This window comes from Streptomyces sp. NPDC048600, assembly GCF_055587025.1.
This window is the reverse complement of sequence record NZ_JBVJGZ010000008.1, coordinates 3,949-119,291: the sequence shown is the minus strand read 5'-3', so window position 1 is coordinate 119,291 and position 115,343 is coordinate 3,949. Positions and strand designations below refer to the sequence as shown.

The window sequence follows — 115,343 nt, the reverse complement described above, 5'->3', positions numbered from 1 at the left end:
AACGCGATGGTCTTCTCGACCGGGTAGTACTCGGAGCCGAGCAGCTCGCTGATGATGTAGCTGTTGCGGTACGCGCCCATGCCCAGGTCCGGGGACGTGATGCTGTGGGTGTGCACGCCGGCGTTCTGGAGGAAGATGCCGCGGCCGGTGATGTCGATGGAGTAGTTGCGGGCCACGTCGTAGCGGCCGTGGCCGTCCAGACGGATGCGGTCCTCGACCGGCTCCAGGAAGGCCGGGGCCCTGTAGTGGTAGCCGGTGGCCAGGATCAGGCCCTCGGTGTCGATCTCGTAGTCCTTGCCCTGCTCGTCCTGGCGCAGGCCCAGCTTGTAGGTGCCGTCCTCGTGACGGGCGCTGTGCAGGGTGGAGTTGGTGAGCAGCCGGGTGGGCACCGGGCGGTCGCCGCTCTCGACGTTCTTCTGGTAGAGCAGGTCGAAGATCGAGTCGATGAGGTCGCCGTTGATGCCCTTGAACAGGCCCTTCTGCTGCTTCTCCAGCCGGTAGCGGGTGTCCTCGGGCAGCGCGCTGAAGTAGTCGATGTAGTCCGGGGACGTCATCTCCAGGGTCAGCTTGGTGTACTCCAGCGGGAAGAACCGCGGGGAGCGGGTGACCCAGTTGAGCTGGTAGCCGTGGACGTCGATCTCGGACAGCAGCTCGTAGTAGATCTCCGCGGCGCTCTGGCCGCTGCCGACGATCGTGATCGACTTCTTGTCCGCCAGCTCCGCCTTGCGGTGCATGTACTGCGCGTTGTGGAAGAAGTCGCCGCCGAGGTCCTGGCAGGCCTCGGGGACGAAGGGGACGGTGCCGGTGCCGAGGACGAGCCTGCGGCCGCGGTAGACCTCGCCGTCCCGCGTCCGGACGGCGTACAGCTCCTCGCTCTCGTCGTACGTCACCTCGGTGACGGTCGTGCCGAAGCGGACGCTGCTCAGCTTCCCGGCCGCCCAGCGGCAGTAGTCGTCGTACTCGACGCGCAGCGGGTAGAAGTTCTCGCGGATGTAGAACGAGTACAGCCGGCCCTTCTCCTTCAGGTAGTTCAGGAAGGAGTACGGCGAGGTCGGGTCGGCCAGCGTGACCAGGTCCGACATGAACGGCGTCTGGAGGTGGGCGCCGTCCAGGAACATGCCGGCGTGCCACTCGAAGTCCGGCTTGGACTCCAGGAAGACGCCGTCCAGTTCGGCGATCGGCTCGGTCAGACAGGCCAGGCCGAGGTTGAAGGGGCCGAGCCCGACACCCACGAAGTCGTAGGTCTTGTTCGTGGATTCAGCAAGCGCGGTCAAGGGACTCTCCCAGGTACTGCTCGGCGTGGCCGGCGATCAGGTCGAGGACGGCGGCGATGTCGGACGCCTTCGTCTCGGGATTCAGCAGGGTGAACTTCAGGTAGTGGCGGCCGCCGACCTTGGTGCCCGCGACGATGGCCTCGCCGGAGGCGAACAGGGCCTTGCGGGCGTAGAGGTTGGCGCGGTCGATCTCGGCCGGGTCGGTGACGGCCGCCGGGATGTAGCGGAAGACCAGGGTGGACAGCGAGGGCTCGGTCACCACGTCGTAGCGCGGGTCGGCGGCGAGCAGCCGCCAGCCCTCCTCGGCCAGGTCGCAGACCTCGTCGAAGAGCTGTCCGATGCCGTCGGCGCCCATGACGCGCAGGGTCACCCACAGCTTGAGCGCGTCGAAGCGGCGCGTGGTCTGGAGGGACTTGTCGACCTGGTTGGGGATGCGCTCGGCCACCGCGCGGCGCGGGTTGAGGTAGTCGGCGTGGTACGTGGCGTGGGTCAGGGTGGCGGCGTCGCGGACCAGCAGCGCGGAGGAACTCACCGGCTGGAAGAAGGACTTGTGGTAGTCCACGGTGACGGAGTCGGCGCGCTCGATGCCGTCGAGGAGCTCGCGGCGCCTGAGCGAGGTGAGCAGACCGCAGCCGTAGGCGGCGTCGACGTGCATCCAGGTGCCGTACTGGGCGCACAGCTCGGCGATCTCGGGGAGCGGGTCGATGGAGCCGAAATCGGTCGTGCCGGCGGTGGCGACGACGGCCATGGGGACCAGTCCGGCCTCCCGGCAGCGCTCCAGCTCGCGGGCGAGGGCGACGGTCTGCAGGCGCTTGTCGTGGTCGACGGGGACGGAGACGACCGCGTCCGGGCCGAGACCGAGCAGTTTGGCGGACTTCTTGACGCTGAAGTGGCTGACCTCGGAGGCGAAGATCCGCAGTTTCGCCAGGTCGTTGCCCTTGGCCTCCTCGCGGGCCAGCAGCAGCGCCTGGAGGTTGGACTGGGAGCCGCCGGAGGTGAACACGCCGTCGGCGGCGGGGCCGAGGCCGATGCGCTCGGCGGTCCAGTCGATCAGCTTGCGCTCGATCAGGGTGCCGCCGGCCGACTGGTCCCAGGTGTCCAGGGAGGAGTTGACGGCGGAGAGGATGGCCTCGCCCAGCACCGCGGGGATGACCACCGGGCAGTTGAGGTGGGCGAGGTAGCGGGGGTGGTGGAAGTAGATCGCGTCACGGAGGTAGACGTCCTCCAGCTCGTCCAGGACGGCCGTGGTGTCGTGCAGCGGCCGGTCCAGGTCGATCCCCTCGATCCGGGGGGCGAGGGCGTCCACCGTCACACCGGTGAACGGGCGGTCGGTGGTGGCGAGTTTGGCCGCCACCCGCTCGACTCCGTCGGTCACGGAGCGGCGGTAGAGCTCCGCGGTCGTGTCATTGAGCAGGTGCGAGCGCATGCGGGGGGCCTCCGGGTGGGGATGGACCGTGAGGAAATCCGTGGGGACGTACAAGAAGAGGGGCGGAGCCCCGGCTTCGAACTTAGGTTAGCCTAACCTAACTTCAAGTCGGAATACTCCGCCCCTCAAGTGACTGCGATCACTCCGCTTCGGGCCGTGACTGCCCTGCGGAACAAGGCAGTTCACTCACCCTGTTCACGCAGCTGTTCCTCCGTCAGGCCGCGCCGCCAGTAGCCCACGAAGGTGACCCGGCGGCGGTCGACGCCCCGCTCGCCCACGAAGTGGCGGCGCAGTTCCTTCATGGAGCCCGACTCGCCCGCGAGCCACACGTAAGGCCGCTCGGCGGGCGGGAGTTCGGCCGCCGCGATGGGACCGAGGGCCATGGGGGCGGGGGCACCTCCCATGCCGTCAAGGCTGTGGGGGACCTCGGTGTGATGGGTGTCCCGCACCAGCCAGGTCACCTCGGCGTCGGCCTTGGTCTCGACGTCCTGGATGTTCCCGGCGTCCTCGACCTCCAGCCAGGCCCTGACCGGCATCCCGGCGGGCAGGCTCTCCAGACAGGCGAGCAGCGCGGGCAGCGCCGTCTCGTCGCCCCACATCAGCACCAGGTCGGTGTCCTCGGCGGGGCGGAACCGGATCGCGCGGTTGTCGGCGACGGCCGGGCCGATCAGCTGGACCTTGTCGCCCCGCTTCGCGTCGGCCGCCCAGCGGGAGGCGGGCCCGGCCGGGACGGCCGCCCCCGGCTCCACGCCGTGCAGCACGAAGTCGATGTCGATCTCGTCCGGCGCCCGCCGCAGCGCGCGCAGCGTGTACGACCGCATCACCGCCCGCGTCTCGTCGGGCTGCTCCCGCCAGGCCTGGTACCAGTTCTCCCCCTCCTCCACCGGCACCCCGGGCTCGGTGCACCCGGGCGCCGGAACGAAGAGGGACAGCGACTGGTCGAGCCCGTCGGACTCGAAGTGCGCGAGATCCTCCCCACCGAAGGTGACCCGGACGAGAGAGGGCCCGAGCGAAGCGGTCCGCACGACCTCGAGGGAGAAGAAGCGGAACGCGAGGGCGTCGGCAGTCACTAGAACTCCAGTACCGATCAATCAGGGGGCGGGGATACCTCTAGGGGCGCGGGGCTGTATCCGATTGCGGCTACCGCCGCGGGGCGCGACCAGCCCGATCCGGCCCGCAGTCACCCCACAACCCCAATGGGCACTCAGGTCAGGCGACCTTCTTCGCCGTCTCCAGCGCAGCGGCCAGGTTCTCGACCAGAGCGACACACTTGTCGTACGACAGAATCGGCTCCGGCGACCGCGGAATGACCTGCCCCGCCTTCACCGCCGGCAGCTTCTTCCACGTGCCCTCGGTGATGTCGGCCGGCTGGATCGTCGCGGAGCGGTCGTCCATGATGATGATGTCCGCGCCGTACTTGTCGACGTTCTCCCAGCTGAGGCCCTCGTACCAGCCGCCGCCCTCGGCCTTCGCCTTCTCCGACGGCTCGATGAAGTTCACGCCGAGCGCCTTGAAGTACTCCAGGTCCAGGGAGAGGTTGGAACCGGAGACGTAGAACAGGTCCTGGCTCGCGGAGCCCGCCATCACCTTGATGTTCGGCTTGGCCTTGGCGGCGGCGCGCAGCCGCGCGGAGGCCTCCTCGAAGCGCTTCTTGGCGTCGGTGACCTTCGCGGAGGTGACGTCGCCGCCGAGGGACTTGGCGAGCTCCAGCATCCGGGAGAGGGAGACGTCGAGCTTGCGGTCGTAGGCGGAGATGGCGACGCTCGGGGCGAGCTTGGCGATCTTGTCCTTGGACTCCTCGGGGACGTACCAGAGGGTGCCCGTGGCATCGAAGGTGGTGGTGAGCAGGACGTCGGGGGCGAGCGCCGCGTACTGCTCGACGTTGAACTGGCCCCAGACGTTGCCGAGGACCTTCACCTTGGTGATGTCCATGTCGCCGGCCTGGACGTCCGGCTTGCCGTCCTGCGTCTTGGTCGGGCCGAAGACGCCCTTGACGGAGACGCCGTAGTCGTGGAGGGCGGCGGCGACACCGGTGAAGGCGACGATGTTCGCCGGGACCTTGTCCAGCTTCACGGTCGTGCCGCGGTCGTCCTGGAAGCTCCAGGGACCCGAGGACTTCGCCGCCGACTTGCTGTCCGAGCCACGGCTTTTCTTCTTGTCGTCGCCGCAGGCCGTGAGGACGGCACCGAGGCCGAGGGCGCCACCGGCGGCGAGAATGCCGCGGCGGGAGACGAGGGTGGCACGGGCATTGGACATGGCTGTGGCTGCTTTCGAACAGGGCGGAAGGCCCGCCGGACAAGTCGAAAGGTAGGTTAGCCTAACCTCAGATCTTGTCCAGAGGGCGGGTCGGGTACGACTCCGTCCCGCCGCCCTCCCGGGGCCTTCCCGCACTGTCCTCGCGGGCCGGGGCGGATCAGCCCACCAGGCCCAACTCCCTTGCGATCAGCATCCGCTGGACCTCGCTGGTGCCCTCGCCGATCTCCAGGATCTTGGAGTCGCGCCACATGCGGGCGACCGGATACTCGTTCATGAAGCCGTAGCCGCCGTGGACCTGGGTGGCCTCACGGGCGTTGTCCACCGCGATGGTGGAGGAGTACAGCTTCGCCAGCGCGGCCTCCTTCTTGAACGGGGCGCCGGACACCAGCCGGACGGCCGCGTCGCGCCAGGCGAGCCGGGCCGTGTGGGCCTTCATCTCCATGTCGGCGATCTTGAACTGGATCGCCTGGTTCGCCCCGATCGGACGGCCGAACGCGTGGCGCTCCTTGGCGTACTTGACCGACTCGTCCACACAGCCCTGCGCCAGACCCGTCGCCAGCGCGGCGATGGCGATGCGGCCCTCGTCCAGGATGCGCAGGAACTGGGCGTAGCCGCGGCCCTCCTCGCCGACCAGGTTCGCCGCGGGCACGCGCACGTCCTGGAAGGAGAGTTCACGGGTGTCCGAGGCGTTCCAGCCGACCTTGGAGTACGGGGCCGCGACCGTGAAGCCGGGCGTGCCCGAGGGGACGATGATCGCCGAGATCAGCGGCTTGCCGTCCGGCTTGCGGCCGGTGACCGCGGTGACCGTGACCAGGCCGGTGATGTCGGTGCCGGAGTTGGTGATGAAGCACTTGGTGCCGTTGATCACCCATTCGTTCGTCTCGGCGTCCAGCCGGGCCGTCGTCCGGGTCGCCCCGGCGTCGGAGCCGCCGTCCGGCTCGGTCAGCCCGAACGCGCCCAGCATCTCGCCCGAGCACAGCCGGGGCAGCCACTCGCGCTTCTGCTCCTCGGTGCCGAACAGATGGATCGGCATGGCGCCCAGCGAGACACCTGCCTCCAGGGTGATGGCGACCGAGGAGTCGACGCGGGCCAGTTCCTCCAGGGCGATGCCGAGGGCGAGGTAGTCGCCGCCCATGCCGCCGTACTCCTCCGGGAACGGCAGCCCGAACAGGCCCATACGGCCCATCTCGCGGACGATCTCGTAGGGGAACTCGTGCCGCTCGTAGAAGTCGCCGATCTTGGGGGCGACCACGTCGTGGGCGAACTCCTCGACCGTGCGGCGCAGTTCTTCCAGTTCGGGGGAGAGTCGGTAGTCCATGTCGTTCACTGCTCCTGGTGGGAGAGGGCTCTGACGGTGCGGGACGGGCTGGGTCGGCCCAGTTGTCCGGCCATCCACTCGCTCGTGGCGACGAGGCGGCCGAGGTCGACGCCGGTGTCGATGCCGAGGCCCCGCAGCATCCACACCAGGTCCTCGGTGGCGAGGTTCCCGGTGGCAGACTTGGCGTAGGGGCAGCCGCCCAGGCCACCGGCGGAGGCGTCGACCGTGGTGACGCCGTGTTCCAGGGCGGCAAAGGTGTTGGCCAGGGCCTGGCCGTAGGTGTCGTGGAAGTGGACGCCGATCACATCGGTGGGCACGCCGTTCTCGTTGAGTGCGGCGAGCAGCGCGCGCACATGACCCGGTGTGCCGACGCCGATGGTGTCGCCGAGGCTCAGCTCGTCGCAGCCCATGTCCAGCAGCGCCTTGCAGACGTGCACGACCTGGTGGACCGGGACCGCGCCCTCCCAGGGGTCGCCGAAGCACATGGAGACATAGCCGCGCACATGGGCCTGTTCGTCCTTGGCGCGGCTCACGACCGGCTCGAAGACGGCCAGCGACTCCTCCAGCGTGCGGTTGAGGTTGGCCTTGGCGAAGGTCTCGGTGGCGCTGGCGAACACCGCGAGCCGCCGGGCGCCGAGCGCCAGCGCGCGGTCCAGGCCCCGGCTGTTGGGCACCAGGACCGGCAACTGGACCCCTTCGAGATCGCTCACCAGCGGGTACAGCCGCTCGGCGTCGGCCAGTTGGGGCACCCAGTCGGGGTGCACGAAACTGGTGGCCTCGATCGTGGTCAGGCCCGCGTCCGCCAGGCGGCGGACGAACTCGGCCTTGACCTCGGTCGGGACGGTCGCCTTCTCGTTCTGCAGTCCGTCGCGCGCGCCGACCTCGTGGATGCGCACCCGGGCGGGCAGGCCCGCGGCCGGGACGGGCATGGGCAGTTCCCGGGCGGTCACTGTTCCGTCTCCTCGTGGGGCGCGATGACCGCGAGCACCTGGTCCATGGCGACCGTCGTGCCGGGCGTGACGTCCAGCTCGGTGACCGTGCCGGCGTGCGGGGCGGAGATGACGTGCTCCATCTTCATCGCCTCCACGACCAGCAGGCTCTGGCCGGCGATCACCTCGTCGCCGACGGCGACCTTCACCACCGTGACCGTGCCGGGCATGGGCGCGGTCAGCGAGTCGGAGCCCCCGTGGGCGGCCCGGTTCAGCGCGGCCTCGACCGGGTCGTGGTCGCGCACCTGCCAGGCGTCGCCGTCGCGGCCGATCCAGTCCCCGGCGCGGTGGAAGGTGTGCCGCACGCCGTCCAGGGTCACCGAGACCCGGTCGGCGGTGACGGTGTGACTGCCGCGCAGCTCATGAGTGACGGGTTCGAGTCCCGGTACGCGCAGCGGGAACCCCTGCTTCCTCGGCTCGCCCCCGAGCCGCCAGCCGCTCGGCACCGAGAACGGGTCGGTCCAGCCCTCGCCGGAGGGCCTGAGCCGCTCCAGGCGTACGGCGGCGGCCGCCTCGTAGACCTCCTCCGGGACGGTGTCGGGCACGAGCCCGTCGACCTCGCGCTCGACCAGCCCCGTGTCCAGCTCGCCCGCCACCACGTCCGGGTGGGCCAGCAGCCGGCGCAGGAACCCGGCGTTCGTCTGCACGCCCAGGGTGACGGTCTCGGCGAGGGCCGCGCGCAGCTTGCGCAGGGCGGTGGCCCGGTCGGGGCCGTACGCGATGACCTTGGACAGCATCGGGTCGTAGAGGCTGCCGACCTCGGTGCCCTCGCTGAGCCCGGAGTCGGTGCGCACGCCGTCGCCCTGCGGCTCGTCGAGCCGGAGCACGTGCCCGCCGGAGGGGAGGAAGCCGCGCGCGGGGTCCTCGGCGCAGATCCGGGCCTCGATCGCGTGCCCGGTCAGGGAGATGTCCTCCTGCGCGAAGCCGAGCGGCTCACCGGCCGCCACCCGCAGCTGCCACTCCACCAGGTCCAGGCCGGTGATCAGCTCGGTGACCGGGTGCTCCACCTGGAGGCGGGTGTTCATCTCCATGAAGTAGTACGCCGAGGGGTCGCCGCCGGGGACGATGAACTCCACCGTGCCCGCGCCCCGGTAGCCGCAGGAGCGGGCCGCCTGCACGGCCGCCTCGCCCATCGCGGCGCGCGTGGCCTCGTCCAGGAGGACCGAGGGCGCCTCCTCGATGATCTTCTGGTGGCGGCGCTGGAGGGAGCACTCGCGCTCGCCCAGGTGCACGACGTTGCCGTGGCCGTCCGCGAGGACCTGGATCTCGATGTGCCGGGGGCGGTCGATCCAGCGCTCCACCAGCAGCGTGTCGTCGCCGAAGGAGGCACGGGCCTCGCGGCGGGCGGCCGCGATCTCCTCCTCCAGCACGCCCAGGTCGCGCACCAGGCGCATGCCCTTGCCGCCGCCGCCCGCGCTGGGCTTGAGCAGCACGGGGGCGCCCAGCTCCCGCGCGGCCTCGGCCAGTTCGGGGTCGCGGCCGCCGGGGACCACGGGCACCCCGGCCGCCTTCACGGTCTCCTTGGCGCGGATCTTGTCGCCCATCAGGGAGATGGCGTCCGCGGGCGGGCCGATGAACACCAGCCCCGCCTCGGCGCAGGCCCGAGCGAACCCGGCGTTCTCCGCGAGGAAGCCGTAGCCCGGGTGGACGGCCTGCGCGCCGGTGCGGGCGGCGGCCTCGAGCAGCCGCTCGACGGAGAGATAGCTCTCGGCGGCGGGCGCCGGACCGATCCGTACGGCGGTGTCGGCCTCCCGGACGTGCCGCGCGTCGGCGTCGGCGTCGGAGAAGACCGCCACCGAGCGCACGCCGAGCCTGCGCAGCGTACGGATGACCCGGACGGCGATCTCGCCGCGGTTGGCCACGAGCACGGTGTCGAACATCGTCGTCAAGCCCTTCACATCCGGAAGACGCCGAACTGGGGGTCTCCCAGCGGGGCGTTCGCACAGGCGGTCAGTGCCAGGCCCAGCACCTGCCGGGTCTCCATCGGGTCGATGACCCCGTCGTCCCACAGCCGGGCGGTCGCGTAGTAGGCGTTGCCCTGGCGCTCGTACTGCTCGCGCACCGGAGCCTTGAAGGACTCCTCCTGCTCGGCGGGCCAGTTCTCGCCGCGGGCCTCGATCTGGTCCCGCTTGACGGTGGCGAGCACCGAGGCGGCCTGCTCGCCGCCCATCACGGAGATCTTGGCGTTGGGCCACATCCACAGGAAGCGGGGCGAGTAGGCGCGGCCGCACATGGAGTAGTTCCCGGCGCCGTAGGAGCCGCCGACGACGACGGTCAGCTTGGGCACCCGGGCGCAGGCCACGGCCGTCACCATCTTGGCGCCGTGCTTGGCGATGCCGCCCGCCTCGTAGTCCCGGCCCACCATGAAGCCGGAGATGTTCTGGAGGAACAGCAGCGGGATGCCGCGCTGGTCGCACAGCTCGATGAAGTGCGCGCCCTTCTGGGCGGACTCCGCGAACAGGATGCCGTTGTTGCCGATGATCCCGACCGGGTGGCCGTGGATCCGGGCGAAGCCGGTGACCAGGGTCTGCCCGAACTCGGCCTTGAACTCGGCGAAGCGCGAGCCGTCGGTGATCCGGGCGATGATCTCGCGCACGTCGTAGGGGGTGCGGGAGTCGACGGGCACCGCGCCGTACAGCCCGGCCGGGTCCACCTTGGGCTCGGCGGACGGGCGCACCTGCCAGGGCAGGGCCCCGCGCGCGGGCAGCGTGCCGACGATGTCGCGCACGATCCGCAGCGCGTGCGCGTCGTCCTCCGCGAGATGGTCGGTGACACCCGAGACGCGCGAGTGCACCTCGCCGCCGCCCAGCTCCTCGGCCGTGACGACCTCGCCGGTGGCGGCCTTCACCAGCGGGGGACCGCCGAGGAAGATCGTGCCCTGGTTGCGCACGATGACGGCCTCGTCGCTCATGGCCGGGACGTACGCCCCGCCGGCCGTGCACGAGCCGAGGACGGCGGCGATCTGCGGGATACCGGCGCCGGACATCCGGGCCTGGTTGTAGAAGATCCGCCCGAAGTGCTCCCGGTCCGGGAACACCTCGTCCTGCATGGGCAGGAAGGCGCCGCCGGAGTCGACCAGGTAGACGCACGGCAGGCGGTTCTCCAGGGCCACCTCCTGGGCGCGCAGATGCTTCTTCACGGTCATCGGGTAGTAGGTGCCGCCCTTGACCGTGGCGTCGTTGGCGACGACCACGCACTCGCGTCCCGAGACCCGGCCGATGCCGGCGATCACGCCGGCCGCGGGGGCCTGGCCCTCGTACATCCCGTCGGCCGCGAGGGGAGCCAGTTCCAGGAACGGCGAACCGGCGTCGAGCAGGGTGTCCACCCGGTCGCGCGGCAGCAGTTTGCCGCGCGCGGTGTGCCGAGCGCGTGCCTTCTCGCCGCCGCCGAGGCGGGCGGCGGTCAGTTTGCCGCGCAGTTCCCCGACGAGCGCCCGGTGGGCCTCCTCGTTGGCCCGAAAGGCCTCCGACGCGGGGTCGGCCGCGCTGTGAAGCTCCGGTGCCTCATCCATCCTTGCGGATCCCCTCACCTTGTTAATGAGCGTTAACGCATTTCCAACAGGTTAACGACCGCTAACCTCCCTGTCTAGAATTGCTCGCATGGCCACCAGAACCGACGCCCCCACCCGCCGCGAGCAGATCCTCAAGGAGGCCGCCCGGCTGTTCGCCGAACGCGGCTTCCACGGTGTCGGCGTGGACGAGATAGGTGCCGCGGTCGGCATCAGCGGCCCCGGCCTCTACCGCCACTTCCCGGGCAAGGACGCGATGCTTGCGGAGCTGCTGGTGGGGATCAGCGGCCGGCTGCTGACCGGCGCCAAGCTCCGGGTGGCCGAGGCCGACGGCATGCCGGGGCCGGAACTGCTGGACTCGCTCATCGAGGGCCATATCGACTTCGCCCTCGACGACCGGCCTCTCATCACCCTGCACGACCGCGAGCTGGACCGCCTGCGCGACAGCGACCGCAAGCTGGTGCGCCAGCTCCAGCGGCAGTACGTCGAGCTGTGGGTCGAGGTGGTCCGGACCTGCTACCCGGGCCTCGCCGAGCCCACCGCCCGCTCCGCCGTCCACTCGGTCTTCGGCCTGCTGAACTCCACCCCTCACCTCGGCCGTCCGGGCTCCCTCCCCGGCCGGGGCGCGACGGCGGAGCTGCTGCACCGGATGGCGCGGGGGGCGTTCGCGGCGTCCGCGGGAGGGCCCGCCGAAGGGCCGGCGTGACGAGCATTACGGGGTGGCATCCCTGGACGCCTCTCCCTACCGGCCGGTACGGTGTCTGAGCAAGCGCTTAGCCATGAAGGTGCCGCGACCATCGTGCGCGGACCCCGACGGCTGGCAACCAGGTAGGCGAGAGCGGCGCCGGTCCAGGCGCAGAGGAGGGCGGCGGCGTGCGTCGTACGGTGTTCAACGAGGACCACGAGGCGTTCCGGGAGACCCTGCGGGCCTTCATCGAGGCCGAGGTCGTCCCGGTCTACGACGAGTGGTTCGCCGCCGGCCAGGCGCCGCGCGACTTCTACTACAAGCTCGCCGAGCTCGGCGTCTTCGGCATCCGCGTCGACGAGGAGTACGGCGGCGCCGGCATCGACTCGTACAAGTTCGAGGCCGTCCTGTACGAGGAGACCGCCCGCGCGGGCGTCAACTTCGGCGGCTCCGGCGTGCACGTGCTGCTCGGCCTGCCCTACATCAAGCTGCTCGCCAACGACGAGCAGAAGAAGCGCTTCCTGCCGAAGTTCGTCTCCGGCGAGGAGATGTGGGCCATCGCGATGACCGAGCCGGGCACCGGCTCCGACCTCGCGGGCATGAAGACCACCGCCAAGCTCTCCGAGGACGGCACGCACTACGTCCTCAACGGCGCCAAGACCTTCATCACCGGTGGCGTCCACGCCGACCGCATGATCGTCTGCGCCCGCACCTCCGCGCCCACCAAGGAGGACCGCCGCCACGGCATCTCCCTCTTCGTGGTGGACACCAAGGCCGAGGGCTACTCCGTCGGCCGCAAGCTCGACAAGCTGGGCCTGAAGACCTCCGACACCGCCGAGCTGGCCTTCGTCGACGTCAAGGTCCCGGTCGAGGACCTCCTCGGCGAGGAGAACAAGGGCTTCTACTACCTCGGCCACAACCTCGCCTCCGAGCGCTGGGGCATCGCCTTCGGCGCCTACGCGCAGGCCAAGGCCGCGGTCCGGTTCGCCAAGCAGTACGTCCAGGAGCGCGTCGTCTTCGGCCAGCCGGTCGCCGCCTTCCAGAACACCAAGTTCGAGCTCGCCGCCTGCCAGGCCGAGGTGGACGCGGCCGAGGCCGTCGCCGACCGCGCGACGGAGGCCCTCGACGCGGGTGAGCTGACCCCCGCCGAGGCCGCCTCCGCGAAGCTGTTCTGCACCGAGGTCGCCCATCGCGTGATCGACCGCTGCCTCCAGCTGCACGGCGGCTACGGGTTCATGAACGAGTACCCGATCGCCCGCCTGTACGCGGACAACCGCGTCAACCGCATCTACGGCGGCACCAGCGAGATCATGAAGACGATCATCGCCAAGGACATGGGCCTGTAAGGCCCCGGCAATCACTGGCGTATACAACTGACTTCATGAGCCAGGCACTCCAGGATCTCCTCGATCTGCTCGACCTCGAGCAGATCGAGGAGAACATCTTCCGCGGCCAGTCCCGGTCCGCCGTCGTCCCCAGGGTCTTCGGCGGCCAGGTCGCGGCCCAGGCGCTGGTCGCCGCCGGGCGCACCGTCCCGGCCGACCGGCCGCCCCACTCGCTCCACGCGTACTTCCTGCGCATGGGCGACCCGGGCGCGCCCATCGTCTACAACGTCGAGCGCATCCGCGACGGCCGTTCCTTCACCACCCGCCGGGTGGTCGCGGTCCAGCACGGCAGGCCGATCTTCTCGCTCTCCGCGTCCTTCCAGGAGCACGAGGAGGGCATGGACCACCAGGCGCCCATGCCGCCCGCGCCCGACGCCGAGGCACTGCCCACCTCGCAGGAACGCTTCCGCGGCTACGACCACCTCGACCCCCGGGTCGTCGAGCACTTCCTCGCCGCGCGCGAGGCCATCGACCTGCGTTACGTCGAGGAGCCGCCCTACGGGCAGTACGGGGAGCCGCGCGAGCCGCACTCCCAGGTGTGGTTCCGCGCCAACGGCAAGCTCGACGGGCCCGTCGACAGCCCGCTGCTGCACATCGTCCTCGCCACGTACGTCTCCGACATGACCCTGCTCGACTCGGTCCTGCTCGCGCACGGCCGCGGCGGCTGGGCGGTCGGCGACGTGGTCGGGGCCTCCCTGGACCACGCCATGTGGTTCCACCGGCCCTTCCGCGCCGACGAGTGGCTGCTGTACGACCAGGAGTCGCCCTCGGCGTCGGGCGGCCGCGGCCTCGGCCAGGCCCGCATCTACACCCAGGACGGCCGGCTCGCGGTGTCGGTGATCCAGGAGGGCGTCGTCCGGGTACCTCGGTGAGACTGGGGCCATGGCAGAAGCAGCGGACGCAGGCCCAGGTCCAGACGCGCGACCCGGCGGCGGCGAGTCCACCTTCACGGTGATCGTCGCCGCCGTCGCCAATCTCGGCATCGCCCTCGCCAAAGCCGTGGCCGGTGTGATCAGCGGTTCCAGCGCGATGCTCTCCGAGGCCGCGCACTCGGTCGCCGACACCGTCACCGAGGTCCTGCTGCTGACCGCGCTCAAGCGCAGCGAGAAGCCGGCCGACGACGACCACCCCCTCGGCCACGGCCCCGAGCGCTACATCTGGGCCCTGCTCGCCGCCGTCGCCACCTTCGTCGGCGGTGCCGTCTTCTCCCTCTACGACGGCATCCACACCCTCGTCGAGGGCGAGGAACCCGGCGATCCGCTCATCTCCTACATCGTGCTCGCCGTCGCGGCCGTCCTGGAGGGCTACTCCCTGCGCACCGGCCTGCGACAGGCCGGCGGCGAGGCGGCCCGGCTGGGCACCCCGTTCCGCCGCTATCTGCGCTGGACCCCCGACACGGCGGTGAAGGCCGTGGTCATGGAGGACTCGGCCGCGCTCGTCGGCCTGGCCCTCGCCGCAGGCGGCCTGCTCGGCGCCCAGCTCACCGGCTCGGGCGTCTGGGACGGCACCGCCTCGCTGCTCATCGGCCTGCTCCTGCTGTACGTCGCCTGGGTGCTCGGCCGCTCCAACGCCGAGCTGCTCATCGGCCGGCCGCTCCCACCCGCCCTGCGGGACCGGGTCCGGGCCGAACTGCTGCGCTCCGGGCACATCGAGGCCGTCCTCGAACTGACCACGCTGGTGCAGGGCCCCGACGAGGCGCTCGTCGCGGCCAAGGTCGACTTCCGCGACGTCTCCACGGCCGCCGAGGTCGAACTGGCCTGCGAGGCGGCCGAGCGGCGGCTGCGCGCGGCGGTTCCGGCGATCCGGCGGGTGTATCTGGACCCGACGCCGGGGCCCGCGCCCACGAGGGAACCCGGGCCGGGCCCGGCTGAGCCGGGCCGCCGGTCCGGAGTCGGGGGAGCGCCACCCGACTCTGCCCGGCCGGGGCTCAGTCCAGGCCCGCCGCCGCCAGCAGATACGCCGTCATCGGGTCGTAGTAGCGCGGACTGACCACGTGGTCGTCGAGCGGCACCGTCACCTGGACGGTGCCCTCGGACTCGGCGAGGAAGAGGGCCGGGTCGTTGCAGTCGGCGTAGCCGACGGAGTCGACGCCGTGCCGGCCGGCGTAGCCCGCCCAGCCGTGGTCGGCGACCACCAGGTCGGGCAGCGGACGGCCCTCGCGCTCCAGGGCGGTCAGGATGGCGCGCATGGGTTCGCCGGAGTGGGTGTGCCACAGGGTGGCGCCGTGCTCCAGGACGGCGACGTCCGCGAACTGCATGACGTAGCCCTCGTCGGTCTGGAGCCCGTCGGGGATGACGACGATCTCGCAGCCCGCCGCGCGCAGGGCGGCGGCGGTCGCGCGGTGGACGTCGAGCAGACCGCCCGGGTGACCGGTGGCGAACAGCACGCGCTGGCGGTCCTCGGCCGCCTTGCGCAGCCGCGCCGCCAGCCGGTCCAGGGCGTCGACGGTCAGCTCCGGGTCGATGGTGTCCTGGCCGTAGCGGTACTCGGGGTCGTCGTTGACGCCGCAGCGCTCCGCCATCACCGCGAGCACGTCCTGCTCGTCGGTCCAGCGGTCGCCCAGCTCCAGGCCGAGCCAGAAGTTGCGGACGCCGTTGGCGAGCTGGCGGTAGTGGGAGAGGTTGTTCTCGCGCGGGGTGGCGACATCGCCCGCGATACGGGTTCTGACGAGGTGTTCGACGAGCTCGTCGCGGCTGGGAGTCCCGGGTATCGGCATGGTCCCCATTGTGAGGCAGACCTCCCCGCCGGTCCCGGCCGTCCCGCACGCTGGGACATGCGTCACTTCGCTCTGTGACACCCCTGTCACATCAGTGCTCCTGCCGCAGCGCGAACCACAGCTCCATCCGTACGTCGGGGTCGTCCAGGTCCGTGCCGAGCAGGGCCGCGCACCGCCCGACGCGCTGGCGCACGGTGTTGCGGTGCACGGACAGGGCGACGGCCGTGCGGTCCCAACTGCCGTGCAGGGACAGCCAGGTGCGCAGTGTCTCCACCAGGGCCGGACTGTCCGCGAGCGGGGCGAGCAGCGTGGCCGCCCAGTTCTCGGCGTCCGCCCGGGGCACCAGACCGGCCAGCCCGCCGCGGGTGCCGTGCCGGACCAGGGCCTCCCGGGTGGCGCGGGCCCGGGCCAGCGCGCGGGCGGCCTGGGTGTCGGCGGCAGGCCACTCGGCCGGCTCGACGGCGGCGCTCACCCCGAGCGCCCACCCCGGCTGCGGTCCGGGCTCGCGCCCGGCGGGCAGCAGCACCCGGACGATCTCCTCGCCCAGGTCGACCAGCGGGGAGCCCAGCGCCGCCCCGAGCGCGGACGCGGCCACCGGGTCGACCGCGCCGGAGCCCTCCGGGCGGGCGTGCGCCACCCGCCACGGCCCGGTGCCGAGCAGCCCCGCGACCTCGCCCGGCGTGGCGCCCAGCAGCAGCCGGACGAGGGCGGAGGAGCGGGCCGCGCCCGTGCCGCTCTGCTGCTCGCCGGTCAGCAGCGTGAGCAGCACGGCGGCGACCGAGGCGATGGTGTGGTCCCCGGGGTCGCGCCGGGGCGCCGCCACGGCCAGCACGAACCCGGGCTCGGCGCCGAGCACGTACGCGGTCAGGTGCGCCCCGGCGACGGTGTCGCTGGCGCTCGCGGAGGAGCGCGCGAGGAGCGTCCCGGCCAGCTCCGCCAGGGCCGCGTCCGTGCCGGGCCCCGGCGCCCGCCCGGCCGAGGCGATCTCCGTGCCCTCCGGGCCGAGGAGCACCACTCGCCCCGCCACCCGCCGGGCGAGCTGCCGCAGCACCGACGGCACCGGGTCGGGGCGGGCCGCGGCGGCCGCCAGGGACTGCTGGGCCTCGGTGACCCGGCGCAGCTCGGCCGTGCGGGCCCGCGCCATCAGCTGCCACACGGCCCGCGCGATCCCGGAGAACGTGGTCCGCGGCGGCACCTCCAGCAGCGGCAGCCCGTACCGGTCGCAGGCCGCGACCAGGGCCCGCGGCACGGTGTCGTGCACGGGCACCAGCCCGAAGCCGAGGGCCGCGCCGCCCGCGGCGACGATCCGGGACACATACGCGTCGAAGTAGTCCCCGGGGTCCGCGGCGGCCGGCACGTGCACGCCCGCCGTCAGCAGCAGCTCCCCGCCCAGCAGATACGGGTAGGGGTCGGACATCTCCGAGGTGTGCGCCCCGTGGATGACGGCACCCGGCTCCGAGGGCCCGGCGATCTGGCGCAGTCCCAGGTCCTCACGGGCCAGCAGGGCGGTGAGGGGCACGGGTGGCGTGGGCGGGACGGCCGGCTCCGGCATGGTGTGCGTTTCCTCCATTCCGTACGGCTCGAATGGATGAAACGTACTCTTCGCAGCCGCCGCCCTGCCACCTACTGTCGATCGCGCGCGGGCGGCCGCCGCCACGGTGGGACCGGGTCGGCGGGCCCCGTAGAGTCGTATGAAAGCAGTACATGCGCGAGGAAGCGTATGAAGCGCAGAAAAGCGTATGAAGCGCAGGAAAGAAGGCATCTGACCATGAGCAGCAACGCGACGCCCCGCGGCCCCGTCGACTCCTCGCGCATCCCGCGGTACGCCGGTCCCGCGACCTTCGCGCGGCTGCCCCGGCTGGACGAGGTCGGCACCGCCGACGTCGCCGTGGTGGGCGTGCCGTTCGACTCCGGCGTCTCGTACCGGCCCGGCGCCCGCTTCGGCGGCAACGCCATCCGCGAGGCCTCCCGGCTGCTGCGCCCCTACAACCCGGCGCAGGACGCCTCCCCCTTCGCCCTCGCCCAGGTCGCGGACGGCGGCGACATCGCCGTGAACCCGTTCAACATCCACGAGGCCGTGGAGACCATCGAGGCCGCCGCCGACGACCTGCTCGGCACCGGTGCCCGCCTGATGACCCTCGGCGGCGACCACACCATCGCGCTGCCTCTGCTGCGTTCGATGGCGAAGAAGCACGGCCCGGTCGCCCTGCTCCACTTCGACGCCCACCTGGACACCTGGGACACCTACTTCGGCGCCGAGTACACCCACGGCACGCCGTTCCGCCGCGCGGTGGAGGAGGGCATCCTCGACACCGAGGCGCTCTCCCACGTCGGCACCCGCGGCCCGCTGTACGGCAAGCAGGACCTCACGGACGACGAGAAGATGGGCTTCGGCATCGTCACCTCCGCCGACATCTACCGCCGCGGCGCCGACGAGGTTGCCGACCAGCTGCGCCAGCGCATCGGCGACCGCCCGCTGTACATCTCCATCGACATCGACTGCCTCGACCCGGCCCACGCGCCCGGTACCGGCACGCCGGAGGCCGGCGGTATGACCTCCCGCGAGCTTCTGGAGATCCTGCGCGGTCTGGCATCGTGCAACCTGGTCTCCGCGGACGTCGTCGAGGTGGCCCCCGCGTACGACCACGCGGAGATCACGTCGGTGGCGGCCTCGCACACGGCCTACGAACTGACCACCATCATGTCCCGCCAGATTGCCGAGGCTCGCTCGAAGTGACTCACGACCACGACCTGGTTCTCCGCCCGACGGCCGCCCAGACCGAGGCCGCGCTGAACCCGCCGCCCGGCCGGTGCGGCGGAGACCTGGTCGTGGAGACGCTGGCCGGACTCGGTGCCACCACCGTGTTCGGCCTGCCCGGGCAGCACGCGCTGGGGATGTTCGACGCGCTGCGCCGCTCGTCCCTGCGCTATGTGGGCCTGAGGATCGAGAACAACGCGGGCTTCGCGGCCGACGCGTACGGCAGGGTCACCGGCGAGGCGTCGCCCCTGCTGCTGTCGACCGGTCCCGGCGCGCTGACGTCCCTGGCCGCCCTCCAGGAGGCGGCGACGGCCTCGGCCCCGGTCCTCGCGATCAGCAGCCAGATCCCGATTGCGGGCCTCGGCGGCGGCCGCCATGGCTACCTCCACGAACTCCCCGACCAGGCCGCCTCGTTCCGGGGCGTGGTCAAGTCGGTCCACACGGTCCGCACCCAGTCGCAGATCCCCTCCGCGATCGAGGCCGCCTGGAAGTCGGCGCTGACCGCCCCGCACGGCCCGGTCTGGGTGGAGATCCCGCAGGACGTCCTGCTGGCCCCCACCTCGGTCCCGGTCGTCACGGGCGGCGACGCCTTCCCCGAGGAACTCCCCCCGCGCCCCGAACTCACGGCCCTCGCCGCCCACTTGCTCTCCACCGCCGAGCGTCCCGCGGTCATCGCGGGCGGCGGAGTGGTACGTGCGGACGCCTCGGGCAAGCTGAGGAAACTGGCGGAGACCCTCCAGGCGCCGGTCGTCACCACGCCCGGCGGCAAGGGCGCCTTCCCCTGGACCCACCCGCTGTCCCTCCAGTCCTGGATCGAGGACCGCCACACCACGGACTTCCTGGAGGACGCGGACGTCCTGCTCGTGGTCGGCTCGGGTCTCGGCGAACTCTCCTCGAACTACCACACGTTCAAGCCCCGCGGCCGCGTCGTCCAGATCGAGGCCGACCTCGGCAAGCTGGAGTCCAACCACCCGGCGCTCGGCATCCACGCGGACGCGCGCCTCGCGCTCCAGGCCCTGCTGGAGACCGTGTCGCGCCGGGAGGACCCCACGGCCCCCGAGCGGGTCCGCACGGTCCTGACGAAGGTCCGCGACCGCATCGCCGCCCAGGAACTCACCCTGGAGCAGGAGGTGCTGGCGTCCGTACGCCGCGCCCTCCCCGCCGACTCCCCGTCCTTCTGGGACATGACGATCCTGGCCTATTGGGCCTGGTCCGCCTTCGACGCCAAGGGCCCCAACCTGATGCACTCCGCCCAGGGCGCGGGCGGCCTCGGCTACGGCTTCCCCGCCGCCCTCGGCGCGGCGGTCGCCGACCCCACCCGCCCGGTCCTCGCCGTCTCCGGCGACGGCGGCGCCCTGTACTCGATCGCCGAGCTGGCGACCGCGAAGCAGCACGACCTGCCGGTGACCTGGCTGATCGTCGACGACGGGGGCTACGGCATCCTGCGCGAGTACATGACGGACTCCTTCGGCGAGACGACGGGCACGGAACTGTCCCGTCCGGACTATGTGGCCCTGGCGGACTCCTTCGGCGTACCGGGCGTGCGCACCACCCCCGAGACCCTGGAGGCCGACCTGTCGAAGGCCCTGGCCGCGCCGGGCCCGTCGGTGGTCGTACTCCCTGCCGTGCTGCGGATGTTCGCGCCTACGCATCTGGGCTGAGGCGGTCGGGCCGGGCATCGGCCGTCAGGGTCCTGCGTCCGCGGCAGGCCTTGTCTGGCAGCTCGCCGACAGGTGAGGTGGTCACCATGACCACCTCGTATCCCGCCGCGCTGTTCCTGCTGCCCGGCATCCTCGTCGCCGCCGTGACTGCCTTCGGTCTTCTCGGGTACGTCTTCCCGGCGGTCGGCAAGGGCGGCCCGGGGGCAGTGGCACGCGGCGGCGCCGCGCTCTTCGGAGCTCTCGCCGCGCTGGCCTACGCCTGGGGCCTCGTCTCGCTCTTCCTCGACGAGAGCGGCACCGCCCAGGCCTGCCTGGACGCGAACCCGTCGCTGTACGGGCAGGTGAACGAGTACCGCGTGTCCTATCTGCCACCCGCCCTCGACTGCCGTATGTCGTCGGGTGGTTCATACGCGGCGGCAGTCCCCGGCTTCGTCACGCCCTTGATGACGGGCTGCGCGGTCATCGCGGTGACGCTCGTGCTGATCGCCGTCACCGAGCACCGCAGCACTGCTACGCGCCCGAGCTGAACGCGCTGTCCTTCACGGCCGCGACGAAGCTCGCCCAGTCGGCGGGGGAGAAGACCAGCGCCGGGCCGTGGGGGTGCTTGGAGTCGCGGACGGGGATGCCGGAGTGGTAGCCGTCCAGGACTTCGAGGCAGCTGCCGGCGTCGGAGTTGCTGTATGACGACTTGCGCCAGCCGTCCAGTATCGCGGCGTTCGGGATGATTCGGTCAGTCATGGTGCCCGTAGTCTTTCGCAGCGTCCCGGAGCATGGCTAGCGATTCCTGCAGCGGAAGTGCGTCGCTGAGTGCGAGGTCGTAGCGAAACTGCAGTTCACGCACTACGGACGGGGAGTCGTGCAGTCTCCCCATCCGATCGCCCTCGCTGTACGCCAAGGGCGGCTGGTCCACGAACCACATGAGCGCGAGCATGTTCTGCATGAGTGGGTGATGGCCCGAACGGAACGGCAGCACGTGCGCCCGGATGCGCCGAGACTCGGCGAGACGGACGACATGCATGATCTGCTCCGCCATGACGTCTTCAGCGACCACAGGGCGTCGCAGCAGCGTCTCGTCCAGCAGCGCCCACACCACGGGGGACGTCGGGTTTTCGAGGATCTTCGAGCGCTCGATGCGTGTGACAACGCGTCTGTCACATTCCTCCACGCTCACCGGAGGGAACGCCGCGCCGAGAACCGCACGCGCGTATCGTTCCGTCTGGAGAATGCCCGGGAAGTACGCCAGGGCGAACTCGCGGATGGTCACCGCCTGTTGTTCGAGTTCTCGCACCGCCTCGAAGTAATCGGCGGTCGCCGCATCGTCCTGAGGCAGAAAGCTGCTCAACACATCCCCCGTGTTCAGCGCCCCATCCAGCCGCCGCGCGTCCTCGCGGGACGGCACCCGGCGGCCCGCCTCGATGTGCGCGATGTGCGAACGCGTCATGACCGCCATGTCGGCGAGCTGCTGCTGCGTCAGCCCCGCCGTCTCGCGCTGCTGCCTGAGCCAGTCACCGTATGTGTTGGTCATGGCCAACTCCCTTGTGACAAATGCCTGGTCACATCCGACCCCCTGGCGAGGCTAACCCGGCACCTCTCACTCTGTGAGTGGATCGCTACACAAAGCGAAGACCCCCGCGACCGTCCGACCGGTCCGGGGGCATGGTCATCAACTTTCCCTAGGGGTCGACGACATGGGTCACCGTATCGCCGTTCTGTTCCGTCCGTGGCTCGAGCGGACGCGCCGCCGCCGGGTCGCCGGGCCGACCGTCCACCACACCGGCTTCCGGCCCCCGGAGCCGGTGCGGGCCGTGCCGGGCATCGGGATGGGCTCGTGCGGCTGGCCCCGTGCCGAGGTGACCAGGTGAGCGACGCGCGACTGCTGCCCTGGGCCGGGGTGGAGGGAAAGCCCTGCTATCTGGTCACCGACGGGGGCGGCTATCTCTCCCGGATGGCCGACACCATCGAGTCCGTGCAGCTCGGGATGGCCGGTGATCTGCTCGGGCACGCCGCCGACCTGCTGGCCGATCGCCGGGCGACCCCCGACCAGCTCCGCTACATGCTCGCCCGCATGCACGAGGCGCTGACGGACGTGCGGCGGGTCGCGGAGAGCCGGGGCGCCCGCCTGCCCGAGCCTGCCCGCGGTCGTCATGACGAGCTCGACCTCGACCTCGGTCCTGACCATCAGGACGACGCCGACGTCGGCATCGAGGCGCCACCGCCCTGACGCCCGGGGCCTCGCGGCCTCAGTCGCCGAAATCCCCGCCCCCCGTGTCCACGTCCCCGAACTCCGGCCCCCCGGAGGCGCCCGGCGGGCCAGGGCTGTCGCCGGCCACCCGTCGGCCGGCCCGGTGGGACAGGGCGACCCCCGCCATCAGGCCCGGCACGCAGGCCATCATCAGGGCGAATCCCGAAGCCATGTCGGCGACGACCGGAGTGCTGTCGACGTCGCCCGTGATGTAGGTCAGGATCGGCAGGGCGGGGATGTACCAGAAGATCCAGGTGCCGCACACCAGCATGAGGGTCGCACCCTCGTGGGTCTCGGAGATCTCCTTGACGTCGCCGCGGGTGGCCCCGCGGCCCGGCCACGCGACCGGGAACAGGGCCAACGCCTGGCAGGCCAGGCACGCCGCCTGGAGGACGGCGTACCCGGCGAGCGTCACGGGACGGGACCAGAAATAGACGAGTCCGAGTACGGCGCACAGCAGCAGGGCCATGTCGCCGATGACCACCAACCCGCGCCGGGACGTGAAGAGTTCGGCGAGCGCTTCACCGAGATCCAGCCAGTCCTCGAGCCAGAACTCCACTCTCTGCCTGAACCGCGAATCCCCGCTCATGAGCTGCCCCCGTCCAGCCGTCGTCGCGGCCATCCTGCCCGCGACGGGGGCGGCTCAAGTGCGTACCGGGCCTACCGGATCGCGCCCGGCCGACGGCTCAGCGCACGTCGACGTAGTCCCCGGCCGACCTCGCCGTGGAGGTCGCGGAGTCGCCGCCGAAGTACCAGCGCCAGTAGCCGTCGGCCTTGGCCTTGACCGTGGTCTTCAGGGCGCCGCCGGTGCCGCTGGTCACCGTCCTGACGGTGGTGTACGCGGTGGTGCCCGCCTTGCGGAACTGGAGCTTGACCGAACGGCCCGCGTAGGTCGCGTACTTGTGGGACTTCCAGTCGGCGCGGGTCAGCTTGCCGGTCACGGTGAGGTTGGTGTTCAGGGCCACCGGCTCCGGCCCGGCGTTGGCCGTCAGCTTGGCGAGGCGCCGGACCTTGAAGTTGGCGGCCCGGTCCGTGCTGAACCAGTCGCCGTCGTCGGCCGTGACGTAGGCATGGACGAACCAGGCGTCGTCGGCAGGGCCGTTCCCGTAGAAGTTGCTGGTGTCCACCGTCCAGTCGCCCTTGCAGGTCGTGGTCGTGGCGTTGACGGCGGTGCAGGTCAGGCCCCGGTCCGAGGACAGGTAGAGGTAGGACGGCAGGCTCACGTTGAGCTTCATTTCCTTGATGCCGGAGTTGTCCTGGGCCGTGACGCTCACCGGGAAGGTCCTCGGCGCGGTGGGGCCGAGCGCGAGCTCGCGCCCGCCGTTGACGACCACGTCGGTGATGGTCGTGTCGCCGTAGCCGGCGGAGTGCGCGGCCGGGGCGGTGAGGGCGGTGAGGCCCGTCAGGGTCAGGGCGCCGGCCAGGACGCCGGTCGACGCGATGGTCAGGGAACGGTTGCGCATACGGGTACCCCCCAGGGTCGGTTGGCGGCCCACCGATGTCCGGTGGGCCGTCGACCTCTTCGCCGCCCGCGGTCGGCGGGCGGGGAAGAGGACGCCACCGATCCTTCCAGCGCGGATCCCGGAGGATCAGTGAACTACCGAACTGGGCAAGTCCGTTCGGGTCCTACCAGATCGCCTCGACCCACTCCGGGTGGTCGATGAACGGGTTCCGGTTGTGCTGGTACGTGTCGTAGATGACCTGGTTGCGACGCTCCTCGAAGGCGTCCGGCGGGTCCTCGTCGTTCCAGGCCTTCAGGACGGAGAGGCGGCCGTGGTACGGCGTGCCGCCCGTGTTCACCGCGTCCCTGGGCTCGAGGTTGGGCCAGCCGTCGGTGCCCTCGTAGCGGACGGCCATGTAGAGGATCATCCGGGCCACGTCGCCCTTGACCGCGTCGCGCGGCTCGAAGGAGTCGGAGTCCATCAGGCTGCCGCCGCTGTTGGTGAAGCTGCTGCCGCCGTTGTCGAAGTCCAGGTTGCCGCGCCGGGCGTTGACGGTGACGTCCTCCGGCCGGATGTGGTGCAGGTCCGTGCCGGGCCCGGCGGAGGTGCCGAAGTCGCCGTGGGACTGCGCCCACACGTGCTCACGGTTCCAGTTGCCGGTGTTGCCGCCGTTGAGCGACTTGCTGCGGGATATGCCCGAGTAGAGCAGCTTCACGTTGCTGCTGTTGTTGGGGTCCTGGTCGGTGACCTTCAGGGCCTCCCAGAGCGCCGAGTACGACAGCTTGGTCTGGCTGCTGATGATGGTGTTCAGCGACGACTTCAGGCTCGTACCGGTCTTGCCGATCGCGTTCTTGTAGTACGTCGAGTCGTACGCGGTGGTCGTCGCCGCGGCGGGGGTCGCGGTGAGGGCGGGGACGGTCAGGCCGGCCAGAAGCGCGGCGGTGGCGAGCGCCACCGGCTTCCAGCGGCGAACACGTGACGTCGGCATGTGGGGTCCGATCTACGCGAGTTGATTGAGCGGCATCCGGAGGGTGACATGGACATGCGCTCAGTTGGATGAACGCATGATGACGCATGCATGACATGGTGGGAATCTCCGGGTCGGCTTCACCGGCTTCGCACAACAGTGCGTAGGCGTAGTACAACTATTCGTTGAACCCGCGAGTCATCTGGGCATGACTCACCGCAGACGCACGAAAGCGCTTGTCGTCGCCCTGGGCGCGGGCGTACTGATACCCGTCGCCGCGGCGCCCGCCGGGGCCGCCACTCCGACGGTCAGCTGTACGTCCGCCAAGGCGGGCCTCGCCGACAAGCTGAGGAAGGACATCCAGGCGGCCGTCAACGCCCGCGGCGGCACGATCGCGGTCGGCGTGTACGACCGCAGCACCAGGACCATCTGCACCCTGCGCCCGACCATGCGCTACGACTCGGCGAGCGTCGTCAAGGCCACCGTCCTCGCCGCCCTGCTGTACGACACGCAGAAGCAGGGCCGCGGGCTCACCGAGCGCGAGATGACGCTGGCCAGGGCCATGATCACCAAGTCGGACAACGCCTCCACGACCACCCTGTGGAAGCAGCTCGGCGTCACGAAGATCAAGAGCTTCCTGACCGCCGCCGGAATGACTCACACCGTTCCGGGCGCCGACGGCTACTGGGGCCTGACGCAGATCACCGTCACCGACGAGCAGAGGCTGCTGAAGCTGCTCACCGGCACCAGCGCCACCGTCCTCAGCGACGCCCGCCGCGCCTACGCGCTGAAGCTGATGCGCGAGGTCGTCTCCTCGCAGCGCTGGGGCACCCCGTACGGCGCCCCGTCCACGGTCACCAAGGCCCTGAAGAACGGCTGGCTGCCGCGTGCCAGCTACGGCTGGCGGGTGCACAGCATCGGCGCCTTCAAGGGCAACGGGCACGACTACTTCATCAGTGTTCTCACCCACGGCAACAGCTCGATGGACTACGGCATCGGCAGCATCCAGAACATCGCCAAGGTCGTCCACCGCGACCTGCACGCGAGCTGACCCCTGGCGGCCCGCCCCGGCCGGAGCCCCCGCCTCCGGCCGCCGTCCGCGGCCCTCGCCGCCGCCGTCTGTCCGTCTGCCGCAGGGCCCGCGAGGGGCTCGCCGTCGACAGCGGGCGGCACGTGTCCGATCTTCTCCGGGATCTCGCCCATCGCAAGGGCCGGGAGGCCGATTGCTGCGGAGGGATGAAATCCGCCTTCTCGGGCGTTGGTGCCTTCCGGTAGATCAGGACGACTGGAGGGCACCGGCGTGGACGCGCAACGGGGATGGGCACGGAGACTGGCGGGATACGCCTGGCGGTATCCGAAGGACGTGATCCTGGCCCTGGCGTCCTCCCTGCTGGGCATGGCCGTGATGGCGATCGTGCCGCTGATCACCAAGGTGATCATCGACGACGTCATCGGGGACCGGACCCGGGACATGGCGCCCTGGGCCGGAGGCCTCATCGGCGCGGCCGTGATCGTCTACGCCCTCACCTACGTCCGCCGCTACTACGGCGGCCGGCTCGCGCTCGACGTCCAGCACGACCTGCGCACGGACATGTTCGAGACGATCACCCGGCTCGACGGCCGCCGCCAGGACGAGCTGTCGACCGGGCAGGTCGTCGGCCGCGCCACCAGCGACCTCCAGCTGATCCAGGGCCTGCTCTTCATGCTGCCGATGACGATCGGCAACTTCGCGCTGTTCATCGTCTCCCTGGTCGTGATGGCCTGGCTGTCCCTCCCGCTCACCCTCGTCGCGATCGCCGTCGCGCCCGCCCTGTGGTGGATCGCCCGGCGCAGCCGCGCCAAGCTGCACCCCGCCACCTGGTACGCCCAGGCCCAGGCCGCCGCCGTCGCGGGCGTGGTCGACGGCGCCGTCAGCGGCGTCCGCGTGGTCAAGGGCTTCGGCCAGGAGGACCAGGAGACCGGCAAACTGCGCGAGGTCGGGCGCAGGCTGTTCGCCGGGCGGCTGCGCACCGTCCGGCTGAACAGCCGCTACACCCCGGCCCTTCAGGCCGTCCCCGCCCTCGGCCAGGTCGCGATGCTGGCCCTCGGCGGCTGGCTGGCCGTGCGCGGCAACATCACCCTCGGCACCTTCGTCGCCTTCTCCACCTACCTCGCCGCGCTCGTCGGCCCGGTCCGCATGCTCGCGATGGTGCTCACCGTCGCCCAGCAGGCCCGCGCCGGCAGCGAGCGGGTCCTGGAGCTGATCGACACCGAGCCGTCGATCCAGGACGGCACCAAGGAGCTGCCCGCCGACGCGCCCGCGACCGTCGAGTTCGACGACGTCTCGTTCGGCTACGACGACGAGCGCCCGGTGCTCAAGGGCCTCTCCTTCGAGATCCGCCCCGGCGAGACCCTCGCCGTCGTCGGCTCCTCCGGCTCCGGCAAGTCCACCGTCTCCCTGCTCCTGCCGCGCTTCTACGACGTCACCCACGGCGCCGTCCTGATCGGCGGGCACGATGTGCGCGAGCTGACCCAGGACTCCCTGCGGGCCGCGATCGGCCTGGTCCCCGAGGACTCCTTCCTCTTCTCCGACACCGTCCGCAACAACATCGCCTACGGCCGCCCCGACGCCACCGACGAGCAGATCGAGCAGGCCGCCCGCGCCGCCCAGGCGGACCGTTTCATCGCCGAGCTGCCCGCCGGTTACGACACCAAGGTCGGCGAGCACGGCCTCACCCTCTCCGGCGGCCAGCGCCAGCGCGTCGCACTCGCCCGGGCGATCCTCACCGACCCCCGGCTGCTCGTCCTGGACGACGCCACCTCGGCCGTGGACGCCCGCGTGGAGCACGAGATCCACGAGGCGCTGCGCGAGGTCATGGAGGGCCGCACCACCCTGCTGATCGCCCACCGCCGCTCCACCCTGAACCTCGCCGACCGCATCGCCGTCCTCGACGGCGGCCGCCTCGCCGACCTCGGCACCCACGAGGAGCTCCAGGAGCGATCGGCGCTCTACCGCCGGCTGCTCACCGACCCCGACGAGCTCGGCGGAGTCTCCCCGGGCCACATCAGGCCCGTCGAGCCCGCCGAGGACACCTCCGTGCGGGACGAGCTGGACGCCGAGTTCGACGCCGAGCGCGGCATCACCCCGAGGCTGTGGGCCGGCGAGCGCGAACCCCGCGACGCCGCCCTGGCCGGCACCCCGGCCACGCCCGAGCTGCTCGCCCAGGTCGACGCGCTGCCCCCGGCCACCGACACCCCGGAGGTCGACGAGGCCCGCGCGGTGAGCGCCGAGGACCACTACGGCCTGCGCCGGCTGCTGCGCGGCTTCGGGCCGCCGCTGCTGATCAGTCTCGCCCTCGTCGCCATGGACGCGGGCCTCGGACTGCTGCTGCCGGTACTGATCCGGCACGGCATCGACAGCGGCGTCAGCGAGGCGGCGCTCGCCGCGGTGTGGGCCGCCTCCCTGCTCGGACTGGTCGCCGTGCTGGCCCAGTGGGCCGCGCAGACCGCCGAGACCCGGATGACCGGCCGTACCGGCGAGCGGGTGCTCTACGCGCTGCGGCTGAAGATCTTCGCCCAGCTCCAGCGGCTCGGGCTCGACTACTACGAGCGCGAGCTGACCGGCCGGATCATGACCCGGATGACCACCGACGTGGACGCCCTGTCGACGTTCCTCCAGACCGGCCTGGTCACCGCGTTCGTCTCGCTCGTCACCTTCTTCGGCATCATGGTCGCCCTGCTGGTGATCGACCTCGAACTCGCCCTCGTCGTCTTCGCGAGCCTGCCGCTGCTGATCGTCGCCACGTACTACTTCCGCCGCGCGAGCGTGAAGGCGTACGAGCTCGCCCGTGAGCGGGTGTCGGTGGTCAACGCCGAGCTCCAGGAGACCGTGGCCGGGCTGCGGATCGTGCAGGCCTTCCGGCGCGAGCGGGACGGCGCCCGGCACTTCGCCGAACGCAGCGACAGCTACCGCCAGGCGCGTGTGCACGGCCAGTGGCTGATCTCGGTGTACTTCCCGTTCGTGCAGCTGCTGTCCTCGGGCGCCGCGGCCGCCGTGCTGATCGCCGGGTCCGGGCGGGTCGCCGAGGCCACGCTGACCACGGGCGCGCTGGTGGCGTACCTGCTCTACATCGACCTGTTCTTCGCCCCCGTCCAGCAGCTCTCCCAGGTCTTCGACGGCTACCAGCAGGCCGCCGTCTCCCTCGGCCGCATCCAGGAGCTGCTCCAGGAGCCGACCTCCACCGGGGCCGCCGACGAGCCGCGCGAGGTGCGCTCGCTGCGGGGCGAGATCGCCTTCGAGGACGTGCACTTCGCGTACGGTTCCGCCGACGAGCCGGAGGAGGCGCTCACCGGCATCGACCTGCGCATCCCGGCCGGGCAGACGGTCGCTTTCGTCGGCGAGACCGGCGCGGGCAAGTCGACGCTGGTCAAGCTGGTCGCGCGGTTCTACGACCCGACCGGCGGCCGGGTCACCGTCGACGGCGCCGACCTGCGCGGCCTGGACCTCACGGCGTACCGGCACCGGCTCGGCGTGGTGCCTCAGGAGGCGTATCTGTTCCCCGGCACCGTGCGCGACGCCATCGCCTACGGCCGCCCCGGAGCGAGCGACGCCGAGGTGGAGGCGGCCGCCCGCGCGGTCGGCGCGCACGAGATGATCGCCACCCTGGAGGGCGGCTACCTCCACGAGGTCGCCGAGCGCGGCCGCAACCTGTCCGCCGGACAGCGGCAGCTGATCGCCCTGGCCCGCGCCGAACTGGTCGACCCGGACGTCCTGCTGCTCGACGAGGCGACCGCCGCGCTGGACCTGGCCACCGAGGCACAGGTCAACCAGGCGACCGACCGGCTCGCGGGCCGTCGTACCACCCTTGTCGTCGCGCACCGGCTGACGACCGCCGCGCGGGCCGACCGGGTCGTGGTGATGGACCACGGCCGGGTCGTCGAGGACGGCACCCACGAGGAACTGCTCGCCCTCGGCGGCCGCTACGCCGCGCTGTGGGCGACCTTCGTGGGCGAGCCGGTACCCGCGACGAGCTGATCCGAGGGCCCTGGGGCCCGGGCGCCCCCATGCCTCGGGCCCCAGTGGCCCGGGGGCCGGTGACCGCCGGCTCCCGGGCCCGTGCAACCATCCGGCACACGTCCCGCGTCCGTACATCAGTACGGTGAGGACCGTGATGCTGGAGGGGCGACAGTGGACACGAGCGCGATTCGACGGCGGTTCGCCGTCGGCATGGCCGTGCTGACCGCGTCCGGACTGCTCGCGCTCGGCGCGCCGGGCGCGGCCCAGGCGGCCTCCGCGGAGAACTGCCCCGGACGCAAGGTGCGCACGCTGTCCTTCTCCACCGGTGCCGTGCACGTCTACAAGAGCGGCGGCCTGGTGTGCGCGGTCACCCGCGCCAAGCGCCCCGGCCCGCAGCGCTGGATGACCGTCAGCGTCCAGGCGCGCGGACTGCGCGCCGCCCGTCTGGAGGGCCTGCGCTCGCGCAGCATCGGCCCGGTGGACACCTACGCCGGACAGCGCTGCGTCCGCGTCAAGGGCTCGCGGGGCGGCGCCTCGGTGAGTTCCGGATGGATTCTCTGCTGACCGGTCAAGTCCTGTCGGTATATGGCCTTTTTACGCACCTCCCTGCTCAACATCCCCTGGTGTGAACCGTGTTGCTCCGATAGCTTCCGGCGCACATATGTTTCCCAGGGAGGGTGCATGCGCAAGGCGCTCAGATGGCTGCTCGCGCTCGCTGTGTTCATAGGCACGCTGAGCACGGCCGGGACGGCCACCGCCGCCCAGCCGGAGGCCACCGGAACCGGCGACATCAAGGACCAGCTCCTGTCCATCCCGGGCATGAGCCTGATCGAGGAGAAGCCCTACACCGGCTACCGCTTCTTCGTCCTCAACTACACCCAGCCGGTCGACCACCGGAACCCGAAGGCGGGCACGTTCCAGCAGCGCATCACCGTGCTGCACAAGGACGTCAGCCGTCCGACCGTCTTCTACACCGGCGGCTACAACGTCTCCACGACGCCCAGCCGCCGCGAGCCGACCCAGATCGTGGACGGCAACCAGGTCTCCATGGAGTACCGCTACTTCACCCCGTCCCGGCCCGCCCCGGCCGACTGGAGCAAGCTGGACATCTGGCAGGCCGCCAGCGACCAGCACCGCATCTTCAAGGCGCTCAAGCCGCTCTACGACCGCAAGTGGATCTCCACCGGCGGCTCCAAGGGCGGTATGACCGCCACGTACTACGAGCGCTTCTACCCGCGTGACATGGACGGTGTCGTCGCCTACGTCGCCCCCAACGACGTGGTCAACAAGGAGGACTCCGCCTACGACCGCTTCTTCGCCTCCGTCGGCACGAAGGAGTGCCGCGACCGGCTGAACGCGGTGCAGCGCGAGGCGCTGGTGCGCCGTGAGCCGCTGGAGAAGAAGTACGAGGCGTACGCCGCCGAGAACGGCTACACCTTCAAGACCGTCGGCAGCCTGGACCGCGCCTTCGAGGCCGTCGTCCTCGACTACGTCTGGGGCTTCTGGCAGTACAGCCTGCTCTCCGACTGCGACACGATCCCGGCGGACGCGGCGGGCGCCACCGACGACGAGATCTGGAACTCCATCGACACGATCTCCGGCTTCTCCTTCTACGCCGACCAGGGCCTGGAGCCGTACACGCCGTACTACTACCAGGCGGGCACCCAGCTCGGCGCGCCGACGATCGGCTTCCCGCACATCGAGAAGCGGTACGTCCGCTACGGCTACCAGCCGCCGCGCAACTTCGTGCCGCGCGACATCCCCATGTCCTTCCAGCCCTGGGCCATGCGGGACGTCGACACCTGGGTCCGCCACAACGCGCGCCAGATGCTCTTCGTCTACGGCGAGAACGACCCCTGGGGAGCGGAGCCTTTCCGCCTCGGCAAGGGCGCCCGTGACTCCTACGTCTTCACCGCCCCCGGCGCCAACCACGGCGCCCGGGTGTCGGGCCTGACCGAGGACCAGAGGAACCTCGCCACGGCGAGCATCCTCAAGTGGGCCGGCCTCTCCGCCACCACCGTGGCCGAGGCGAAGCCGCTGGCGTCCTTCGACGCGAAGCTGGACCGGCGCACGCCGGAACGGGGACTTCGGCCGTAAGGGGCCCTGTCCTTCTGCGTACTGAGCCGACGGCGGGTCCTGCGGGACCCGCCGTTCGGTCTTCCCGGGCAGCCGTGAACGCGACGGTCACATCCGCCGCGCGCAGCCCACCGGGGACCTCCCGCCCAGCCGGACGTACAGCGCGGTCGTCGTGGGGCAGTCGGCCCGGTGCCGTACCGCCTCGGTGACCTGGAACTGCGGAGCGTCGCCGTGGCGGCCGTCGCAGCGGGTCTCGTGGACCTGGTCAGGGCCGGTGGCGTGCAGGCAGTCGCCGGGGACGGTACGGGGGCCGCCGCCGGCGCCCGGGTCGCCGGGATGGGGCGGCCGGAGGTTGCGCATACAGGCGTAGCCCCGGGCGGCGACACCCCGCTGGACGTCGATGTGCAGCACGAAGTCGGTCGTGCCGGGGCAGGGCGGGCCCTGCCGGGCGGTGCCGTCGTGACGGGCCGTGACACGGGCGGCGGCGCGCCCGCCCGCGCAGGAGACCTCGGTGAGACGCGTGGTGCCGAAGGAACTGCACTCGCCGACCGAGAGGAACCGCGCCCCGTGACCGGCGGGCCGGGGCGACGGCGCGGGTGCGGGAACGGCACCCAGGGCACCCTGACAGCCGGTCAGGACCGCCACCCCCACCAGCACGCACCACAGCCCCGCGACACGTCGTCCCCGCATGCACCCACCCCCGCCCAGCGTGGCCCGCGAGGACGGGCGCACGCCAGACGCGCAGGGCGGTCCACGCCCGGTGCGGGTGGTGCGACGGGGGCGCGAGATACGAGGCGTACGCCCTGTACACCCTGTACGCCCTAGTACGTCAGCCCGTGGCCGATCGGGTACAGGACCTGGGCGGGGTCGTCGGCGCGCTGTACCGGGACGGGCAGGGCTCCGCGGGGTGCCACCGCTCCGGCGATCACCCGTGCGGCGGCGCGCAGTTCGACGTCGGTCCAGGAGTAGGTCGCCAGATACGCGCGCACGCCCGGCAGCCGGGACACGTCGTAGGGGTTGCGGACGGCGACCGCCACCACCGGCCTCCCGGTCGCCAGCAGGCGTTCCACCAGGGTCTTCTGGGTGCTGGTCGCCGTGACGTTGTACGTGGCGACCACCACCGCGTCCGCCTCCGCGGCCGCCGCGACCGCGCTGTCGATCACCGTGGCCGAGGGCGCCGTGCCGGTGGACAGGGCCGTGGCCCTGAAGCCCAGTTCGCCGAGCGCGGCGGCGAGGACACCGGTCGGCGGGCCGGTGGTGCCGGAGGGCGAGGCCGGGTCGGCGCCGAGGACGAGGACCCTGCCGTGCGAGCCGGGGGACAGGGGCAGCAGGCCACCCTCGTTGACCAGCAGGGTCGTGGTGCGCTCGGCGATACGGTCGGCGCTCGCCAGATGGGCCTCGGTGCCGACCGTTCGGCCGACTCCGGAGGGGCTGACGTAGGGCTCGGTGAGCAGTCCGAGCCGCGCCTTGAGCCGCAGCACCCGCAGGATCGACTCGTCCAGCCGCTCCTCGGTGAGCTCACCGTCCTGGACGGCCTTCAGCACCGCGTTCCACGCCACGTCCAGCCGGGGCGGGTTGAGCAGCTGGTCCACGCCCGCCTTCAGCGCCAGCACCGGCACGCGGTCGTCGCCGTACTTCTGCCGTACCCCGGCCATGTCGAGCGCGTCGGTGACCACGACCCCGTCGTAGCCGAGCTGTTCGCGCAGGATGCCGGTGAGGATCGGGCGGGAGAGGGTGGCCGGGTCGCCGGAGTCGTCCAGGGCGGGGACCAGGATGTGCGCGGTCATGATCGAGTCGATGCCGGCCTCGATCGCGGCCCGGAAGGGCGGGGCGTCCAGCGCCTCCCACTGCTCACGGGTGTGCGTGATGGTCGGGAAGCCGTAGTGGCTGTCGACCTCGGTGTCGCCGTGCCCGGGGAAGTGCTTGGCCGTCGCCGCGACCCCCGAGTGCTGGTAGCCGGCCACCTCGGCGGCCGCCAGCCGGGACACCGCGGCCGGGTCGGCGCCGAACGACCGTACGCCGATCACCGGGTTGGCCGGGTTGACGTTCACGTCGGCGACCGGCGAGTAGTCCTGCCGGACGCCCATCGCGCGCAGCTCCCGGCCCGCGATCCGGCCGAGGGTGCGCGCGTCGGTGCGCGAGCCGCCCGCGCCGATCGCCATCGCGCCGGGGAACAGCGTGGCGGGACTGCCGATCCGGCAGACGATGCCGTGCTCCTGGTCCGTCGAGATCAGCAGCGGCAGACCGCGCGGGAGGCCGAGGGAGGCGCGCTGGAGGCCGTTGGACAGGTCCGCGATCTGGCGCGGGTCACGGGTGTTGTGCGCCCACACGAAGTAGATGACGCCGCCCAGGCGGTACTTGGCGATCACCTCGGCGGCCGTGCCGACGCCGAAGTCCCTGACGTTGGCGTCGATGTCGGCCTGGTCGGGGGCGGTGGCGGAGTGGCCGTGGACCCGGGAGACGAACAGCTGGCCGACCTTCTCCTCCAGCGTCATCCGGGCGATCAGGGCCCGCAGCCGGGCCGGGCCGAACGCCTCGTCGGCGACCGCGTCCGTGCCGACCGTGATTGCCGCGGTGATGCCCGCGCCCGCGGCGAGGACCGAACGTCTGGAGGGTTTCGCGGTGCTTCCCGTGCTGATGTCGTGCACGTGCACTCCTTCCGGAGGGCTGCGGTGGTCCGCTGAAGGAAACTTCCGAGGAGTCACCAATATCCTGGAAGTTTCTGCCGGTCAAGGGAAGCCACAACAACGGGGCGAGCCCCACCCCAACGCCTCGCCCCCGCACCGCGACCGGCCTGCAGCCGCCTGACGGCAGGTCACACGGCGACCGACCCGGAACTCCAGACACGCCGGGCAGACACCGCCCAAAGGGGGCGCGGGGCTGTATCGATGTGCGGCTCCGCCGCGCGGGCGCGACCAGCCACGACCGGCCCGCAGTCGCCCGACGGCAGGTCCCGCCCGCCCAGGGGCGCGAAACCGTGTCGATCCGCTGCCGCGCCACGCGGCCGCGACCAGGCCGGTCCACCCCGTGGACGCCCCCGCCCCCGACGAGCCCGTCGGCAGATCATGAGCCCATGCCTGTAGCCGAGATCCCCGGTTCCAAGTCCATCACCGCCCGCGCCCTCTTCCTCGCCGCCGCCGCCGACGGCGTCACCACCCTCGTACGCCCCCTTCGCTCGGACGACACCGAAGGCTTCGCCGAGGGCCTGGCGCGCCTCGGCTACCGGGTCGGCCGCACCCCGGACAGCTGGCAGATCGACGGCCGCCCCGAGGGCCCCGCCGTCCCCGAGGCCGACGTCTACTGCCGCGACGGCGCCACCACCGCCCGCTTCCTGCCGACCCTGGCCGCCGCCGGCCACGGCACCTTCCGCTTCGACGCCTCCGCCCAGATGCGCCGCCGCCCCCTGCTGCCCCTCACCCGCGCCCTGCGCGACCTCGGCGTGGACCTGCGCCACGAGGAGCACGAGGGCCACCACCCGCTCACCGTGCACGCCTCGGGCGTGGAGGGCGGCGAAGTCGTCCTGGACGCCGGCCAGTCCAGCCAGTACCTCACCGCCCTGCTGCTGCTCGGCCCCCTGACCCGCACGGGGCTGCGCATCCGCGTCACCGACCTGGTCTCCGTGCCGTACGTCGAGATCACCATGGCGATGATGCGGGCCTTCGGCGCGCGGGTGCGGCGCGAGGGCGAGGTGTTCGCGGTCGAGCCGGGCGGCTACCGCGCCACCACCTACGACGTGGAGCCCGACGCCTCCACGTCCAGCTACTTCTTCGCGGCGGCCGCCCTCACCGGCGGCGAGGTCACCGTCCCCGGCCTCGGCAAGGGCGCGCTCCAGGGCGACCTGCGGTTCGTGGAGGTGCTGGAGAGGATGGGCGCGCGGGTGTCGGTCGGCCCCGACGCGACGACCGTACGCGGCACCGGCGCACTGCGCGGCCTCACGGTCAACATGCGCGACATCTCCGACACGATGCCCACCCTCGCCGCCATCGCCCCCTTCGCCGACGGCCCGGTCCGCATCGAGGACGTCGCCAACACCCGGGTGAAGGAGTGCGACCGCCTGGAGGCCTGCGCGCGGAACCTGCGGGCGCTCGGCGCGGACGTGGCCACCGGCGAGGACTGGATCGAGATCCGCCCCGCCGAACGCCTCACCGGCACCGAGATCGCCACCTACGGCGACCACCGCATCGTCATGTCCTTCGCGGTGGCCGGCCTGCGCGTGCCGGGAATCTCGTTCGACGACCCCGGATGCGTGCGCAAGACTTTCCCCGGCTTCCACGAGGCGTTCGCGGAACTGACAAGGGGTTTGGAGCGGGAATGATCTTCACGTCGGCCGGTCCGGTCCTCGAGGGCGCTCTGGTACGTCTGGAGCCGCTGGAGCACCGTCACGCGGCCGACCTGGCCGCCGCCGCGGAGGAGAACCGCGGCGGCTACACCTACACCTGGGTGCCGAGGGCCGACGAGGTCGGCGAGTACATCGACACCCAGCTGGCCCGGGCCGCGAACGGCCTGCTGGCCCCGTACGCCCAGATCTCCCTGGACACCGGCCGGGCGGTCGGCACGACGTCCTACTGGGAGCCGCGCTCCTGGCTGGGCGACGACCGTCTGGACGCGATCGAGGTCGGCTTCACCTGGCTCGCCGCCTCGGCCCAGGGCACCGGCCTGAACACCGAGGCCAAGTTCCTGCTGTTCCGCCATGCCTTCGAGGAGTGGCGGGTCTCCCGGCTCGAGCTGAAGACGGACGCCCGCAACGCCCGCTCCCGCGCCGCCATCGAGAAGACGGGCGCCCGCTTCGAGGGCGTCCTGCGCAACTTCTCCCGCTCCTGGGTGCCGGGCGAGCGGGACCGCCTGCGCGACACCGCGGTCTTCTCGATCACGGCGGAGGAGTGGCCGAGCTGCCGGGAGCGGCTGACGGCCCGGCCGGCGGCGGGTCCGTCCGGGCGCTGACCAGTCCGGGGCGGGAGTTGATCGGGGCGGGAGTCGACCGGCCTCACCCCGTCCTGTCGTCGGGCCCCGGCCCGTCCTCCTCCACCCGTACCACCGAACCCGCCCGCAGCCCCCACCCCGCCATCGCGCCCGCCTCCGCCTCCAGGACGTGGCGGGCCCGCGGCCGGGGCAGGCCCAGCCGGCCCGGGGGCATCGTGCGTACGGCCAGGACCCGGAGCCGGCGGTCCAGATAGGCGACGTCGATGGGGATGCGCATGCCGAAGGTGTGGATGCCGCTCGCGGGGGAGAGCAGCAGCGCGCCCTCGATGCCGTCCCGGCCCAGCAGCCCCTTCGCACGGGCACGGTAGGACGCGGCCACCTCCAGCGGCAGCGTCACCGGCCGCTCCGCCTCCACCGTCAGGCGTGCCCGCCCGTCCCGCCAGCGTCGTCCCGCGGCCATCCGCCGAGCCTCCCTCGCGCCTCGTACTCGCCACGACCGTAAAGGAGTTGTCCTCGCCCCGGGCCCCGGATAGGAAGGTTCCATGACCGAACTGGGTGCCGTCTTCCGTCCTCAGCTGCCGCCCGAGCGTCTGCGCGAGGTGGCCCGGGTCGCGGAGGGGACCGGTCTGGAGCAGCTGTGGCTGTGGGAGGACTGCTTCCTGGAGGGCGGCATCTCCACGGCCGCCGCCGCGCTGGCCTGGACCGAGCGCCTGAGGGTCGGCGTCGGACTGCTGCCCGTGCCGCTGCGGAACGTGGCCGTGACCGCCATGGAGGCCGTCTCCCTGCACCGGATGTTCCCGGGCCGTGCCGTGCTCGGCGTCGGGCACGGCGTCCAGGACTGGATGGGCCAGGTGGGCGTACGGGCCGACTCCCCGCTGACCCTGCTGCGCGAGCATCTCGACGCGCTGCGGGCACTGCTGGGCGGCGAGCGGGTCACCCGCGAGGGCCGCTACGTCCGCCTCGACGACGTGGCACTCGACTGGCCTCCCCGGGAACCGGCCGAGGTGCTCTGCGGCGGCACCGGGCCCCGCACGCTGCGGCTGTCCGGCGAGGCCGCCGACGGCACGATCCTGCACGCCGGGACGTCCCCGGAGGGCGTGCGCGCGGCCCGGCGTGTCATCGACGAGGGCCGCGCGGCGGCCGGCCGAACCGGCCCGCACCGCCTCGTCGTCTACCTCGTCACCGCCACCGGCCCCGGCGCCGCCGGGCGGCTGCACGCCGAATTGACCGCCGAGCGCGTCGCCGACGTCCCCGGCCTCGGCGCCGCGGGCGACGCCGAGGCCGTCGCGGAAGCCGTAGGACGGCTCGCGGACGCGGGCGCCGACGCGGTGATCCTCCAGCCGACGGCCGAGGAGAAAGACATGGAGGGGTTCGTGCGCTTCGTCGCGGAGGGCGTACGGCCACTCGTTTCCTAGGGACGGAAGGGCGGCTCCAGGGCCTGTCGTCCCCCTCCCGTCGTCGCCCGAAGGGCCCGGCGCCTGTCGGAAAAGCGGCGGCGCGGCCCGTGTCCCGGCTGACACGATCTCCTCATGGACACCCGGTATCGCGACCGCTCGTTCGAGGACCTCGTCGCCGACGGCGCCTCGGCGCCCACCGAGGGCTGGGACTTCTCCTGGTTCGAGGGCCGCGCCACCGAGGCCCGGCCCTCCTGGGGGTACGCCGTCTCCCTCGCGCGGCGGCTCGCGGAGGCCGATGCCGCGCTGGACGCCCAGACCGGCGGCGGCGAGGTGCTCGACTTCGCCCTCGGCCGCGCCGCGCGCTCGCCCCGCCTCCGCGCGGCGACCGAGGGCTGGCCGCCGAACGTCGCCAGGGCCGCCGCGCTGCTCGCCCCGCGCGGGGTCGTGGTGGTGGACGCCGCCGAGGACGCGCCGCTGCCGTTCGCCGAGGGCACCTTCGACCTGGTCTCCAGCCGTCACCCGGTGACCCCGCGCTGGGCGGAGACCGCCCGGGTACTGGCCCCCGGCGGCACCTACTTCGCCCAGCACGTCGGCCCCGGGAGCGTCCTCGAGCTGGTCGAGTTCTTCCTCGGCCAGCTGCCCGAGGAGGTCCGCCAGGCCCGCCACCCCGACCGGGAGCGCGCCGACGCCGAGGCCGCCGGGCTGGAGATCGTCGACCTGCGCGCCGAGCGGCTGCGGGTGGAGTTCTTCGACATCGGCGCCGTCGTCCACTTCCTGCGCAAGGTCGTGTGGATGGTGCCGGGCTTCTCGCCGGAGCTCTACCGGCCGCAGCTGCGCGCGCTGGACGAACGTATCCGCGCCGAGGGCTCGTTCGTGGCCCACAGCAGCCGGCACCTGTTCGAGGCCCGCAGACCGAAGGACTGACCCGCCGCCCCCGCCCGCTCACGCGTGCGGCCCCGTCGTCACCTCGCCCCGCACCAGGTCCGCCCGCGCCTGAAGCACCTCACCCACCCGCTCGGCCTGCGCGGCCAGTTGCCGTTCCTGGCGGGCCGTGAGGGCGGTGAGCGACTCGACCGTCACCGTCGTGACCCGGCCCCGGCGCCGCTGGTGCCACACCCCGGCGACCACGCCGTCGACGAGCAGCACCGGATAGTTGCCCGCCTGGCCGCGGGCGAGGGCGCGCTCGTAGGCGGGTCCGGGGAAGAGCCGTTCACGCGGCTGGGCGGCGATGCCGTAGCCGTCGAAGTAGGGCAGGAGGCGGACGCCGCGCGGCGGGTCGTCGGGGAAGGCGGTGTCGCCCGCGGCCACCCACGCCCGGCCGCCCTCGAAGTCGACCGCCTCGATCTCCCCGGCCTCCTCTGCGGCCGTGAACAGGCTGCGCGTCCAGGAGGGCGGCGCGGCCAGCCAGCCGGCGAGGTGCCGCGAGGTCGCGGGCCCGTAGGCCAGCAGATAGCGGTGCAGCAGCGTGCGCAGGGCGTCGTCCGCCGGGACCGGCGAGAAGCGGGGCGGGCGGGTGTACGTCACCTTGCGGCCGCGGTCGGGGCCGAAGCACAGGGCGCCCGACTGCCCGGCGCGGTGGAGCACCGTGCGCCAGCGGGGCCACATGCCCTGGAAGGCGGGCATGACCAGGTCCCCGGCCCAGGGCCCGGTGCGGGCGACGACCTGCTCGCCGAGTTCGTCGGCGGTCAGGCACACCCCGTCGAGCGCGTCACCGATCGCCTCGACGACCCGCGCGGCCTGGTCCTCGTCGAGCCCGGCGGCGGGCGGGAAGGGGTTCGGCCCCATCGGCACGGCGGACAGGGCGGCGGTGAGGAGGGGGAGGTCGCGCGCGGCCAGCAGATGCACCGTGCCGCGCGGCCCGAACGTCTTGATCAGCGTGCCGTCGCGCCACAGGGCGTCCCGCACGTCCGCGCGTGTCGCTTCCGCGGTACGCAGCCCTACCGACAGCTCGGCCGCGGACAGCACCTGGGCGTGCGCCGCGGGCATCGTGGCGACGACATCGGCGAGCGCCGTACCGGGCGGCGCGGGATTGGCCAGGAACTGTCGTCCGAGCCGCCGTGCCCCCGCCGCGTCCCAGGTGATCTTCGAAAGCGTCATACGAGCGACGCTAGGCCGTGAAGAGGACAGATCCTGTCCGCCAGGACCTTCTCTTACACCTCTTCCGCCTCAGTGTTCACAGCTTTTCCACATCGTTACCGCGAACGGGTCGCAAAGGATCACCGATCTGGCGTAAGTTCAGACCAAGGTAATTCGCGTGAGCAAAGCTGCGCGGGCGGCACCGCGCAGTGGAGGGGGCTGCGCGGTGCCCTGCCTTCCTGGGCGTCAAGTGCGTGTTCATCCCCGGGTAGCCCGTCGGAGGGACCCCGCCGCACCAGGCGCCCGCACCGTGTTCCGGCCATGAACAGCCGCTGAACCGGGCGTTCCACGGCCATCGGGCCGTCGTCATCCGAATTCGGAGAGTAATTACGGCACGCCGATGCACGCAGCATCACTTACAAAGGGTTATGGTGGAAACCCCCCCTCGGGCCGGTCCGTCTCCCCCCCACGGACCGGCCCGTTTTTCTGCCCTCGCGCGGACACGCGCCCGGCGGTGCTGCCAAGGCTCGCGCGAGACCCGCGCCCGGCGGCGGCGCCGAGGCCCAGGCGGGACCCGCGCCCGGCGGTGCGACGGGGGCGTGCGGAAGCCTCCACAGAAGGCACCCACCCCACCGGCTCTAGCAATCCTCTAGCAGCGGTAGGCTGCGCCTCGCGGGGACCACATCCGCACAGGAGGGGCTGAACATCACGTGAACCTGCGCGACAAGCTGCGCGGCCTGCTCGTCAGGCTGTACGCACGCCGGGTGGAGGGCCACCTGGACCACGCTCAGGTGCCCCAGCACATCGGCGTGATCATGGACGGCAACCGCCGCTGGGCGAAGGCCGCCGGCTCCACCACCGTGCACGGCCACCGCGCGGGCGCCGAGAAGATCGAGGAATTCCTCGGCTGGTGCTCCGAGACGGATGTCAGGAACGTCACCCTCTGGCTGCTGTCGACCGACAACTTCGACCGCCCCAAGGATGAACTGGTCCCCCTTCTCGGCATCATCGAGGACGTCGTGCGCACCCTCGGCGCGGACGGCCGCTGGCGTGTGCACCACGTCGGCACGCTCGACCTGCTGCCCTCCGGGATGCAGCACACCCTCAAGGAGGCCGAGGAGGCCACCCGTCACGTCGACGGCATAACGGTCAACGTCGCCATCGGCTACGGCGGCCGCCAGGAGATCGCCGACGCGGTCCGCTCGATGCTCCTCGACGCGCAGGACAAGGGCGCCTCCCTGGAGGAGATCGCCGAGACCGTCACCGTCGACATGATCGGACGCCACCTCTACACCGGGGACCAGCCCGACCCCGACCTCGTCATCCGCACCAGTGGCGAACAGCGGCTGTCGGGTTTCATGCTCTGGCAGACGGCTCACTCGGAGTACTACTTCTGCGACGTCTTCTGGCCGGCCTTCCGCAAGGTCGACTTCCTGCGGGCCCTGCGCGACTACGCGGCGCGCCACCGGCGTTACGGCGGCTGAGAACGTCCGGTCGCACGACCGGACGACGCCGCCCCGCGCGTGAGGACCGCGCGGCCGCCGGCGCGAGGACCGCGGGGTGACGACCGCGGGTGCGGACGCACCACGCGTCACAAGGAGTTCACCGGTCCGCCGTCATATGCCCTGGCATGGCGGCGGGTGTTCGAGGGCATAAGCCAAGCAGGTCGACACCCGAACCACGGGTGTCGGTTCTCAGCGGACGGCTCGGAGCCGTCCGCCCGGGAGGCCCTTTGCACCAGCCCCACCGCGCGGTCGCCGCGCGGAAGCAGTCGCGGAGGGCCGGTTCTCGGCCCGCGGCGCACAAGGGTCGTCGACCGGTCGGGTATCGCCCGCCCTCCCGGCCCAGCTTCCACCTCGTCGCTCCCCGACCTCATCCGAGGGGGTACGTCCTTCCGTGGTGACCAGCGCAAAGCGCCACAAGTCAGACCGGCGCACCTATGTTCTCGACACCAGCGTCCTGCTGGCCGACCCGAACGCCCTGACCCGCTTCGACGAGCACGAGGTCGTGCTCCCCATCGTGGTGGTCACGGAGCTCGAGGCCAAGCGGCACCATCCCGAACTCGGCTATTTCGCCCGCCAGGCGCTGCGCCTGCTGGACGACTACCGGGTCCGGCACGGCCGTCTCGACGCCCCCATCCCGATCGGGGAACTCGGCGGCACGATCCGTGTCGAGCTCAATCACTCGGACCCCAGCGTTCTGCCGAGCGGCTACCGCCTGGGGGACAACGACTCCCGCATCCTCGCGGTCGCCCGCAATCTGCAGGCCGAGGGGTTCGACGTCACCGTGGTGTCGAAGGACCTGCCGCTGAGGATCAAGGCGTCCTCCGTCGGTCTGGTGGCCGAGGAGTACCGGGCCGAACTGGCCATCACGGAGAACTCCGGATGGACCGGAATGTCCGAACTGGTGCTCCCGGGCGAGCAGGTGGACATCCTGTTCGAGGACGGACACGTGTACGTCCCGGAGGCCGCGAACCTGCCGGTGCACACCGGCCTGACCATCCAGTCCGAGCGCGGCAAGGCGCTCGGCCGGGTGACGGCCGACGGCAACGTCCGTCTGGTGCGCGGCGACCGCGAGGTGTTCGGCATCAAGGGCCGCAGCGCCGAGCAGCGCATCGCGCTGGACCTGCTGCTCGACCCGGACGTCGGCATCATGTCGATGGGCGGCCGGGCCGGCACCGGCAAGTCGGCGCTGGCGCTGTGCGCGGGCCTGGAGGCCGTGCTGGAGCGGCGCCAGCACCAGAAGGTGATGGTCTTCCGTCCGCTCTACGCGGTCGGCGGGCAGGAACTGGGCTATCTGCCGGGCACCGAGGCCGAGAAGATGAGCCCGTGGGCGCAGGCCGTCTTCGACACGCTGTCGGCGGTCACCTCCCGGGACGTCATCGAGGAGGTCACCGCCCGGGGAATGCTGGAGGTGCTCCCGCTCACCCACATCCGCGGCCGCTCGCTGCACGACGCGTTCGTGATCGTGGACGAGGCCCAGTCGCTGGAGAGGAACGTCCTGCTGACGGTTCTGTCCCGTATCGGGGCGAATTCACGGGTGGTTCTGACCCACGATGTGGCGCAAAGGGACAATCTGCGCGTCGGGCGATATGACGGTGTCGTCGCCGTCGTGGAGAAACTGAAGGGCCATCCGCTCTTCGCGCATGTCACCCTGACCAGGTCCGAAAGGTCCCAGATCGCCGCACTCGTGACAGAGATGCTGGAAGACGGCCAAATCTGAGGTCCCAGAAGGCGTTTGGCGCCGCCCCGTAAAGGCCGAGAGCCTAGCGGGGCGGCGCCTTCGTATGTGGGCTTTCCATGAAAACGCCTGGGCCGAAAGGGATGTGAGCTTTCACACGCAACTCGGAATTGCCTTGCGTACTTCGGTTACGGCAGAGTCTCACTCCTGTCAGGCCCCGCATGCGGCACACCTGTATCTGTACCCCCAGCGGTACGGGACAACTGAAGCAGTAACGCCAACTCCATAGCGCCGCCGTATGCCGCCCGAGCACCACGCGGCGCTCCCCAGCGGGGAGTTGCCCACCGGGCCCGTGCCTCCCGTGACCCGGTTAGTGGGGAGGCCAGCGTTCAGGGGCAAGATTGCGTCCGCCAGGGTCACCGAAGCGGGCGATGCTGGAAGGAAACCGTGTGAGCCGGATCTCGGTCCGGGGATTCGCAGTGGCCTCGGCCACCGCGGTCACCGCAGTCGGAAGCGTCGTCGGCGTTGCCACGGGCAGCACCGCGCAGACAAACGACGCCGAGGCGACGGCGGCCGACGCCACGCTCCTCGCGGACATACCCGCTGGCCAACATGCCCAGGTGCAGACCGCGTCGCTGACGCAGCAGGCCGACGCCCAGGCCATCGCCGCGGATGTGACCGCGAAGAAGGACGCGGAGGAAGCGGCTCGCAAGGCCGCGGCCGACACCGCCGTCGCGAAGAAGGAGGCCGCCGTGAAGGCGGCCGAGAAGGCCAAGGAGCGCGAGGAGGCCGAGAAGGCCGCCGCGAGCCGCAGCGCCACCCGTGACGCCTCCACCTTCTCCGTCCAGAGCTCGTACAGCGTGTCGCAGATCCAGGCCATGGCCCGGCAGATGGTGCCGAGCGACCAGTGGACCTGCTTCAGCAACATCGTGGACCACGAGTCGAGCTGGAACTACCAGGCGGTCAACCCGTCCTCCGGTGCCTACGGTCTCTTCCAGGCCCTGCCCGGCTCCAAGATGATCTCCGCGGGTGCCGACTGGCAGACGAACCCCGCGACGCAGATCAAGTGGGGTCTGAGCTACATGGACGACCGCTACGGCAGCCCGTGCGGCGCCTGGTCGTTCTGGCAGGCCAACCACTGGTATTAAGCCTGCCGCCTCAACCCGCACCAGCCCCTTGCCGTCCTAACGGTGAGGGGCTGTCGGCATGTACGGTCTCTCACGACGACTCCGGGGGGAGTGGTGGGGCGAGACGGGGGAAGAAGGCGGATCATGTCGCGAGTGCCAGGGTGGCTCGGCCGGTTCGGGGCCGGACTGACCGAGATGGGGGCGCGGTTGGACGAGCGCCGGGCCGAGGTGGAGCACGAGCACGACGAGCCCGTGCCCGACCGGCCCGCCCCGGCCGTGGTCCCCGACCGCACCCCGGTCGCCCCGGCACCCCGGCCCGACCCCGCGCACGCCGTGCCCTGGGGGGTCAGGGTCGCCGCCGAGGCGGGCTGGCGGCTGCTGGTCCTGGCGGGCACCGTCTGGGTGCTCATGCGGGTCATCAGCGCCGTGCAGCTGGTCGTGCTGGCCTTCGTCGCCTCGCTGTTGATGACCGCCCTGCTCCAGCCGAGCGTGGCCTGGCTGCGCCGGCGCCGGGTGCCGCGGGGGCCCGCCACCGCGCTGACCGCGATCCTCGGCTTCGTCATCATGGGACTGATCGGGTGGTTCGTCACCTGGCAGGTCATGGAGAACATCGACGACCTCTCCGACCAGGTCCAGGACGGCATCGACGAGTTGCGCCGCTGGCTGCTGGACAGCCCGTTCCATGTCACCGACAAGCAGATCAACGAGATCGCCAAGAACCTGCGCGAGGCGATCGGCGCCAACACCGACCAGATCACCTCGGCCGGCCTGGAGGGCGTCACGGTCGTGGTCGAGGCGCTGACCGGCATCCTGCTGGCCGTCTTCTCGACCCTCTTCCTGCTCTACGACGGCCGGCGCATCTGGGAGTGGACGCTGAAGCTGGTTCCGGCGGCGGCCCGGCCGGGCGTGGCCGGGGCGGGTCCGCGGGCCTGGCGGACGCTGACGGCGTATGTGCGCGGCACGGTGATCGTCGCCCTGATCGACGCCATCTTCATCGGCCTCGGCATCTACTTCCTCGATGTGCCGATGGCCGTGCCGCTGGCGGTGTTCATCTTCCTGTTCGCCTTCATCCCGCTGGTCGGCGCGGTGGTCTCCGGCGCGCTCGCGGTGGTGGTGGCGCTGGTGACACAGGGCGTGTTCACGGCCGTGATGACGCTGGTGGTGGTGCTGGCCGTGCAGCAGATCGAGGGCCACATCCTGCAGCCGTTCATCCTGGGCCGGGCGGTGCGGGTGCACCCGCTGGCCGTGGTGCTGTCCGTGGCCGCGGGCGGCATGGTGGCCGGGATCGGGGGAGCGGTGGTGGCGGTGCCGCTGGTGGCGGTGACCAACACGGTCGTCGGATATCTGCGGGCGTACGCCCAGGAACCCGCGCTGCGTACGGCGCCCGACCCCCGGGGCGCGACCGTGATGGACGCGGCCCCCGTCGAGGCGCCCGGCACCAGGGCAGCCGAAGGCCCCGCCCACCCGCAGGGGTGAACGGGGCCCGGAGAGCGGCCGGTTTATCCGGCGAGGACCGCTTCCGCGTCGAGCGTGGCGCCCACGGCCTGGACCACCGAGGCGATCTTGAAGGCCTCCTGGACGACCTCGCGCTCCAGGCCCGCCTTGCGCAGCACCTGCTCGTGCGAGTCCAGGCACATGCCGCAGCCGTTGATGGCCGAGACGGCGAAGGACCACAGCTCGAAGTCGACCTTGTCGACGCCGGGGTTGCCGATGACGTTCATCCGCAACCCGGCGCGCAGGTTCCCGTACTCGTGGTCCGAGAGCAGGTGGCGCGTGCGGTAGAAGACGTTGTTCATCGCCATGATCGCGGCGGCGGCCTTGGCGGCCTGGTAGGCCTCGGGCGTCAGGTTCGCCTTCGCCTCAGGCTCCAGCTCGCGCAGCACGATCGCGGAGCGCGAGGCGATGGCGGTGGCCAGCACCGTGCCCCACAGCTGCTGTGCGGGCAGGTCGGAGTTGCCGATGACCGAGCCCAGGTTGAGCTTCAGGTCCTTGGCGTAGTCCGGTATGCGGGACTTGAGGGAGTCGAGGGACATGCCTCACTCACCGGCCAGCAGGGCGACCGGGTCGAGGGTGTTCTCGCCCTTGGTCCAGTTGCACGGGCAGAGCTCGTCCGTCTGGAGGGCGTCCAGGACCCGCAGGACCTCCTTGGGGTTACGGCCGACGGAGCCGGCGGTCACCATGGAGAACTGGATCTCGTTGTTCTGGTCGACGATGAAGACGGCGCGCTTGGCGAAGCCGTCCTCGCCCTCGATGCCGAGGTCGCGCATGAGCTCGTGCCGGGAGTCCGCCATCATCGGGAACGGCAGGTCGCGCAGGTCGTCGTGGTCCTTGCGCCAGGCGTGGTGGACGAACTCCGAGTCACCGGAGAAGCCGAGGACCTGGGCGTCACGGTCGGCGAACTCCTCGTTCAGCTTGCCGAAGGCGGCGATCTCGGTCGGGCACACGAAGGTGAAGTCCTTGGGCCACGCGAAGACGATCTTCCACTTGCCCTCGTAGGTCTTGTGGTTGATCGTCTCGAACTCCTGGCCCTTCTCCAGCGAGACGCAGGCGGTCAGTTCGAACTCGGGGAACTTGTCACCGACAGTGAGCACTAGCTCTCCTTGCAGCGAGGAAACGTCCCCTTTTGAGGGCTGTCTCCCATGGGTTGGACGTCGATGATGTTGGCACAGCGAGCATTGATTCAAGAAATAGCTACACTGGGATCTGTTGATCGGAGGTGGTTATCAGTGACGGTGAGTGCCGCTGGAGCCAAGAGGCGTCAGCCGAGCCTGTCCCAGCTGCGGGCCTTCGCCGCGGTGGCGGAGCATCTGCACTTCCGGGACGCGGCCGCGGCGATCGGCATGAGCCAGCCCGCCCTGTCCGGAGCGGTCTCCGCGCTCGAGGAGATCCTCGGGGTCGCCCTCGTCGAGCGTACGACGCGCAAGGTGCTGCTCACCCCCGCCGGAGAGCGCCTCGCGGTCCGGGCCAAGGCCGTCCTCGCCGAGGTCGGCGCACTCCTGGAGGAGGCCGAGGCGGTACGCGCCCCCTTCACCGGGGTGCTGCGCCTCGGGGTCATCCCCACCGTCGCGCCCTATCTGCTGCCGACGGTGCTGCGGCTGGTCCACGACCGGTATCCCGACCTCGACCTCCAGGTCCACGAGGAGCAGACCGCGAGCCTCGTCGAGGGGCTGGGCAGCGGCCGGCTCGACCTGCTGCTGCTCGCCGTGCCGCTCGGGGTGCCGGGGGTCACGGAACTTCCGCTGTTCGACGAGGACTTCGTGCTCGTCACGCCCCTCGGGCACGGGCTCGGCGGGCGGGAGGGGGTGCCGCGCGAGGCCCTCAAGGAGCTGAATCTGCTGCTCCTCGACGAGGGGCACTGTCTGCGGGACCAGGCCCTCGACATCTGCCGCGAGGCGGGGCGTGAGGACGCCGACGTCACGACCACGGCGGCCGGGCTGTCCACGCTGGTGCAGTTGGTGGCGGGCGGGCTGGGGTGCACGCTGCTGCCGCGTACGGCGGTGCGGGTCGAGACGAGCCGGAGCAACCAGTTGCTGACGGCGTCCTTCACCGAGCCCGCGCCTACGCGGCGTATCGCCTTGGCCATGCGGGCGGGGGCGGCCCGGGGTGCCGAGTACGGTGAGCTTGCAGCGGCTTTGCGGGATGCGTTGCGACCACTGCCGGTACGGGTCCTTCCGACGCCCTAGCGGGGGCACGCCGGGGTCCCCCCCGCCCTGGGGATGGGCGGTGCGCCGGCTTCCTTGCCACAACCGGCGGCGGCTGCTCGCGCAGTTCCCCGCGCCCCTGGGGGGTGGGTGGTGTGGCGAGTGTCCGGCCGCGGGCCGGTGGGGGTTGCTCGCGCGGTTCTCCGCGCCCCTGGGGGAGTGGGTGTTGCGCAGTTCCCCGCGCCCCTGGGGGTTTGGCGAAGGTCCTCGGGATCTTGAGGGGGCCGGGCTGGGGCGCCGCTTCTTGGGGGCGCGGGGAACTGCGCGACCAGGCACGACGTGCCCGCACCCGCCCACCGGCCCCAGGAAGCGGCGCGGGGGACTGCGTGAGCAGCCCCCGGTGGGACTACTCCGTGCGGAGGCCGTCCGGGCGGAGGAGGCGGAGAAGCGGAGGCAGGCTGAGAAGCGTCACCGCGGCGACAACCCCCGCCCCGATCCCCGCCATCGACAGCACACTCACCCAGTCCACCCGAACCGTCGTATCCGTCATCCGCAACAACACCGCCCCCAGCGTCAGCCCCACCAGCGAGGCCAGCGCGAGCCCGAGCGCCACGGGCAGAGCCGTCTGCCACAGCACGGACAGACTCAACGTACGCCGCCGCGTGCCGAAGGCCACCAGCGCCGACAACAGCTTGCGCCGCTCGCGCAACTGCTCCAGCTGCGAGACCAGCAGACTCACCCCGATCAGCGCGAGCACACACGCCGCCCCCACGAACAACCCCGTACGGATCGCCGCGAAGCGATTGTTCTCCTCGACGTCCACCCACGTCATCGGCGTGGTGTACGGATCGATCCGGGCAGCGGTGTTGCGCACATGCTCCCGCGCGTCGGGCACGGACTCGTCGAGCTGCAGATAGAGCTGCCCGGACAGCGCGGTGGCGACCTCACGGGGCAGCGCCGCACCGGGCGTCAGCAGCAGCCCGCCGCGCACGAATCCGGTGGGGTCCTCGATCGCACGGGCCTCCTTGATGTCCTGCGGCACACGATAGACAGCCGGGAGGGTGCCCTCCTCGTCGTCCTCGAAGTGGAGCGCCTTCCCCTTCCGGGCGAGGGCGGCCGTGTCGGAGTCGTAGTCACCGCCGCGCGCGACGAACGCGTCGCCGTCCCGGCAGGAGGGCAGCTTCGCCAGCTGGCGCAGCGACGCGCAGTCGCCGATCGTCACCGGGATGATCCGCTCGCCGCTGCCGCCCTGCTCGTCGACGTACCCCTCGGTGAAGCCGTAGACCCGCGCCACACCCTTCGTCGCCTCGAACCGCGCGCGGGTGGCCTCGACGGTGAGCCCCTCGGGCACGGCCGTCTGCATCTGCACCCGGCTCACGTCCTTGCCGGTGCTCTCGGAGTAGTCGCTCTCGACCCCCGCGAAGAGCATCTGGAGCGCGATCGCGCCGGCGACCGCCACCGCGATGCCGTTCACCATCCGGGCCGCGGTGCCGCTGCTCAACTGGAGCCGTCGCACGGCGAGCTGCCAGGACACGGCACCCGTGCCGAGCCGGGCGACGACCGCCTCGACCACCCAGGGCAGCAGCGCGGTCACCCCGATCAGCAGGAACAGCACACCGCCGGTGACGAGGTACTGGTTGAACTCGCCGTCCTCGCGGCCCTGGCCGATCATCGGGTAGAGCATCGCCAGCCCGGCCAGCGGCAGCAGCAGCCGCCACAGCAGCCGGCGCCGCGAGGGCTTGGCGGTGCGCACCACGCCGAGCGGCTCGATCACCACACCGCGCAGCGCGAACTGGGTGACCAGCACGGCCGCGGCCGGTACGGCGACGACGACCAGCAGGGCGAGCATCGGCGAGGGAGAGAGGTACTCGGGGAAGACGCTGACCCCGAACAGCTCCCACGATCCGGCCCATTGCCTGCCGAGCAGGAAGAACGCGGCGCCGAAGCCCAGTCCGAGCAGGGCCCCCGCCATCGCCTCGCCCCCGGCCGTCCGCCGGGTCATCGCGCTGTCGGAACCGACCAGCCGCAGTGCCGCGAGGCGCCGGTCGCGCCGCTCGCCGCCGAACCGCACGGCCGTGGCGATGAAGACGCCGACCGGCATCAGCAGCACCACGACGACGACCAGGATCAGCAGAAGCAGCACCGGGTCCAACCGCTCGGTGTGCTCCAGGTCGTCACCGAAGTGGTCGATGCGCGAGGCGCCGAGTTCCAGCCGCTCGGCGAGCCCCTTGCCGCCCTGGTAGTAGGCGAGTTCGGTCGGGCCGACAAGGCCTGCGTCGCCGATGGTGCCGGTGATCCGCTGCGGTATCCGTTCGCGCAGCAGCCTGCCCTCGTCGGACTCCAGCAGCCGCTTGAGGGCGGGGGAGACGACCAGTTCGTCCACGCCGGGGAACTTCTCCAGCCCCGGCGGCAGCGGCGCGCGCGGCCCCTCCGGCTCCAGCAGCCGCCCGCGGATGTCCTGGTCCCGGAAGGACGCATCGTCCCGCCACACCAGCAGGGTGTTGTCGGCCTTCTTCGGATCCTCGGTCTGCCCGAAGGCGTAGTCCGAGCGGGCGTCGCCCCGTTCCTCGCGTGCCGACAGCGCGTTCGGGACGGACGTGGTGAGCAGCAGCACCGCCACACCGAGCCCGACGCCCACGGCCGTCAGCAGGGTGCGTATCCACCCCTCCCGTCCGCCGGTGAAGGCGAACCGGACCCCCAGAGCCAGGTCCCTGGCCCACTGTCCCGCGTTCACGCGATCCGCTCCATGTCCCGCGACCTGCCGTCGCGTACGACGATCTCGCGGTCGGAGTAGGCGGCGACCCGGGCCTCGTGGGTGACCAGGACGACGGCGGCGTTGGTGGACCGGGCCGCGTCAGTGAGGAGCTCCATCACGCGCTCACCGTTGAGGGAGTCCAGCGCGCCGGTCGGCTCGTCGGCGAACAGCACGCGCGGGCCGGTGACCAGCGACCGGGCCACGGCGACGCGCTGGCCCTGGCCGCCGGAGACCTCGCCGGGCCGCTTCCCGGCCAGGTCGTCTACCTCCAGGCGCTGCATCCAGGTGAGGGCCGCGCGGTGGGCCTCCTTGCGGGACACGCCGTTCAGTCGCAGCGGCAGTGCCACGTTCTCCACGCAGGTCAGCTCGGGCACCAACTGCCCGAACTGGAAGACGAAGCCGAACTCCGAGCGGCGCAGCCGGCTGCGCTCGGCGTCGTTCATGGCCGCCATCTCGCGGCCGTCGTAGACGATCGAGCCGGAGTCGGGGGTGACGATCCCGGCGAGGCAGTGCAGCAGCGTCGACTTGCCGGACCCGGAGGGGCCCATCACGGCGACGACCTCGCCCGGGTGGATGGAGAACCCGGCGCCGTCCAGGGCGGTCGTCGGGCCGTAGGCCTTGCGCAGGTCCTGGGCGACGAGCAGAGATCCGGCGGGGGCGGTCATGCGGTCACCGCCTCGGCGAGCTTGCCGAGCCGCGCGGCGGTCAGCTCCAGCCAGCGCAGATCGGCCTCCAGATGGAACAGCGCGTGGTCGCAGATCAGCTGGTCCGCCAGGTCGCCGCCGCGCTTGCGCTCCGTCAGCCGACGCATCATCCGCAGATGCTCGGCACGCTGGGTGTCGAGGATCTCGGCGGCGTCGCGGTGGGTGAGCAGCGCGAGGACGATCTTGGTGTAGAGCGTCGACTGGAGGTAGGGCTCCGGCTTCTCGGGAGTGGCGAGCCACCGCGCCACATCCGTGACGCCGGCGTCGGTGATCGCGTACCGCTTGCGCTCGGGGCCGTCGCCGGCCTCGATGCCGTCGACCTCGACGAGGCCGTTCTTCAGCAGGCGGGACATCGTCGAGTAGACCTGGCCGTAGTGCAGCGGCCGGTCGTGACCGAACTTCTCGTCGAACGCGCGCTTGAGGTCGTAGCCGTGGCGCGGGCCGGACTCCAGGAGTCCGAGGAGTGTGTGACCGATGGACATGAAAGGCACTGTACACATCGTGTATACGCCGCATGTATACGCACTGTGCACACTCGGCGGCGCGGTGTGTCTCGGCCCTGGTGGGGGCCGTTTGTCACGGTTCTGCTACTGGGAGCCGGGCGGACGGCCGCGCCGGGGCAGCGGACCGGCGTCACCGGGCAGGCGCCCGGCCTCCGCCAGGGCCCGCCGCAGCAGGAACTCGATCTGCGCATTGGCGGACCGCAGTTCGTCGGAGGCCCAGCGGGCCAGCGCGTCGTACACGGACGGGTCCAGCCGCAGCAGCACCTGCTTGCGCTGCTGCTGCGGCCGGCGCTGCGGGGGCGAGCCCTCGGCGGCGCTCACTGGTAGAGCGTCCCGGTGTTGAGCACGGGCTGGGGCGCGCGGTCCCCGCACAGCACCACCAACAGGTTCGACACCATCGCCGCCTTCCGTTCCGGGTCCAGCTCCACGATGTCCTTCCCCCACTCCCTGAAGGGCGTGGGAGGTGCCCCCACCCCCAGCCGCGCGAGGGCCGCCTCGACCATGCCGACCGCACCGTCCACGATCTGCCGCCGCGCCGCGACGATCGCCCCGGCCTGCTGGCGCTGGAGCATCGCGGAGGCGATCTCGCGAGCGTACGCGAGGTGGGTGAAGCGCGACTCGATGATCTGCACACCGGCCGCGTCCACGCGCGCGTACAGCTCGGTCTTCAGCTTCTCGGTGATCTCCTCGGCGTCGCCGCGCAGCGACAGACCGTCCTCCTCGTGCGCGTCGTAGGGGTACTCGACGGCAATGTGCCGTACGGCCGCCTCGGTCTGCGTGGAGACGAACTCGATGTAGTCGTCCACCTCGAAGCTGGCCTGGGCGGTGTCCTCGACCCGCCAGACCACGACCGCCGCCAGCTCGATCGGGTTGCCGTAGGCGTCGTTGACCTTCAGTACGGCCGTCTCGTGGTAGCGCACCCGGGTGGAGATCTTCGTGCGGGAGGTGAGGGGGTTCACCCAGCGCAGACCGTCCTGGCGGATGGTGCCCCGGTAGCGGCCGAAGAGATGGACCACCCGGGCCTCGCCCGGCGCGACCATGTTCAGCCCGCACAGGGCGAGCAGCGCGGCGACGCCGACCAGGGACCCGGTGACCGCCAGGGCGGCCTCGGCGGCCGAGCTCGCGAGGGTCGCCCCGGCGACGATCGGGCTGGCGCCGCCGAGCAGGCCCGCCAGCCCGAGCAGCAGCGCGAGCCCGCCGCCGATGCTGTGCGCGGCGACCTCTCTCACCCGGGCCTCGGGCATGGCGGGTACGTCTGCGGGGGTGCGGACATGAGGGGTCCCCCGTTCTCGTGCGGCGCGCGGCGCTGCCTATCGTGAATCTATCTAAGTGATAACACTTTTCCCCGACACAGCAACCCTCGGGCCGTTTCGCACGTCGGTTCCCATGGGACGGGTGCTGATTGTCACGTCCGGAAAGACCCGAATCGAACGGACTTGGTCACATACATCGGTGTTAGCTTTCTGAGCTGACCTGAGCCGAGACACGTGTGTGAGACCCGAGAGCGAAGCGGAGCAGACGTACTGATGGGACGAGCGGAAGAGAGACGAGCGCGACAGCGCGGTGGCCGCCGCGCGGCGCCGGGGCGCCGCTCGTCGCGGGCGGCGGACCGCCCCAGCGGCATACGCCGGTTCTTCACCTGGAAGAAGATCCTCGGCACGTTCCTGGGCCTGTGCCTGCTCGGCATCGGCTCGTTCATCGTGCTGTACCTGGTCGTCGACGTGCCCAAGGGCAACCCGGCCGCCCAGCGCCAGAGCAACGTCTACAAGCTCAGCAACGGCACCATCCTCGCCCGCGACGGCGAGGTCAACCGCGAGATCGTGGACCTCTCGAAGGTCCCCGAGCCCGTCCAGAAGGCGTTCGTCGCCGCCGAGAACAAGTCCTTCTACCAGGACTCCGGCGTCGACCTGAAGGGCACCGCCCGCGGCGTGCTGAACACCGTGCTGGGCCGCGGCAAGCAGGGCGGCTCGACGATCACTCAGCAGTACGTCAAGAACTACTACCTGAGCCAGGAGCAGACGGTCACCCGCAAGCTCAAGGAAGTAGTGATCTCGCTCAAGGTCGACCGCCAGCTGTCCAAGGACGACATCCTCGCGGGCTACATCAACACCAGCTACTACGGCCGCGGCGCCTACGGCATCCAGGCCGCCGCCCAGGCGTACTACCGCGTCGACGCCGAGGACCTCAGCGTCGAGCAGGGCGCCTATCTCGCCGCGCTGCTCCAGGCGCCCAGCCAGTACGACTGGGCGGTCGCCTCGGACACCAGCAAGACCCTGGTGAAGAACCGCTGGAACTACGTCCTGGACAACATGGTCGAGGAGGAGTGGCTCGACTCCGGCGAGCGCGCCTCGATGGAGTTCGAGGTACCGAAGGAGCCCAAGGGCGCCCCCGGCATGGAGGGCCAGAAGGGCTACCTCGTCGCGCTCGCCAACCGGCAGCTGGAGGACCGGCTGATGGCCGAGGAGGGCATCACCCGCTCCGAGGCCGCGGCCCAGGTCGAGGGGCAGGGCTGGACCATCACCCTGAACATCGACCCCAAGAAGCAGGCGGCGCTGGAGAAGGCCGTCAAGAGCGAGCTGACCAGCAAGCTGGACCCGAAGGAACGTGACGTCGACGCCGACGTGCAGGCCGGCGCGGTCTCGGTCGACCCGAGGACCGGCAAGGTCGTCGCCCTCTACGGCGGACGGGACTACTTCAAGCACTACTTCAGCAACGCCACCCGCCGGGACTACCAGCCCGCCTCCACCTTCAAGCCGGTCATCCTGGCCGCCGCCTTCGAGGAGGGCGCCGAGACCCAGGACGGCGACCCGATCACCGCGAGCACGGTCTACGACGGCGACAGCCGCCGCCCGGTCGAGGACGGCGGCACCGAGGTCGGCTTCGCCCCGCCGAACGAGGACGAGCAGGACTACGGCGACGTCTCCGTCCAGACGGCCATGAACAAGTCCGTGAACTCGGTGTTCGCCCAGATGGGCATCGACGTCGGCATGAAGACGGTGATGGAGACCGCCGAGAAGCTCGGCATGGACACCGAGGACATGCAGGCCGTACCGGCCCAGACCCTCGGTTCCATGGGTGCGAGCCCGCTGGAGATGGCCGGCATCTACGCCACCCTCGCCAACCACGGCAAGCAGGTCACCCCGACGATCCTGAAGTCGGCGGAGAAGCAGGGCCGCACGGTCCAGATCCCCGACCCGATCGGCGAGGAGGTCATCAGCCGCGAGGCCGCCGACGGCGTCACCTCCGTCCTGACCGGCGTGGTCGACGACGGTACGGCCCGCCGCTCGGTGCGCGAGAACCCCATGCGCGACGGCCAGCAGGTCGCGGGCAAGACGGGCACCTCCGACAACAACAAGTCGGCCTGGTTCACCGGCTTCACCCCGAACCTGGTCACCTCGGTCGGCCTGTTCGGCGAGGACGACAAGCCCCCGCACAAGCAGGTCCCGATGTACGACGCCGCCGGCGAGGACCGCGTCAACGGCGGTGGCTTCCCCGCCCAGATCTGGGCCGCCTACACCTTCGGCGTCATGAGCGAGGTCACCGACTTCGACCTCGAGACGGACCAGGGCGCCGCCGTCGAGCCGACCTGGACCCCGAGCCCGTCCGCGTCCCCCTCGGAGTCCCCGTCGGCGTCCCCCACGCGGGAGCCGACCACCCAGGCCCCCACCACCCGGGCCCCCACCACCCAGCCCCCCACCCAGACCCCCACGACCCCACCCCCCACCACCGAGGAACCGACCTCGACCCCGACGACGACACCCCCGGCCGAGGAAACGACAGACCCCCCGGTAGACCCAGCAGGCCTGGACCCCCGCCAGTAGCAAGAAAGAGGCCCGGCACCAAAAAGTGCCGGGCCTCCCCCACACCTGCGACGCGACCACCCTGCTTTCAGGGGCGCAGGGCTGTATCCGTGTGCAACTCCGCCGCGCGGGCGCGACGACTCCTGCTTCTAGGGGCGCGGGGCTGTGTCTGTGTGCGGCTCCGCCGCGTGGGCGCGACGACTCCTGCTTTTTCGGGGGCGCGCGGCCGTGCCTGTCGGCGATTCCGCCGCGCAGGCGAACGCCCTGCTTTCAGGGGCGCGGGGAACTGCGCAGTCTTCAGGGGCGCGGGGAACTGCGCGACCAGCCACGACCAAGCCGCACCCGACCTCAACACCGCCACCCCACCCGACAACCCCGCCGCGCAGGCACCGTCACAGCAGGTTCAACTCGAACCACACGACCTTCCCCGCACTCAACCGCGTCGCCCCCCACCGCCGGGCAAGCCTGTTGACCAGATACAGCCCCCGACCCCCCTCATCCGTCGCCCGAGCCTGCCGCAGCCGCGGCAACTGAGGCACGTCGTCGACCACCTCGCACCGCAGCACATCGGTGCGCAGCAACCGCAGGGTCACCGGCCGGGAGGCATACCGCACCGCGTTGGTCACGACCTCGCTGACCAGCAACTCCACCGAGTCGCTCAGTTCGTCGAGCTCCCAGCGGCCCAGCGCGCTGCGCGCCAGCCGCCGCGCCCGCCCCGGCGCCGAGTCCTCCGGCTCCAGCAGCCACGACGCCACGTCACTGGGCGCGATCCCGTCGAACCGCGCCGCGAGCAGCGCGATGTCGTCGTCGCGGTCCCCGGGCCCGAGCATGTCGAGCACCTCGTCGCACAGCGCCTCCAGCGGCGGCGGATGGTCCGGCCCGGTCAGCTGCGCGGTCGCGGCCAGCCGCTCCCGCAACTGCTCTATACCGGTCCACACGTCCCGCAGCCGGGACTCCACCAGCCCGTCGGTGTACAGCAGCAGCGTCGCCCCGGCGGGCGCGTCCAGCTCGACCGCCTCGAAGTCGACCCCGCCCACACCGATCGGCGCCCCCGGCGGCACCCGCAGCACCTCGGCCCGGCCGCCCAGATGCAGCAGCACCGGCGGCGGATGCCCGGCGTTGGCGATGGTGATCCGGTGCGTGACCGGGTCGTACACGGCGTACAGACAGGTCGCCATACGGTCCGTGCCCAGCCGCTGCGCCTGCTCGTCGAGATGGTGCAACACCTCCTGCGGCGGCAGATCCAGCCCCGCGAGGGTCTGGGCGGTGGTCCGCAGCTGGCCCATGATCGCCGCGGACGTCATGGAATGCCCCATGACGTCACCGACGACCAGCGCCACCCGCGACCCCGGCAGCGGGATCGCGTCGTACCAGTCGCCGCCCACTCGCGCCGTCTCGGCCGCGGGCAGATAGCGCGACGCCAGCCGCACACCCGTAGGCCGGGGCAGATGCTCCGGCAGCATCGTGCGCTGCAACTCGTCGGCGATGTACGCCTCACGGCCGTACAGCACCGCCTTGTCGATACCGAGCGCGCTGTGCGTGGCGAGCTGCGCCGCGACCAGCAGATCGTCCGTCTCGAACGGGATCCGCTCGGGCCGGCGCAGGAACACGGCCGCCCCGATCACCCGGCGCCGGCCGCGCAGCGGAGCGAGGATCGCCCGGCGGCCGCCGGGCACGATCGACTCGGCCGCGTCACCGAGGAGCTCGGGCAGCGCGGCCCGCGCCGCGGGCGCGTCGGCGAACACCGGCCGTACCCCGCGCAGCACCTCGGCCAGCGCGCCGCCCGGCCGCACCTCGCACAACTCGGACGTGACCGTCGACAGTTCCGCCGGTTCAGGCGTCTGCGGGGCGACGAAACCGCCGTCGGTGTCCCGCTCCTCCGGGATCCGGTCGGTGCGCCGCAGCCGCAGCACGACCGGGCCGGTGGGCCGCTCGTCGCCGACCGGCAGCGGATCGCGCAGATAGACCAGGATCGCGTCCGCGAAGGTCGGCACCGTCGCCCGGCACAGCCCCATCACGATCTCGTCCAGGTCGATGCCCCGGGCGATCCGCCGGGTCGCCGCGCCCACGAAACGCAGCCGGTCCCCGTCCCGCCGCATGGGCGTGGGACGGCTGCCGGGCACGCCCTGGCCGCTGCGCCGCTCCTGCCCGCCCGGGCCGCCGCGCGCGGTGCCCTCCTGGCCGGGCTGGGCCGGGATCGCCTCCGGCGTGGGGCGGGGACGGTGCGTGTCGGTCTCCGCGACGGCCGGCTGGGAGTGCTCGGGGTCGGTGGAGCCGCCCGGGGTCACCGGGGTGCCCTGCGGAGTCTCGCCCGCCCGGGCCTGTGCCGGTAAGGCCGAACCGGGCGTCCGGGCCTGTGCCTGGGTATGCAGGAGCGCCCCGCGCGCATCCGCGGGGTCGACGCCCGCCTGCGGGCGTTCATAGGAGGTGGGGTTCTCCGTCACGCGTATGAAATCCATCCGTCCGGGGCTGCGCGCCGCGCGTGCAGTTCGTCCCGCAGAAATCTCGATACCCGGAATACGTGCCCCAGGAACGGAGTTCCCGCGAGGTCAGGGACTTCTCCTGTGTCACCGACGGACCGGCCGAGGCCCGCACGGGTGGTGTCCTCGTTCCCCTCGCTCACACTGCCGCCCCTCGGTGACATCCGGTCAGACTAGCTGTGCACTCCGGGAGTTGCCTCCATGCGCCCTTGCGGAGGACGATCCTACGTTTCGTGCCCGGGGGCGCATCAAGGGTCTCATGAGGACACGTGCGCGGGCGTACGGTCCCAGTCGTCCGGCAGAGACGGTACCGCCCAGGACGCGTTCGGGCGCCAGTCCTGCCAGCCGTCCGCGAACGGCGGTCCCCAGGCCTCGATCGCCTCCACCGCGGACCGGCCCGCGTCCCGCACCCGTCCGGCCAGGCCCGCGTCCACCAGTCCGTCCCGCTGGGCCTGCGCGAACTCGTCCTCGTCCCGCCAGTGCCAACTGCGGTCCGGGTCCACGACGATGTCCAGAAAATGGTCCTCGGAGTCCACGCCGCCCTCCCAACGGGACAGCGGTTCCTCGAGATTGACGTACCAGTTCTTGAACAGCCAGCCCGGCTCCCAGAACAGCCACACCGACCAGGGCAGGCCGGGCCGGGCCAGCTTCAGCACGCCCGTGCCGAACCAGCGGTCGCGCAGCACCGCGCGCGGCTTGGTGTAGCGCGAGGCGAGCGGCTCCAGGTGCACGGGCGTGCCGTCGGCCAGCACCGGCTTCACACACTCGGTGCCGGGCGCGAGCCACACGGCGAGCAGATCGGCGTCGTCGCGCACGACGGTGACGGGGCGCGCGATGTGGAACCCCGTGCCGCCGTTCTCCCGGTAGCGCCACAGGATCCGGCTCCCGGGCGCCCAGGGGGTCGTCGAACCGTCCGCCGTCTCGCGTCTCATCGCTCCGCCGTCTGCCATGAACAGATATTAGGTGTCACACGGGTACGACGCCCCGGCACTCGGCACGGTTCACACGTCGGTTACCTGTACGCACCACGCGTCAGGGGCGGGTCATCCGCAGCACGTCCAGCGCCTCGTCGAGCTGTTCGAGTGTGAGGTCCCCGCGCTCGACGTACCCGCCCTCCAGCACGACCGTACGGATCGTCGTGCGTTCGGCGAGCGCCCGTTTGGCGACCTTGGCCGCCTCCTCGTAGCCGATGTACTTGTTGAGCGGGGTGACCACGGAGGGCGAGGACTCGGCGTACTCCCGGGCCCGTTCGCGGTCGGCGGTGATGCCGTCGACGGTCCGGTCGGCCAGCAGTCGCGAGACGTTGGCCAGCAGCCGGATCGACTCCAGGACGTTCTTGGCGATGACCGGGAGCATCACGTTCAGCTCGAAGTTCCCGGCGGCACCGGCCGTGGCGACGGTGGTGTCGTTGCCGGTGACCTGCGCGGCGACCATCAGCACCGCCTCCGGGATCACCGGGTTGACCTTGCCGGGCATGATCGAGGAGCCGGGCTGGAGGTCGGGCAGGGCGATCTCGGCGAGGCCGGTGCGCGGCCCCGACGCCATCCACCGCAGATCGTTGGCGATCTTCGTCAGTCCCACCGCGATGGTCCGCAGCTGCCCGCTGGTCTCGACGATCGCGTCTCGCGCGCCCTGCGCCTCGAAGTGGTCGCGCGCCTCCGTCAGCGGCAGCCCCGTGGCGAGCGCGACCTCCTCGATGACGGCCGCGGAGAACCCGGGCGGGGTGTTGATCCCGGTGCCGACGGCCGTACCGCCGAGCGGCAGTTCGGCGAGCCGGGGGAGGGAGGACCGCAGCCGTTCGACGCCGTAGCGCACCTGGGCGGCGTACCCGCCGAACTCCTGGCCCAGCGTCACGGGAGTCGCGTCCATCAGATGCGTACGGCCCGACTTCACCACGTCCGCGAACTCCTCGGCCTTGCGCCCGAGCGCGGCGGCGAGATGGTCCAGCGCGGGGATCAGGTCGCGGGTGACGGCCGCGGTGGCCGCGATGTGGATCGAGGAGGGGAAGACGTCGTTGGACGACTGAGAGGCGTTGACGTGGTCGTTGGGATGCACGGGCCGGCCCAGCCGCTCGCTCGCCAGCGTGGCGACGACCTCGTTGGTGTTCATGTTGGACGACGTCCCCGAGCCCGTCTGGAAGACGTCCACCGGGAAGTGCTCGTCCCAGCGTCCCTCGGCGACCTCCGCGGCCGCCTCCTGCACCGCCCGGGCGATGTCCTGGTCGAGCACCCCCAGCCGGGCGTTGACCTTGGCCGCGGCGCCCTTGATGTGTGCGAGGGCCTCGATGTGCGCCCGCTCGATCCGCTGCCCGGACACCGGGAAGTTCTCGACCGCCCGCTGCGTCTGCGCCCGCCACTTCGCACCCGCGGGCACCCGCACCTCACCCATCGAGTCGTGCTCGACCCGATACCCCTGCTCTCCGTCGGCCACAGCCGATCACCTCCACCAGTCACAGCACCCAGGACGTGACAGGTGTTCCCCGTAAACGGATCTCCGCTCCCCACCCGACCGCTTCGGCCGACGGGCCTTTTCGGGGCCGGCCCCCTGATCGACCGTTTCGGGCGGTGGACGGGTGAAGGCCTGGGGGTCCAGGGGGCGTAGCCCCTGGCGGGGTCGAAGGGGCGGAGCCCCTGGAGACGGGACGGGAAGGGGCGGCGGGGGCGAGAAAAAGGCCCCCGCCCCCACGGACGTCAGCCCAGCCCAGGCCCCCGCACGGGAATCGACGTGAACGTCGGCGCAGGAGCCGGATCCTGGAAGAAGTCGTTCCCCTTGTCGTCGACGACGATGAACGCGGGGAAGTCCTCCACCTCGATCTTCCACACCGCCTCCATACCGAGCTCCTCGTACTCGACGACCTCGACCTTCTTGATGCAGTCCTGCGCGAGCCGCGCCGCGGGCCCCCCGATCGACCCGAGATAGAACCCCCCGTGCGCCCCGCACGCGTCGGTGACCTGCTTGCTCCGGTTCCCCTTCGCGAGCATCACCTTGGACCCCCCGGCAGCCTGGAACTGCTCCACGTAGGAGTCCATCCGCCCGGCGGTCGTGGGACCGAACGACCCCGACGCGTACCCCTCGGGCGTCTTCGCCGGACCGGCGTAGTACACCGGGTGGTCCTTGAGGTACTGCGGCATCCCCTCACCCGCGTCCAGCCGCTCCTTGATCTTCGCGTGCGCGATGTCCCGCGCCACCACGAGCGGCCCGGAGAGCGACAGCCGCGTCTTGACCGGGTACTTGGTCAGCTCCGCGAGGATGTCGTCCATCGGCTGGTTGAGGTCGATACGGACGACGTCGCCCTCCTCGAGGTGCTCGTCCGTCGTGTCCGGCAGGAACCGCGCCGGGTCCGTCTCCAGCTGCTCCAGGAACACACCCTCGGCGGTGATCTTCGCGACGGCCTGGCGGTCGGCGGAGCAGGACACCGCGATGGCGACCGGGCAGGACGCCCCGTGCCGCGGCAGGCGGATCACCCGCACGTCGTGGCAGAAGTACTTGCCGCCGAACTGCGCGCCGATGCCGATCTTCTGGGTGAGCTCGAAGACCTTCTCCTCCAGCTCCTTGTCCCGGAAGCCGTGGCCCAGCTCGGAGCCCTCGGCGGGCGCCTCGTCGAGGTAGTGCGCGGAGGCGTACTTGGCGGTCTTGAGCGCGTACTCCGCGGACGTACCGCCGACCACGATCGCCAGGTGGTACGGCGGGCAGGCGGCCGTGCCGAGCGAACGGATCTTCTCCTCCAGGAACTTCATCATGGAGGCCTCGTTCAGGACGGCCTTCGTCTCCTGGTACAGGAACGACTTGTTGGCGGAGCCGCCGCCCTTGGCCATGAAGAGGAACTTGTAGGCGCCGCCGTCGGTGGCGTACAGCTCGATCTGCGCCGGGAGGTTGGAGCCGGTGTTCTTCTCCTCCCACATGGTGAGCGGAGCCATCTGCGAGTAGCGCAGGTTCAGCCGGGTGTAGGCGTCGTAGATGCCCCGCGACAGGGCCTCCTCGTCGCCGCCCTCGGTGAGCACGTTCTGGCCGCGCTTGCCCATGACGATCGCGGTGCCGGTGTCCTGGCACATCGGGAGCACGCCCGCGGCCGCGATGTTGGCGTTCTTCAGCAGGTCCAGCGCGACGAACTTGTCGTTGGCGGACGCCTCCGGGTCGTCGATGATCCGGCGGAGCTGGGCGAGGTGGGCCGGGCGCAGATAGTGCTGGATGTCGTGGATGGCCTCCTCGGCCAGCTTGCGCAGCGCCTCGGGCTCCACCTTGAGGAACGTCCGCCCGTCGGCCTCGAAGGTGGAGACACCCTCGGACGTCACCAGCCGGTAGGGGGTGGTGTCCTCTCCCAGGGGGAGCAGATCGGTGTACGCGAACTCAGGCATCTCAGCCCATTCCTCACTCTGACGGACGGCCGCCCGCCGACGCTGGCGAGCCTCACCAGCGTAGAACCTGCCGCTGACAGTGAACCTGTGAGGTAAGGCTCAGTTGGGGATGTCGCGATCTATCGTGTTTCGGTACGCTGCTGTCGTGGACCTTCAGAAGCAGACCGCCCCCGCCGCCGAGCTGCGCGCCTCCGACGCGGACCGCGACCGGATCGCCGACATCCTGCGCGAGGCCCTGGCCGAGGGCCGGCTGACCGCCGACGAGCACGCCGAGCGCGTCGAGGGCGCCCTGGCCGCCCGTACGGTCGGCGAGCTGGAGGTCTTCATACGCGATCTGCCCGCGGCCCACGCCCCGCGCCCGTCCGCCCCGTACACCGCGCCCCACCGCCCGACGGCCGGCGCGATCCCGATCGACCCGGACGAGAACGTGGTCGCGGTGTTCGCGAGCGCCGTCCGCAAGGGCCGCTGGCGCGCGGGCCGCCGTATCCACGCGTACGCGATCTTCGGCAGTGTCGAGATCGACCTGAGCGAGGCCCTGTTCGAGTACCAGCAGGTCGTCATCAAGGCGTGGTCGGTCTTCGGCAACGTCGAGGTCCGTGTCCCGGAGAACGTCTCCCTGCGCGGCACCGGTGGTGGTGTGCTCGGCAACTTCGAGGTGGCCCCGCTGGACGCGACCGACCCCGAGGCGCCTGTGGTGTTCGTGGACGGCTGGGCCGTCCTCGGCAACGTGGAGGCGCGCCCTCGCCGGGGGAAGACCGTCGCGGACATCATCGATCGCGTCCAGCACAAGGCCGAAAAGAGTTTGCGCAGACATCTCGGTCATTGACGGTGGTGGACCAGTCGGCTCCGGCGGTTGCCAACTGCCCGCATAGGCACGCGTACAGCGGGTAGACCTTGCTGCATCGTCTCTCGCTCGCGAAGCCGTCGTCAGGAGTAGACCGTGCTGCAAACGCCGCATTCGTCCCGACAGGTAGCTGCCGTTCCGGACCAGCGGATGCCAGCGCGGGACAGGGACCAAGACGCACCCTGGCACACCGAGGCGGTGTGCCGGCGCGACGAGGCCGGCCTGTTCTTCGCCCCCTCCAAGGAGCCCACCGCCGCCCGGCTGTCGCGCGAAGAGGCCGCCAAGCGCGTCTGCGCCCGCTGCCCCGTCATGGTCGAGTGCCGCGAGCACGCCCTGCTCCAGCCCGAGCCCTACGGCGTCTGGGGCGGCCTCACGGCCGCGGAGCGCCGCGTCGTCCTCGCCCGGCGCCGCCGCCGCGACATGGAACTCAAGAAGGCCACCAGGGCAGCCGCCCGCATAGCCCAGGCCGGCTGACCCCACCCCACCCGCACAAGAAGGGGCGCCCCCTCCGCACAGGGGACGCCCCTCCCACCACCGCCTCCCAGGGGGCGCGGGGAACTGCGCAATCCACTCCACGCAGCTCCCGCAACGCCACGGCGCGGGCCAACGCCCTCCAAGGGGCGCGGGGAACTGCGCGAGCACCCCCCCACAACCCGCACCCGCCCACAACGGGCAGGCGTTTCAGGGGCGCGGGGAACTGCGCAAACCACTCCGCCCGGCTCTCACAACGCCACGGCGCGGGCCAACGCCCTCTCAAGGGGCGCGGGGAACTGCGCGAACAACCCCCACCACCCGCACCCGCCCACACCGGGCAAGAGCTACGGCGTCACAGCCGCACCGCGGTCACTTGGCCCGGTCGAAGTCGATCGCGCTATAGGCCCGCAGCTTGCTCAAACGATGCTCGGAGTCGATCCGCCGAACCGTCCCGGACTTCGACCGCATCACGATCGAGTCGGTCGTCGCGGTCTCCGACCGGTACCGCACACCCCGCAGCAACTCACCGTCGGTGATCCCCGTGGCCACGAAGAACACGTTCTCCCCGGTCACCAGATCCTCCGTGGTCAGCACCCGGTCGAGATCGTGCCCGGCGTCGATCGCCCGCTGCCGCTCCTCGTCGTCCTTGGGCCACAGCTTCCCCTGGATCGTGCCGCCCAGACACTTCACCGCACAGGCGGAGATGATGCCCTCCGGCGTGCCGCCGATGCCGAGCAGCATGTCCACGCCCGTGCCCTCGCGCAGCGCGAGGATGGAGCCGGCCACGTCACCGTCGGAGATCAGCTTGATCCGCGCACCGGTCTCCCGGATCTCGTTGATGATCCCCTCGTGGCGGGGCCGGTCGAGGATGACGACGGTCACATCCTCCGGCGCGGACCGCTTCGCCTTGGCGACCCGGCGGATGTTCACCGACACGGGCGCGTTGATGTCGACGAAGTCGGCGGCCTCGGGGCCGGTGACCAGCTTGTCCATGTAGAACACGGCGGACGGGTCGAACATCGCCCCGCGCTCGGTGGCGGCGAGGACGGCGATCGCGTTGGGCATGCCCTTGGCGGTCAGCGTGGTCCCGTCGATCGGGTCGACGGCGATGTCGACCTCGGGGCCCGTGCCGTCACCGACGCGCTCGCCGTTGAAGAGCATCGGCGCCTCGTCCTTCTCGCCCTCGCCGATGACGACCACGCCGTTCATCGACACGGTCGAGACGAGGGTGCGCATGGCGCGCACCGCGGCACCGTCGGCGCCGTTCTTGTCGCCGCGTCCCACCCAGCGGCCGGCGGCCATCGCGGCGGCCTCGGTCACCCGGACCAGCTCCAGGGCGAGGTTGCGATCGGGGGCTTCGGAGGGAACGTCCAGCTCGGACGGCAATTGATGATGCTCGGTCATCGGAGCGCACCTTTCTGATACGACGACGGCCGGATGAGGGTTCTGGACGACGACTCTATCGCCAGGACGACAAACTGAGCAGGGGGCCCCACGGATGAGCGCCAGGGCCACCTGCGAACATAGGGGGCGTGGCAGGCACCTACGGCAAGCAGAAGTCGGCCCGGGACATGATCCTTTCCCTGGGCCTCATCGTCCTCGCGGCGTTGTTCGTCTACATGTTCATCCCGAACGACGACGGCGAACCCGACATCAAGCGCGTCGACTACCGGGTGGAACTGCTGACGGCCCGCCGCGCGGCCCCGTACGGCGTGGCGGCCCCCGAGGGCCTGCCGAACGCCTGGAAGGCGACCTCCGTGCGCTTCCAGGGCACCGAGTCCGACGCCTGGCACCTGGGCTTCCAGGACCCCGACGGCGAGTACGTTGCGGTCGAGCAGTCCACCGCGCGGCCGGTCGTGTTCATCGAGGAGGCCAGCCAGGGCGCCAAGGAGACGGCGACCACCGAGCAGATCGACGGCCGTACCTGGACCCGCTACACCGGCGGCCGCTACGACGCGCTGGTCCTGCGGGGCGAGGACGGCGCCACGACGCTGGTGACCGGCACGGCCTCCTTCGACCGCCTGAAGGAGATGGCCCAGGCCCTGAAGCTGGCCTGAGCGCCCCCCACGGACGACGTGGCAAAGGCCCCCGGAACCACGCCGGGGGCCTTTCTCACGCGCCCCCACACCCTCCGGACCCGCGTACGCGTCCGCGCACCCCTCAGGGACGGGCACCCGGCGCGAGAAAGCCCAAGTGGCGACCAGCGCGAGGGCGCCCTACTCCTCGTCCCCCGCCGCATCCCCGTCCGCCGCGTCCTCCGCAGCCAGCGCCGCGTCCAGCCGCGCCCGCGCGCCCTCCAGCCAGCGCCGGCACACCTTCGCGAGTTCCTCGCCGCGCTCCCACAGCGCCAGGGACTCCTCCAGCGTCGTACCGCCCGCCTCCAGCCGGCGTACGACCTCGATCAGCTCGTCGCGCGCCTGCTCGTACCCGAGCGCCTCATCCACCTTGCCGGTCATCCGCCCACCCTAGACATCATCGCCACGTCCTCCGGGACCTCGCGCACCCGTCAGACCTCTTCGCTTCCCTCGACACGCACGGGTTCCTCGACCCGTACGGAGAACTCGCCCTCGGCCACCCGCGCGCGCAGCGCCTCACCGGCCGTGACCTCGCCCGCGGCGCGGACCGCGTGACCGTCGGCCCGCTGGAGCACGGCGTACCCGCGCTTGAGCGTCGCGGCGGGGGAGAGCGCCACCACGCGCGCGTGGGTGTGCGTCAGCTCCGAGTCGGCGCGGTCCAGCAGATGCCCGAGGCAGCGCCGGGACCGCTCGGACAGCGACGCCACCTGCGCGGTCCGCTCGTCGACCATGCGGTGCGGGTCCTCTATCGAGGGCCGGGCCAGCGCGTGGGCGAGCCCGCGCTCCTCGCGCGAGAGGTAGGCCTCCACACAGCGCCGCGCCCGGTCGCGCAGCTGCCGCACCCGCTCCAGCTCCTCGCCGACGTCCGGCACGACCTTCTTGGCCGCGTCGGTGGGCGTGGAGGCCCGCAGGTCGGCGACGTGGTCCAGCAGCGGATTGTCCGGCTCGTGGCCGATCGCGGACACCACCGGCGTACGGCACTCCGCGACCGCCCGCACGAGCTGCTCGTCGGAGAACGGCAGCAGGTCCTCCACGCTGCCGCCGCCGCGCGCGACGATGATCACGTCGACCTCGTCGAGCGCGTCGAGCTCCTTGACGGCCTGCACGACCTGCGGCACCGCGTGCACGCCCTGCACGGGGACGTTGCGCACCTCGAAGCGCACGGCGGGCCAGCGGTGCCGGGCGTTCTCCAGCACGTCCCGCTCGGCGGCCGAGGCCCGCCCGCAGACGAGGCCGATCAGCTGCGGAAGGAACGGCAGCGGCTTCTTGCGCTCCGGCGCGAACAGTCCCTCGCCCGCGAGCGCCTTCTTCAGCTGCTCCAGCCGCGCGAGCAGCTCGCCGACCCCCACGGGCCGGATCTCGGCGGCCCGCAGGGAGAGCTGCCCCCTGGGGGCGTACCACTCGGGCTTGGCCAGGACGACGACCCGGGCGCCCTCGCCGACCACGTCCGCGACCGCGTCGAACACCTGGCGGTAGCAGGTGACGCTCACCGAGATGTCGTACGACGGGTCGCGCAGGGTCATGAACACCACCCCGGCGCCGGGCCGCCGGGACAGCTGTGTGATCTGCCCCTCGACCCACACGGCGCCGAGCCGGTCGATCCATCCCCCGATGAGCCGCGAGACCTCACCGACGGGCAGCGCGGACTCGGGACTCGTGTTCACAGCCATGCCGCGAGCGTAACGGCCGCCACCGACAATCCGGTCGCGGACGAAGGGGCCTTCACCGTCGATCCGGCCGCGGGCGACCGGCGTCCCGCCGCCCGGCCGCCGCCCACACGTCCCCCGCCTGTCGCCCGCACGTCCCCCGCCCGTCCCGCGGCACCGCCCACGGGGAGGCTGATCCAGGCCGTCCGGACGCGGCCTTACGATGGGACGCATGACTGCTTCGTCTGGCCGCCGTGTCCTGCTCGCCGCCCCCCGTGGCTACTGCGCGGGTGTGGACCGCGCCGTGATCGCCGTCGAGAAAGCCCTGGAGCAGTACGGGGCTCCGGTGTACGTCCGGCACGAGATCGTCCACAACAAGTACGTCGTGCAGACCCTGGAGAAGAAGGGCGCGATCTTCGTCGAGCAGACGGAGGAGGTGCCGCCGGGCAACATCGTGATGTTCTCCGCGCACGGCGTCGCCCCCGTCGTCCACGAGGAGGCCGAGCGCGGCAGCCTCGCCACCATCGACGCCACCTGCCCGCTGGTCACCAAGGTCCACAAGGAAGCCGTCCGCTTCGCCGACGAGGACTACGACATCCTGCTGATCGGGCACGAGGGCCACGAGGAGGTCATCGGCACCTCCGGCGAGGCCCCCGACCACATCCAGCTCGTCGACGGCCCGGGCGACGTGGCCAAGGTCGAGGTCCGCGACCCGTCCAGGGTCGTCTGGCTCTCCCAGACCACGCTCTCGGTCGACGAGACGATGGAGACGGTCGACGCGCTGAAGGACAAGTTCCCGCAGCTGATCTCCCCGCCGAGCGACGACATCTGCTACGCCACGCAGAACCGCCAGCTCGCCGTGAAGCAGATGGGCGCCGAGGCCGAGCTGGTCATCGTGGTGGGCTCGCGCAACTCCTCCAACTCCAAGCGTCTGGTCGAGGTCGCCAAGCTCGCCGGCTCCCGCGACGCCTATCTCGTCGACTTCGCCCACGAGATCGACGAGGCCTGGCTGGAGGGCGTCTCCACGGTCGGTGTCACCTCGGGCGCGTCGGTGCCGGAGGTGCTCGTCGAGGAGGTCCTGGAGTGGCTCGCGGGCCGCGGTTACGCGGACGTCGAGCTGGTCAAGGCCGCCGAGGAGTCCATCACCTTCTCGCTGCCGAAGGAACTGCGCCGGGACCTGCGCGCGGAGGCGGCCGCCCTGGTCGCCCAGCGGGGCGGCAGCGGCGCGGACCCCGCCGGGGAGTGACTGTCAGTCGTCCGTCGTAACGTAGAGCCATGCAGATCTTCGGTGTGGACATCGGCGGTTCCGGCATCAAGGGTGCCCCTGTGGACCTGGGCAGGGGTGACCTCGCCCAGGAGCGCCACAAGGTGCTCACTCCTCAGCCGTCGACCCCGGACGCGGTGGCCGACGGTGTGAAGGAGGTCGTCGAGCACTACGGCTGGACGGGCCCGATCGGCGTCACGTTCCCCGGTGTCGTGACGAACGGCTCGACGATCCGCACCGCGGCCAACGTCGACAAGGCCTGGATCGACACCGACGCGCGCGCTCTGCTGGGCGAGCGCCTCGGCGGCCTCCCGGTCACCGTGGTCAACGACGCGGACGCTGCAGGTGTCGCCGAGATGCACTTCGGCGCCGGCCGCGACCGCAAGGGCACGGTCCTGCTCCTCACCTTCGGCACCGGCATCGGCAGCGCCCTGTTCATCGACGGCATCCTCGTCCCCAACTCCGAGCTGGGCCATCTCGAACTGGGCGGCCACGACGCGGAGAAGCGCGCCTCCAGCAAGGCCAAGGAGGACGGCGACCTCACCTGGGAGCACTGGGCCCGCCGTGTCTCGAAGTACCTCGCCCATGTCGAGATGCTCTTCTCCCCGGAGCTGTTCATCATCGGCGGCGGCGTCAGCCGCAAGTCGGGGAAGTTCCTCCACCTGATCGAGGGGATCAAGGCGGAGATCGTCCCGGCGCAGCTCCAGAACAACGCGGGGATCGTCGGGGCGGCGATGAGAGCGGTGGAGACGGGCGAGGCGTAGACCCGCGGGCGCCCGGGGCCCCGCACTCGGCTACGCGCCCGTGGACGGGCGGGGCCTCGCCGCGGCGCGGCGCCGGTGGACGAGGCGGAGCCGACGGGCGATCACGACGAGGCCGGCGACGAGGGTCCCGCCGTAGAGCCATCCGGCCTCGGTGGCGAGCGCGGTGAACAGGTTCATCAGCCGCCCCCCGACGCCCTCGCCGCCCGCGATCGGCAGCAGGCCGACGGTGAACGCGATCGGGACGACGACCGGACCGGTCACCAGATCCCCCCGCCGTACCCAGGCCGCCGTCAGCAGGCACACCGGCAGGAACAGCACGCCGTAGACGGTCAGGGACGAGCCGAACAGGAGCGCGTCCAGCAAGGCGAGCAGAAGCATCACGGCGGAGCAGAACAGCCCGCCGCCGAGCCCGGTCAGGCGGGGGTCGGGCAGCCGCCGCAGGCCCGCGGCGGCCCGGGCGGTGGGCCGCCGGGTGCGGGCGGGCCGGTTGCGCGGGTCCCCGGCGGAGCCGTCACGGCCGGCGGAGGCGGGGCGTGAACCGCCGCGGGAGGGGCGGGAGCCTTCGCGGAGCCGGCCCTCGCCCTGGGCCTGGCGGGGCGGACGGGCGCCGTCCTGGGCGGGGTGTGGACCGGCGGCCGCCGGGCGCCCCTGGCGCGGTGTCGACCGGGCGGCGCCGGGCCGGGCCTGGCGGTCGCCCGGATCGCCGGAACCGGCCTGGGGCGGCAGCGGGGGCTTGCCGCGGCGCGGTCCGGACCGGTCTTGGCGAGTCCTGTATTGCTCCACTGGACCAACTTAGGTCGTTTTATGTGTCGAACGGCCCTTCAGACACGCCGGGGGAACGAGCTTGGCCAAGCGTTCGACGGATCGCCGGGGGCCCGGCCGGTACCCCGTAAACTGGTGGATCGGCCAGCCTCTCCTCTGGCCCCGGCCCGAAGGCCGTATGGCCCCGAAGGCGCCCCCTGGCCCCTCTCACGTACGGGAAGACGCAACGTGTCGCTCACGATCGGAATCGTCGGTCTGCCGAATGTCGGCAAGTCGACCCTGTTCAACGCCCTGACCAAGAACGACGTGCTGGCGGCCAACTACCCGTTCGCCACGATCGAGCCGAACGTCGGCGTGGTCGGCGTCCCCGACGCCCGCCTGGCCAAGCTGGCGGAGATCTTCGGCTCGGAGCGCATCCTCCCGGCGACGGTCGACTTCGTCGACATCGCGGGCATCGTGCGCGGTGCCTCCGAGGGCGAGGGCCTGGGCAACAAGTTCCTGGCGAACATCCGCGAGTCCGACGCGATCTGCCAGGTCATCCGCGCGTTCAAGGACGAGAACGTCGTCCACGTCGACGGCAAGGTCTCGCCGAAGGACGACATCGAGACCATCAACACCGAGCTGATCCTCGCGGACCTCCAGACGATCGAGAAGGTCCTGCCCCGCCTCCAGAAGGAGTCGCGGATCAAGAAGGACGTGGCCCCGAAGGTCAAGGCCGTCGAGGAGGCCAAGGAGATCCTGGAGAAGGGCGACACCCTCTTCTCCCAGGGCATCCTCCAGGGCACCGAGCGCGCGGAGCTCCTCCACGACCTGCACCTGCTCACCACGAAGCCGTTCCTCTACGTCTTCAACGTCGACGAGGACGAGCTGACCGACGACTCCTTCAAGGACGAGCAGCGCGCCCTGGTCGCCCCCGCCGAGGCGATCTTCCTGAACGCCAAGCTGGAGGCCGACCTCGCCGAGCTGGACGAGGAGGACGCCATGGAGCTCCTGGAGTCGGTGGGCGCCGAGGAGCCGGGCCTGGCCACCCTCGCCCGCGTCGGCTTCAACACCCTGGGCCTCCAGACGTACCTCACGGCCGGTCCCAAGGAGTCCCGCGCCTGGACCATCAAGAAGGGCGCCACCGCCCCCGAGGCCGCCGGTGTCATCCACACCGACTTCCAGAAGGGCTTCATCAAGGCGGAGGTCATCTCCTTCGCCGACCTGGTCGAAACCGGCTCCGTAGCCGAGGCCCGCGCCAAGGGCAAGGCCCGCATGGAGGGCAAGGACTACGTCATGCAGGACGGGGATGTCGTGGAGTTCCGCTTCAACGTCTGACACCTCCCGCGAAAGGCCGTCCGACCCGCCCCCGAGCGGACCGGACGGCCTTCGTCGTCCACGGGGCCCGCAGCGAGCCGGACGAGTCCCGGCAGCCGCCTCCCCGACGCGCCGGGCCCGGCCGCCCCTCTGACCGAACGCTCGCCCGGCACCCGTTGTCAGTGCCCCCTGTCATCATCCCGCCATGTTCTTCGACGACTTGGTGGCCGACTCCCGGCGGGACGACGGGCTGGACGGGGTTCGGGGGGCCGCGCTGCGGCGGGGGCGGGTGCTGGTCGAGCTGGTGGCGCGGGAGCAGGCGGCGTACCGGGCGCTGCTGGTGGACTGGCACGGGCGGGCCGAGCACGAGGCGGCGCTCGCGCGGGTCAAGGGCGAGATCGGCCGGTGGCTCACGGGCGCCCTGGACGAGGACGGCCGGGCCGCGGCCGTGTGCCTGATGCTGGCGGCGAGCTACGACGCCGACGGACTCTGGGACCACGACGCCGAGATCGACGCTCTGATGAGGCGGCTGGACGGCTGGAGCGGCGAGGAGGCCGCGGTGCTGGTGCTGCGCGCCTGCGAGTACGACATGGACCACTGGTTCGCCCGAGGGCTGTCGGCCGCGCTCAGAGCCGTCGAGCGGCTGGACGAGGACGGCCTCGAGGCGGTCTCCCCCTGGCTGCGGCATGCGCAGGCGCAGCTCGCCCGGGGCCACGTCGGCGCGCGTGAACGCCGGTCGCTCACCAAGCGCCTGACCGCCCTGCTCGGAGCGGTCGGCGAGGCGGTCGTGCCCGTGGGGCTGATCCCCGCGCAGGCCTCCTGGGCCGCGCCCCTGCGGGAGCGGGCCGAGACCGCGCCGAGCGCGGAACTGGCCCGGCTCGTGCAGCACCTGGCCGCGCTCTCCGGCCCCCGGCCCACCCAGCGCTGGCGGCGCACCTGCCTGGAGGCCGTCGACGCGGCGGCCGCGCGCGAGGTCGTGGCCGGCATGCTGGAGGCGCTGGCCGAGGGCGACGCGCTGTGCAGCCGGGCGGCCGGGGCGGGAACCGCCTGGATCGGCGACGGGTACCACTACCACTATCTGGCCCACGACAAGGACACCGATCTGGCGCGCGGTGCCGTGTGGGCGGCCGCGCTCACCGAGACCCCCGCCACCGTCCGGCTGCTCGGCGCGCTCGCGCTGCGCGTCGGCGGCCCCGGCTCCGGGGTGCGGGAGGATCTCAAGCTCGCGGGCGCCGCGATCAACGCGCTCGCCGAGGTCGGGGACCCTGCCGCGCTGGAGGAACTGTGGCGGCTGGGCACCCGGATCAGGCACCGGGCCCTGCGCAAGCAGCTCGACACCGCGGTGGTCACGGCCGCAGGACGGCAGGGCGTCACCCCCGAGCAGCTGGTCGAGCGCAGCGTGCCCAGGCACGGCCTGGCCGCCGACGGCTCCCTCGAACACGACCTGGGCGGACACCGCGTACGCCTGGCGGTAGAGGACGCCGGGACGGTACGGCTCACCTTCACCCACCCCGACGGCCGGACCTCCCGCACCGCACCGGCCGCGCTCAAGGACGGCCACCCGGAGGAGCTCGCCGGCGTCAGAGCGCTGGCCAAGGCGGTGCGCTCCACGCTGTCGGGCGAACGTGCCCGGGTGGAGGCGCTGATGTCCGCGGGGCGCGAGTGGCCGTACGACGAGTGGTGCGCGCACTACCGGGACCATCCGGTCACGGGGGTGCTCGTGCGCGGGCTGATCCTGGAGTACCGCGACGCGGAGGGCGGCTGGCAGGCCCTCGCGCCGGGGGCCGTACCGCCGGGCGAGCCGGAGCGGGTGCGGCTGTGGCATCCGGTCCGGGCCTCGGTGGAGGAGATCGGCCGGTGGCGGGAGCGGATGGTCGCCGACCGTCTGCGCCAGCCGTTCAAGCAGGCCTTCCGCGAGATCTATCTGCTCACACCCGCCGAGGAACGGACCCGCGTCTATTCCAACCGGTACGCGGCGCACATGGTGCACTACCAGCGGCTGTACGCCCTGTTCAAGGAGCGCGGCTGGCAGTCCAACTACCTCGGCTCCTACGACGGCGGCTACGACGGCCGGGCGCGCGGGGAGTTCGGCGACGGCCGGTGGCGGGCGTGCTTCCACCACGAGCCCGTGCCCGGCGACAACGGCCACTATTCGCCGGACGTCGCGGCGACCGACCAGGTCCGGTTCGAGCGCCGCGCCGGGCGCCGCTGGCAGGAGGTACCGCTGTCGGAGGTCCCGCCCCTGGTGTTCAGCGAGGCCATGCGCGACGTGGACCTCTTCGTCGCGGTCACGTCCATAGCCGCCGACCCCGACTGGACCGACCGCGGTCCGCGGCGCGCGTACTGGGAGCGGGCCGGTTTCGCCGAGCTGACCGGCAGCGCCGAGTCCCGCCGCGACGCGCTGTCGCGCATCCTGCCCCGGCTGAGGATCGCCGACCGCTGCACCCTGGACGGCCGCTTCCTGGTCGTCCGCGGGGACCTGCGCACCTACCGCATCCACCTGGGCTCGGCGAACATCCTGATGGAGCCGGACGACTCGTACCTGTGCATCGTGCCCGGCGGCCGGACCGCCACGGGCAAGGTCTTCCTGCCCTTCGAGGACGACCGCCTGTCGCTGATCCTGAGCAAGGCCTTCCTGCTGGCCGCCGACAGGACGATCACCGACGAGACGATCCTGCGGCAGATCGGACGCGCGGCCTGACCGGCGTGGAGGGGCGGCCCTCCACGGTGTCGCAAAGCTGACGGAAAGTCATGTCAAAGACATGGCAGGCCTGTTACGTCCGTGCAGGGCTCTTGTGCAATTCCTGCGGACCCCGCAATCTTTCGGCTGACGCACAGGAGCGCCACGGCGGATTGACATGTCCCTGTCGTGCTCGCGGTGTCTGCGAGACGCACCACTCCCCACCAGCAGCGCACCACCGATTGAGGAGGATCCCTCAGATGGCAGCGATGCGTGTTTCAGGCGGAACCCCCAGACGGACCCCGAGGCGAAAAGTGGCCGCGATCGGCATGGCGGCCAGTGCCGCGCTCGCCGCGGGTCTCGTCTCCGCCCTGCCCGCGGGCGCGGCAACAGCCGCCCCCGAAGGCCGCATCCAGTACGAGGGCGCGGCCAACGCCGTGGCCGACAGCTACCTCGTGACCCTGAAGGCCGACCAGGCCCGCTCCACCACCGCCGCGGGTCGCGCCGTGGCGACCAAGTACGGGGCCACGATCGAGCGGACGTACAAGAAGGCGCTCAACGGCTTCGCGATCCAGGCGAGTCCGGCCGAGGCCAAGCGGCTCGCCGCCGACCCGTCCGTGGCCTCCGTGGTGCAGAACCGCACCTTCCACATCGACGGGACGCAGCCCAGCCCGCCGTCCTGGGGCCTGGACCGGATCGACCAGCGCGCCCTCCCGCTGAACAGCTCCTACACCTACCCGGACTCCGCCGGGCAGGGCGTCACCGCGTACGTCATCGACACCGGTGTCCGCATCAGCCACGGCGACTTCGGCGGCCGGGCGTTCAACGGCTACGACGCCATCGACAACGACAACGTCGCCCAGGACGGCCACGGCCACGGCACCCATGTCGCCGGTACGGTCGCGGGCAACGCCTACGGTGTCGCCAAGAAGGCCCGTGTCGTCGGCGTACGCGTCCTGAACAACTCCGGCTCGGGCACCACCGCGCAGGTCGTCGCGGGCATCGACTGGGTCGCCCAGAACGCGGTCAAGCCGGCCGTCGCCAACATGTCCCTGGGCGGCGGCGCCGACACCGCGCTCGACAACGCCGTACGCAACGCCGTCGCCTCCGGCGTCACCTTCGCCGTGGCGGCGGGCAACGAGTCGACCAACGCCTCGACCCGGTCGCCCGCACGCGTCACCGAGGCGATCACGGTGGGCGCGACCACCAGCACGGACGCCAAGGCGAGCTACTCCAACTACGGCACCGTGCTGGACCTGTTCGCGCCGGGCTCGTCGATCACCTCGGCGTGGAACACCAGCGACACCGCCACCAACACCATCTCCGGTACGTCGATGGCGACGCCGCATGTCGCCGGAGCGGCGGCGCTGTACCTCGCCGACAACCCGACGTCGACCCCGGCGCAGGTGAGCACGGCCCTGGTGAACGCCGCCACGCCCAACGTGGTGACCAGTCCCGGCACCGGTTCGCCCAACCGCCTTCTCTATGTCGGCGGCGGCACGACCACCCCGCCCGGTCCGCGCTTCGAGAACACCGGTGACTACGCGATCAACGACAACGCCACCGTCGAGTCGCCCGTCACCGTCTCCGGCGTCAGCGGCAACGCGCCGTCCGCTCTCGCGGTGCAGGTCAACATCGTCCACACCTACATCGGTGACCTCCAGGTCCAGCTGATCGCGCCCGACGGGAGCGCGTACACGCTGAAGGGCTTCGGTACGGGGGGCAGTTCGGACAACATCAACACCACGTACTCCGTGAACGCGTCCTCCGAGGTCGCCAACGGGACGTGGAAGCTCCGCGTGACGGACAACGCGAATCTCGACACCGGGCGGATCGACGCCTGGGCGCTTCAGTTCTGACCGCTGGTCCAGCCGTACCTCGTCCTCGCGGAAGCCGTATCTCCGCGAGGGCGGGGCGCGTGGGGCTGAGGGCAGGGGCGTTTCGCAGCTCGGCGTCAGCGAGGTGCCTCCCCCGGAGCGGGCACCCCCAGCGCCCACCCGTGCCGCCCTGGGGGTACCTCCCAGGCCCTTAAGGCACTGGGGGAGGCACGCATGCCCGCAGCGGCGGCGGCCCGGCGCCGCGCCAGCCACCCATGTAACGCGTCACCACCCGCACCCACTTGTCCGGTTCGTCACCCGCGTACCGTCACCGACGACGCCAGCCGTACCATGCGCCCAGCCGCACATATGTTCTGTCGTCGAACCGGGAGCACGGTACCTGTGTCCATACCCCCGCCGCCCGGCCCTCAGGGCCCGTACCCGGCACCGGGCCCCTACGGCCCGTACGGTCCGCAGCCGTACCAGCAGCCGTGGCCCCCGTACGGCGCGCAGCGGCCGTCGGTCAACGGGCTGGCGATCGCCGCACTGGTGCTGGGCATCCTCTGCTTCGTGCCGGCCCTCGGCCTGATCCTGGGCCTGGTGGCGCTGCGGCAGATCAGGCGCACGGGCCAGCGCGGCCGGGGCATGGCGGTCGCGGGCGCGATCCTGTCCTCGGTCGGCATCGCGCTGTGGGCGCTGTTCTTCGCCACGGGCACCGCCTCCGACGCCTGGGACGGCTTCAAGGAGGCCGCGAAGGACGACATGGTCCTGCGGGTGGACAAGGGCAAGTGCTTCGACACCACCACCGGCTCCCTGGAGGGCATCGCCTACGACGTCGACGAGGTCCCCTGCTCCGGCGAGCACGACGGCGAGGTCTTCGCCACCGTCACCGTCCCCGGCGGCACCTACCCCGGCGACTCCCGCGTCACCGACCTCGCCGACGACAGGTGCTACGAGCTCCAGGACGACTACGTCATGGACGCCTGGGCCCTGCCGGAGGACGTCGACGTCTACTACCTGACGCCGACCCGCGAGAGCTGGCGCGTAGGCGACCGAGAGATCACCTGCGTCCTCGGCAACACCGACCCCAAGGGCACCCTGACCGGCTCGCTGCGCACCGACGAGACCACGCTGGACCCCGACCAGCTCGCCTATCTGGAGTCGGTCGCCGCGCTGGACGAGGTCCTGCTGGAGGAGCCGGAGGAGTACCCCGACGAGGACCTCCCGGCGAACGCCGACTGGGCGCGTGACATGGAGAGCGCCCTCGGCGAGCAGGCCGCGGCCCTGCGCGAGCACGCCTGGCCGGCCGGGGCGAAGGCCCCGATGGAGGCCCTGGCCGACGAACTGGAGGCCTCGGCCGACGACTTCGGCAAGGCGGCGGCGAGCACCGACCCGGACGTCTTCTTCGACCACTACGACAACGGCTACGGCTTCGTGGACGGCAGCGCGACCGTCGACGCCCGCGAGGCGCTGGACCTGTCGACGACCCCTCCGGCGTACGACTACGACGACGGGGACGGCGGCGAGGGCGGCGGCCTCGACGTATGACCTCGAGCGGGCCTCGAGCGACGGGGCCCGCCGGGAGGTGTGAGCGCGGCTATAGCGGGGAGAAAGTGCCTGCGTAAAGCCCCTCGGGGCCACTTGTCATCACATCGAGTGATTCTCTGGCCTTTGCTTGCACGGCTCAACCCACGGTTGCCAGTCTGTTGCTGTCTGTACAACCTGATGGGAGCGGCCAGTGACATTCGGTGAGCAGCCGGCGTACCTGCGTGTCGCGGGTGATCTCCGCAAGAAGATCGTCGACGGCTCGCTGCCACCGCACACCCGGCTGCCGTCCCAGGCCAGGATCCGTGAGGAGTACGGCGTCTCGGACACGGTCGCGCTGGAGGCCCGCAAGGTGCTCATGGCGGAGGGCCTGGTGGAGGGCCGCTCCGGCTCGGGGACGTATGTGCGCGAGCGCCCCGTGCCCCGAAGAGTGGCCCGCTCCGGCTACCGCCCGGCGAGCGGGGCGACCCCGTTCCGTCAGGAGCAGGCGGACGCGGGGGCGCGCGGCACCTGGGAGTCCAGGAGCGAGCAGGCCGCGGCGAGCGGGTCCGTTGCCGAGCGGCTCGCGGTCGAGCCGGGCGACCGTGTGATGTGCACGCGGTACGTGTACCGGGAGGCGGGGGAGCCGATGATGCTCTCGACCTCCTGGGAGCCCCTGGCCGTCACGGGCCGCACGCCCGTGATGCTGCCCGAGGAGGGCCCGCTGGGCGGCATGGGCGTGGTCGAGCGCATGCGGGCCATCGACGTGATCGTGGACAACGTCACCGAGGAGGTCGGCGCCCGCCCGGGCCTCGCCGAGGAGCTGCTGGCCCTCGGCGGCGTCCCCGGCCATGTGGTCGTCGTCGTGCAGCGCACCTTCTACGCGTCGGACCGCCCGGTGGAGACCGCGGACATCGTCATCCCGGCGGACCGCTACCGGGTTTCGTACCACCTGCCGGTGAAATAGCCACGCCACCAGCGCCCAAGAGCCAGGACACCCGCACCCAGGAGCCCCTCCCGCCCCCACCCCGATCCCATCCGACCACCCCGAACCCACCCCCCGCCGGTGGTCCCCAGCACACAGATACGGAAGCCCTGCTCCCACCCGTCCCGCACACCCGGCGTACCCGACACCCCCCCGTTGTGCGCCCGGTTGAGTTTCGGCCGTCCTCGCAGGTCGCCCAGGGTGGCTGCGACATGCCGTCCCAGGCATGCGCCGCAGCGCGCGGGCGGCCCGCTCGCCGTTGTGCGCCCCGGGGCTACTGGCCGGTTGCCTACCACTCGCGTACCTCTTTGTGAAAAGGCGTATTCGCTCCGTGAAGGTAGGGCGTAGGCTCAGGCATATGCGGAGTGGGGTTTCCTCAGCGGGCGAGACGCGGCGCGGATCGCGGACGGGATGTGGAGAGGTGCGATGAACGACGGCGGCACCATCCCCCTTCCCTGGCTCGTCATACGCCAGGACGACAACGGCAATCGCTACCGCGTGGGCCGGTACGCCACCCGCGCGGAGGCGCAGAAGATCGCCGACAGTCTCGACGTCCGCGGCCACAAGCAGCTCTACCTGGTCGAACGCGTCGGCCAGAACGGCAGCGGCGTGCGCAACTGACCCGGCCGGGCGGCCCGTCCGGAGGGTGGACGCGCTCCCGTAGGCTCCGGGGCATGAAGGAACACACCGTGGTCGTCGGCGCCGCACTCGTCGACGACGGGCGGCTGCTCGCCGCGCGGCGCAGCGCACCCCCCGAGCTGGCCGGGCGCTGGGAGCTGCCGGGCGGCAAGGTCGAGCCTGGGGAGACGCCCGAGGCCGCGCTGGAACGGGAGTTGCGCGAGGAACTCGGCGTCGACACGGACGTACTGGCGCGGGTGCCGGGGGAGTGGCCGTTGCGGGAGCCGTACGTGCTTCACGTCTGGACGGCCCGGCTGCGGCCCGGCTCCGGCGAGCCCAAGCCGCTCCAGGACCATGACGAGTTGCGCTGGCTCGGCCCCGACGAGCTGTGGGACGTCGACTGGCTCGACCAGGACGTGCCGGCCGTACGACAGGTGGCCGAGGTGCTCGCGCCGTAACGGGCGGGCCCCACGTGCGGGGAAGAAGCCCACACGCGCGACAAAGCCCCATACGAGCCACCCCCGCACGAGGCCGCCCGGCCCCTGGAGCCGGGCGCACAAGCGCGCCCCGCCCCGTCAAATCGGGGCGCGTGAGGCGCGTACGCACTGCAGCCGCTGACGCGGTGTGCGCCGTTCGTGCCACAGTGCGCCGCCCTTGACGGTAGCCGTCCCCCCATATCGGGTATGTGCCCATTAACCCCATGAAATCGGACATGGGTGGCTCGTCGGCCTGGGAGTGATCGGCTTGATCGACACCGAAGGCGACTGCGTGGAGTGGACCTTCCCGGCGGACCCCGGCGCCGTGCGCACGGCTCGCGCCCGCGTCCGCGGCCAACTGCACATCTGGGACCTCGACAGCGTCAGCGACATCGCCGCCCTCCTGGTCAGTGAACTGGTGACGAACGCCCTGCGGCACGCCACGGGCCCGATCGGGGTGCGCCTGGTCCGCCCCGACGGGCCGCGCGGGACGCTCCGGGTCGAGGTCTCCGACCCGCTGCCCGAGCCGCCCCGCGAGCGCGCGGCCCGCCCCGAGGACGAGAGCGGACGCGGTCTTCAGCTGGTGGCGTCGAGCTCGCGCCGGTGGGGTACGCGCCCCGGAGGAAGCGGCAAGACGGTGTGGTTCGAACTCGCCGTACCGAGCTGAACTGCCGCGCCGGGACGGGCCTCCACAAGGGTCCTGCCCGCCGCGGGGACACGGCTCGGCGGGGGTGGCACGGGTGTACAGCCGGAGCACTCCCGTCGAGCGGCACGAACCGGCTGCCGAGAGGTCACGCCCGGTGTGGTTCGACGACGTGTCTGCTGGTTAGAAGTCTGGAAGTGTTCTCGCAGCAGGGACCGAAAATACTCGGACCATGCTGTGATCGTGAACACCGTGTTGTGCGGCCCCGTTGTACTGGATACTGCGGGCAGCCGCCGCCGGTGACCGGTGCCGGACGCGGTGAGCTGGAGGGGACGGTTCGCGTGAGCGAGATACCAGCGAAGGGCGCGGAGTCCGAGGATCCGTCGGACGGCGCGAGGCCCGGGTCCGAGGGCATCCTCGGGACAGGGGCGCCGGCCGCCGACCCCATGTGGCAGAGCAGCCCGCCCGGCTCGATGTACGACTACATCAAGGTCGCCTCCTTCTCCATCGGCCCCGACGGGCTCGTCGACCAATGGAGCCTGCGCGCCGAGCAGGTCTTCGGCATCCCGGCCGAACGGGCCGTCGGCATGGACCCGATCGCGACCTTCGTCGACCCCGACCGGCGCGAGCGCGGCCACCGCAAGATGGCCGAGATCCTGGACGGCCGGGAGTGGACCGGCGTGATCCCCTTCCGCACCACGGACACCCCGGACGGCGACGGAGGGGAGGACGCGGTCGCCGAGGTCTATGTGATGCCGACCCGGACCGAGGACGGAGCCAAGGCCGCGGTCTGCATCGTCGTCGACGTACGGGTGTTGCGCACCATCGAGACCGATCTCGCCGCGTCGCAGGCCATTTTCGGTCAATCACCCTTCGGGTTCCTGCTGATCGACAGCGAGTTCAAGGTCCGCCGGGCCAACCAGCGCTTCGCCTCCACCTTCGGCGGCACGCCCGACGACCACCGCGGCAAGGGCGTGCACGACTATCTGCCGCGCGCCGAGGCCGAGCGGGTCTCGGCGACCCTGCGGAGGGTCCTGGAGACCGGCGACTCCATCACCGACATGCATGTCACCGGCTATGTGCCCGGGTCCGAGGAACGCCGGCACTGGTCCATCAACCTCTACCGCGTGCACAGCGGCAGCGGCCGCCCGATCGGCATCGCCTGGCTCGGCACCGACATCACCGCCCGCCGCGCCGCCGCCCGCGAGGCCGCCGCCGCACGGCGCAATCTCGCCCTGCTGAACGAGGCCGGGGCGCGCATCGGCAACTCCCTCGACCTGGAGACCACCGCGCGCGAACTGCTGGACGTCGTCGTCCCCGGCTTCTGCGACCTCGCCACCGTCGACCTCTACCAGGGCCTGCTGGCCGGCGACGAGACCCCGCCCGGCCTCGCCGACGGCAGCGCCGAACTGCGCCGGGTCGCCTTCGCCAGCGCCGTCGCCGACGTCCCGCTGGCGGGCGCCACCTCGGCCGTCCCGGTGGGTGCCGTCCACCACTACCCGTTCAACTCGCCCGGCGCGGACGCCCTGCGCACCGCCCGCCCCCGGTCCGTCCCGGCCGAGGAGGGCGGCCTCGTGCAGTCCACGCTGGCCGTGCCCATGGTCGCCCACGACACCGTCGTCGGACTCGTGCAGTTCTCCCGTACGAAGGGCAGCGAGCCGTTCGGCGACCGGGACCGCGACCTCGCGGTGGAGCTCGCGGCCCGCGCGGCGGTCTGTATCGACAACGCCCGGCTCTACCGGCGCGAGCACGAGCGGGCGCTGATACTGCAGCGGTCGCTCCTCCCGCCCGGCGACCCCGTCGCCTCCGGCCTGGACATCGCCTGCCGCTATCTGCCCGGCAACGTCTCCACGGGACGCCCCAGCGAGGTCGGCGGCGACTGGTTCGACGTCATAGAGCTGCCCGGCCACCGCACGGCCCTGGTCGTCGGCGACGTGATGGGCCGCGGACTGCGCGCCGCCGTGGCGATGGGTGAACTGCGCACCGCGGTCCGCACGCTGGCCCTGCTTGACCTGGAACCGGCCGAGGTCCTCTCCCAGTTGGACGAGATCGCCCGCGGCCTCGGCGCGCCGGGCGGGGTGCAGCAGGCCACCAGGGCGGCCCGCCGCCCCCGCGAGGCCGACCTGTCCGAGGTGTACCTCGCGACCTGCGTGTACGCCGTGTACGACTCGGTGACCCGGCGCTGCACGTTCGCCAACGCCGGCCATCTGCCACCCGTGCTGGTCGAGCCCGGCGAGGCCGCGCTGATGCTGGACGTGCCGCCGGGCATGCCCCTCGGCGTCGGCGGGGAGCCCTTCGAGGAGGTCGAGGTCGAACTCCCCGAGGGCGCGCTGCTCGCGCTCTACACCGACGGCCTCGTCGAGTCCCGCGACCACCCCCTGGACGAGGGGCTCCAGGCGTTCGTCGGAGCGCTCACCGACCCCGCCCGCCCGCTGGAGGACGTCTGCGACCACGTCCTCAACACCCTCGACACCCATCACGGCGAGGACGACATCGCCCTGCTGATGGCCCGGGTGCAGGGCCTGCCCGCCGAGTCCGTCGGCGACTGGACCCTGCCGCGCGAACCCCGCAGCGTGGGCCGCGCCCGTGAGTACGCCCGCGGGCAGCTGCTGTCCTGGGACCTGGAGCCGCTGGTCGACACCACCGAGCTGCTGGTCAGCGAGCTGGTCACCAACGCGCTGCGGTACGGCGAGGGCGAGATCAGACTGCGGCTGCTGCTGGACCGCACCCTGGTCTGCGAGGTCTGGGACTCCGGCCTGGTCCAGCCCCGGCGCAGGCGGGCCCGCGACACCGACGAGGGCGGCCGCGGTCTCCAGCTCGTCGGGCTGCTCAGCGCCGCCTGGGGCTCGCGCCGCACACCCCGTGGCAAGACGGTCTGGTTCGAACTCCCGCTCCCCGACGGCGAGAACGGCCCGATGGACCCGGCGGAGGCCCTGCTCAGCCTCTTCTGAGTCACGCCGGGGGAACGTCGGGCGCCCGGCGCCCCCGGCTTTCCGGGCCACCGAAGGCCGCCGGGGTGTCCGGGAGGCCCGGCAGCAGGATGCCGCCGAGCTGCGCGCCCGCCGAGCCGCTGCCGGGGAGGTCCGCCTCACCGGCCGGATTGCCGTGCAGCAGTACGTCCTGCTCGGCCAAGTCACGTGCGCTCCGCGCCAGTTCGTCGGCCGTGAGCCATTCGGTCGGCTCCGCGCCGAGCAGCCGCCGGGCCTCCGCGAGCCGGGTGCGTGCCTCCGCGCCGACCGCGCCCCGGTGCGTCGCCACGAAGGCGTCCGCGTCCGCGACCGCGCCGCGCGCCAGCAGCAGCCCGGCCCGGGCCCGCGCCCCGTCCCGCCCGTCCTCCAGGGGCTCCACGGCCCGTACGACTCTGCGCAGCGCGTCCACCGGGTCGTACAGCTCGCTCGCCAGCTCCTCCCGGACGGCCTTCAGCACGCGGTCCAGCAGGGCGGCACCCGACCCCGGCTTCCCGGCGGGTGGCCCCGCGTCGCCGACGGCCGCGCCCTGTGCCGTCTCCGCCTCCGCGAGGGCGTCCGGCAGGAGGTCGTGCGCCTCGCCCAGCCGCGCGGCGAGCCCGTGCACGGAGTCCAGGAAGACGCCCGCCTGGGCGATCGCCGACTCCGCCGCCCGCAGATGGGCGGCGGCACGGCCTGGGGCGCCCAGATCGGCCGACTGCCGAGCCTGGTTGAGCCGGGTCGTGGCGAACACCAGCCGGTCCTTGGCCTGTTCCACGTTCCCGGTGACCGTGGCGTGGGCGGTCGGCGGGAACCGTACGGCCAGGTCGACGAGGGTGGCCTCGGCCGCCGGGGTACGGCCCGTCAGCTCGCGGAACCTGGCCTCGGCGAACGCCAGGGCGGCGTGCAGCCCCTCGCCCTCCAGGGCGCGCAGCGCGTCGAACTCCCCGGCCCGCTCGTCCAGTCGCCGCCCGGCCTCCGCGCAGCGACCGTCGATCCCCGCGAGCGCGTGCCGCCGTGCCGCCGGCTCCCCGGGTACGCCCTCGTCGTACCGCCGGCGGATTCCGAACGCGGCCGCCAGCTCGCCCTCGGCGTCCTCCACCGCCCGCGCGAACGGCTCGACCCGGTCCGGACCGGCCGGAGCCGCGCCGGGCACGGCCTCCTCCGTCGACACCTCGGGCCCGGCCTCCAGGCTGCCTCGTGCGAAGTCCAGTTCCTCCCGGCTCGTCCGCACGCAGTCGTCCGCCGTCACCAGCGACCGGGCGCTCCGCTCCTCCGCGCCGGAGGCCGGGGGAGCGGCGGTGGGCCCCGCCGCGGCCCGGCCGGGCGGGGCGGGGGCGCGCCTGCGCCTGGTCCGCCGGAGGTACGCGTACGCCGCGAGCCCGCTCGCCGCTCCGGCGGCGATCAGCGGAAGCACCAGGTCGGCCGTCGAGGTCTCCTCCTCCGGCACTTCCTGCGCCACCGCGACGGGCGCCGCCCCGACGGCCGGAACCGTCGCCTCGGTGCCCGTCGTCATCACTGGCAGCACGAGCCACACCACACCGGCGGTCGCGCCGAGCAGCGTGTGGGCCACGCGCACGGATATGTGGCCCTTCGAGCGTCTGAGCCGGCCGCGGGTCATGGTTGGCGTCACATTTCGGAGCGTATGGCCGGGATTGAGGCCCCGCTACCGGGGTGCGCCGAGCCGACGGGCGCCGGGAACACAGGGAGGGGACACCCAGGCATGGAGACAGGCACGGACCCGAAGAAGGACCCCACGGACCCCGGCCCCGCCCCTGCCGACCCCGGCCCCATCCCCGCCGACCCCCGCCCCGCCCCTGCCGACCCCGACGGCACCCCTGCCGACGGAGAACCCGGCACCGCCGACACCACGCCCGCCGCCGACCCGGACGCCACGCCCGCCCCCGCCCCCACCCGCGCCCGCCGCCTCCGCCGTATCGCCCTGGCCCTGCTGCTCGCCCTGCTCCTCCCGCCGCTCGCCGCGGCCACCGCCCTCTGGCTGAACTACACCGGCGACCTCGCCCCCGGCACCCGCACCAGGAACCGCGACGCCGTCTGGCTCGGGCACGCCTGGGTCGACGGGCGCAAGAAGGACGCGGACGTGCGGGCGCTGGCCCGGCGGCTGGCGGACACCGGCATCCGCGACCTGTATGTGCACGCAGGCCCGCTGGAGCACGACGGCACGCTCCCCGCCTCCGCCCATCCCCGCGCGCGCTGGCTGACCGCGGCCGTCCACCGGGAACTCCCCGGAGTGCGGGTGCAGGCCTGGCTGGGGGACAAGCTGGCCACCGAGGGGCCGGTCGGGCTGCGACTGGAGAGCGCCGCGACCAGGGCCGCCGTCGTACGGTCCACCCGGCAGGTCCTCGCCGCCGGTTTCGACGGGGTCCACTTCGACCTGGAACCCCTCCACTCGGGCGACCGGGACTACCTCACCCTGCTCGACGCGCTGCGCGCGGTCACCCGTGCCCGGGGGGTCCCGCTCTCGGTAGCCGCGCACCAGATCGACCCGCTGCCCGCGCTGCACTCGGTGGCGGGCACCCTCACCGGGCACCCCAAGTGGTGGTCGCAGGAGTTCTTCGGCCAGGTGGCCCGCCGCGTCGACCAGATCGCGGTGATGTCGTACGACACGGCGATGCCCCTGGAGACCCTGTACGGCGGCTATGTCGCCCAGCAGACCTCGCTCGCCCTGGAGGTCACCCCGCCCGGCACCGACCTGCTGATGGGGCTGCCGTTCTTCCACGAGAGCGACATCGGCCACCACGAGTCCGCCGAGACGGTGACCGCGGCGGTGCGCGGCACCCGGCTCGGCCTGTCCCGCACGGACCGCGACCGCGAACGCTTCGGTGTCGCCCTCTACGTCGACTTCGCCGCCGAGGAGGGCGACTGGACGGCGTACCGGGAGGACTGGGTGCGCTGACCCGGACGGGTACGCCCGGCTCCGGTATGCCGCCCTGACCCGGACGGTACGACCGGCCCCGGTGTGCCGGACGCCCGCCCCGCAGTCGCGCTAGCTCTCCTCCCGGCGTCTTCTGATCTTCGAGCCCAGCCAGACCAGCGGGTCGTACTTGCGGTCCACCGCGCGTTCCTTGAGCGGGATCAGGGCGTTGTCGGTGATGTGGATGCCCTCCGGGCAGACCTCCGTGCAGCACTTGGTGATGTTGCAGTAGCCGAGGCCGTGTTCGTCCTGGGCGGTGGCCTTGCGGTCCAGGCCCCTCTCGGCGGCCGAGTCCAGCGGGTGCATGTCCAGCTCCGCCACCCGCATCAGGAAGCGGGGGCCCGCGAAGGCCGCCTTGTTCTCCTCGTGGTCACGGACCACATGGCAGGTGTCCTGGCACAGGAAGCACTCGATGCACTTGCGGAACTCCTGCGAGCGGTCCACGTCCTCCTGCATCATGCGGTACTCGCCGGGCCCGAGTCCGTCGGGCGGCACGAAGGCCGGGATCTCGCGCGCCTTGGCGTAGTTGAAGCCGACGTCCGTGACGAGGTCGCGCAGCACCGGGAAGGTCCGCAGCGGGGTCACCGTGATCGTCTCGGCGCGGTCGAAGACCGACATCCGGGTCATGCACATCAGCCGCGGGCGGCCGTTGATCTCCGCCGAGCACGAACCGCACTTGCCCGCCTTGCAGTTCCAGCGCACCGCGAGATCGGGCGCCCGGGTCGCCTGGATGCGGTGGATGATGTCCAGCACCACCTCGCCGTCATGGACCTCGACCGTGAAGTCCGTGAGGTCCCCGCCGTCCTGGTCGCCCCGCCACACCTTGAACCGGGCCTCGTAGCCGCTCACTCGTACAGCTCCTCTTCGGCGAGGTACTTGACCAGCTCCTCCTTGTCGAACAGGGCGAGCAGGTCCGGGCGGATGGGTTCGGTGTTCTCCCGTACGAGATCGATCTGGCCGCGCTCCGGGTCCGTGGCGGCGGTTCCGCCCGTGGGGTCGGCCAGCCGGCACAGCAGGTTGACCGGGCGCCATCCGCGGTCCATCGCGGGATGGTCCTCGCGGGTGTGCCCGCCGCGCGACTCGGTGCGCTCCAGCGCGGCGCGTGCCACGCACTCGCTGACCAGCAGCATGTTCCTGAGGTCGAGGGAGAGGTGCCAGCCCGGGTTGAACTGGCGGTGCCCCTCCACCCCGGCCCGCCGCGCCCGTACCCGCAGCTGGGCCAGCTTCTCCAGGGCCTGCCTCATCTCCGCCTCGCGGCGGATGATGCCCACCAGGTCGTTCATGGCCTGCTGGAGCTCCTGGTGCAGGGTGTACGGGTTCTCCGGGGGCCCGCCCGGTTCCACGGCCTCCGCGGAGAAGGGCCGCAGCGCCTCCGCCGCGGCCGCGTCGATCTGCCCGTCGTCCACCTCGGGCCGCGCCCCCGGCAGCCCCGCCGCGTACGCGGCGGCGTGCAGGCCCGCCCGGCGCCCGAACACGAGCAGGTCGGAGAGGGAGTTGCCGCCGAGGCGGTTGGAGCCGTGCATGCCGCCGGCCACCTCACCGGCCGCGAACAGCCCCGGCACCCCGCGCGCCGCCGCCGACTCGGAGTCGACCGCCACCCCGCCCATCACGTAGTGGCAGGTGGGCCCGACCTCCATCGCCTCGGCGGTGATGTCGACGTCCGCCAGCTCCTTGAACTGGTGGTACATGGACGGCAGCCGGCGCTTGATCACCTCGGCGGGCATCCGGGTGGACACGTCCAGGAACACCCCGCCGTGCGGGGAGCCGCGGCCCTCCTTGACCTCGGAGTTGATCGCGCGGGCGACCTCGTCGCGGGGGAGCAGCTCGGGCGGACGCCGGTTGTTCTCCGGGTCCTCGTACCAGCGGTCGGCCTCCGCCTCGCTCTGCGCGTACTTCTCCTTGAACACGTCCGGGATGTAGTCGAACATGAACCGATTGCCGTCGGAGTTGCGCAGCACCCCGCCGTCGCCGCGCACCGACTCGGTGACGAGGATCCCCTTCACCGAGGGCGGCCAGACCATCCCGGTGGGGTGGAACTGCACGAACTCCATGTTGAGCAGCGGCGCCCCGGCGAGCAGGGCGAGCGCGTGTCCGTCGCCGGTGTACTCCCAGGAGTTGGAGGTCACCTTGAAGGACTTGCCGATACCGCCGGTGGAGATCACCACGGCGGGTGCCTCCAGCACGAAGAAGCGGCCGGACTCCCGCTCGTAGGCGAACACGCCCGATACCCGGCCGGAGCCGTCCTTGAGCACGCGGGTGACCGTGCACTCCTGGAACACCTTCAGCCGTGACTCGTAGTCGCCTGTCTCGCGGTGGTCCTCCTGCTGGAGTGCGACGATCTTCTGCTGGAGCGTGCGGATCAGCTCCAGTCCGGTGCGGTCGCCGACGTGCGCGAGGCGGGGGTACTCGTGCCCGCCGAAGTTGCGCTGGGAGATCCTGCCGTCCTTCGTACGGTCGAACAGCGCGCCCCAGGTCTCCAGTTCCCACACCCGGTCCGGGGCCTCCTGGGCGTGCAGTTCGGCCATCCGCCACTGGTTGAGGAACTTGCCGCCGCGCAGGGTGTCGCGGAAGTGGACCTGCCAGTTGTCGTGCTCGTTGGCGTTGGCCATCGCCGCCGCGATGCCGCCCTCGGCCATCACCGTGTGCGCCTTGCCGAACAGGGACTTGCAGATCACGGCCGTACGGGCGCCGCGTTCACGGGCCTCGATCGCGGCCCGCAGCCCGGCGCCGCCCGCACCGACCACGACGACGTCCCACTCCTGGCGGTCCACCACGGGCATCAGAAGGCACCTTTTCCTGCTAGAAGATGACCGGATCCTCGAAGACACCGGACGCGACGAGATACACGTAGAAGTCGGCGAACGCCACGCTCACCAGGGACGCCCACGCCAGCAGCATGTGATGGCCGTTGAGCCGGCCGACCCACTGCCACATGCGGTAGCGCACGGGATGCCGGGAGAAGTGCTTGAGCTTGCCGCCGACGATGTGCCGGCAGGAGTGGCAGGACACCGTGTACGCCCAGATCAGCGTGATGTTGATCAGGAAGACGACGGTGCCGAGGCCCATGTGGCCCCACTCGTACTGCTCGTTGCGGAAGGCCAGGACAGTGTCGTAGGTGAGGATCCCGGCGACGGGCAGCGCCGCGTAGAAGAAGTACCGGTGGGCGTTCTGGAGGATCAGCGGGAAGCGGGTCTCACCGGTGTACTTGCCGTGCGGCTCGGCGACCGCGCAGGCCGGCGGGGACGCCCAGAAGCCCCGGTAGTAGGCCTTGCGGTAGTAGTAGCAGGTCAGCCGGAAGCCGAGCGGGAAGACCAGGATGAGGAGGGCGGGGGACAGGCCCCACCAGCTCCCCACGATCTCCCAGTTGGGGCCGCCCTTCATCGGCACGCAGTTCTCCGCCAGGCACGGCGAGTAGAACGGCGAGACGTAGGGCGCCGCGTAGTAGTCGGCGTTCGAGAAGGCGCGCCAGGTGGAGTAGACGACGAAGGCGAGCAGTCCGACGGCCGTGGCGGCGGGCGCCAGCCACCACCGGTCGGTGCGCAGGTGCCCGGCCGCGACAGCGGCGCGCGTCGCGGACCCGACGCCGCCGCTGTACCGGGGTGGCTCCGTGTCGGTGGCCAATGCGTGACTCCCTCGGATCGGCGATGGGACTCAGGGAGCGGGTGGGTCGGTGAGGGGGGTCAGGGCGCGCGGCGGTCGCGGGCGCCCAGTCCCTCGTCGTCGATGTCGACCCACAGGCTGCCGTCGTACGGGGTGTCGGGGATCGTGAGCAGTTCCGGCTTGCGCTGAGTGCTCTGCGCGGCACCCGTCTGGGTGGCCGTCGCCTCGCGCAGCAGGGCGACGCTCTCGCGCAGATGTTCGGCGTCGGCGCGGACCCGGCGCATGTCCAGGCCGCCGCTGCCGAGCTGCTGCTCCAGGCGGCCCACGGACCGGGTCAGATCGTCCAGACAGCGCTGGACCGACGTCATTTCGTCGTGCACGGACATGACGAGACCTCTTTTCCATCGGCTGTGCGGCCTTCAGGGCCGGCCCTCGATGGCGACGTGCGTGCGCCTGCGAGTGTTGCGCGTCACACCGCCCGTGGGAAGGGATGTGCACCGATTGGCCGAGGCGCGTGGGTGCGCTTCCGGGAGTGATTGCGCCGCACGGGTGGGCTTCCCACGCGTTGCCGCCGTGTCGCCCGCGGTCCACCAGAGCTTTCCTCTTCAGTGGCTGCGGAAATTCCCATACATCTGATCAGCTCCAAATACCGCCAAAAGTGATCATAACTCCCGCGGCTTCCGGAGGTAACACGAGATGTCCCACGACGGCGTCGGCCCACGCGCAGTCATGCGCTCGGTCGCCTTCCTCTCCGCGGGCGCGCTCGCGGTGACCCTGCTGGCCGGGTGCGGTTCGTCCGACAAGGCCGGCAAGCCGCTGGCAGGAGCCGACATCGGCCTGGCCGCGCGGGCGCAGCTCGCCGACGGCGGCACCCTGCGCTGGGCGGTGGACGCCGTCCCGGAGACCCTCAACACCTTCCAGTCGGACGCCGACGCCGCCACCACCCGCATCGCGCAGGCCGTCCTGCCGTCGATGTACCGGATCGACGCCAGTGGCCGGCCACGGCGCAACGCCGACTTCCTGGAGTCCGCCAAGGTCGTCGACACCGAGCCCCGCCAGGTCGTGCTGTACAAGCTCAACCAGCAGGCGGTCTGGAGCGACGGCCGTGAGATCGGCGCCGCCGACTTCGCCGCCCAGTGGCGCGCCCTGTCCGGCAAGGACAGCGCCTACTGGACGGCCCGCAACGCCGGCTACGACCGCATCGAGCGCATCGAGCGCGGCGCCAACGACCTCGAGGTCAAGGTCACCTTCGCCCGGCCCTACACCGACTGGCGGTCGCTGTTCTCGCCGCTGTACCCGAAGGAGGTCATGGGCACCCCCGACTCCTTCAACGACGGCGCCCGGCGCAAGCTGAAGGTCAGCGCCGGACCGTTCGTCGTGAAGAAGGTCGACCGCAAGGACGACGAGGTCACCCTGACCCGCAATCCGCGCTGGTGGGGCTCGCCCGCCAAGCTCGACAAGCTGGTCCTGACGGCGGTGCCGCGCGCCGACCGCGCCACCGCGCTGGCCGCCGGGACGGTCGACGTCGCCGAGATCGACGCGGAGGCCGCCGCCCGTGTCGACGGCGCCGCCAAGGGGGCCGCGGGCCCGCTCGCCGGACCCGGTGGCGGCCGTACCGCCGCCAAGGCGCTGCGCTCCTGGGCCGTCGCCAACGGCTCCGACGAGGAGGCCGCCGAGGACGGGGTGTACGCCCGCGACAGGCTGCGCAAGGCCGTCGCCCGGCTGGAGCAGCAGCAGAAGGCGCTGCGCGGCTTCGAGGTCCGCAAGTCCCTGGAGCCCGCCTTCACCCAGCTCGCCCTCAACGGCTCCGACGGTCCGCTCGCCGACGAGCGTGTGCGCCGCGCGGTGGCCCGGGCCCTGGACCGCGAGGAGCTGGCCAGGGTCGTGCTCAAGCCGCTCGGGCTGCCCGCCGTGCCGGTCGGCAGCCATCTGGCCCTGTCCGGCCAGGCCGCCTACGCCGACAGCAGCGGGGCCATCGGCGGCCAGGACACCGAGGAGGCCCGGGCCCTGCTCGCGGACGCGGGCTGGGAGCGCGGCGGGCCGGTCGAGAAGGCCGGTGAGGGCGAGAAGGCCGCGGGCGCCAAGGGCGAGAAGGCCGAGGACGAGGAGCCGGGCAAGCAGAAGGCCGAGGCCGAGGACACCGGCGAGAAGAAGTCCGACGACACGGACACCGGGAAGAAGAAGGCCGCCGGCACGGAGTCCGCGGACGACAAGTCCGAGGCCGGCGACGACGGCACGTACATCGTCGGCGGCGAGGACAACAAGGCCTACCGCGACGCAGAGCGCGAGGACGACGAGCGTCACTACGCCGACGGCCGGCTCAAGGACAAGCAGTTCGACGGCGTTCGGCTGAAGCAGGGCGGGGCGCCGGGAGCGTACGCGCCCATGGGCACGGCCGCGCCCGCCGGGGCGAAGAACGGCCCCCTGGCCAAGGACGGCAAGGCGCTCACCCTGAAGTTCGTGGTGCCCTCGGGACCGGGCTCCCAGTCGCTACGGACGGTGGCCGAGCGCATCCGGCGGATGCTGGACCGGGTGGGCATCCGCACGGAAGTGACGAAGGTCTCCGACGAGAGCTATTTCAAGGACCACGTGGCCTCCGGGGAGTACGACCTCGCCCTGTACTCGTGGCCCGCCTCCGCCTTCCCGGCCACCGACGCGCGGCCCATCTACGCCAAGCCCGTGCCCGCGGCGGACGGCTCCCTGAACGTGGAGCAGAACTACACGCGGGTCGGCACGGACCAGGTGGACCAGCTGTTCGACCAGGCCATGACCACGCTGGACGAGCGCGAGATGCGGGGCCTGATCCGCAAGGCGGACTCCAGGATCTGGGCGGCCGCCGGATCGATCCCGCTGTACCAGCGGCCCCAGCTGGTGGCCGTCCGCAAGAGCGTGGCCAACGCGGGCGCCTTCGGGTTCCAGACGCCCGTCTACGAGGACATGGGCTATCTGAAGAAGGGGCTCGCGCCCTCCGCGAGCCCGTCCGGGGACTGAGGCCGTCCGGCCCTGCGGAGGCCGCCTCCCGCAGGGCCACGTAACATGGGGTGAGGCCGTGGCATGTCAAGCCCGGCAGGGTCCGCGTAACTCAGACGTACGCGCAGGGGCCTTCCTCACACTCCGGGAGTACGCCACACCATGGCCACGCGCCACGACATCCGCAACGTCGCCATCGTCGCCCACGTCGACCACGGCAAGACGACCATCGTCGACGGCATGCTGAAGCAGGCCGGTGCCTTCGCCGCCCACCAGCTCGACTCGGTCGACGACCGCATGATGGACTCGAACGACCTGGAGCGTGAGAAGGGCATCACGATCCTCGCCAAGAACACGGCGGTCAAGTACCACCCGAAGGACGGCGGGGACCCGATCACGATCAACATCATCGACACCCCCGGCCACGCCGACTTCGGCGGCGAGGTCGAGCGCGGTCTGTCGATGGTCGACGGTGTCGTGCTGCTCGTCGACGCCTCCGAGGGCCCGCTGCCGCAGACCCGCTTCGTGCTGCGTAAGGCGCTCCAGCAGCGTCTGCCCGTCATCCTGTGCATCAACAAGACGGACCGCCCGGACTCCCGGATCGACGAGGTCGTCAACGAGACCTACGACCTGTTCCTGGACCTGGACGCGGACGAGGAGCAGATCGAGTTCCCGATCGTCTACGCCTGCGGCCGTGACGGCATCGCCTCGCTGACCAAGCCGGAGAACGGCACGGTCCCCGCGGACTCCGACAGCCTGGAGCCGTTCTTCTCCACGATCCTGGAGCACATCCCGGCCCCGGCCTACGACGAGGCCGGCCCGCTCCAGGCGCACGTGACCAACCTGGACGCCGACAACTTCCTCGGCCGTATCGCGCTGCTCCGCGTCGAGCAGGGCGAGCTGCGCAAGGGGCAGACCGTCGCGTGGATCAAGCGTGACGGTTCGATCAGCAACGTCCGGATCACCGAGCTGATGATGACCGAGGCGCTCACCCGCAAGCCGGCCGAGATGGCCGGCCCCGGTGACATCTGCGCCGTCGCCGGTATCCCGGACATCATGATCGGTGAGACCCTCGCCGACACCGAGAACCCGGTCCCGCTGCCGCTGATCACGGTCGACGAGCCGGCCATCTCCATGGTCATCGGCACCAACACCTCCCCGCTGGTCGGCCGCGGCGGCACCGGCAAGGGCGCCGACGCCAAGTCGGCCGTCAAGGACCGCAAGGTCACCGCCCGCCAGGTCAAGGACCGCCTGGACCGCGAGCTGATCGGTAACGTCAGCCTCCGCGTCCTGGACACCGAGCGCCCGGACGCCTGGGAGGTGCAGGGCCGCGGTGAGCTGGCGCTCGCCATCCTGGTCGAGCAGATGCGCCGTGAGGGCTTCGAGCTGACCATCGGCAAGCCCCAGGTCGTCACCAAGGACGTCGACGGCAAGACGTACGAGCCCGTCGAGCGCATGACCATCGACGTGCCCGAGGAGCACATGGGCGCCGTCACGCAGCTCATGGGCGTCCGCAAGGGCCGGATGGACAACATGTCCAACCACGGCTCCGGCTGGGTCCGTATGGAGTTCGTGGTGCCCTCCCGCGGTCTGATCGGATTCCGGACGGAGTTCCTGACGCAGACCCGCGGCACGGGCATCGGCCACTCCATCCACGAGGGCTTCGAGCCCTGGTTCGGCACCCTCCAGACCCGTAACAACGGCTCCCTGGTCGCCGACCGCGCCGGTGCCGTCACCGCGTTCGCGATGACGAACCTCCAGGAGCGCGGCGTGCTGTTCACGGACCCCGGCACCGAGGTGTACGAGGGCATGATCGTCGGCGAGAACTCTCGCTCCGACGACATGGACGTGAACATCACCAAGGAGAAGAAGCTCACGAACATGCGGTCTTCCTCGGCCGACTCGTTCGAGGCGATCGTCCCGCCGCGCAAGCTCTCCCTGGAGCAGTCCCTGGAGTTCTGCCGCGACGACGAGTGCGTCGAGGTGACCCCGGAGGCCGTTCGCATCCGCAAGGTCAACCTGGACCAGCGCGAGCGCGCCCGCGCCGCGAGCCGCGCCAAGCACGGCTGAGTCGCCCCCGGCTGACGCCCCCTCAGGGGCGTTGGCCCCGGACCCGGTTCCCCGTCGAGGGAGAGCCGGGTCCTCGGCATGCCCGCGGGCGGATCGGGGAAGTGAGGGGGGAGATGCCGGCGGGGCGTCCGGGGCGCGACCCACGGGATGTTCAAGGGGGGTGTTCAGGCCACCGTCGGAGCCTCGTCGGGGCCTGTTCGGATATCGGAGACCCGGCGATCAAGTTTCGGACATGTAAACAAAAATCCCTGCCTGTATGTCCGAAATGCCTGAATGCCATCTCACCTGTCAAGCGCGACCAGGTGTCAATCTTCGCAATTTTTGCTCAAAAATTTGCGCTTAGGGAGATCCCTATGTCTTCCGCCCTTGACGCGCGTTGATGCACTTGGCGAAAGTTCCCCCAAACCACAGAACCTGCCGGTATCTGTGCTGCGCTCGACTCTCCAACCCCCCGGGGGAAGAACACACATGACCAGTCCGACGAAGGCCGAGGGCTCCGGGTCCGCGGTCGCCTTGGACCCTGAGCTCGAGGCGACCTCCGAAGTCGCCAAGGGTGAGCAGAAGCTTGAGGGTCGTTCCCCCGGCCAGTTGATGTGGCAGCGCTTCAAGCGTGACCGTACAGGTATGGTCTGCGCGGCCATAGTGATTTTCTTCTTTGTCGCCGCGCTCGCCGCGCCGCTGCTGGTCAAGCTCAGCGGCACCGACCCGTACACGCTGTACGGCCAGGACCCGACGTACGCGGACAAGCCGATCCTCGACGAGTTCGGTCTGCCGCTCGGCTACTTCGGCGGCGTCTCCGGCTCCCACTGGTTCGGCGTCGAGCCGCAGTACGGCCGGGACCTGTTCGCGATGCTCATGTACGGCATGCGCACCTCGCTCTTCATGGCCCTCGGTGTGACCGTGCTCCTCATGGTCACCGGTATCTTCATCGGCCTCGTCGGCGGCTACTTCGGCGGCAAGGTCGACTACTGGCTCGGCCGGGCCACGGACTTCTTCCTGTCCTTCCCCTCGCAGCTGTTCTTCATCGCCTTCATGCCCGTGGTGACCGCGTTCTTCGTGGACCCGCGGGAGGAGACGCCCACATACTTCCGGGCGCTGGCGATCCTGATCGTGCTGTGGGTGCTGGGCTGGATGGGCATGTCCCGCCTCGTCCGGTCGACCGTGCTGTCTCTGCGTGAACGTGAGTTCGTGGAGGCGGCCAAGGTCGCGGGAGCCTCGCCCTGGCGGATCGTCCGCAAGGAGATCCTGCCGAACATCGTCTCCCCGATCCTGGTGCAGTTCACGTACCAGCTGCCCAGCACGATCCTCACCATCGCGTTCCTGTCCTTCGCGGGCGTCGGCTTCGTCGAGCCGACCCCGGACTGGGGACGGCTGTTCGCCGCCGGCGCCCGCTACACGGAACAGGACCCCGCGTTCATGTTCTTCCCGGGTGTGGCGCTGGTGATCTTCATCCTGGCCTTCAATCTCCTCGGAGACTCGGTCCGGGATGCCTTCGACCCCAAGTCCGGGCGGTAAAGCGTCCTTTGGTGGGGGGTGGCTGCCGCCCCCGCGTCGGCCTACCAGCCGCGTCAGGCAGTACTCATGGAATACAACCGACAGGTAGGTGCATTCACCGCTATGAAGCTCACCTCGCGCAGAGCGCGTGCCATAGTCGTCGCCATCGCGGCCGGCTCCCTCGCGCTCACCGGCTGCTCGGAGAACAAGGGCTCGAGCTCCAACAAGGACTCCAAGAAGGACCAGAAGGAGGCGGCCAGCCAGTCCAACGCGGTCGTCTACGCGGACGCCGCGGCCTCCACCGGTCCGGCCGCGGAGGTCCCGGGTGCCAAGCCCGGCGGCACGATCATCGCCTACCAGGAGGCGGGCCTGTCCCACCTCGACCCGGGCCAGATCTACGTCTCCGACGCCGGCCAGGTCGCCAACCTGCTCTTCCGCGGGCTGACGAACTTCAAGGAGGACGGCAAGGGCAACGTCTCGGTCGTCGGTGACCTCGCCACCGACGCCGGCAAGTCCTCCGACGGCGGCAAGACCTGGACCTACACGCTGAAGGACGGCGTCAAGGACCAGAACGGCAACGAGATCACCTCGGCCGACATCCGTCACACCGTCGAGCGCACCTACGCGAAGTTCATCTTCGACGGCCCGACGTACCTGCAGAACTGGCTGAGCGGCGCCGACTACCGTGCCGCGCTGCCCGACGGCGGCTTCGGCAAGAAGCACCTGCCGGACACCGTCCTGGAGACCCCGGACGAGAAGACGGTCGTCTTCCACTTCGACAAGGCGCGCCCCGACCTGCCGCAGACGCTGGCGATGCCGGGCTACTCCATCGTCCCGGAGAAGACCGACACCAAGGAGCGGTACGACAAGGCCCCGGTCGCGACCGGCCCGTACAAGATCTCCGAGTACAAGATCGGCAAGGCCCTCAAGCTCGTCAAGAACGAGAACTGGGACGCCAAGACCGACGCCGTGCGTCACCAGTACGTGGACGGCTGGGACTTCCAGTTCGGTGTCACCGAGTCGACCCAGACCAAGCGTCTGATCTCCGACCAGGGCGAGGCCAAGAGCTCGATCCAGTTCACCGGCTCGGTCGACTCCACCCAGATCCAGGACGTCATCTCCAACCCGGCGGTCAACAAGCGCACGATCAAGGGCTACCAGCCCTACGTCATGCAGCTGACCTTCAACCTGGACCGGGTCAAGAACAAGACCGTCCGTGACGCCGTCGCCTACGCGATGAACTCCAAGTCCCTCATCGCCGGTGAGGGTGGCGCCTACGGTGGCGACGTGGCCCCGAACCTGTTCGCCCCGACGCTGCCGGGCTACGAGGCCACGTACGACCCCTTCGGCCGTCTGAAGGCGCCGCAGGGCAACATCGCCAAGGCCCAGGAGCTCCTGAAGGGCGTTCCGGCCGCCGAGAAGAAGCTCGTCTTCGCCTACTCGAACTCCGAGGCCGGCCAGAAGCGCAAGGTCGCCGTCGAGGACGCCCTGAAGAAGGTCGGCATCGACGTCGTCGCCAAGGAGATCGACGCGGCGAGCTACTACGAGCAGATCGGCAAGCTCGCCAACCCGTACGACGTCTACATCACGGGCTGGGGCCAGGACTGGCCGTCCGCCGGTACGGTCGTCACCCCGATCTACGACGGTGACCAGGTCGCCGACGGCGGCTCGAACTACTCGCACATCAAGGACCCGAAGGTCCAGGAGCTGATCAACAAGGCCCTGACCCAGGAGCCGACCGAGGCCGCCAAGACCTGGGAAGAGGCGCACCACTACATCATGGAGAAGGTCAACCCGGCCGCTCCGCTGTGGTACACCAAGCAGTTCCAGCTGTTCGGTTCGAACGTCGGCGGTGCCCGCTACAGCACCGAGTCGAGCTACATCGACGTGACCCAGCTGTTCCTGAAGTCGTAACTCTCTACGGCTGATCGCGGGAGTGCGCACCAGGCGGAGCGCACTCCCGCGGATCCGTGAACCCGTCCACCGTCTGTCGCAGAGAGCAGCCACCCCGCCATGCTTCAGTTCATTCTCCGGCGCTTCGTCGGTGCCGTCGTCACCTTGTTCCTCATCGGTGCCGCCACCTTCTTCCTCTTCGTCGCCGCGCCATCCGACTACGCCTCCCTGGCCTGTGGCAAGGACTGCTCCCCGGCAAGACTCGAGGACATCCGCGAGGCCCTCGGCCTCAATCTGCCGATCGCGCAGCAGTTCTGGGACTTCATGTCCGGCATCGTGACGGGCCGCGACTTCCCCACCGGCCACTGTGAGGCGCCCTGCCTCGGCCAGTCGTTCTACTCCGGCGACATGGTCTGGGACACCATCAAGGACCGCTTCCCGCTGACCCTGTCGCTGACCGTCGGCGCGATCCTGGTCTTCCTGACCATCGGTATCGGCGCGGGCATGATCTCCGCGTACAAGCGCGGATCGGCGCTCGACAAGATCGCCACCGGCACCTCCATGGTGCTCAGCTCGTTCCAGATCTACTTCCTCGGCCCGATCGTGATGCTGATCTTCGTGTACAGCACCGGCTGGGCGGAGTTCCCCAAGTACGTCCCCTTCACGGAGGACCCGTTCGGCTGGCTGGCCGGCCTGTGGATCCCGATGCTCGTGATGGCGACCATCTTCACCGCGCAGTACACGCGTATGGCGCGCGCCTCGCTCATCGAGCAGCTCGCCGAGGAGCACGTGCGCACCGCCCGCGCGAAGGGCATGTCGAGCAAGTACGTATTCTTCCGTTACGCCTGGCGCGGCTCGCTCATCCCGATCGTCACCGTGCTCGGCATCGACATCAGCGCCCTGCTCGGCGGTGGCGTGGTCACCGAGCTGACCTTCTCGCTCCAGGGAATCGGCCAGCTCGCCGTACAGGGTGCCGTCACCAAGGACCTCCCGCTCACCATGGGCGTGATGCTCGTCGGAGCCTTCTTCATCCTGCTCCTGAACATCCTCACCGACATCGCGTACGCCTGGATCGACCCGCGCGTCCGGCTCTCCTAGGAAGAACCAACCACCGTGACCACACTGACCAAGACCGAGGACGCCCCGGCCCCGACCGGGCCCGAGAGCTTCCTCTCGGTCCGTGACCTGCGGGTGCAGTTCTCCACCGAGGACGGCATCGTCAAGGCGGTCGACGGCCTGTCCTTCGATATCGAGCGCGGCAAGACCCTGGGTATCGTCGGCGAGTCCGGCTCCGGAAAGTCCGTCACCAACCTGACGGTCCTCGGCCTGCACAACCCCCGCTCCACCACCGTCGACGGTGAGATCATCCTCGACGGCCAGGAACTCGTCACCGCCACCGACCGCGAGCTGGAGAAGCTCCGCGGCAACAAGATGGCGATGATCTTCCAGGACCCGCTGACCGCGATGTCCCCGTACTACACGGTGGGCCGGCAGCTGTCCGAGCCGTACATGAAGCACATGGGCGCCTCCAAGAAGGAGGCCAAGGACCGCGCCATCCAGATGCTGGAGAAGGTCGGTATCCCGCAGCCCAAGGTGCGCTTCGACGACTACCCGCACCAGTTCTCCGGCGGTATGCGCCAGCGCGCCATGATCGCCATGGCCCTGATGTGCGACCCCGAGCTGCTGATCGCCGACGAGCCGACCACCGCGCTCGACGTGACCGTGCAGGCCCAGATCCTGGACCTGCTCAAGGACCTCCAGCAGGAGTTCGGCTCCGCGATCATCTTCATCACCCACGACCTGGGCGTCATCGCCAACATGGCCGACGACCTGCTCGTGATGTACGCCGGCCGCGCGGTGGAGCGCGGCAGCGTCAAGGAGGTGCTCGGCACGCCGCAGCACCCCTACACCTGGGGCCTGCTCAGCTCGATGCCGCGTCTCGACGGCGACATCAACACCGAGCTGACGCCGATCCCGGGCACCCCGCCGTCCCTGCTCAACCCGCCGTCCGGCTGCCGCTTCAACCCCCGCTGCGGCTTCACGGACAAGGTCGCGGGCGGTCTGTGCACCACGACCCGGCCCGCGCTGGCCGACGGCCGTGCCGCCGCGTGTCACCTGACGGCCGAGCAGAAGCAGGCCATCTTCATCGACGAGATCCAGCCCCGGCTGCGCTAGGGAGAGACGAATCATGAGCGAGAACCTCACCCTCCCCGCACAGCAGGGCCGCAAGGAGACCACCGCCCCGGAGACGCTTCTCGAGGTCAAGGGCCTCACGAAGCACTTCCCGATCTACGGTGGCTTCCCGATCAAGCGCAAGGTCGGCGCGGTGCAGGCCGTCGACGGTGTCGACCTCAGCGTCGGCGTCGGCGAGAGCCTGGGCCTGGTCGGCGAGTCCGGCTGCGGCAAGTCGACCACGGGCCGGCTGATCACCCGTCTGCTGGAGCCGACGGCCGGCCAGATCACCTACGCCGGGCGGGACATCACCCACGCCTCGCGTCGGCAGATCGCCCCGGTGCGGTCCGAGATCCAGATGATCTTCCAGGACCCGTACTCCTCGCTGAACCCGCGGCAAACCGTCGGCACGATCATCAAGTCGCCGATGGAGGTCAACGGGATCAACCCCGCGGGCGGCCGTGAGAACAAGGTCCGTGAGCTGCTGGAGCTGGTCGGTCTCAACCCCGAGCACTACAACCGCTTCCCGCACGAGTTCTCCGGCGGTCAGCGCCAGCGCATCGGCGTCGCCCGCGCGCTCGCCCTGAACCCGAAGCTGATCGTCGCCGACGAGCCGGTCTCCGCGCTCGACGTGTCGATCCAGGCGCAGGTCGTCAACCTGCTGAAGAAGGTGCAGGACGAGCTCGGCATCGCGTTCGTCTTCATCGCGCACGACCTGGCGATCGTGCGGCACTTCTCGCACCGCGTCGCGGTGATGTACCTCGGCAAGGTCGTCGAGGTCGGCGACCGGGACTCGATCTACAACCAGCCGCGTCACCCGTACACCCACGCGCTGCTCTCGGCGGTGCCCGAGGTGAACGTGTCGGACGACGCGGAGCAGCGCGAGCGCATCCGTCTCTCCGGTGACGTGCCCTCGCCGATCCACCCGCCGTCCGGCTGCCGCTTCCGCACCCGCTGCTGGAAGGCGCAGGACAAGTGCGCCACGGAGGAGCCCCCGCTGGTCCAGCTCTCCGGCAACCGCGCCGGCCACCTCACGGCCTGCCACTTCCCGGAGGACCCGACCACGGCCTCCCAGGGCGAGGACATCGTCCTCGACCCGGCCCTCAAGGCCCTCGAGTCGGACCCCGACACCGACTCCAAGTAACACCCCCGCCGCCGCGCCACCATCCCCTTGGTGGCGCGGCGCCGTGCTTTCCGCCGCCCTGCTTCTCAGAGGCGCGGGAAACGGCGCGATCAGCCACGACGCCGCCGCACGGCTCAGAGCCGCGGGGAACGCCGCCCTGCTTCTAGGGGCGCGGGGAACTGCGCGATCAGCCACGACGGCGCCGCACATCCCAGGGGCACGCGGGGAACACCGCCCTGCTTCTCAGGGGCGCGGGGAACTGCGCAAACACCCACCACGGCGTCGAGCCGGCACACTCAGGGCCGCAGGGATCTTCAGGGGCGCGGGGAACTGCGCGAAAACCACCACGACGCCGCGCCAAGGCACTCAGGGCCACCGGCCCTCCCCCCCCAGCCCTCGGCAAGAGCTGCCCTCACACCACTTCCGCCACCGTCACGATCTCCCGGCTGGAGCCAGGGACAAACACCCCCCGCCCCCAGTCCCCGTAGCGCGCCACAACCCGAAACCCCGCCGCCCCCAACAACGCGTCCACCGCCTCCGCGGCAAGAAACCGCAACGTGCTCCGGCTGACACGGGCCCGCTCCCACCGAGCCCCCACGAACGTCTCCGTGAACGTCACCCGGTCCCCGCGCACCGGCCCCACGACCTCGTGCCGCACCTCGACCGCCGACCCGTCCGGCCCGGCGACCCCGTGCACCCGCTCCGGCGTCCACTCCTCCCACGCCCGCGCCGCCGGATTACGCGTCTCGAAGACGAACCGCCCCCGAGGCGCCAGAGCCTGCCGCACCCCCGCGAGGACCCGCCGCACGTCCTCGTCCCCGAGCAGTTCCTGAAAGGCGTGCCCGGTCATCACGGCCAGTTCGAACTCCGCACGCCACCGGCTCGACTCGAAGTCGCCCAGCACCCACTCCACGTCCGGCGCGGCGCCACGCGCCTGCACCAGCATCGCCGCCGCCGGGTCGAGCCCGGTCAGCCGGCCCGTGTGCCCCGCCGCGCGGGCCCCGCGCAGCAGCCTCCCGGTCCCGCAGCCGACGTCCAGCACGGCCGGCGCGGTCATCACCAGGTCCAGATAGAAGTCGTCGCAGGGCCCCCACGGATTCAGGGCGTCGTACAGCCGTGCGAGCTCCAGATCGGCGAAGGAACGATCAACCATCCGGGCAGTCTGCCTGCTGTCCCGTCAGTCAGTACAGAAATCCCGGGTTATTGCCCGGTGAACGACACGTGTATGGCATCAGGGGGAGCCGCGTCGCCCAAAGAGCCCCTTGCGTGTGCGCTTTGTATAATTTCGTCCGATATTGGCCGATGACGGGTCAGTGCTTCGGTGCTGGCGGCACAGCGCACAACAGCGCATTCACGAGGAGGCACTCCATGCGCGGAGCCACGCACGTCAAGTGGACAGCATGCGCCGCGGCGGTAGTCCTCGCGGCGACGGCCTGCGGAGGAGACGGGGACGACGGCGGCGGCAGCGCCGACTCCGGCGCGGTGCTCAGCGCGTCCTGGGGCGACCCGCAGAACCCGCTGGAGCCGGCCAACACCAACGAGGTGCAGGGCGGCAAGGTGCTCGACATGATCTTCCGCAGCCTGAAGCGGTACAACCCCGAGACGGGCGCGGCCGAGGACATGCTCGCCGAGAAGATCGACACCACCGATTCGCAGACCTTCACCATCACCGTCAAGAGCGGCTGGACCTTCTCCAACGGCGAGAAGGTCACCGCCGAGTCCTTCGTCGACGCCTGGAACTACGGCGCCAGCCTGAAGAACAACCAGAAGAACGCCTACTTCTTCGGCTACATCGAGGGCTACGACAAGGTCCACCCCGAGGACGGCAGCGCGCAGAGCGCCGACACCCTGTCCGGCCTGAAGGTGGTCAACCCGCAGACCTTCACGGTCAAACTGACCCAGAAGTTCTCCACCTTCCCCGACACCCTCGGCTACCCCGCCTTCGCCCCCCTGCCGCAGTCGTTCTTCGACGACCACGACGCCTGGCTGAGCAAGCCCGTCGGGAACGGGCCCTACACGATCGACTCGTACCAGAAGGGCTCGCAGATGTCCCTTCGTAAGTGGGACGACTACCCGGGCGACGACAAGGCGCAGAACGGCGGCGTGGACCTGAAGGTCTACACGGACAACAACACCGCCTACACCGATCTGCTCGCGGGCAACCTGGACCTGGTCGACGACGTGCCGGCCGCCCAGCTCGCCAACGTCCAGAACGACCTGGGCGACCGTTATCTCAACACCCCGGCCGGCATCATCCAGACCCTCGCCTTCCCGTTCTACGACCCGGAGTGGAACACCTCGGGCTCGCAGAAGGTCCGCACCGGACTGTCCATGGCGATCAACCGGGACCAGATCACCAAGACGATCTTCCAGAACACCCGCACCCCCGCCACCGACTGGACCTCGCCCGTCCTCGGCAAGGACGGCGGCTTCCAGGACGGCCTGTGCGGGGACGCCTGCAAGTACAACCCGACGGAGGCGAAGAAGCTCATCGAGGAGGGCGGCGGACTGCCCGGCGGCCAGGTGAAGATCACCTACAACGCCGACACCGGCTCCCACAAGCAGTGGGTGGACGCGGTCTGCAACTCCATCAACAACGCCCTCGGCAACACCAAGGCGTGTGTGGGCAACCCGGTCGGCACCTTCGCCGACTTCCGCAGCCAGATCACCGACCAGAAGATGAGCGGACCGTTCCGGGCCGGCTGGCAGATGGACTACCCGCTGATCCAGAACTTCCTCCAGCCGCTCTACTACACCAACGCCTCGTCCAACGACGGCAAGTGGAGCAACAAGGAGTTCGACAGCCTCGTCGACCAGGCCAACGCCGAGACCGACCAGGGCAAGGCCATCCAGACCTTCCAGCAGGCGGAGGCCGTCGTCCGCGACAACATGGCCGCGATCCCGCTCTGGTACCAGAACGGCTCGGCCGGCTACTCGGAGCGGCTCTCGAACGTCAAACTCAACCCGTTCTCCGTGCCGGTCTACGACGAGATCAAGGTGAGCTGACCCGTCATGGGGCGCTACGTCCTGAGGCGGCTGCTCCAGATGATCCCGGTGTTCATCGGGGCCACGCTGCTGATCTTCGTGATGGTGAACGTGATGGGCGACCCCATCGCGGGCCTGTGCGGTGAGCGGCAGTGCGACCCCGCCACCGCGGCACAGCTGGAGAAGGAGTTCGGTCTCGACAAGCCCCTGTGGCAGCAATACCTGACCTACATGGGCAACATCTTCACCGGCGACTTCGGCACCGCGTTCAACGGCCAGGAAGTCACCGAGCTGATGGCGTCGGCGTTCCCCGTCACCATCCGGCTCACGATCGTCGCGATCCTCTTCGAGATCGTCATCGGCATCTCCCTCGGCGTGATCACCGGTCTGCGCCGGGGGCGGCCCGTCGACACCGCGGTCCTGGTCGGCACGCTCGTCGTCATCTCCGTCCCCACCTTCGTCACCGGTCTGCTGCTCCAGCTGCTGCTCGGCGTCGAGTGGGGCTGGATCAGCCCGTCGGTCTCCTCCGAGGCCCCCTTCGACGAGCTGATCGTGCCCGGCCTCGTCCTGGCGTCCGTCTCGCTGGCGTACGTCACCCGGCTCACCCGCACCTCGATCGCGGAGAACCGGCGCTCCGACTACGTCCGCACCGCCGTCGCCAAGGGCCTGCCCCGGCGCCGGGTCACGGTCCGGCACCTGCTGCGCAACTCCCTGATCCCGGTGATCACCTTCATCGGCGCCGACATCGGCGCCCTGATGGGCGGCGCGATCGTCACCGAGCGCATCTTCAACATCCACGGCGTCGGCTACCAGCTCTACCAGGGCATCGTCCGGCAGAACACCCAGACCGTCGTCGGCTTCGTGACGATCCTCGTGCTGGTCTTCCTGATCGCCAATCTGCTCGTCGACCTCCTGTACGCCGTACTCGACCCGAGGATCCGCTATGCCTGAGCAGTACGACGGCGGCCGGGCCATCTCCGGCGCGGGGGCGGGAGGTGGCATGGACCTCGCCGCGGAAGAGGCCGAGACCTTGGAGAAGACACCTGGCGGCCCGCTGGGCACCGGCCCCGCCGGAAAACCGCGCAGCCTGTGGTCCGACGCCTGGCACGACCTGCGCCGCAACCCGGTCTTCATCATCGCCGGCCTGGTCATCCTCTTCCTGGTCTTCATCTCGCTGTGGCCGGGCGCCATCACCTGGATGAGCCCGCTCCAGTGCGACCTCGCCAAGGCGCAGCAGGGCTCCCAGCCCGGCCATCCCTTCGGCTTCGACGGCCAGGGCTGCGACGTCTACACCCGTACCGTCTACGGCGCCCGTACGTCCGTCTCGGTCGGCGTCCTCGCCACGCTCGGCGTCGCGATCCTCGGCTCGGTGCTCGGCGGCCTCGCGGGCTTCTTCGGCGGCGGCTGGGACTCGGTCCTGTCCCGTGTCACCGACATCTTCTTCGCCATCCCGGTCGTCCTCGGCGGTCTGGTGCTGCTGTCGGTGGTCACCAGCAACACCATCTGGCCGGTCATCGGCTTCATGGTGCTGCTGGGCTGGCCGCAGATCTCCCGTATCGCCCGCGGCTCGGTGATCACCGCCAAGCAGAACGACTACGTCCAGGCCGCCCGCGCCCTCGGCGCCTCCAGCTCCCGGATGCTGCTGCGGCACATCACACCCAACGCGGTGGCGCCGGTCATCGTCGTGGCGACCATCGCGCTGGGCACCTACATCTCGCTGGAGGCGACGCTGTCCTACCTCGGCGTCGGTCTGAAGCCGCCGAGCGTGTCCTGGGGCATCGACATCTCCGCCGCCTCGCCCTACGTCCGCAACGCCCCGCACGCGCTGCTGTGGCCCTCCGGCGCGCTGGCCGTCACCGTCCTGGCCTTCATCATGCTCGGCGACGCGGTGCGCGACGCCCTCGACCCGAAGCTGAGGTGACGGCGGCATGCTGCTGGAACTGCGCGACCTGCACGTGGAGTTCAAGACCCGGGACGGCATCGCCAAGGCCGTCAACGGCGTCACCTACTCCGTCGACGCCGGTGAGACCCTCGCCGTGCTCGGCGAGTCCGGCTCCGGCAAGTCCGTCACCGCCCAGGCCGTCATGGGCATCCTCGACATTCCGCCGGGCAGGATCGCCGGCGGCGAGATCCTCTTCCAGGGCAGGGACCTGCTCAAGCTGAAGGAGGAGGAACGGCGGAAGATCCGCGGCGCGGAGATGGCGATGATCTTCCAGGACGCGCTGTCCTCGCTGAACCCCGTGCTCTCCGTGGGCGACCAGCTCGGCGAGATGTTCGTGGTGCACCGGGGCATGTCGCGCAAGGACGCGCGGGCCAAGGCCGTGGAGCTGATGGACCGGGTGCGCATCCCGGCCGCCAAGGAGCGGGTCCGCCAGTACCCCCACCAGTTCTCCGGCGGTATGCGCCAGCGCATCATGATCGCCATGGCGCTGGCCCTGGAGCCCGCCCTGATCATCGCCGACGAGCCGACCACCGCCCTCGACGTCACCGTGCAGGCCCAGGTGATGGACCTGCTCGCCGAGCTCCAGCGCGAGCTCAACATGGGGCTCATCCTGATCACCCACGACCTCGGAGTCGTCGCCGACGTGGCCGACCGCATCGCGGTGATGTACGCGGGCCGGATCGTCGAGCAGGCGCCCGTCCACGACATCTACAAGGCCCCCGCCCACCCCTACACCAGGGGTCTGCTCGACTCCATCCCGCGCCTGGACCAGAAGGGCCAGGAGCTGTACGCGATCAAGGGCCTGCCGCCCAACCTGCTGAGCATCCCGCCCGGCTGCGCCTTCAACCCGCGCTGCCCGATGGCCCAGGACGTGTGCCGCACCGACGTACCGCCGCTGTACGAGGTGAACGAGGAACGGGAGAGCGCGTGCCACTTCTGGAGGGAGTGCATCGATGGCTGAGCCGATCATCGAGGTGAGCGGGCTCGTCAAGCACTACCCGCTCACCCAGGGCATCCTCTTCAAGAAGCAGATCGGCGCGGTCAAGGCCGTCGACGGGGTGGACTTCACCCTGCACAAGGGCGAGACCCTGGGCATCGTGGGGGAGTCGGGCTGCGGCAAGTCCACGGTCGCCAAGATGCTGGTCCACCTGGAGAAGCCGACCGCGGGCGAGATCCGCTACAAGGGCGAGGACATCTCCAGACTGTCCGGCAAGGCCCTCAAGGCGGTCCGCCGCAACATCCAGATGGTCTTCCAGGACCCGTACACCTCCCTCAACCCCCGTATGACGGTGGGCGACATCATCGGGGAGCCGTACGAGATCCACCCCGAGGTGGCGCCGAAGGGCGACCGGCGCAAGCGGGTGCAGGACCTGCTGGACGTGGTCGGCCTGAACCCCGAGTACATCAACCGCTATCCGCACCAGTTCTCCGGAGGTCAGCGCCAGCGCATCGGCATCGCGCGCGGCCTGGCGCTGCGCCCCGAGGTGATCGTCGCCGACGAGCCGGTCTCCGCGCTGGACGTCTCCGTCCAGGCCCAGGTCATCAACCTGCTGGACCGGCTCCAGGCGGAGTTCGAGCTCAGTTACGTCTTCATCGCGCACGACCTGTCGATCGTCCGGCACATCTCCGACCGGGTCGGGGTGATGTACCTGGGCCGCATCGTCGAGATCGGCCGGGACGCCGAGATCTACGACCACCCCACCCACCCCTACACACAGGCACTGCTCTCCGCGGTCCCGGTCCCCGACCCGGAGGCGCGCGAGCACCGGGAGCGGATCATCCTCGCGGGAGACGTGCCCTCCCCGACGAACATCCCGTCGGGCTGCCGCTTCCGTACCCGCTGCTTCAAGGCCCAGCCCCGCTGCGCCGAGGAGGTCCCCCTCCTGGCGGTCCCGCCCCACCTGACCGCCCCCGGCGGCCCGGCCGCCCACGACTCGGCCTGCCTGTTCGCGGAGGAGAAACAGGTGGTACCGCCGGAGGAACCGGGAAAGGAACCGCCGCGGCCGGAGAACGGGCAGGTGGGAAAGGGGAATTGGCCGGCCGAGCCGCCCGGCGAGCACGGAGGCGGGCCGGCCGCACCGCCCCGGGAACCGGGGGAGCCGGAGTAACACGCAGGCAACTCGACCGACGCGATTCCGATATACGGACGCGCGAGGCTGAACAGCGTACGGCCGTGCGGGTGCCGTAAAGCGGGCCGGGGTGCACCATGTCACCCCGGCCCGTCGGCGTGTCAGGCCAGGCCGAGGGAGCGCTTGAGGAAGTCGACCTGGAGGAGCAGCAGGTTCTCGGCGACCTGTTCCTGCGGGGTCATATGGGTCACCCCGGACAGCGGCAGTACCTCGTGCGGGCGGCCGGCCGCGAGCAGGGCGGAGGACAGCCGCAGGGCGTGGGCGACGACCACGTTGTCGTCGGCGAGCCCGTGCACGATCATCAGCGGCCGGTGCGGCTCGGCGGGTGCGGACAGGCCCTCGTCGGTGACGAGGGAGTTGGCGGCGTAGACCGCCGGTTCGGCGGCGGGGTCGCCGAGGTAGCGCTCGGTGTAGTGGGTGTCGTACAGCCGCCAGTCGGTCACCGGGGCCCCGGCGATGCCCGCGTGGAAGACGTCGGGGCGGCGAAGCACGGCCAGCGCCGCGAGCCAGCCGCCGTACGACCAGCCGCGGACGGCCACCCGGGACAGGTCCAGCGGATGGGAGCCTGCCAGGGCGTGCAGGGCCTCCACCTGGTCGTCCAGGGAGGCCGTGAAGGCATGGTGGACTCCCTTCTCCCAGGCGGGCGAACGGCCGGGCGTGCCCCGCCCGTCGGCGACGAGCACCGCGAAGCCCTGGTCGGCGAACCACTGCGAGGTCAGATGCGCGTTGTGCGCGGCGACCACCCGGGGTCCGTGCGGACCGCCGTAGGGGTCGAGGAGGACCGGCAGGGGAGTGACCCCGTCGTGGTCCGTGGGCATGAGCAGGGCGCACGGGATGCGCCGTGCGCCCCCCTGAGTGAGGACCATGCGCGGGGACAGACCGGGGTCTTCGGCGTACGAGGTGACGGTCGCGCACTGCTTCCCGTCCCGCAGCACCCGCACCTGGGAGCCCGGCCGGTCCGGCGTCGCCGACACCAGCACGGTCACGCCCCCGGAGCGCACGGCCGAGTGCACGCCGGGTTCCTCGGAGACACGCTCCACGCCGAGCTCGTTGACCCGGTAGACATGGACCTCGCCGATCTCCGGGTTCACCGCGCCCTCCCCGGCCGAGGCCGAGACCAGCACGTCGTCGGCCCCCACGTCGAGGACCGCCCGGACATGCAACTGAGCCCCGGTGAGCGGCCGTTCGCCGACCGCCAGCACCCGCGCGCCCCCCTCGTCGGCGATCCGCACGAGCTGCCCGGAGGGCGACCAGCCGGGCACCCCGGCGAAAAGATCAAGCCAAATCGAGTCCTCGTCGGCGTGCACCATCCGGGTCGCGCCGGTGTCCGGGTCCACGGCCAGATACAGCTGGCTGCGCTGGTCCCTGGCCTGTACCAGGAGCAACGGTGCACCGGCATCTGACCAGTGCACATGCGCGAGATAGGGGTACCGGGCCCGGTCCCAGGCGACCTCGGTGCGGGCCCCGTCGAGGCCGAACACGAACAGCCGGACCTCCGCGTTGGCGGTGCCGGCCGCCGGGTACGGCACGTGTTGTGGGTCACGTTCCGGCTGGGCCGGGTCGGAGATCCACCAGCGCCGCACCGGCGTGTCGTCCACCCGGGCGACCAGCAGCCGGTCCGACTCCGGGGACCACCAGAAACCGCGCGAACGCCCCATTTCCTCCGCCGCGACGAACTCGGCGAGCCCGTACGACACGCCGTCCGCCTCGGCGGCCGCCAGCACCCGGTCGTCCTCGCCCTCCGCGCCCACGACCCGCAGGTCACCGCCCGCGACATAGGCGACCAGACGGCCGTCGGGGGCGGGCCGGGGGTCGATCACCGGCCCGGCGACGGGCAGTTCACGCGTCGTGCCGGCCCGCAGTTCGGCCGCGAACAGCCGGCCCGACAGCGTGAAGGCGGCCAACTCCAGCGTCCTGTCGGTGGCGTAGCCGACGATCCCGGCCCCGCCCTCCCGGCTGCGCTCGCGCCGCGCCCGCTCCTCGGGCGACAGCCGCTCCTCGCCGCCGCCCAGCAGGGCACGGGGGTCGGCGGCGAGATGCTCCCGGCCGTCCGCCAGGTCCAGCACCCAGAGGGAGTTGGCCCGGTCGGTGCCGGAGGCCGACCGCAGGAACGCGACCCGGGAACCGTCGGGCGCCACGGTGAAGGAACGCGGCGCGCCGAGCGTGAACCGCTGGGTGCGGGCGTGCCGTCGGGGGAAGGAGTCAGCAGGCTCGGTCGTCATGACCCGACCCTATTGGCGATGATTGGCCATGCGCTCCCTTGCGCACCTGTGCGCCCAGCGATGCGCACACACTCATAGCTATGATCACTAACGCTGTGTGGGTATGAACCTGCTGGCTCCTGTATGGGTTTACGCGTTGGCCCGCTCTGTCGACTGCTTCTGACTGGAGGTGAACCGCCGTGGCACTCTCGATTTCGGCGGTGGTGCTGCTGGCGATCATCGTCTTCATCCTGATCAAGAAGTCGGGACTGAAGGCCGGGCACGCAGTCATCTGCATGCTCCTGGGCTTCTACCTGGCCTCCTCGACGATCGCCCCCACGATCAGCGAGCTGACGACCAACGTTGCCAGCATGATCGGCAGCATCAAGTTCTGAGCCCCCGCCGCCCGCCTCGTAGGGTGGCCCCATGACGGAACTGCCCGAGCGTCGTCTGCTGCTGGTGCACGCGCACCCGGACGACGAGTCGATCAACAACGGCGCGACCATGGCCGCGTACGCCGCCCGGGGTGTGCGGGTGACCCTGGTGACCTGCACGCTGGGCGAGCTGGGCGAGGTCATTCCGGCTGATCTGCGGCATTTGAGCGGAGACGCCCTCGGGGCGTACCGGCTCCAGGAGCTCCGGGCCGCCATGGCGGCGCTCGGCGTCAGTGACTTCCGCCAGCTCGGCGGGGCCGGGCGGTACCGCGACTCCGGGATGATGGGGCTGCCCGACAACGACCACCCGGCCGCCTTCTGGCGCGCCGACGTGGACGAGGCCGCCGGGCAGCTGCTGGACGTCCTTCGCGAGGTGCGCCCGCAGGTCCTCGTCACCTACGACCCCGACGGCGGCTACGGCCACCCCGACCACATCCAGGCCCACCGCGTCGCCATGCGGGCGGTCGAACTGGCCGCGGCCGAAGGCCTGTCCGTCGAGCGCGTCTACTGGAACCGAGTGCCCCGCGATGTCGCCGACGCGGCTTTCGCCCGACTCCAGGGCGATCTGCCCGAACTGCCCTGGGAGAAGAGCGCCGCCGTCACCGACGTACCGGGCGTGGTCGGCGCGGAGCGGGTGACCGCGCGGGTCGACGGCTCCGGCCATGTCGCCGCCAAGGCCGCCGCCATGCGCGCGCACGCGACCCAGATCGAGGTCGCCGAGCCCTACTTCGCGCTCTCCAACGAGCTCGCCCAGCCGCTGTTCGCCGACGAGTACTACGAGTTGGTGCGCGGCGAGCGGGCCGAGGGGGACGACCAGGACCTGTTCGCCGGGATCGGGGAGACGCCGTGAACGACCGCCACTCCACGCTCGCGCAGCCGCTGCGCATGCCCTCCGCCGCGCGGATCGCCCTCCATGTCCTGCTCTTCGCGCTCGGCGCGGTGGTCGGCGTGGCCGGGGCGCTGGTGCAGGCCGGCTGGTTCCCCGGCGGGCTGCTCCTCGCGCTCGCGGGCTCGGCCGGGCTGTTCCTCGGTGCGTCCCGGGCCACCGGGAGCCGCGGCGCCGCCGTGGCGAGCGGCGCCGGGTGGATGATCGCCGTCGTCCTGCTCACCGCCAGCCGCCCGGAAGGGGACTTCATGTTCGCCGCGGGCGGTGGCTCCTACCTCTTCCTGCTCGGCGGCATGGCCGTGGCTGTGATCTGCGCCACCCTTGTCCAGGGGCGGCAACCGGGCGGCCCCGCCGCCCGACTTGGGAAGTGACGTACCGCTTCGCCGTCGTGCGCGCGTGTCGGTCCCGTGTGGGTTTCCCCTGCGGTCGCGGGATGCGCGTCACAGGCGGCCAGTATGGTGGTGCGCGCCGCCGATCGTCCCCCAGCGCTCGACTTGGCTCGGGCGGGGGGAAGCCCCCAAGCAGAGTGAGGTCGCAACGGGCGGCGGAGCCAACCGGGAGAACCTGCCTTGAGTCGTGAAACTGACAGTCCGTCCTCTGGGTCCAGCGGGCGCGGCGGAGCCGCGTACCCCTCGGGCACGCCGCCGTACGGCACCCCCGTGGTCGCCGACGCAGGCGCGGACGCGGGCCGTTCGCCCGCGCCGGAGGAACGCAAGACCGAGACCACGCTGACCACCCGTATCCGGATCAACATCCCCGGATCCCGGCCCATCCCGCCGGTCGTGGTGCGCAAGCCCGTCGGCGAGACCGGTGGCGCCGCCGCCGCGAAGGAGCCCGAGGCTCCCGCGAAGCCGGCCGCCCGTCCCGCTCCCGCTCCGGCCGCCGAGGCTCCCGCCGAGCCCGCGCCGGGCGCGGAGGAGAAGACGAGCGACTGGTTCGCGCCGCGCAAGTCCGGCGGCGGCAAGCCGGGTCAGGGCGGCACCCCCGCCAACGGCACCCCCACGCCCGCCCCTTCGCCCACGCCTCCCGCGGCCCCGGCCCCGGCCGCCCCCGCGCGTCCCGCCGCGGGCCGCCCCGGCGGTGTCGTCGGCTCGGTGAGCATGCCGACCGGCGCCCGACCCGGCGGCACCAACGGCGCCGGCCTGCCCGGCGCGACCGGCGGCCCGGTGGCCCCCGGGCACGGCGGCGGCACGGGTTCCTTCGACGTCACCGAGGCCCTGGCGGCCGGCGCCGCCCGCCCCGGCGCCGAGGAGCCGCGCCGCGACGACCTGCCGTACTTCTCGGAGAACGCGCAGAACGGCCGCGCCCACGAGCAGGGGAACGCCCCGCGTGGCCCCCAGGGCGCCCGCCCCGGCTACGGCGGCCCCGACGCACCCGGCGGCCCGCAGGGCCCCGGCGGCGCGAGCGGCTTCGACGGCGGCCCTGGCGGTCCCGGAGGACCGGGCGGCCCGCAGGGCCCCGCGGGTCCCACCGGCGGCCCGGTGACCGGCGACGGCCCGGTCGTCCCGCCGGTGCACGGCGCCCCGGGCGCCCCGCGGCCGGGCCGGACGGCCCCGCACGGCACCCCCGGCGCGGCCTACGCCGGCCCCGGCGGCGGCCTCAGCGACGACACCGCGATCCTCACCCCGCAGAAGCCGGCCCCCGAGCCGCCCGGCGGCTTCCCCGGCCCGGCCGACAACGTCTCCGGCCACACCGTCACCAGCGGCATCCCCGTCGTACCCCCGGCCGCGCAGAACTTCGCCGGCCCGGCCACCGACACCCCCCTGGGTCACACCCCGCCGAAGCTGCCCGAGCCGGTGCGCAGCGCGCCCGCCGCGGCGCCCGCCCGCCCGAAGAAGAAGGGCCGCAACAAGCTGGTCCTGCTCGGCGGCGGCGTGATCGCCCTCACCGGCGTCGCCTACGGAGCCGGGCTGCTGATGAACCACTCCGACGTCCCCAAGGGCACCACCGTGCTCGGCGTGGACATCGGCGGCGGCACCCGCGACGACGCCGTCCAGAAGCTCGACGAGGCCTTCGGCGAGTCGGTCGTCCGCCCGCTCAAGCTCTCGGTCGGCGACGGCACGGTCGCGCTGAGGCCGGACCAGGCGGGCCTTCAGTTCGACACCCAGGCCACCGTCCGCGAGGCCGCCACCAGCGACTACAACCCGATCTCGGTGATCGGCTCGCTGTTCGGCAACGAGCGTTCGGTCGAGCCGGTCATGCCGGTCGACGAGGAGAAGCTCCAGTCCGCCCTGGAGGCGGCCGCCGGCGGCTCCGGCTCGGCGACCGAGGGCACGATCAGCTTCGCGTCCGGCAAGGCCGTCGCCGTCTACGGCAAGCCCGGCCAGGGCATCGCCGTCGACCAGGCCGGCCAGGCCGTCGAGGACGCCTTCCGCGCCCAGGTGGAGACCGGGGCGGACACGCCCGTGAAGGTCCCGACGACCACGCGGCAGCCGACCGTCAGCGACGCCGAGGTCGACCGCATGATGAAGGAGTTCGCGGAGCCCGCGCTCTCCGACCTCGTCACCATCAAGGTCGACGACGCGCGCAAGATCGACTTCGGCCCCGTCTCGCTGCCGAAGATCCTCGGCGTGAAGGCAGTCGACGGCAAGCTCGTCGACACCTACGACCTCGACGCCCTGAAGGACGCCTACGGCAGCACCTTCGACGGCGTCCAGATCGAAACGGCCACCGGCAAGCGCGACATCCTCCCCCAGGACGTCGTCAACGCCCTCCGCACGGCCCTACGAGGCAAGACCGAGGCCGAACGCACAGGAATCATCGAAACGAACCCCACCTGAGCCCAAGAAAAAGGGGGACGCCCAAACCAAACCCGGGCGTCCCCCCCAAGGGGCGCGGGGAACTGTGCAACCCACCCACGCCCAGCACGTTCAAAGGTCCGTGGCCTTCACGCCTCAGGGGCGCGGGGAACTGCGCAAACCCCACCACCGCCCGGCACGGATCAACGCACCGCCCCCACCCTTAGGGGCGCGGGGAACTGCGCAAACCCCACCACCGCCCGGCACGGATCAACGCACCGCCCCCACCCTTAGGGGCGCGGGGAACTGCGCAAACCCCAC

The 115,343-nt window shown here is 71.3% G+C and carries 95 protein-coding genes (1 of these 95 running past the window's edge); 54 read left to right on the top strand and 41 right to left on the bottom strand.

The window, feature by feature from the left end:
• From ACZ6SQ_RS13535 to ACZ6SQ_RS13500, 8 genes are all read right to left on the bottom strand, one after another.
• On the bottom strand, positions 1–1,274 hold the 5' portion of the coding sequence (locus ACZ6SQ_RS13535; protein ID WP_469560515.1) for a lysine N(6)-hydroxylase/L-ornithine N(5)-oxygenase family protein. Its footprint begins 19 nt before the window's first position; only the first 1,274 of its 1,293 coding nucleotides appear in the window; its start codon is at positions 1,272–1,274; its stop codon lies beyond the left edge, outside the window.
• The gene (desA, locus tag ACZ6SQ_RS13530; protein WP_469560512.1) at positions 1,258–2,700 is read right to left on the bottom strand and encodes a lysine decarboxylase DesA; all 1,443 of its coding nucleotides are present in this window, start codon (positions 2,698–2,700) and stop codon (positions 1,258–1,260) included. Before desA ends, ACZ6SQ_RS13535 begins: the two co-directional genes overlap by 17 nt.
• Positions 2,701–2,882: 182 nt before the next feature.
• Positions 2,883–3,770, bottom strand: coding sequence for a siderophore-interacting protein (locus ACZ6SQ_RS13525; RefSeq protein ID WP_469560508.1), 888 nt, complete (start codon positions 3,768–3,770; stop codon positions 2,883–2,885).
• A 139-nt stretch (positions 3,771–3,909) separates the two neighbouring features.
• Positions 3,910–4,956, bottom strand: coding sequence for an ABC transporter substrate-binding protein (locus tag ACZ6SQ_RS13520; protein WP_469560506.1), 1,047 nt, complete (start codon positions 4,954–4,956; stop codon positions 3,910–3,912).
• A gap of 157 nt (positions 4,957–5,113) precedes the next feature.
• Positions 5,114–6,274, bottom strand: coding sequence for an acyl-CoA dehydrogenase family protein (locus ACZ6SQ_RS13515; RefSeq protein WP_469560503.1), 1,161 nt, complete (start codon positions 6,272–6,274; stop codon positions 5,114–5,116).
• A gap of 5 nt (positions 6,275–6,279) precedes the next feature.
• A complete protein-coding gene (locus tag ACZ6SQ_RS13510; protein WP_469560969.1) occupies positions 6,280–7,203 on the bottom strand; it encodes a hydroxymethylglutaryl-CoA lyase in 924 nt (307 codons plus the stop codon).
• Positions 7,204–7,220: 17 nt separating this feature from the next.
• Positions 7,221–9,143 (bottom strand): ATP-binding protein, encoded by a 1,923-nt coding sequence (locus ACZ6SQ_RS13505; RefSeq protein ID WP_469560966.1) that lies wholly within the window; start codon positions 9,141–9,143, stop codon positions 7,221–7,223.
• Between the two features lie 14 nt (positions 9,144–9,157).
• Positions 9,158–10,774: a carboxyl transferase domain-containing protein gene (locus tag ACZ6SQ_RS13500; RefSeq protein ID WP_386382914.1), complete on the bottom strand. Its 1,617-nt coding sequence runs from the start codon at positions 10,772–10,774 to the stop codon at positions 9,158–9,160.
• An 88-nt stretch (positions 10,775–10,862) separates the two neighbouring features.
• Between ACZ6SQ_RS13500 and ACZ6SQ_RS13495 the strand changes: the two genes are divergently transcribed.
• The 4 genes from ACZ6SQ_RS13495 to ACZ6SQ_RS13480 all read left to right on the top strand — a co-directional run bounded on the left by ACZ6SQ_RS13495 (position 10,863) and on the right by ACZ6SQ_RS13480 (position 14,830).
• Positions 10,863–11,477 (top strand): SACE_7040 family transcriptional regulator, encoded by a 615-nt coding sequence (locus ACZ6SQ_RS13495; protein ID WP_469560500.1) that lies wholly within the window; start codon positions 10,863–10,865, stop codon positions 11,475–11,477.
• 167 nt (positions 11,478–11,644) lie between these two features.
• Positions 11,645–12,802 carry an acyl-CoA dehydrogenase family protein gene (locus ACZ6SQ_RS13490; RefSeq protein ID WP_386382921.1) on the top strand — a complete coding sequence of 386 codons (1,158 nt, stop codon included), beginning with the start codon at positions 11,645–11,647 and terminating at the stop codon, positions 12,800–12,802.
• Between the two features lie 35 nt (positions 12,803–12,837).
• The gene (locus ACZ6SQ_RS13485) at positions 12,838–13,713 is read left to right on the top strand and encodes an acyl-CoA thioesterase (RefSeq protein ID WP_469560497.1); all 876 of its coding nucleotides are present in this window, start codon (positions 12,838–12,840) and stop codon (positions 13,711–13,713) included.
• Between the two features lie 10 nt (positions 13,714–13,723).
• Positions 13,724–14,830 (top strand): cation diffusion facilitator family transporter, encoded by a 1,107-nt coding sequence (locus ACZ6SQ_RS13480; protein WP_469560495.1) that lies wholly within the window; start codon positions 13,724–13,726, stop codon positions 14,828–14,830.
• On the opposite strand, the gene ACZ6SQ_RS13475 is transcribed toward ACZ6SQ_RS13480, so the two are convergent.
• Complete coding sequence (locus ACZ6SQ_RS13475) at positions 14,769–15,557, bottom strand: phosphatase (protein ID WP_469560492.1); 789 nt, start codon at positions 15,555–15,557, stop codon at positions 14,769–14,771. The genes ACZ6SQ_RS13480 and ACZ6SQ_RS13475 overlap by 62 nt on opposite strands.
• Positions 15,558–15,648: 91 nt before the next feature.
• Positions 15,649–17,109 (bottom strand): helix-turn-helix domain-containing protein, encoded by a 1,461-nt coding sequence (locus ACZ6SQ_RS13470; protein ID WP_469560490.1) that lies wholly within the window; start codon positions 17,107–17,109, stop codon positions 15,649–15,651.
• A gap of 216 nt (positions 17,110–17,325) precedes the next feature.
• Between ACZ6SQ_RS13470 and speB the strand changes: the two genes are divergently transcribed.
• From speB to ACZ6SQ_RS13455, 3 genes are all read left to right on the top strand, one after another.
• Positions 17,326–18,294: an agmatinase gene (gene speB / locus ACZ6SQ_RS13465; protein WP_469560488.1), complete on the top strand. Its 969-nt coding sequence runs from the start codon at positions 17,326–17,328 to the stop codon at positions 18,292–18,294.
• Complete coding sequence (locus tag ACZ6SQ_RS13460; protein ID WP_469560484.1) at positions 18,291–19,976, top strand: thiamine pyrophosphate-binding protein; 1,686 nt, start codon at positions 18,291–18,293, stop codon at positions 19,974–19,976. The genes speB and ACZ6SQ_RS13460 overlap by 4 nt, the downstream gene beginning before the upstream one ends.
• Before the next feature lie 86 nt (positions 19,977–20,062).
• Positions 20,063–20,503 carry a hypothetical protein gene (locus tag ACZ6SQ_RS13455; RefSeq protein WP_469560481.1) on the top strand — a complete coding sequence of 147 codons (441 nt, stop codon included), beginning with the start codon at positions 20,063–20,065 and terminating at the stop codon, positions 20,501–20,503.
• On the opposite strand, the gene ACZ6SQ_RS13450 is transcribed toward ACZ6SQ_RS13455, so the two are convergent.
• Together ACZ6SQ_RS13450 and ACZ6SQ_RS13445 are read right to left on the bottom strand one after the other, a co-directional pair.
• Entirely contained in the window at positions 20,487–20,714 is a 228-nt protein-coding gene (locus ACZ6SQ_RS13450; protein ID WP_469560479.1) for a DUF397 domain-containing protein, read from the bottom strand. The genes ACZ6SQ_RS13455 and ACZ6SQ_RS13450 overlap by 17 nt on opposite strands.
• A complete protein-coding gene (locus ACZ6SQ_RS13445; RefSeq protein ID WP_469560476.1) occupies positions 20,707–21,501 on the bottom strand; it encodes a helix-turn-helix domain-containing protein in 795 nt (264 codons plus the stop codon). Before ACZ6SQ_RS13445 ends, ACZ6SQ_RS13450 begins: the two co-directional genes overlap by 8 nt.
• 163 nt (positions 21,502–21,664) lie before the next feature.
• On the opposite strand from ACZ6SQ_RS13445, the gene ACZ6SQ_RS13440 reads away from it, so the two are divergent.
• Positions 21,665–21,838 (top strand): hypothetical protein, encoded by a 174-nt coding sequence (locus tag ACZ6SQ_RS13440; RefSeq protein WP_469560473.1) that lies wholly within the window; start codon positions 21,665–21,667, stop codon positions 21,836–21,838.
• Positions 21,835–22,197, top strand: a complete 363-nt coding sequence (locus ACZ6SQ_RS13435) for a hypothetical protein (RefSeq protein ID WP_469560470.1) — start codon at positions 21,835–21,837, stop codon at positions 22,195–22,197. Before ACZ6SQ_RS13440 ends, ACZ6SQ_RS13435 begins: the two co-directional genes overlap by 4 nt.
• A gap of 19 nt (positions 22,198–22,216) precedes the next feature.
• Here ACZ6SQ_RS13435 and ACZ6SQ_RS13430 read toward each other — a convergent pair whose 3' ends face one another.
• From ACZ6SQ_RS13430 to ACZ6SQ_RS13420, 3 genes are all read right to left on the bottom strand, one after another.
• A complete protein-coding gene (locus tag ACZ6SQ_RS13430) occupies positions 22,217–22,807 on the bottom strand; it encodes a hypothetical protein (protein ID WP_469560468.1) in 591 nt (196 codons plus the stop codon).
• A gap of 97 nt (positions 22,808–22,904) precedes the next feature.
• Positions 22,905–23,681 (bottom strand): calcium-binding protein, encoded by a 777-nt coding sequence (locus ACZ6SQ_RS13425; RefSeq protein ID WP_469560465.1) that lies wholly within the window; start codon positions 23,679–23,681, stop codon positions 22,905–22,907.
• 163 nt (positions 23,682–23,844) lie between these two features.
• Positions 23,845–24,648 (bottom strand): endonuclease I family protein, encoded by an 804-nt coding sequence (locus ACZ6SQ_RS13420; RefSeq protein WP_469560463.1) that lies wholly within the window; start codon positions 24,646–24,648, stop codon positions 23,845–23,847.
• A 187-nt stretch (positions 24,649–24,835) separates the two neighbouring features.
• Here ACZ6SQ_RS13420 and ACZ6SQ_RS13415 point away from each other — a divergent pair, with 187 nt between their 5' ends.
• From ACZ6SQ_RS13415 to ACZ6SQ_RS13400, 4 genes are all read left to right on the top strand, one after another.
• Entirely contained in the window at positions 24,836–25,678 is an 843-nt protein-coding gene (locus ACZ6SQ_RS13415) for a serine hydrolase (protein ID WP_469560460.1), read from the top strand.
• Between the two features lie 249 nt (positions 25,679–25,927).
• Positions 25,928–29,641, top strand: coding sequence for an ABC transporter ATP-binding protein (locus ACZ6SQ_RS13410; RefSeq protein WP_469560458.1), 3,714 nt, complete (start codon positions 25,928–25,930; stop codon positions 29,639–29,641).
• Between the two features lie 153 nt (positions 29,642–29,794).
• Complete coding sequence (locus ACZ6SQ_RS13405) at positions 29,795–30,187, top strand: hypothetical protein (RefSeq protein ID WP_469560454.1); 393 nt, start codon at positions 29,795–29,797, stop codon at positions 30,185–30,187.
• 117 nt (positions 30,188–30,304) lie between these two features.
• Positions 30,305–31,720: a S28 family serine protease gene (locus ACZ6SQ_RS13400; protein ID WP_469560452.1), complete on the top strand. Its 1,416-nt coding sequence runs from the start codon at positions 30,305–30,307 to the stop codon at positions 31,718–31,720.
• An 87-nt stretch (positions 31,721–31,807) separates the two neighbouring features.
• Here ACZ6SQ_RS13400 and ACZ6SQ_RS13395 read toward each other — a convergent pair whose 3' ends face one another.
• Together ACZ6SQ_RS13395 and ACZ6SQ_RS13390 are read right to left on the bottom strand one after the other, a co-directional pair.
• Positions 31,808–32,389, bottom strand: coding sequence for a hypothetical protein (locus ACZ6SQ_RS13395; protein WP_469560451.1), 582 nt, complete (start codon positions 32,387–32,389; stop codon positions 31,808–31,810).
• A 131-nt stretch (positions 32,390–32,520) separates the two neighbouring features.
• Positions 32,521–34,347 (bottom strand): glycoside hydrolase family 3 protein, encoded by a 1,827-nt coding sequence (locus ACZ6SQ_RS13390; RefSeq protein WP_469560448.1) that lies wholly within the window; start codon positions 34,345–34,347, stop codon positions 32,521–32,523.
• 425 nt (positions 34,348–34,772) lie between these two features.
• Here ACZ6SQ_RS13390 and aroA point away from each other — a divergent pair, with 425 nt between their 5' ends.
• Together aroA and ACZ6SQ_RS13380 are read left to right on the top strand one after the other, a co-directional pair.
• Entirely contained in the window at positions 34,773–36,014 is a 1,242-nt protein-coding gene (aroA, locus tag ACZ6SQ_RS13385; protein ID WP_469560445.1) for a 3-phosphoshikimate 1-carboxyvinyltransferase, read from the top strand.
• Positions 36,011–36,640: a GNAT family N-acetyltransferase gene (locus ACZ6SQ_RS13380; RefSeq protein WP_469560443.1), complete on the top strand. Its 630-nt coding sequence runs from the start codon at positions 36,011–36,013 to the stop codon at positions 36,638–36,640. The genes aroA and ACZ6SQ_RS13380 overlap by 4 nt, the downstream gene beginning before the upstream one ends.
• 43 nt (positions 36,641–36,683) lie before the next feature.
• On the opposite strand, the gene ACZ6SQ_RS13375 is transcribed toward ACZ6SQ_RS13380, so the two are convergent.
• On the bottom strand, positions 36,684–37,079 hold the full coding sequence (locus ACZ6SQ_RS13375; protein WP_469560441.1) for a DUF192 domain-containing protein: 396 nt from the start codon (positions 37,077–37,079) through the stop codon (positions 36,684–36,686).
• A gap of 82 nt (positions 37,080–37,161) precedes the next feature.
• On the opposite strand from ACZ6SQ_RS13375, the gene ACZ6SQ_RS13370 reads away from it, so the two are divergent.
• Both ACZ6SQ_RS13370 and ACZ6SQ_RS13365 read left to right on the top strand, forming a co-directional pair.
• Complete coding sequence (locus ACZ6SQ_RS13370; protein ID WP_469560438.1) at positions 37,162–38,034, top strand: LLM class flavin-dependent oxidoreductase; 873 nt, start codon at positions 37,162–37,164, stop codon at positions 38,032–38,034.
• A 114-nt stretch (positions 38,035–38,148) separates the two neighbouring features.
• Complete coding sequence (locus ACZ6SQ_RS13365) at positions 38,149–38,940, top strand: methyltransferase domain-containing protein (RefSeq protein ID WP_469560435.1); 792 nt, start codon at positions 38,149–38,151, stop codon at positions 38,938–38,940.
• Between the two features lie 18 nt (positions 38,941–38,958).
• Here the strand turns inward: ACZ6SQ_RS13365 and ACZ6SQ_RS13360 are convergent, their stop codons facing one another.
• Positions 38,959–40,113, bottom strand: coding sequence for a winged helix DNA-binding domain-containing protein (locus ACZ6SQ_RS13360; RefSeq protein WP_469560432.1), 1,155 nt, complete (start codon positions 40,111–40,113; stop codon positions 38,959–38,961).
• 689 nt (positions 40,114–40,802) lie between these two features.
• On the opposite strand from ACZ6SQ_RS13360, the gene ACZ6SQ_RS13355 reads away from it, so the two are divergent.
• The 4 genes from ACZ6SQ_RS13355 (at position 40,803) to ACZ6SQ_RS13340 (ending at position 45,875) form a co-directional block, all read left to right on the top strand.
• Positions 40,803–41,576 (top strand): isoprenyl transferase, encoded by a 774-nt coding sequence (locus ACZ6SQ_RS13355; RefSeq protein WP_469560430.1) that lies wholly within the window; start codon positions 40,803–40,805, stop codon positions 41,574–41,576.
• A 412-nt stretch (positions 41,577–41,988) separates the two neighbouring features.
• A complete protein-coding gene (locus tag ACZ6SQ_RS13350) occupies positions 41,989–43,314 on the top strand; it encodes a PhoH family protein (RefSeq protein WP_469560428.1) in 1,326 nt (441 codons plus the stop codon).
• A gap of 407 nt (positions 43,315–43,721) precedes the next feature.
• Entirely contained in the window at positions 43,722–44,420 is a 699-nt protein-coding gene (locus ACZ6SQ_RS13345) for an aggregation-promoting factor C-terminal-like domain-containing protein (RefSeq protein ID WP_469560424.1), read from the top strand.
• Between the two features lie 123 nt (positions 44,421–44,543).
• Positions 44,544–45,875 (top strand): AI-2E family transporter, encoded by a 1,332-nt coding sequence (locus ACZ6SQ_RS13340; protein ID WP_469560422.1) that lies wholly within the window; start codon positions 44,544–44,546, stop codon positions 45,873–45,875.
• 23 nt (positions 45,876–45,898) lie between these two features.
• On the opposite strand, the gene ACZ6SQ_RS13335 is transcribed toward ACZ6SQ_RS13340, so the two are convergent.
• Positions 45,899–46,432: an alkyl hydroperoxide reductase gene (locus ACZ6SQ_RS13335; RefSeq protein WP_386383003.1), complete on the bottom strand. Its 534-nt coding sequence runs from the start codon at positions 46,430–46,432 to the stop codon at positions 45,899–45,901.
• A gap of 3 nt (positions 46,433–46,435) precedes the next feature.
• On the bottom strand, positions 46,436–46,990 hold the full coding sequence (locus ACZ6SQ_RS13330) for a peroxiredoxin (protein ID WP_386383005.1): 555 nt from the start codon (positions 46,988–46,990) through the stop codon (positions 46,436–46,438).
• Positions 46,991–47,125: 135 nt separating this feature from the next.
• Here ACZ6SQ_RS13330 and ACZ6SQ_RS13325 point away from each other — a divergent pair, with 135 nt between their 5' ends.
• Positions 47,126–48,082 (top strand): LysR substrate-binding domain-containing protein, encoded by a 957-nt coding sequence (locus ACZ6SQ_RS13325; protein ID WP_469560417.1) that lies wholly within the window; start codon positions 47,126–47,128, stop codon positions 48,080–48,082.
• A 364-nt stretch (positions 48,083–48,446) separates the two neighbouring features.
• Here the strand turns inward: ACZ6SQ_RS13325 and ACZ6SQ_RS13320 are convergent, their stop codons facing one another.
• From ACZ6SQ_RS13320 to ACZ6SQ_RS13300, 5 genes are all read right to left on the bottom strand, one after another.
• Positions 48,447–50,774, bottom strand: coding sequence for an ABC transporter permease (locus ACZ6SQ_RS13320; RefSeq protein ID WP_469560415.1), 2,328 nt, complete (start codon positions 50,772–50,774; stop codon positions 48,447–48,449).
• Positions 50,771–51,460 carry an ABC transporter ATP-binding protein gene (locus ACZ6SQ_RS13315; protein WP_469560412.1) on the bottom strand — a complete coding sequence of 230 codons (690 nt, stop codon included), beginning with the start codon at positions 51,458–51,460 and terminating at the stop codon, positions 50,771–50,773. Before ACZ6SQ_RS13315 ends, ACZ6SQ_RS13320 begins: the two co-directional genes overlap by 4 nt.
• On the bottom strand, positions 51,457–51,981 hold the full coding sequence (locus ACZ6SQ_RS13310) for a PadR family transcriptional regulator (protein ID WP_469560409.1): 525 nt from the start codon (positions 51,979–51,981) through the stop codon (positions 51,457–51,459). The genes ACZ6SQ_RS13315 and ACZ6SQ_RS13310 overlap by 4 nt, the downstream gene beginning before the upstream one ends.
• A 105-nt stretch (positions 51,982–52,086) precedes the next feature.
• Positions 52,087–52,323 (bottom strand): type II toxin-antitoxin system antitoxin, encoded by a 237-nt coding sequence (locus tag ACZ6SQ_RS13305; RefSeq protein ID WP_469560405.1) that lies wholly within the window; start codon positions 52,321–52,323, stop codon positions 52,087–52,089.
• Complete coding sequence (locus ACZ6SQ_RS13300) at positions 52,320–53,246, bottom strand: SPFH domain-containing protein (RefSeq protein WP_469560402.1); 927 nt, start codon at positions 53,244–53,246, stop codon at positions 52,320–52,322. The genes ACZ6SQ_RS13305 and ACZ6SQ_RS13300 overlap by 4 nt, the downstream gene beginning before the upstream one ends.
• A gap of 282 nt (positions 53,247–53,528) precedes the next feature.
• On the opposite strand from ACZ6SQ_RS13300, the gene ACZ6SQ_RS13295 reads away from it, so the two are divergent.
• Positions 53,529–55,823, top strand: a complete 2,295-nt coding sequence (locus tag ACZ6SQ_RS13295) for a transglycosylase domain-containing protein (protein ID WP_469560400.1) — start codon at positions 53,529–53,531, stop codon at positions 55,821–55,823.
• 371 nt (positions 55,824–56,194) lie between these two features.
• On the opposite strand, the gene ACZ6SQ_RS13290 is transcribed toward ACZ6SQ_RS13295, so the two are convergent.
• The 4 genes from ACZ6SQ_RS13290 to ACZ6SQ_RS13275 all read right to left on the bottom strand — a co-directional run bounded on the left by ACZ6SQ_RS13290 (position 56,195) and on the right by ACZ6SQ_RS13275 (position 62,637).
• The gene (locus tag ACZ6SQ_RS13290; protein WP_469560397.1) at positions 56,195–58,261 is read right to left on the bottom strand and encodes an ATP-binding SpoIIE family protein phosphatase; all 2,067 of its coding nucleotides are present in this window, start codon (positions 58,259–58,261) and stop codon (positions 56,195–56,197) included.
• 278 nt (positions 58,262–58,539) lie between these two features.
• Positions 58,540–59,232: a cytidylyl-2-hydroxypropylphosphonate hydrolase gene (fomD, locus tag ACZ6SQ_RS13285; protein WP_469560394.1), complete on the bottom strand. Its 693-nt coding sequence runs from the start codon at positions 59,230–59,232 to the stop codon at positions 58,540–58,542.
• An 82-nt stretch (positions 59,233–59,314) separates the two neighbouring features.
• On the bottom strand, positions 59,315–60,712 hold the full coding sequence (locus ACZ6SQ_RS13280) for a class II fumarate hydratase (RefSeq protein ID WP_469560391.1): 1,398 nt from the start codon (positions 60,710–60,712) through the stop codon (positions 59,315–59,317).
• 260 nt (positions 60,713–60,972) lie between these two features.
• Positions 60,973–62,637, bottom strand: coding sequence for a fumarate hydratase (locus ACZ6SQ_RS13275; RefSeq protein ID WP_469560388.1), 1,665 nt, complete (start codon positions 62,635–62,637; stop codon positions 60,973–60,975).
• Positions 62,638–62,782: 145 nt separating this feature from the next.
• Between ACZ6SQ_RS13275 and ACZ6SQ_RS13270 the strand changes: the two genes are divergently transcribed.
• A complete protein-coding gene (locus tag ACZ6SQ_RS13270; RefSeq protein ID WP_469560384.1) occupies positions 62,783–63,463 on the top strand; it encodes a DUF1707 SHOCT-like domain-containing protein in 681 nt (226 codons plus the stop codon).
• A 114-nt stretch (positions 63,464–63,577) separates the two neighbouring features.
• Entirely contained in the window at positions 63,578–63,955 is a 378-nt protein-coding gene (locus tag ACZ6SQ_RS13265) for a WhiB family transcriptional regulator (RefSeq protein WP_386383041.1), read from the top strand.
• Between the two features lie 369 nt (positions 63,956–64,324).
• Here the strand turns inward: ACZ6SQ_RS13265 and glpX are convergent, their stop codons facing one another.
• On the bottom strand, positions 64,325–65,359 hold the full coding sequence (gene glpX / locus ACZ6SQ_RS13260) for a class II fructose-bisphosphatase (RefSeq protein WP_386383044.1): 1,035 nt from the start codon (positions 65,357–65,359) through the stop codon (positions 64,325–64,327).
• Positions 65,360–65,487: 128 nt separating this feature from the next.
• On the opposite strand from glpX, the gene ACZ6SQ_RS13255 reads away from it, so the two are divergent.
• On the top strand, positions 65,488–66,012 hold the full coding sequence (locus ACZ6SQ_RS13255; protein WP_469560381.1) for a DUF4245 domain-containing protein: 525 nt from the start codon (positions 65,488–65,490) through the stop codon (positions 66,010–66,012).
• 159 nt (positions 66,013–66,171) lie between these two features.
• Here ACZ6SQ_RS13255 and ACZ6SQ_RS13250 read toward each other — a convergent pair whose 3' ends face one another.
• Positions 66,172–66,411, bottom strand: a complete 240-nt coding sequence (locus tag ACZ6SQ_RS13250) for an exodeoxyribonuclease VII small subunit (RefSeq protein WP_469560378.1) — start codon at positions 66,409–66,411, stop codon at positions 66,172–66,174.
• A gap of 50 nt (positions 66,412–66,461) precedes the next feature.
• Positions 66,462–67,700: an exodeoxyribonuclease VII large subunit gene (xseA, locus tag ACZ6SQ_RS13245; protein WP_469560374.1), complete on the bottom strand. Its 1,239-nt coding sequence runs from the start codon at positions 67,698–67,700 to the stop codon at positions 66,462–66,464.
• A 199-nt stretch (positions 67,701–67,899) separates the two neighbouring features.
• Here xseA and ACZ6SQ_RS13240 point away from each other — a divergent pair, with 199 nt between their 5' ends.
• Together ACZ6SQ_RS13240 and ppgK are read left to right on the top strand one after the other, a co-directional pair.
• On the top strand, positions 67,900–68,922 hold the full coding sequence (locus ACZ6SQ_RS13240) for a 4-hydroxy-3-methylbut-2-enyl diphosphate reductase (RefSeq protein WP_386378983.1): 1,023 nt from the start codon (positions 67,900–67,902) through the stop codon (positions 68,920–68,922).
• Positions 68,923–68,951: 29 nt separating this feature from the next.
• The gene (gene ppgK / locus ACZ6SQ_RS13235; RefSeq protein WP_469560371.1) at positions 68,952–69,704 is read left to right on the top strand and encodes a polyphosphate--glucose phosphotransferase; all 753 of its coding nucleotides are present in this window, start codon (positions 68,952–68,954) and stop codon (positions 69,702–69,704) included.
• A 30-nt stretch (positions 69,705–69,734) separates the two neighbouring features.
• Here the strand turns inward: ppgK and ACZ6SQ_RS13230 are convergent, their stop codons facing one another.
• Positions 69,735–70,487, bottom strand: a complete 753-nt coding sequence (locus ACZ6SQ_RS13230; protein WP_469560368.1) for a DUF6542 domain-containing protein — start codon at positions 70,485–70,487, stop codon at positions 69,735–69,737.
• A 207-nt stretch (positions 70,488–70,694) separates the two neighbouring features.
• Here ACZ6SQ_RS13230 and ychF point away from each other — a divergent pair, with 207 nt between their 5' ends.
• The 9 genes from ychF (at position 70,695) to ACZ6SQ_RS13185 (ending at position 83,456) form a co-directional block, all read left to right on the top strand.
• The gene (gene ychF, locus ACZ6SQ_RS13225; RefSeq protein ID WP_386378979.1) at positions 70,695–71,783 is read left to right on the top strand and encodes a redox-regulated ATPase YchF; all 1,089 of its coding nucleotides are present in this window, start codon (positions 70,695–70,697) and stop codon (positions 71,781–71,783) included.
• Positions 71,784–71,967: 184 nt separating this feature from the next.
• Positions 71,968–74,463: a DUF4132 domain-containing protein gene (locus ACZ6SQ_RS13220; RefSeq protein ID WP_469560364.1), complete on the top strand. Its 2,496-nt coding sequence runs from the start codon at positions 71,968–71,970 to the stop codon at positions 74,461–74,463.
• 239 nt (positions 74,464–74,702) lie between these two features.
• On the top strand, positions 74,703–76,301 hold the full coding sequence (locus ACZ6SQ_RS13215) for a S8 family peptidase (protein WP_469560362.1): 1,599 nt from the start codon (positions 74,703–74,705) through the stop codon (positions 76,299–76,301).
• 360 nt (positions 76,302–76,661) lie between these two features.
• Positions 76,662–77,807 carry a DUF4190 domain-containing protein gene (locus ACZ6SQ_RS13210; protein ID WP_469560359.1) on the top strand — a complete coding sequence of 382 codons (1,146 nt, stop codon included), beginning with the start codon at positions 76,662–76,664 and terminating at the stop codon, positions 77,805–77,807.
• Between the two features lie 190 nt (positions 77,808–77,997).
• The gene (locus tag ACZ6SQ_RS13205; RefSeq protein WP_469560356.1) at positions 77,998–78,750 is read left to right on the top strand and encodes a GntR family transcriptional regulator; all 753 of its coding nucleotides are present in this window, start codon (positions 77,998–78,000) and stop codon (positions 78,748–78,750) included.
• A gap of 444 nt (positions 78,751–79,194) precedes the next feature.
• On the top strand, positions 79,195–79,389 hold the full coding sequence (locus ACZ6SQ_RS13200; RefSeq protein ID WP_469560353.1) for an SPOR domain-containing protein: 195 nt from the start codon (positions 79,195–79,197) through the stop codon (positions 79,387–79,389).
• A 53-nt stretch (positions 79,390–79,442) separates the two neighbouring features.
• Positions 79,443–79,844, top strand: coding sequence for a (deoxy)nucleoside triphosphate pyrophosphohydrolase (locus ACZ6SQ_RS13195; RefSeq protein WP_469560350.1), 402 nt, complete (start codon positions 79,443–79,445; stop codon positions 79,842–79,844).
• Between the two features lie 277 nt (positions 79,845–80,121).
• Positions 80,122–80,529: an ATP-binding protein gene (locus ACZ6SQ_RS13190; RefSeq protein ID WP_469560346.1), complete on the top strand. Its 408-nt coding sequence runs from the start codon at positions 80,122–80,124 to the stop codon at positions 80,527–80,529.
• A 317-nt stretch (positions 80,530–80,846) separates the two neighbouring features.
• Entirely contained in the window at positions 80,847–83,456 is a 2,610-nt protein-coding gene (locus ACZ6SQ_RS13185) for a SpoIIE family protein phosphatase (protein ID WP_469560344.1), read from the top strand.
• 1 nt (position 83,457) lies between these two features.
• On the opposite strand, the gene ACZ6SQ_RS13180 is transcribed toward ACZ6SQ_RS13185, so the two are convergent.
• Complete coding sequence (locus tag ACZ6SQ_RS13180; RefSeq protein ID WP_469560342.1) at positions 83,458–85,083, bottom strand: hypothetical protein; 1,626 nt, start codon at positions 85,081–85,083, stop codon at positions 83,458–83,460.
• Between the two features lie 90 nt (positions 85,084–85,173).
• Here ACZ6SQ_RS13180 and ACZ6SQ_RS13175 point away from each other — a divergent pair, with 90 nt between their 5' ends.
• Positions 85,174–86,367: a glycoside hydrolase family 18 protein gene (locus ACZ6SQ_RS13175; protein WP_469560341.1), complete on the top strand. Its 1,194-nt coding sequence runs from the start codon at positions 85,174–85,176 to the stop codon at positions 86,365–86,367.
• A gap of 90 nt (positions 86,368–86,457) precedes the next feature.
• Here ACZ6SQ_RS13175 and ACZ6SQ_RS13170 read toward each other — a convergent pair whose 3' ends face one another.
• Genes ACZ6SQ_RS13170 through ACZ6SQ_RS13155 form a run of 4 tightly spaced genes read right to left on the bottom strand, consistent with a single transcriptional unit; the run spans position 86,458 to position 90,371 of the window.
• Positions 86,458–87,234: a succinate dehydrogenase/fumarate reductase iron-sulfur subunit gene (locus ACZ6SQ_RS13170; protein ID WP_469560338.1), complete on the bottom strand. Its 777-nt coding sequence runs from the start codon at positions 87,232–87,234 to the stop codon at positions 86,458–86,460.
• On the bottom strand, positions 87,231–89,165 hold the full coding sequence (locus tag ACZ6SQ_RS13165) for a fumarate reductase/succinate dehydrogenase flavoprotein subunit (RefSeq protein ID WP_469560336.1): 1,935 nt from the start codon (positions 89,163–89,165) through the stop codon (positions 87,231–87,233). Before ACZ6SQ_RS13165 ends, ACZ6SQ_RS13170 begins: the two co-directional genes overlap by 4 nt.
• A 19-nt stretch (positions 89,166–89,184) precedes the next feature.
• Positions 89,185–90,006 (bottom strand): hypothetical protein, encoded by an 822-nt coding sequence (locus tag ACZ6SQ_RS13160; protein WP_386378964.1) that lies wholly within the window; start codon positions 90,004–90,006, stop codon positions 89,185–89,187.
• Between the two features lie 59 nt (positions 90,007–90,065).
• Positions 90,066–90,371, bottom strand: a complete 306-nt coding sequence (locus tag ACZ6SQ_RS13155) for a hypothetical protein (RefSeq protein WP_469560334.1) — start codon at positions 90,369–90,371, stop codon at positions 90,066–90,068.
• Between the two features lie 310 nt (positions 90,372–90,681).
• Here ACZ6SQ_RS13155 and ACZ6SQ_RS13150 point away from each other — a divergent pair, with 310 nt between their 5' ends.
• The 7 genes from ACZ6SQ_RS13150 (at position 90,682) to ACZ6SQ_RS13120 (ending at position 101,728) form a co-directional block, all read left to right on the top strand.
• Entirely contained in the window at positions 90,682–92,976 is a 2,295-nt protein-coding gene (locus ACZ6SQ_RS13150) for an ABC transporter family substrate-binding protein (protein WP_469560331.1), read from the top strand.
• Between the two features lie 141 nt (positions 92,977–93,117).
• Positions 93,118–95,025 carry a translational GTPase TypA gene (gene typA, locus ACZ6SQ_RS13145; protein ID WP_469560328.1) on the top strand — a complete coding sequence of 636 codons (1,908 nt, stop codon included), beginning with the start codon at positions 93,118–93,120 and terminating at the stop codon, positions 95,023–95,025.
• Positions 95,026–95,493: 468 nt separating this feature from the next.
• On the top strand, positions 95,494–96,540 hold the full coding sequence (locus ACZ6SQ_RS13140; protein WP_469560325.1) for an ABC transporter permease: 1,047 nt from the start codon (positions 95,494–95,496) through the stop codon (positions 96,538–96,540).
• 102 nt (positions 96,541–96,642) lie between these two features.
• Complete coding sequence (locus tag ACZ6SQ_RS13135; RefSeq protein ID WP_469560322.1) at positions 96,643–98,433, top strand: ABC transporter substrate-binding protein; 1,791 nt, start codon at positions 96,643–96,645, stop codon at positions 98,431–98,433.
• Between the two features lie 99 nt (positions 98,434–98,532).
• A complete protein-coding gene (locus tag ACZ6SQ_RS13130) occupies positions 98,533–99,510 on the top strand; it encodes an ABC transporter permease (RefSeq protein ID WP_469560320.1) in 978 nt (325 codons plus the stop codon).
• A gap of 15 nt (positions 99,511–99,525) precedes the next feature.
• Positions 99,526–100,587 carry an ABC transporter ATP-binding protein gene (locus ACZ6SQ_RS13125; protein WP_469560318.1) on the top strand — a complete coding sequence of 354 codons (1,062 nt, stop codon included), beginning with the start codon at positions 99,526–99,528 and terminating at the stop codon, positions 100,585–100,587.
• Between the two features lie 13 nt (positions 100,588–100,600).
• Positions 100,601–101,728, top strand: coding sequence for an ABC transporter ATP-binding protein (locus tag ACZ6SQ_RS13120; protein WP_469560317.1), 1,128 nt, complete (start codon positions 100,601–100,603; stop codon positions 101,726–101,728).
• A gap of 391 nt (positions 101,729–102,119) precedes the next feature.
• On the opposite strand, the gene ACZ6SQ_RS13115 is transcribed toward ACZ6SQ_RS13120, so the two are convergent.
• Entirely contained in the window at positions 102,120–102,860 is a 741-nt protein-coding gene (locus ACZ6SQ_RS13115) for a class I SAM-dependent methyltransferase (RefSeq protein ID WP_469560314.1), read from the bottom strand.
• Positions 102,861–103,075: 215 nt separating this feature from the next.
• Between ACZ6SQ_RS13115 and ACZ6SQ_RS13110 the strand changes: the two genes are divergently transcribed.
• From ACZ6SQ_RS13110 to ACZ6SQ_RS13090, 5 genes are read left to right on the top strand one after another with little or no spacing between them, the layout of a single operon-like run.
• On the top strand, positions 103,076–104,713 hold the full coding sequence (locus tag ACZ6SQ_RS13110; RefSeq protein WP_469560312.1) for a peptide ABC transporter substrate-binding protein: 1,638 nt from the start codon (positions 103,076–103,078) through the stop codon (positions 104,711–104,713).
• 6 nt (positions 104,714–104,719) lie between these two features.
• A complete protein-coding gene (locus ACZ6SQ_RS13105) occupies positions 104,720–105,643 on the top strand; it encodes an ABC transporter permease (RefSeq protein ID WP_469560309.1) in 924 nt (307 codons plus the stop codon).
• The gene (locus ACZ6SQ_RS13100; RefSeq protein ID WP_469560306.1) at positions 105,636–106,613 is read left to right on the top strand and encodes an ABC transporter permease; all 978 of its coding nucleotides are present in this window, start codon (positions 105,636–105,638) and stop codon (positions 106,611–106,613) included. Before ACZ6SQ_RS13105 ends, ACZ6SQ_RS13100 begins: the two co-directional genes overlap by 8 nt.
• A gap of 7 nt (positions 106,614–106,620) precedes the next feature.
• Positions 106,621–107,595, top strand: a complete 975-nt coding sequence (locus ACZ6SQ_RS13095) for an ABC transporter ATP-binding protein (RefSeq protein WP_469560303.1) — start codon at positions 106,621–106,623, stop codon at positions 107,593–107,595.
• Entirely contained in the window at positions 107,588–108,742 is a 1,155-nt protein-coding gene (locus ACZ6SQ_RS13090; protein ID WP_469560301.1) for an ABC transporter ATP-binding protein, read from the top strand. The genes ACZ6SQ_RS13095 and ACZ6SQ_RS13090 overlap by 8 nt, the downstream gene beginning before the upstream one ends.
• Positions 108,743–108,864: 122 nt before the next feature.
• On the opposite strand, the gene ACZ6SQ_RS13085 is transcribed toward ACZ6SQ_RS13090, so the two are convergent.
• The gene (locus tag ACZ6SQ_RS13085; protein ID WP_469560298.1) at positions 108,865–110,985 is read right to left on the bottom strand and encodes a prolyl oligopeptidase family serine peptidase; all 2,121 of its coding nucleotides are present in this window, start codon (positions 110,983–110,985) and stop codon (positions 108,865–108,867) included.
• Positions 110,986–111,164: 179 nt separating this feature from the next.
• Here ACZ6SQ_RS13085 and ACZ6SQ_RS13080 point away from each other — a divergent pair, with 179 nt between their 5' ends.
• The 4 genes from ACZ6SQ_RS13080 to ACZ6SQ_RS13065 all read left to right on the top strand — a co-directional run bounded on the left by ACZ6SQ_RS13080 (position 111,165) and on the right by ACZ6SQ_RS13065 (position 115,064).
• Complete coding sequence (locus ACZ6SQ_RS13080; RefSeq protein WP_386378940.1) at positions 111,165–111,359, top strand: hypothetical protein; 195 nt, start codon at positions 111,165–111,167, stop codon at positions 111,357–111,359.
• A 31-nt stretch (positions 111,360–111,390) separates the two neighbouring features.
• On the top strand, positions 111,391–112,248 hold the full coding sequence (gene mshB, locus ACZ6SQ_RS13075; protein ID WP_469560295.1) for an N-acetyl-1-D-myo-inositol-2-amino-2-deoxy-alpha-D-glucopyranoside deacetylase: 858 nt from the start codon (positions 111,391–111,393) through the stop codon (positions 112,246–112,248).
• A complete protein-coding gene (locus tag ACZ6SQ_RS13070; protein ID WP_469560292.1) occupies positions 112,245–112,655 on the top strand; it encodes a DUF6113 family protein in 411 nt (136 codons plus the stop codon). The genes mshB and ACZ6SQ_RS13070 overlap by 4 nt, the downstream gene beginning before the upstream one ends.
• A 198-nt stretch (positions 112,656–112,853) precedes the next feature.
• Positions 112,854–115,064, top strand: a complete 2,211-nt coding sequence (locus tag ACZ6SQ_RS13065) for a hypothetical protein (RefSeq protein WP_469560290.1) — start codon at positions 112,854–112,856, stop codon at positions 115,062–115,064.
• Positions 115,065–115,343 lie beyond the last annotated feature (279 nt).

Coding starts and splice junctions, on each gene's coding strand:
- ACZ6SQ_RS13450 (WP_469560479.1), bottom strand. CDS start 20,714: ATGACTGACCGAATCATCCCGAACGCCGCGATACTGGACGGCTGGCGC.
- ACZ6SQ_RS13430 (WP_469560468.1), bottom strand. CDS start 22,807: ATGAGCGGGGATTCGCGGTTCAGGCAGAGAGTGGAGTTCTGGCTCGAG.
- ACZ6SQ_RS13505 (WP_469560966.1), bottom strand. CDS start 9,143: ATGTTCGACACCGTGCTCGTGGCCAACCGCGGCGAGATCGCCGTCCGG.
- ACZ6SQ_RS13400 (WP_469560452.1), top strand. CDS start 30,305: ATGCGCAAGGCGCTCAGATGGCTGCTCGCGCTCGCTGTGTTCATAGGC.
- ACZ6SQ_RS13395 (WP_469560451.1), bottom strand. CDS start 32,389: ATGCGGGGACGACGTGTCGCGGGGCTGTGGTGCGTGCTGGTGGGGGTG.
- ACZ6SQ_RS13090 (WP_469560301.1), top strand. CDS start 107,588: ATGGCTGAGCCGATCATCGAGGTGAGCGGGCTCGTCAAGCACTACCCG.
- ACZ6SQ_RS13165 (WP_469560336.1), bottom strand. CDS start 89,165: ATGCCCGTGGTGGACCGCCAGGAGTGGGACGTCGTCGTGGTCGGTGCG.
- ACZ6SQ_RS13420 (WP_469560463.1), bottom strand. CDS start 24,648: ATGCCGACGTCACGTGTTCGCCGCTGGAAGCCGGTGGCGCTCGCCACC.
- ACZ6SQ_RS13500 (WP_386382914.1), bottom strand. CDS start 10,774: ATGGATGAGGCACCGGAGCTTCACAGCGCGGCCGACCCCGCGTCGGAG.
- ACZ6SQ_RS13155 (WP_469560334.1), bottom strand. CDS start 90,371: ATGTCCGTGCACGACGAAATGACGTCGGTCCAGCGCTGTCTGGACGAT.
- ACZ6SQ_RS13485 (WP_469560497.1), top strand. CDS start 12,838: ATGAGCCAGGCACTCCAGGATCTCCTCGATCTGCTCGACCTCGAGCAG.
- ACZ6SQ_RS13415 (WP_469560460.1), top strand. CDS start 24,836: ATGACTCACCGCAGACGCACGAAAGCGCTTGTCGTCGCCCTGGGCGCG.
- ACZ6SQ_RS13100 (WP_469560306.1), top strand. CDS start 105,636: ATGCCTGAGCAGTACGACGGCGGCCGGGCCATCTCCGGCGCGGGGGCG.
- ACZ6SQ_RS13495 (WP_469560500.1), top strand. CDS start 10,863: ATGGCCACCAGAACCGACGCCCCCACCCGCCGCGAGCAGATCCTCAAG.
- desA (WP_469560512.1), bottom strand. CDS start 2,700: ATGCGCTCGCACCTGCTCAATGACACGACCGCGGAGCTCTACCGCCGC.
- ACZ6SQ_RS13085 (WP_469560298.1), bottom strand. CDS start 110,985: ATGACGACCGAGCCTGCTGACTCCTTCCCCCGACGGCACGCCCGCACC.
- speB (WP_469560488.1), top strand. CDS start 17,326: ATGAGCAGCAACGCGACGCCCCGCGGCCCCGTCGACTCCTCGCGCATC.
- ACZ6SQ_RS13515 (WP_469560503.1), bottom strand. CDS start 6,274: ATGGACTACCGACTCTCCCCCGAACTGGAAGAACTGCGCCGCACGGTC.
- ACZ6SQ_RS13135 (WP_469560322.1), top strand. CDS start 96,643: ATGAAGCTCACCTCGCGCAGAGCGCGTGCCATAGTCGTCGCCATCGCG.
- ACZ6SQ_RS13335 (WP_386383003.1), bottom strand. CDS start 46,432: ATGTCCCTCGACTCCCTCAAGTCCCGCATACCGGACTACGCCAAGGAC.
- ACZ6SQ_RS13220 (WP_469560364.1), top strand. CDS start 71,968: ATGTTCTTCGACGACTTGGTGGCCGACTCCCGGCGGGACGACGGGCTG.
- ACZ6SQ_RS13195 (WP_469560350.1), top strand. CDS start 79,443: ATGAAGGAACACACCGTGGTCGTCGGCGCCGCACTCGTCGACGACGGG.
- ACZ6SQ_RS13315 (WP_469560412.1), bottom strand. CDS start 51,460: ATGACCGCCCCCGCCGGATCTCTGCTCGTCGCCCAGGACCTGCGCAAG.
- ACZ6SQ_RS13375 (WP_469560441.1), bottom strand. CDS start 37,079: ATGGCCGCGGGACGACGCTGGCGGGACGGGCGGGCACGCCTGACGGTG.
- ACZ6SQ_RS13105 (WP_469560309.1), top strand. CDS start 104,720: ATGGGGCGCTACGTCCTGAGGCGGCTGCTCCAGATGATCCCGGTGTTC.
- ACZ6SQ_RS13365 (WP_469560435.1), top strand. CDS start 38,149: ATGGACACCCGGTATCGCGACCGCTCGTTCGAGGACCTCGTCGCCGAC.
- ACZ6SQ_RS13200 (WP_469560353.1), top strand. CDS start 79,195: ATGAACGACGGCGGCACCATCCCCCTTCCCTGGCTCGTCATACGCCAG.
- glpX (WP_386383044.1), bottom strand. CDS start 65,359: ATGACCGAGCATCATCAATTGCCGTCCGAGCTGGACGTTCCCTCCGAA.
- xseA (WP_469560374.1), bottom strand. CDS start 67,700: ATGGCTGTGAACACGAGTCCCGAGTCCGCGCTGCCCGTCGGTGAGGTC.
- ACZ6SQ_RS13425 (WP_469560465.1), bottom strand. CDS start 23,681: ATGCGCAACCGTTCCCTGACCATCGCGTCGACCGGCGTCCTGGCCGGC.
- ACZ6SQ_RS13110 (WP_469560312.1), top strand. CDS start 103,076: ATGCGCGGAGCCACGCACGTCAAGTGGACAGCATGCGCCGCGGCGGTA.
- fomD (WP_469560394.1), bottom strand. CDS start 59,232: ATGGCAGACGGCGGAGCGATGAGACGCGAGACGGCGGACGGTTCGACG.
- ACZ6SQ_RS13360 (WP_469560432.1), bottom strand. CDS start 40,113: ATGACGCTTTCGAAGATCACCTGGGACGCGGCGGGGGCACGGCGGCTC.
- mshB (WP_469560295.1), top strand. CDS start 111,391: ATGACGGAACTGCCCGAGCGTCGTCTGCTGCTGGTGCACGCGCACCCG.
- ACZ6SQ_RS13150 (WP_469560331.1), top strand. CDS start 90,682: ATGTCCCACGACGGCGTCGGCCCACGCGCAGTCATGCGCTCGGTCGCC.
- ACZ6SQ_RS13275 (WP_469560388.1), bottom strand. CDS start 62,637: ATGCCTGAGTTCGCGTACACCGATCTGCTCCCCCTGGGAGAGGACACC.
- ACZ6SQ_RS13370 (WP_469560438.1), top strand. CDS start 37,162: ATGACCGAACTGGGTGCCGTCTTCCGTCCTCAGCTGCCGCCCGAGCGT.
- ACZ6SQ_RS13310 (WP_469560409.1), bottom strand. CDS start 51,981: ATGTCCATCGGTCACACACTCCTCGGACTCCTGGAGTCCGGCCCGCGC.
- ppgK (WP_469560371.1), top strand. CDS start 68,952: ATGCAGATCTTCGGTGTGGACATCGGCGGTTCCGGCATCAAGGGTGCC.
- ACZ6SQ_RS13095 (WP_469560303.1), top strand. CDS start 106,621: ATGCTGCTGGAACTGCGCGACCTGCACGTGGAGTTCAAGACCCGGGAC.
- ACZ6SQ_RS13120 (WP_469560317.1), top strand. CDS start 100,601: ATGAGCGAGAACCTCACCCTCCCCGCACAGCAGGGCCGCAAGGAGACC.
- ACZ6SQ_RS13455 (WP_469560481.1), top strand. CDS start 20,063: ATGACCACCTCGTATCCCGCCGCGCTGTTCCTGCTGCCCGGCATCCTC.
- ACZ6SQ_RS13470 (WP_469560490.1), bottom strand. CDS start 17,109: ATGCCGGAGCCGGCCGTCCCGCCCACGCCACCCGTGCCCCTCACCGCC.
- ACZ6SQ_RS13130 (WP_469560320.1), top strand. CDS start 98,533: ATGCTTCAGTTCATTCTCCGGCGCTTCGTCGGTGCCGTCGTCACCTTG.
- ACZ6SQ_RS13440 (WP_469560473.1), top strand. CDS start 21,665: ATGGGTCACCGTATCGCCGTTCTGTTCCGTCCGTGGCTCGAGCGGACG.
- ACZ6SQ_RS13520 (WP_469560506.1), bottom strand. CDS start 4,956: ATGTCCAATGCCCGTGCCACCCTCGTCTCCCGCCGCGGCATTCTCGCC.
- ACZ6SQ_RS13115 (WP_469560314.1), bottom strand. CDS start 102,860: ATGGTTGATCGTTCCTTCGCCGATCTGGAGCTCGCACGGCTGTACGAC.
- typA (WP_469560328.1), top strand. CDS start 93,118: ATGGCCACGCGCCACGACATCCGCAACGTCGCCATCGTCGCCCACGTC.
- ACZ6SQ_RS13215 (WP_469560362.1), top strand. CDS start 74,703: ATGGCAGCGATGCGTGTTTCAGGCGGAACCCCCAGACGGACCCCGAGG.
- ACZ6SQ_RS13510 (WP_469560969.1), bottom strand. CDS start 7,203: ATGCCCGTCCCGGCCGCGGGCCTGCCCGCCCGGGTGCGCATCCACGAG.
- ACZ6SQ_RS13140 (WP_469560325.1), top strand. CDS start 95,494: ATGACCAGTCCGACGAAGGCCGAGGGCTCCGGGTCCGCGGTCGCCTTG.
- ACZ6SQ_RS13480 (WP_469560495.1), top strand. CDS start 13,724: ATGGCAGAAGCAGCGGACGCAGGCCCAGGTCCAGACGCGCGACCCGGC.
- ACZ6SQ_RS13250 (WP_469560378.1), bottom strand. CDS start 66,411: ATGACCGGCAAGGTGGATGAGGCGCTCGGGTACGAGCAGGCGCGCGAC.
- aroA (WP_469560445.1), top strand. CDS start 34,773: ATGCCTGTAGCCGAGATCCCCGGTTCCAAGTCCATCACCGCCCGCGCC.
- ACZ6SQ_RS13240 (WP_386378983.1), top strand. CDS start 67,900: ATGGGACGCATGACTGCTTCGTCTGGCCGCCGTGTCCTGCTCGCCGCC.
- ACZ6SQ_RS13380 (WP_469560443.1), top strand. CDS start 36,011: ATGATCTTCACGTCGGCCGGTCCGGTCCTCGAGGGCGCTCTGGTACGT.
- ACZ6SQ_RS13290 (WP_469560397.1), bottom strand. CDS start 58,261: ATGGATTTCATACGCGTGACGGAGAACCCCACCTCCTATGAACGCCCG.
- ACZ6SQ_RS13300 (WP_469560402.1), bottom strand. CDS start 53,246: ATGCCCGAGGCCCGGGTGAGAGAGGTCGCCGCGCACAGCATCGGCGGC.
- ACZ6SQ_RS13175 (WP_469560341.1), top strand. CDS start 85,174: ATGGAGACAGGCACGGACCCGAAGAAGGACCCCACGGACCCCGGCCCC.
- ACZ6SQ_RS13295 (WP_469560400.1), top strand. CDS start 53,529: ATGGGACGAGCGGAAGAGAGACGAGCGCGACAGCGCGGTGGCCGCCGC.
- ACZ6SQ_RS13475 (WP_469560492.1), bottom strand. CDS start 15,557: ATGCCGATACCCGGGACTCCCAGCCGCGACGAGCTCGTCGAACACCTC.
- ACZ6SQ_RS13445 (WP_469560476.1), bottom strand. CDS start 21,501: ATGACCAACACATACGGTGACTGGCTCAGGCAGCAGCGCGAGACGGCG.
- ACZ6SQ_RS13340 (WP_469560422.1), top strand. CDS start 44,544: ATGTCGCGAGTGCCAGGGTGGCTCGGCCGGTTCGGGGCCGGACTGACC.